The sequence below is a fragment of the Neisseria sp. SLRRB23 genome (genome assembly GCF_050896295.1).
GTDB lineage: Bacteria > Pseudomonadota > Gammaproteobacteria > Burkholderiales > Neisseriaceae > Neisseria.
The window spans coordinates 1-106569 of record NZ_JBPBFH010000002.1 but is presented as its reverse complement, the minus strand read 5'-3'; the positions used below and the strand labels follow the sequence as shown (position 1 = coordinate 106569).

The window sequence follows — 106569 nt, the reverse complement described above, 5'->3', positions numbered from 1 at the left end:
GCCGTTGACCGGTGGATACAGGAAAATCCCAATGCCGCCGAAACCGTCGAAGCCCTGGCCAACATCCTGCCGTTTGCCAAAGCTGAGAAGTTGGCGAAACTGGGGAAGGCGGCAAAACTAGGAAGGGAGGCAAAACCGGGGAAAGCTGCGGTTAGTGGGGACTTCTCAAAATCCTACACCTGCTCCTTCCACGGCAGCACCTTGGTCAAAACGGCAGACGGCTACAAAGCTATTGCCCGTATCCGAACCGGCGACCGCGTCNTCACCAAGGACGAGGCAAGCGGGGAAACAGGATACAAACCCGTTACCGCCCAATACGGCAATCCGTATCGGGAAACCGTTTACATTGAAGTTTCAGACGGCATCGGTAACAGCCAAACCCTGATTTCCAATAAAATCCACCCGTTTTACAGTCAAGGAAAATGGATACAGGCAGGTCGTCTGAAAAAAGGCGACACCCTGCTTTCCGAAAGCGGTGCAAAACAGACGGTTCAAAACATTACCCTCAAACAGCAGCCGCTCAAAGCCTACAACCTGACCGTTGCCGACTGGCATACTTACTTCGTCAAGGGCAATCGGGCGGAAACGGAAGGGGTTTGGGTTCATAATGATTGTCCAACCAAACTAAAACCAACAGAACGTTATAATCGTCAAACGCATTATGGAGGTTCTCAAACAGATGGGGCAAAGGCTCAGGCAGCAAGACAGGCAGGAGAAGGTAAACCTTGTCCAACTTGCGGTAGAATTCAGTTATCTGGTACGAAAACCGCACCAAGTCCGCAACATGAACCCCCATTAGTAAAACATTACTATGAACATGGTGGTCACTCCATGAGCAATGCTGATCGAGCGAAACATGCCAAGGAAAGCATAAAAGGAACTCAATGTTTAACATGTCAAAGGAAAGAGGGTGCGATGATGTCAAGATATTCGAGAGAACAGGCTAAAAAGCATGGACTATAACCAAACTGTTTTATCTCACTTGCAAAAATTTTGGAAACATTATGATATTAAAGGATTTACTTGGACTTTAGGAAGGATTGTTGAAGAACTTCCCGATTTCCAAGTTTTCCAAGTGATTCCTAATCATGAAGATGAGCCTTGGGTTTATGTCAGCTCTGGGATAGGTCAATTTTTAGGGCAGGAGTTTTTTATCATCAGCCCGTTTGAAACACCTGAACATATTGAGACCTTGGCAATGCTGGCATCTGCAAGTATGCATTATCCTGATCAATTTCAATTAGGGAAAACTGTCAATATCGGCAGACCGTGGGTCGAGCAATCATCCTTCCGGCATTTTCTGATTTCTCTGCCTTATCCTTATGGGCAAGAGTTGGAATATATGGATAATGTCCGATTTTTCTGGTTATTGCCGATTACTCGTCAAGAGAGGCTTTTTCTAGATACTCATTCGGTAGAAGAATTGGAAACGAAATTAGATAAAGCGGGTATTGATTATTTAGATATAAATCGTGCGAGTACTGTCTGGCAGGCCGGATAAAAAACCAGTAATCAAAATGCCGTCTGAAACGATATTCGTCTTTCAGACGGCATTTTTGTATTTAAAGCCGGGTAACGCTCAATACGCCTTTGACGTCGCCGAGGCTGGTGAGGACGCGCGGGAGGTCGTTGACTTGTTTGACTTCGAGCGTGAACCTCATGCTGGCTTCCAAGTCGCGGGACTGGGTTTGCACGGCGGTAACGTTGAGTTTGTGGCGGGCGAGCGCGTCGGATACGTCGCGCAAAAGCCCTGAGCGGTCTTGGGCGCGGATTTCGATATCGACGGCGAACACTTGCCCTTCCTGCAACGCCGCCCAACTTGCGTCCAGTACTTTTTCGGGCGCGTGTTCGGCAAGGTGTCGGAAAGAGGGGCAGGTTTTGCGGTGGACGGAAATGCCGCGCTCGCGGGTAACGAAGCCGACAATATCGTCGGGCGGCGCGGGTTTGCAGCATTTGGCAAGCGTGGTCATCAAGCCGTCTTCGCCATCGATGAGCACACCTGTTTTGCCGCCTTTTTTGATTTTGGACTGTTTGACGATGGTGGTTTCGCTGACGGGCACGGGTGGCGGTTCGTTCAACTTGCCGCAGGCTTTTTGGATGGCGCGGTTGGAAATTTCGCCTTGTCCGATGGCGGTATAGAGGTCGTCGAGTTTTTTGTAGCCGAGGTTTTCGGCAAGCTCTTGCAGGTTGGGCTTGGGCGTGAGTTTGGTAAGCTGTTTGTCGAGCTGGACGCGGCCTTCTTCGCGTACGGTGTCGGCGTTTTGCTGACGGATATAGGCGCGGATTTTGCTGATGGCACGGTTGGATTTGACCCAGCCTTCGTAGAGCCAGTTGACGGAAGGATGCCCTTCTTTGGCGGTAATGATTTCGACGCGCTGTCCGTTTTCAAGCGGGGTGGACAGCGGCACGATTTGCCCTTCGACTTTCGCACCGCGGCAACGGTCGCCGATGCTGCTGTGCAGGGCGTAGGCGAAGTCGATGGGGGTGGCACCCGTGGGCAGGGAGAGGACTTTGCCGTGCGGGGTCAGGACATAAATCGTGTCGTTGAACAGCTCGGTTTTGAAGGCGGCGGCGAGGTCTTCCTTGCCGCTTTCCGCCATGTTTTCGCGCCAATCCAAGAGTTGGCGCAACCAGGCGATTTTTTGTTCGTAGGCGGAATCGCCTTTGCCGCCCTCTTTGTAACGCCAGTGCGCGGCGACACCGAATTCGTTGAATTGGTGCATATCGAAGGTGCGAATTTGCACTTCCACGCCTTTGTCTTCCGGGCCGACAATGACGGTGTGCAAACTTTTATAGCCGTTGCCTTTGGGGTTGGCGATATAGTCGTCGAACTCGCCGGGGATGGGCTGCCAGAGACTGTGGACGATACCCAGAGTGGTGTAACACTCGGGGACGGTATCGACCAGAATCCGCACGGCGCGGATGTCGAACAGACCGTCGAAAGTGAGCTTTTTCTTCACCATTTTTTTGTAAATGGAGTAGATGTGTTTCGGGCGGCCGGCGACTTCAAAGTGGATATTGTATTTTTTCAGTTCCGTACGCAGGATATTGAGGAAGTTTTCAATGTATTCGAGGCGTTCGGTGCGTTTTTCGTCCAAAAGCAGGGCGATTTCGCGGTATTTTTCGGGTTCTTGATGGCGGAAGCCGAGGTCTTCGAGCTGCCATTTGAGCTGCCACACGCCCAAGCGGTTGGCGAGCGGGGCGAAGATGTCGAGGGTTTCTTTGGCGACGGCGCGTTTTTCGGAGTTGTCGGGGACGTTGCTTAAAAATTGCAGGGTGCGCGTACGCATCGCCAGTTTGATTAACACGACGCGGATGTCGGTAACCATCGCCAGCAGCATTTTCCGCATAGTTTCGGCCTGCTGGGCGCGTTCTTCCGGCGTGGCGAGGCTGTCCACGCGGGCGAAGTGGGTAAGTTTCTGCACTTCGTCCACACCTTTGACCAGCTCGGCGACGGTGCTGTTGCAGCGTTCGGAAACCAAGAGATTCCAATCGGGAACGTAGCGTCCGATGTCGGCAAGCAGGGTGGCGGCGACGGCATCGGGCAGCAGGTCGAGTTCATGGACCATTTGCGCCGCACCGAGGAAGTGGTCGGGTAACGGCTCGCCATACGGCGTGGCGGCATCGGCGGGGTAATGTGCTTCCGCCAGCGAACGGGCGGCTAAGACAAGTTTTTTATCGTTGTCCGGCAGCGCGGCGCAGTAGCTGTCGAACCATTCGCGCAATTCTTGCAGGGTCGCGCTTTGCGTGTCTTGAATCGGGCTGATGGCGGTCATGATGGGATCTTCCGTTCCGATAAAAACGAGTTAATTGTAACAGCTTATTTATTTACGGTGCATAGGCGGGAAGATATAGTGGATTAAATTTAAACCAGTACGGCGTTGCCTCGCCTTGCCGTACTATCTGTACTGTCTGCGGCTTCGTCGCCTTGTCCTGATTTAAATTTAATCCACTATAAACTTGTTTCGGGCGGAGCGGGGTGTTAAGGTAGCCGGTACCGACAGGTTGACGAGGAATATTTTGATGAAACTGTATATTTACGACCATTGCCCGTTTTGCGTGCGTGCGCGGATGGCTGCCGGGCTGTTTGGCGCGGACGTTGAAGAAGCCGTGCTGGCAAACGACGACGAGGCAACGCCGATCGGTATGATCGGTGCGAAACAAGTGCCCATCCTGGAAAGAGAGAACGGTTCGTTTATGGGCGAGAGTTTGGACATTGTGCGCCATTTCGACCGAGAAGGCCGTCTGAAAGACGAAGTCCGCCCCGAGATACAGGCATGGCTGGACAAAGTCGGCAGTTACAACAATAAACTGGTTCAGCCGCGTACTGTTAAAATCGGTCTGTCCGAGTTCGCTACTGCCGAAGCGGTTAAATATTTTACAGATAAAAAAGAGAAAAGCATCGGCAGCTTTTCTGCCAATTTGAATAAAACCGCCCAATACCTCGAACGGATAAACGCAGATTTGCAAGAGTTGGAGAATTTGATGGACGGTACTTCAGACGGCATCAACGGCGGAATCGGCATGGAGGATATTTTGGTTTTCCCCGTTTTGAGGAATCTGACCGTGGTGCGCGGCATCGCGTTCCCTCGGAAGACGATGGATTATTTAATCGGTATGAGTGAAAAATCAGGCGTGCCGCTTTATTTTGACAGGGCATTGTAAAACAGAAAAACGCAGCAGGCAGGGAAGCCTTGCTGCGTTTTTTTGTGGTTGGCAAATACGGCGGTATCGTCCGAAAACCGTAAATTCAAATAAACCATCCGATGAGGGACTGAACCAGTATCATAACCAGCTGTACGACAGGGGCGATAAATGCACCCAACCACCCGGTCAGCATCAGTAGCAGGATAATCCACGTCCCATAGGGTTCGATTTTGCGGAACGCTTGCGAATATTTCGTCGGCAGAAAGGTGTCGATGAAAATGCCGCCGTCCCAAGGCAGGATGGGGATGATGTTGAGCGCGAACAGAATGGCGTTAATCAGGATGCCGTAATTTGCCATTTTTGCCAGCGGCATTTGGTATGCGTCGCCGATGAATGGGGCCAATACCCAAATCAGCCCCCACAAAAACGCCATTGCCAGATTCGACAGCGGACCGGATGCGGCAACATAACGCCAGGCAAGGCGAGGGTTGCGGAAGTTGCGCGAATCGATAGGGATAGGACGTGCCCAACCAAATAGAAACGGTGTGAACATCAACGTAATCAGCGGAAAGATTACCGTGCCGACCAAATCGATATGGGGGAGGGGGTTCAGTGTCAGCCTGCCGTATTGTTCGGCAGTGTTGTCTCCCCAGTAGCGCGCCGTATAGCCGCGTACCACCTCCCTGACGGTAATGGCAAGCAGTACGGGCAGGACAGCAAGCAAGAATACGCCCAAGTCAAAATTCCGAAACATGATTTTCCTTTAAAACAGGTGGTACGCAGCCGTAACCGGCTGCCGGATGAAGGGGGCAATATATCATTTAACCCGATTTTGTTGGAATGGGAAAACAGGCAGATCCGCTCCGTTTGTCTGACGGTATCTGATAATTTGTCATAACATATTGTTTTAATATGGATTTTAATAATATGAAAACAGTATTCAGATAAAGGTAAATAATAAAAATAGGTTGCAAATAGGAATTGTTGCTATTATTATGCCCGAATTATGGATAAAGAACGAATTTTAACCCCCGCAGTCGTGTTTTCCGTCGCACTGCTGCATTTGGCAATAGTGGCATTGCTCTGGCAGGCGCACAAGCTGCCCGTGATAGAGTCAGGAAATGTTATCGAATTTGTCGATTTGGGCGATTTTGGCGGAGGGGGCGGCGCACCCGAAGGCGCAGGCGCGCCTGCCGCGCCCGAACCGCAACCCGCGCCCGATCCGCCCAAACCTGTCGAACCGCCCAAGCCGGTTTTGAAGCCGGCGGTTACAAAAAAGGCGGATGCAGATATTCAGCAGCCCAAGGAAAAGCCGAAACCCGAAGAAAAACCGAAACCAGAGCCTAAGCCGGAAGCGAAGCCGACTCCCAAACCGGTTGAGAAAACGGTAGAGAAGCCGTCTGAAAAACCTGCCGAATATCCCGGCAATACTTCCGCCAAAGCCGGCAGCGAGCACGGCGGGGGAGAAGGTAAGGGAACCGGTACCAAAGGTGACGGAACGGGGCGTGGAGAAGGCAGCGGTAAAGGCAGCGGCGGAGCCAAAGGCGAGCATGGGGAAGGAACCGGCGGCAGCGGCGGCGGAACAGGTGCCGGCAGCAGTAAAGGCAATCCCCTGCGTGCCAACGGCAGTATTCCGCGACCGCCTTATCCTACGCTTTCTATGGAAAACGATGAACAGGGTACGGTTGTCCTGAGTGTGATGGTGTCTCCGGGCGGTCATGTCGAGTCCGTCAAAGTGGTGAAAAGCAGCGGTTTTTCCCGTTTGGACAATGCAGCACGCAAGGCGGCGCAAAACGGGCATTTTCAAGCCAATGCCTGGACGGAGTTTAAAGTCCCCGTTAAATTTGAATTGAATTAGGCTGTTGTCGCGGCAGTTTGCGGCAGCTTGGATTTTTGATTTGTTTTTATCAGTTTTGGAATCATTATGGATTTGAAATTAGTGTTTGAATCAGGCGATGTCGTCCTGATCGGTGTGTTTGTGTTGATGCTGTTGATGAGTATCGTAACATGGTGTCTGATTGTCTTACGCAGCATTAAGCTGTATCAGGCTCGCAAAGGCAATACGGTTGTTAAGCAGCATATGAGCAATACTTTGTCTTTGAACGATGCGCTTGAAAAAGTGCGTGCCGTTGACGCTCCCCTGTCCAAACTGGTGCAAGAGGCATTGCAGTCGTACCGCAACTACCGTCAAAATGAAGCTTCCAAATTGGCTCAGGTGCTGCCGTTGAACGAGTATTTGGTCATTCAAATCCGCAACAGTATGGCCCAGATTATGCGTCGCTTTGATTATGGTATGACCGCGCTTGCCTCCATCGGTGCGACCGCACCGTTTATCGGCCTGTTTGGTACGGTTTGGGGGATTTACCATGCCCTGATCAATATCGGACAAAGCGGACAGATGAGTATTGCGGCGGTTGCCGGTCCGATCGGCGAGGCATTGGTTTCTACTGCGGCGGGTCTGTTTGTGGCGATTCCTGCTGTGTTGGCGTACAACTTCCTCAATCGCGGTGCGAAGACGCTGACTCAGGATTTGGATGCGATGGCGCATGATTTGCATGTCCGCCTGTTGAACCAAAAGGATTAATGAAATGGCATTCGGTTCGATGAATTCCGGCGATGACTCGCCGATGTCCGACATCAACGTTACGCCGTTGGTGGACGTGATGCTGGTTTTGCTGATTGTATTTATGATTACCATGCCGGTGCTGACGCATTCCATTCCTTTGGAATTGCCGACCGCGTCCGAGCAGGCAAACAAGCAGGATAAACAGCCTAAAGATCCCTTGCGCCTGACGATTGATGCAAACGGTGGTTATTATGTCGGCGGAGATTCTGCAAGCAAAGTGGAAATCGGGGAAGTGGAAAGCCGTCTGAAAGCCGCCAAGGAGCAGAATGAAAACGTGATTGTGGCAATTGCGGCAGACAAGGCGGTGGAATACGATTATGTAAACAAAGCGTTGGAGGCCGCCCGTCAGGCAGGGATTACCAAAATTGGTTTTGTAACGGAAACCAAGGCTCAATAAAGTTTGACGTTTGAACGAATGCCGTCTGAACGCCTTTCAGACGGCATTTTTGTATCGGTCGGTTTTATGGTTTGACCGCTGCGTCTTCCAAACGGCTGCGGAAGTTTTCCAAATTTACGCCTGCCGCTTCTGCGCGGCGGATGATTTCGTCAACCGGCATACCTTCTGCCGCCCGGCGGAAGCCCCACAGGAGGGAGCAGCGCGTACCGGTTCGGCAATAGGCAAGGACGGGATATTCGGCTTGTCCGATGAGTTGTTGGAAGGTTTCGACATCGTGTTTTTGGATGTCGCGGGCGGTAACGGGTTGGTGATGGAATCCGGTAACGCCTGCTTGTTCCAGCCACTGTTTGATTTGGGCGAAGTCGGGCTGCGATTCTTCTTCGCGGTCGGGGCGGTTGCAGATGACGGTTTTGATACCCAGTAGCGAGATTTGTTCCGCATCGGCTTTCGTCAGTTGTGGGGAGATGTAGAGATGTTCGTCAAGTTTTAGAATCGCCATTTTATTTCCTTTGTTTTGCGGTTGGTTTTCAGACGGCATTTTGTGTGCAATGCCGTCTGAAAGTTTAACCGAACAACCAGTTTTCCAACAGGTTCCGGTCTGTGATATGTAGGATGGCAGTATCCGCCGCCGCTGCCTGAACCGTCAAGACGGTTTGACGCAATATGCCTGCACGGAAGAAGTGGATATTGATTCTTGCATTGACGTGGTATCGGGCCCATTGTGCGGCAAAGTCGGTGCAGGCATAACCGTCTAAAGCAATGATTTTGTCTTGCGGGCACAGTGCCGCAGATTCCGCGCTGCCGCCGTTGAAGACATGGGTCAGGACGATGTGGTCGGCGTTTTGTTTGAAACGTGCGCCGAAATCGCCTGTCGGCGGGACGGGGCAGATGTGTTCCGCGTATCCGCCGCCGTGTTGTCGGGGAAGTGGTAGGAAGGTCAGTCCCACGCCTGCGGTTGCCAGGCATTCGGCAAGCGGCAAATCTTCGGTGCTGTATAACGCTTTTTGGAAAAAATCTTCCAAATCCAAGCCGGTTATTTCCTGACAGCGGATTTGCCAGTGTTTTTCCGGAATACCCGAGTGTGTGTCCCTCCACTCCCGATAGAGTTTGTCCATTACCGTATCGAGAGAATGTCTGCCGCCGCTTTTGTTCCGTATCAGCAAATCAAGGCACAATGCGGCAAGTGCGCCTTTTTGGTAGTAGCTGACGATGGCGTTGGGGCTGTTTTCATCCGGTTTGTAAAATTTGTTCCACGCGGTAAAACTCGATTCCGCCAAGGTCTGCCTCAAACGGCCGCGGGTTTGTTGTACGCGCGTAATGCCTTGTGCCAGCAGGTTTAAATAAGATTCGGGCGAGATAGTGTGGCTGCGTGCCAAAAACAAATCGTCGTAATAGGATGTAATGCCTTCGAATGCCCATAGTTGTTCGGTATAGTTCTCTTTGTCGAGGTCATAAGGGGCGAACGCGGCAGGTTTGATGGATTTGACGTTCCACGCGTGAAAATATTCGTGGGAGAAAAGTCCGAGCAATGTGGTGTAGGCATCGTCGGCATCGGTCATATCGAACAGCGGAAGGCTGTGGCGGTCGGCGAGCAGGGCAGTGCTGTCGGCGTGTTCCAAACCGCCGTAAATATGGTCGCCGACGTGGAGCAGGAACAAATATTTTTGAAACGGGGCAGGGGAGGAAAACATTGCCAATTCAGTTTCGCAGATTTTTTTGAGGTCTGAAATCAGCCTGTTGTGGTCGAAGTCTGGATAGATGCCGCTTAGGGCGAGCGTATGCGGAATTCTTGCCGCTTCAAAATCTAAAAATTCAATCAAGCCCATTTCCACAGGGCGGTCAATCAATTCAGCATAGGATGCCGTCTGAAAAATATATCGGTCTGTTTCGGGTAGGGTTGTGGCAATACGCCATTCGGGTGGAATGCCCGTCAATTCCAAGCGGTGCGGCAGCGTTTCCGTTCCTTCGACTTTCAAAAACAGGCATGATCCGTCAAAAAAACCTCGTTCCGTCGACAGGAAAGAACCTCGAACCGACAAATCGAATGCATATACGGTGTAGCAGATTTGCCACTCGCCGCGTATGGAGGCGGCACGCCAACAGTTTTTTGCAATTTGGTCGAGTCGGACGGGTACACCGTTGCAGGATGCATCGATAGATGTAATGTGGCGGGAAAAATCCCGAATCAGATAGCTGCCCGGTACCCAGTTNGGCAGGCTTATTTCTATAGGAAAATCATTATCTTGTGTGAATGTCAGCAGGATGTGCCATTCATGGTCTAGAGGGGAGGGGGTAATTTTATAATTAATCATGGCTATTAAATATATCGTTAAATATTATTGATAAAATGTCTTTAAAATGCAGCTTAATCTACATCAATAAAGTGTTATAAAAAAGGGGGCTTGAAAAACAAAGCAATGTCAAACGGGTTATAATTTATTATAACAATATGATTTATATATAATAAAAAAACAAATTAAGAAATAGGTACTCCGGCGGTGGGAATGTAATTCCGCTTGGCGTAATAAGGCAGATATGTTAAATTTAGAAAAAATTATGCTTGCCCAAGTTGGACCTTAAGAGGTCGCAAAGGTGGGCAGGATAAAAAATTTTTATTCCCATAATTCATGGAGACTCTCATGGACACACAAACTTACAACTACAAAGTGGTGCGCCAGTTCGCCATCATGACTGTAGTTTGGGGTATCGTGGGTATGTTGGTCGGCGTTATCGTAGCTGCCCAACTGTTTGCTCCCGCCCTTGATTTATCGGACATCGGTCCTTGGTTTCACTTCGGTCGTCTGCGTCCGCTGCACACCAATGCGGTTATTTTCGCATTCGGAGGCTGCGGCCTGATCGGCACATCATACTACGTTGTCCAACGTACTTGTAATACCCGCCTGTTTGGTGGCTGGCTGCCGGCATTTACCTTTTGGGGCTGGCAGGCGGTAATCGTTGCCGCCGCTGTCAGCTTCCCTATGGGTTGGACTCAAGGTAAAGAATATGCCGAGCTCGAATGGCCGATCGACATTCTGATTACTTTGGTTTGGGTTGCATACGCCATCGTATTCTTCGGTACGATTGCCAAACGTAAAATCAAACATATCTATGTTGCCAACTGGTTCTATGGCGGCTTTATTTTGGCGGTCGCACTTTTGCACATCGTCAATAACATCAGCATTCCGGCAGGTTTGATGAAGTCGTATCCCGTCTATTCCGGTGCGATTGATGCTATGGTTCAATGGTGGTACGGGCATAACGCCGTGGGCTTCTTCCTGACTGCCGGCTTCTTGGGTATGATGTACTATTTCGTACCCAAACAAGCAGGTCGCCCTGTTTATTCCTACCGCTTGTCTGTCGTTCACTTTTGGGCGTTGATTTTTACCTATATGTGGGCGGGTCCGCACCATCTTCACTACACTGCGCTGCCTGACTGGACACAATCTTTGGGTATGGTTCTGTCTTTGATTCTGTTCGCACCCTCTTGGGGCGGTATGATTAACGGCATTATGACCTTGTCCGGCGCGTGGGACAAACTGCGTACTGACCCAATTCTGAAATTCCTGATTGTTTCCCTGTCCTTCTACGGTATGTCTACCTTTGAAGGTCCGATGATGTCGATTAAAACGGTCAACGCATTGAGCCACTATACAGACTGGACCGTTGCGCACGTTCATGCGGGTGCGTTGGGCTGGGTAGGCTTCGTAACCATCGGTTCTGTCTATTACATGATTCCCCGCCTCTTCGGCAAAGAACAGATGCACAGCACCAAGCTGGTAGAAGCGCATTTTTGGATTGCGACCATCGGCGTGGTACTGTATATCGCCGCGATGTGGATTGCCGGTGTGATGCAGGGTTTGATGTGGGGTTCTTTGAATGATGACGGTACGCTGACCTACTCGTTTGTCGAATCCGTAAAACGCACTATGCCTTATTACATGATCCGTTTTGCAGGTGGTTTGCTGTATCTGAGTGGTATGTGCATTATGGCGTACAACGTGTACCGCACAGCCATCGGTGGTAAAGCAGTCGATGCTGAAATCCCTGCGGTTCCCCAAACACAGCACCACTAAAATACTAAGGAAGATAGGCTACCAAAATGAAATTACAACAATTGGCCGAAGAAAAAATCGGCATCCTGATTGTGTTTATCCTGCTTGTAGTCAGTGTCGGTCTGTTGATTGAAGTTGTGCCCTTAGCCTTTACTAAGGCGGCAACACAGCCGGTACCGGGCGTGAAGCCTTACAATGCCCTGCAGGTTGCCGGACGCGATATTTACATCCGTGAGGGCTGTTACAACTGCCACTCTCAAATGATTCGTCCGTTCCGTGCGGAAACCGAGCGTTACGGTCATTACTCTGTTGCCGGAGAGTCGGTTTACGACCATCCGTTCCAATGGGGTTCCAAACGTACCGGTCCTGATTTGGCACGTGTGGGCGGCCGCTATTCCGACGAATGGCACCGTATCCACCTGCTGAATCCCCGTGATGTCGTGCCTGAGTCCAATATGCCGGCATTCCCATGGCTTGCACGCAATAAAGTCGATGTCGATGCAACTGTTGCCAACATGAAGGCTTTGCGTAAAGTAGGTACTCCTTACAGTGATGAGGAAATTGCGAAAGCACCTGAGGCTTTGGCAAACAAATCCGAGCTGGATGCTGTAGTCGCCTATCTGCAAGGATTGGGTCTGGCTTTGAAAAACGTAAGGTAACATCATGGATATTAACGGTATTCGCGCTCTTTTCACGGTATGGATCTTTATCTGTTTCCTGTTGGTACTCTATATCGTCTTCAACAGGCGGAATAAGAAAAATTACGATGATGCCGCAAACAGCATTTTTGATGAAAACCAAGATGCGCAAGATAAGAAAAGCGAAAACCGTTAATATTGTGATAACGGAGCAAAACAATGAACACAACATCCCAATTTACCAGTAACTTCTGGAATATATATATTGCAGTTATTGTCTTACTGAGCTTTATCGCTTTGGCTTGGCTTCTGCTGTCTCAAAATGTTGTCAAACGTCCGAAAAAGGGCGAAGAAGTACAAACTACAGGCCATGAGTGGGACGGTATTGCCGAATACGACAACCCGCTGCCGCGCTGGTGGTTTTGGCTGTATGTTTTGACATGGCTGTTCGGTATCGGTTATCTGGTTATGTATCCGGGTGTCGGCGACTACAAAGGCCTGCTGAAATGGACCAGCCACAACCAATATGAAAAAGAGGTCAAAAAAGCCGATGAGCAATACGGCAAACTGTATGCCAAGTTTGCGGATATGCCGATTGAAAAAGTGGCAAAAGACCCACAGGCCAAGCAAATCGCCCAAAACCTGTTCAATACCTACTGTATCCAGTGCCACGGCTCTGATGCCAAAGGTTCTAAAGGTTTTCCGAATCTGACCGACAGCGATTGGTTGTGGGGCGGCGATCCCGATAAAATCCACGAGACCATTGAAAAAGGCCGTGTTGCTACCATGCCTGCTTGGGGTCCTGCTTTGGGTGAGGAAGGCGTAAAAGACGTTGCGCATTATGTGATGTCCCTTTCAAAACCCAAAGGCCAGTATGATGAGGAACGTGCCGCACGCGGACAAGCCTTATTCAGCGGTCCGCCTGCCAACTGTTTCACTTGCCACGGCGATAAGGGACAAGGTATCCAAGGTTTGGGTCCGAACCTGACTGATGACGTGTGGTTGTGGGGCGGTACGCAAAAATCCATTATCGAAACCATTACCAACGGCCGCAGCAGCCAAATGCCAGCGTGGGGACATTTCTTGGATAAAGACAAACTGCATATTATGACTGCTTATGTATGGGGTCTTTCCAATAAAGACGGTAAAGCTCCGGTGAAAAAAGCCGAGCCTGCACCGACTCCCGCACCGGCGGCAGAACCCGCAGCATCTGCTCCTGCAGAAGCAGCACAAGCCGCTTCTGAAGCTAAACCTGCCGCAGCAGAACCTAAAGCCGAGGAAAAAGCCGCACCTGCTGCCAAAGTAGACGGCAAACAGGTTTATGAAACCGTTTGTGCCGCCTGCCATGGCAATGCGATTCCGGGTATTCCCCACGTCGGCACGAAAGCCGACTGGGCCGACCGCATCAAAAAAGGTAAGGACACATTGCACAAACACGCAATCGAAGGTTTCAATACGATGCCCGCAAAAGGCGGTCGCGGCGATTTGAGCGATGATGAGGTGAAAGCTGCAGTTGACTATATGGTCAACCAGTCAGGCGGCAAATTCTAACCGTTGTTTTCCGACTTTGTCGGATGCAGAAATCCGGATTCATATCGAATCCGGATTTTTTATTTTGAACGGAAATCCTGTTTTTGATTTATGCCGTCTGAAAGTGGGGATTTTGATGCTTAAGCGGTCAGACCGACTGATATTTTTGTATGGTTTAAAGAATGGTGCGGTTGGGTGTCGGACAGCATTGTTTGATGCTTTCAGACGGCATATAGGTTTGTTTCTTCAAAATTGAATCTTTTTTCATATGTTGCAAAAAATATTGATTTTAGTCATAAAGAATTAGTCTTTATTGTCTATAATCGCGCATCATCACGATAACTCTAATTTCAAAAGAACGATAAATGGATACACAAATCAAAACTGAAGCCGGTCAGCAGAATAACCGGCGTTATCTGACCGTTTGGAGGTGGCATTTTTATGCCGGTCTGCTGGTTATGCCTTTTCTTACCCTGCTTGCCGTTACAGGCTTGGGTATGCTGCTGTTTGCCAATATTACCGGCAAGGAGGGCGAGCGGATTCATGTTGTGCCGCAGGCAACGGTACAACCTCTGTCTGTTCAGGCAGAAGCGGCACGCAGTGCCGTTAATCCGGAGACTTCGTCCGTCGTCCAATATATTGCACCGCGTGCCGATGATATGGTTGCCGTGTTCCGTGTCAACAATGAGGGCAAGGCAACCATGGTTGCGGTCGATCCTTATACGGCAAAAGTGGTCAGTACCATGCCGCGCAATCAGGGTTGGTATCACACGATGGATGAAATCCACGGCGATATGATGCTCGGTGCGGCAGGCGATTATCTTTTGGAAACGGCGGCTTCACTGACCATTATTATGGTTGTCAGCGGCTTGTACCTTTGGTGGGCGAAACAGCGCGGTATTAAAGCGATGCTACTGCCGCCCAAAGGCAGGGCGCGTTCTTGGTGGCGGAATCTGCACGGCGCGTTTGGAACTTGGGTGTCGCTGATTTTACTGTTGTTCTGTCTGTCCGGAATTGCTTGGGCAGGTATTTGGGGTGGCAAGTTCGTGCAGGCTTGGAGTCAGTTCCCGGCCGGCAAATGGGGTGTCGAACCGAACCCTGTTTCAGTTGTGCCGACCCACGGCGAGGTATTGAATGACGGCAAGGTTAAGGAAGTGCCGTGGATTTTGGAGCTTACGCCTATGCCTGTTTCAGGGACGACTGTGGGCAAAGACGGCATTAACCCTGACGAGCCGATGACATTGGAAACCGTCGACCGTTTCGCGCGGGAAATCGGTTTCAAAGGGCGTTATCAGCTGAATTTGCCCAAAGGCGAGGACGGCGTATGGACTTTGTCGCAAGACTCTATGAGTTACGATATGATTAGTCCGTTTGCCGATCGCACGGTGCATATCGACCAGTACAGCGGAAAAATTCTTGCTGACATCCGCTTTGACGATTACAACCCGTTCGGTAAATTCATGGCGGCAAGCATTGCGCTACATATGGGTACTCTGGGCTGGTGGAGCGTGTTGGCGAACGTCGTGTTCTGCCTTGCCGTGATTTTTATCGGCATCAGCGGCTGCGTGATGTGGTGGAAACGCCGCCCGACCGGCGCGGTGGGCATGGTTCCGCCGGCACAGAAAGTCAAGCTGCCGGTTTGGTGGATGATGGCATTGCCGCTATTGGCAATCGCATTGATCTTCCCGACCGCGCTGCTTGCCATTGCCGTGATTTGGCTGCTGGATACCTTGCTGCTGTCGCGGATTCCTGTTTTGAGGAGATGGTTTAAATGACCCGATGCCGTCTGAAGCGTTCAGACGGCATTTTGTTTGAAGGCGGGCGGGGGAAAGGCTATATAATCCCGAATACTTGACCACAGCTTCTGTTTGAAATCATGTTTTATCTGTATCAATCCAACCGTCTTGAAACGCTGGCGGCACTGTTTGCCCGCATTCAAAAAGTCAAACCGCTGAAATGGGCTTTACAGCCCGAACAGATTATTGTGCAGAGTCAGGGGATGCGCCGCTACCTCAACACCTGNCTCGCCCGCGATTTGGGCGTGGCGGCGAATTTGGCGTTCAGCTTGCCCGCCGGCCTGACGTGGAAGTTGATGAAAAAACTGATTCCCGGTATTCCGGAACTCAGCCCGTTTGCGCCTGAAGTGATGCGCTGGCGGCTGTTGGATTTGTTCCGCAGCGAGGCATTTCGGAATACGGCAGAATTTGAAGATGTGAGGAATGTGCTGCAAGACTATCTAGGCAGCGGCGAATCGGCAGATTATCAGCTTGCGGGACAGCTTGCGGACATATTCGACCAATACCTCGTCTATCGTCCCCAGTGGATAGACGCGTGGCAGCAGGGCAGGATACTCGGTTTGGGCGACGATGAAATCTGGCAGTTCAAACTGTGGCGTTACCTCGACGACGGCAGGCAGAGCGCGCCGCACCGTGTCGCGTTGTGGGAAAAGCTGTTGGAATCTTTGAGCAGTGATAAGCTGCCCGAGCGTTATTTCGTGTTCGGCATTTCCACGATGGCACCGATGTATTTGCAACTTTTGCACAAGCTGTCCGAACATTGCGACGTGTTCGTGTTCGCACTCAATCCGAGCGGGATGCATTGGGGCAACGTCATCGAAGCGGCGCAAATCCTCAAAGGCGGCGGCGATCCCGATTTAACTCAGGCAGGGCATCCGCTGCTCGCCTCATTGGGCAAGCAGGGGCGGGACTTTTTCGACTTTTTGAACGAAATGGAAATAGAAGGAGAAACGCCGGTATTTGAAGAAGGCGGGCGCGATACGCTTTTGCACGCCCTGCAAACCGATATTCAAAACCTGAAAATGCCGTCTGAAATGGCGGGAAGCGTCAACACGGGCGACGGCTCGATACGCATCGTCTCCGCACACAGCCCTTTGCGCGAATTGCAGATACTCAAAGACAAGCTGTTGAAAATTCTGCATGAACATCCCGATTGGCAGCCGCATGATATCGCCGTATTAACCCCGAATATCGAATCCTATACGCCTTTTATCGAGGCCGTGTTCGGACAGGCGCAGCCCGGCGCGCAGGCATTGCCGTATTCCGTGTCAGACGTGAAAATCAGCCGCCGCCAACCGCTGTTTCATGCTTTGTCATGCCTGTTCGACTTGTTGGAAAGCCGATTTGAAGTCGATAAAGTGCTTGTGCTTTTAGAAACCGCGCCCGTGTTGCGCCGTTTCGGACTGACTGAGGACGATTTACCGCTTTTGCACGATATGGTTGCCGATTTGAACGTTCACTGGGGTTTGGACGGAGAAATGCGCGGCGGCACGGATCAGCTGTTCACCTGGAAGCAGGCGGTAGAACGCATGATATTGGGCTGGATGCTGCCCGAAGGCGGCAATCCGATGTGGCAGGATGTCAGCGCGTGGTATGCCGACGTGAATCAAACCGCCATGTTCGGACGTTTTGCCGCCTTCCTCGAAACCCTGTCGGATATTGTACGGATATGGCGGCAACCTGCGACGGTCGGCGAATGGGTGGCGCGTTGCCGGGATTTGCTTGAAATATTGTTCCAAGCCGAAGCCGATGACCAAAAGGCAGTCCAAAATCTCGAAAACGAATGGGTCAAATGGCAGGAAGAGAGTGCTCTGGCTGGGTTCGTCGGACAGTTGCCACAACAAACCGTCATCCGCCATATCCGACGTTTCCTCGACAGCGAAAGCGAGGCAGGCTTTTTACGCGGCGGCATCACCTTTTGCAGTATGGTGCCGATGCGCAGCCTGCCGTTCAAAGTCATCTGCCTGTTGGGTTTGAACGACGGAGATTTTCCCCGCAATACCAAAGCCGCCGTATTCGACCTGATTGCCAAACATCCCGCCAAAGGCGACCGAGCCCGTCGCGATGACGACCGCTACCTGTTCCTTGAAGCTCTCATCAGCGCGCGTGAAATCCTGTATTTGTCCTACATCGGGCGCGATATCCGCAAAGACGAAGAGCTTGCCCCGTCTTCGCTGTTGGGCGAACTCATCGATACCGTTGCCGCTATGGCGGGCATCGGCAGCCGCCAACTTGCACAAAATTGGATAGAACAGCATCCGCTGCAAGCCTTCTCGCGCCGATATTTCCAAGAAGGCGGACGTTCAGACGGCATATTCGGCACGCGTACCGACTACGCCGCCGCGCTCGGACAAACGCCCGAACCGCCACAACCCTTTTTCGACCAACCCGTAGAAAACGCCGAACCCGTTGCCGAAATCGGACAGGACGAATTTATCCGCTTCTGGCGCAACCCCGTCAAAGTATGGCTTCAGCAGCAGCTTGCGTGGAGCGAACCCCATATCGGCGAAGCCTGGGAGCCTGCCGAACCCTTCGAGCCGCAACGCGCGGAGCAAATCGCCGAAACCTACATCGAAGCACGGCGCGAAGGACGGGATTTTGCCCAAACCGCCGCCCGTATCGGGGCAGAAAGCCTGCTGCCGTCGGGAGAGTTGGGCAGACTTTGGCAGCAGGACTTCCAAACCGCTGCCAAACAAATCGACACGGCGGTTTTAAACAGCCCCAAACTGCCACCGCTTTCATACGCCATACCGTCGGACGGGCAAATCCTGAAAGGCAGCTTGGGCAATCTGTACCGCTGCGGTCAGGTGTTTTACGCCTACGGCAAACCCAATGCGCCGCAACGTGTGGCTTTTTTGTTGGAACACCTGATATTTTGCGCCGTTATGCCGTCTGAAGCCGAAACGCGGCAAACCTTTATCGTCCAATCCGGAGAAACCGAAATATTGGCGGAAATCGCGCAAGACAGGGCATTGCAGCTATTGTTGGAATGGATGGCGTTTTTCAATATCGGGCAAAACCGCCCGCTGCCGTTTTTTGCCAAAACCTCGCTTGCCGCCGCCGAAGCGTTTGCCCAAAAACAAGATTGGGAAGCCGCCCTGAAAAAAGCCCAAACCGCCTACCACGGCAACAAAGTCAGCAAAGGGCAGAAAGACTACACCGAAGTCGCCCTCGTGTTCGGCAACGCAAGCCAAAACCCGCTCGAACAGCCCCTGTTTGAAAACCTCGTCCGCCTGCTTGCCGACACGCTTGCCGCAGCGGAAAAAAAGGAAGAGGCCGGAGCAGCATAGAAAAAGCATAACAGGATAGAAAGACAAATGCCGTCTGAAAACAGCAAAAAGGGTTTCAGACGGCATTTTTACCAAGGCTTGATTATTTCCGGCGCAGGCAGGGATGGTTTTCCAAGTTGTCCATCATTATCCCGATGATGCGCGGGGCGGTTTTGCCCAAATCGAAACTTTCGCCGGAAGAGAACCAACGCCAAATCAGCCCGTCCAAGGTCGACTTGATGAAGATGACCGCCGTTTCTTTGTCCAAATCGTCTGCCAAATCCTGATTTTCCACCGCTTCGGTCAAAACGGCGGTAATTTTCTCGCGCCAGATTGCCTGATGCTTGCGGGCAATGGCGATAACGGCGGCGTTTTGCTCCGTGTGTTCGCATTTTAAAAACAGGATGTTGTGGAATTTGTAGTGGATGTCGTTGCTTTGCAGCCGCTCGAAAAAGTGCAGCAGCGTGTGGCGGAATACCGTCCAAGATCCTCCTTCGGCATTTGCGGCATCTTGCGCGATGCAGTTTTCGATGTCGTCGCAGATACGTTGGAACAGCGCGTCGAACAAGTCTTCCTTATTTTTGAAATGCCAATAGAGCGCGCCGCGCGTTACGCCGGCGGCTTGGGCGATTTCGTTGAGCGAGGTGCGCGCAATCCCTTTGCGGTAAAAGGTTTCCAAGGCGGCAAGCATCAGGTGTTCTTTGGTTTTCAAGGCTTCGGTTTTGGTTTTTCTCATAATGGCGTTTTCGTTCCGTCGCGGTTTGACGGTTGGGATTATAAAAAAAAGACTTTGTATCCGTGCAATCGTGTATGTATAATAACGCCCCTGAAATTGAGACAGTTTCCCAGTGCCGAAGTGCCGAACCCACCTGCTTTGCAACCCGTTTGAATACAGGGATGCCGAAGCAGGCGGTTTTGTATTTTGAAACGGGAATTTCTGTTAAATCTAAAATCCTTTAATAAAATCATACAGATAGGATAGATAATGGCTTTTTATGCTTCTAAGGCGATGCGTGCCGCCGCGTTGGCGGCCTCTGTCGCGTTGGCACTGTCATCCTGCGGCAAAGCGGATGAAGCGGCGCAGGGTGGGCAGCCTGCGGGTCGGGAAGCCCCTGCGCCCGTCGTCGGTGTCGTAACCGTCCATCCGCAAACCGTCGCATTGACCGTCGAGCTGCCGGGACGTTTGGAATCGCTGCGTACCGCCGATGTCCGCGCCCAAGTTGGCGGCATCATCCAAAAACGCCTGTTCCAAGAAGGCAGTTATGTCCGTGCCGGACAGCCGCTGTATCAGATCGACAGTTCCACTTATGAAGCAGGTCTGGAAAGCGCGCGCGCCCAATTAGCCAGCGCGCAGGCGACCCTCGCTAAAGCCAATGCCGACTTGGCGCGTTACAAACCGCTGGTTTCCGCCGATGCCATCAGTAAACAAGAGTACGATGCGGCGGTAACGGCGAAACGTTCTGCCGAGGCAGGCGTCAAAGCGGCACAGGCGGCAATCAAATCCGCCGGCATCAGTCTAAACCGTTCGCGCATTACCGCACCGATTTCGGGCTTTATCGGCCAGTCCAAAGTTTCCGAAGGTACGTTGCTGAACGCCGGCGATGCGACCGTACTGGCGACCATCCGCCAAACTAATCCGATGTATGTGAACGTTACCCAGTCTGCATCCGAAGTAATGAAACTGCGCCGGCAGATAGCCGAAGGCAAGCTGCTGGCGGCAGACGGTGCGGTAGCGGTCGGCATCAAATTTGACGACGGTACGGTTTACCCTGAAAAAGGCCGCCTGCTGTTTGCTGATCCGACCGTCAACGAATCGACCGGTCAGATTACCCTGCGCGCCGCCGTACCGAACGATCAGAATATCCTGATGCCCGGCCTGTATGTGCGCGTGCTGATGGATCAAGTGGCGGTGGATAATGCATTCATCGTTCCGCAGCAGGCGGTAACGCGCGGTACGAAAGATACCGTGATAATTGTGAACGCCCAAGGCGGTATGGAACCCCGCGAGGTAACGGTTGCACAACAGCAGGGGGCGAATTGGATTGTTACGTCAGGTCTGAAGGACGGGGACAAGGTGGTTGTGGAAGGAATCAGTATCGCCGGCATGACGGGTGCGAAAAAAGTAACGCCTAAAGAATGGATGCCGTCTGAAAACCAAGCCTCTGCGCCTCAAGCCGGCGTTCAGACGGCATCTGAAGCCAAACCTGCTTCTGAAGCGAAATAAGGAAGGCATTGATGGCTAAATTTTTTATCGACCGCCCCATTTTTGCGTGGGTTATTTCGATTTTCATTATTGCGGCGGGTATTTTCGGCATTAAAAGCCTGCCTGTTTCGCAATATCCGTCTGTTGCCGCTCCGAATATTACCCTGAGGGCTACTTATCCGGGTGCATCCGCACAAGTGATGGAAGACAGCGTACTTTCCGTTATCGAGCGGAATATGAACGGCGTGGAAGGTTTGGATTATATGTCCACTTCTGCCGATTCGAGCGGCAGCGGCAGCGTGAGCCTGACCTTTACGCCTGAAACCAATGAAGATTTGGCTCAGGTGGAGGTGCAAAACAAGCTTTCCGAAGTATTGAGTATGTTGCCGGCAACCGTTCAACAGTACGGCGTTACCGTATCCAAAGCGCGTTCCAATTTCTTGATGATTGTGATGCTGTCGTCAGACGTACAGTCAACCGAGGAGATGAACGACTACGCGCAGCGCAATATTGTGCCCGAACTGCAACGTATCGACGGGGTGGGCAAGGTTCAGTTGTTCGGCGCGCAACGCGCCATGCGGATTTGGGTCGATCCTAAGAAACTGCAGAACTATAATTTGTCGTTTGCCGATGTCGGCAGTGCGCTGTCGGCTCAGAATATCCAGATTTCCGCAGGTTCCATCGGTTCGCTTCCCGCTGTTCAGGGGCAGACTGTTACGGCTACCGTAACGGCGCAAGGGCAGTTGAGTACGGCCGAAGAATTCGGCAACGTCATCCTCCGCGCCAATACTGATGGTTCTAATGTTTACCTGAAGGATGTGGCGAAAGTCGGATTGGGTATGGAAGACTATTCTTCCTCAACCCGTCTGAACGGGGTAAATACCACCGGTATGGCGGTGATGCTGTCCAATAGCGGTAATGCGATGGCGACGGCAAAGGCGGTTAAAGAACGCATGGCGATGTTGGAAAAATACTTTCCTCAGGGTATGAGCTGGAAAACCCCTTACGATACTTCCAAATTCGTCGAAATTTCGATTGAAAAAGTCATCCATACCTTGTTAGAGGCGATGGTGCTGGTTTTTGTCGTAATGTATCTCTTCCTGCAAAACATCCGTTATACGCTGATTCCGACTATCGTCGTACCGATTTCCCTATTGGGCGGTTTCGCCTTCATCTCTTATATGGGCATGTCGATTAACGTACTGACCATGTTTGCGATGGTTTTGGTCATCGGTATCGTGGTCGATGACGCGATTGTGGTGGTTGAAAACGTTGAGCGCATTATGGCGGGTGAAGGTCTGCCGCCTAAGGCTGCAACCAAAAAAGCAATGGGTCAGATTTCCGGTGCGGTAATCGGTATTACTGCTGTTTTGATGTCTGTATTCGTTCCACTGGCTATGTTCAGCGGGGCGACGGGCAATATCTATAAACAGTTTGCACTGACTATGGCGGCATCGATAGCCTTCTCCGCCTTCCTTGCGCTGACCCTTACCCCTGCTTTGTGTGCCACAATGTTGAAGGTAATCCCGAAAGGGCATCACGAAGAGAAAAAAGGTTTCTTCGGTTGGTTTAACAAAAAATTCGACAACTGGACACACGGCTACGAAGGCTGGGTTGCCAAAGTATTGCGCAAGACTTTGCGCATGATGGTTGTTTACGTTGGTTTGGCGGTTGTCGGCGTATTCCTGTTTATGCGCCTGCCGACTTCTTTCCTGCCGACCGAAGACCAAGGCTTCGTCATGGTCAGCGTGCAACTGCCTGCGGGTGCGACCAAAGAGCGTACCGATGCGACGCTGGCGCAAGTAACGCAGTTGGCAAAAAGCATTCCCGAAATTGAAAACATCATTACCGTTTCCGGCTTCAGCTTCTCGGGTAACGGTCAGAACATGGCGATGGGTTTTGCCATGCTCAAAGACTGGAACGAACGTACCGCCCCCGGCAGCGATGCCGTTGCGATTGCCGGCAAGCTGACAGGCATGATGATGGGGACGCTTAAAGACGGTTTCGGCATCGCCATCGTTCCGCCTCCGATTATGGAGTTGGGCAACGGTTCCGGTTTGAGCATCAACCTGCAAGACCGCAACAATACCGGTCATGCCGCATTGCTGGCCAAACGCAACGAGTTGATTCAGAAAATGCGTACCAGCGGTTTGTTTAATCCCAGCACCGTCCGTGCCGGCGGTTTGGAAGACGCGCCGCAGTTGAAAATCGACATTAACCGTTCGGCGGCTTCGGCACAAGGTATTTCTTTTGCCAGCATCCGTACCGCACTGGCAAATGCGCTGGGTTCGTCTTACGTCAACGACTTCCCGAACCAAGGCCGTTTGCAGCGCGTGATGGTTCAGGCGGATGCTTCGGCACGTATGCAGCCTGCCGACATCTTGAATCTGACTGTGCCGAATAGCTCGGGCATTGCCGTTCCGCTTTCTTCGATTGCCACCGTTTCGTGGCAGATGGGTACGGAACAGAGCGTCCGTTTCAACGGTTATCCCGCTATGGAACTGTCCGGTTCGCCCGCAACAGGTGTTTCCACCGGTCAGGCCATGGAGGCGGTTCAAAAAATGGTTGACGAATTGGGCGGCGGTTACAGCCTGGAGTGGGGCGGACAGTCGCGCGAAGAGGCAAAAGGCGGTTCGCAAACTATTGCCCTTTACGCGCTTGCCGCCGTTGCAGTCTTCTTGGTGCTTGCCGCACTTTATGAAAGCTGGTCTATTCCGCTGGCCGTTCTGCTTGTAATGCCTTTAGGCTTGGCAGGGGCGGCGGCAGGTGTAACCGGGCGTAACCTGACCGAGCTGATGTTGGGCGGTATTCCTGCATTTGCCAACGACATCTACTTTCAAGTCGGTTTCGTTACCGTGATGGGTTTGAGTGCGAAAAACGCGATTTTGATTATCGAATTTGCCAAAGACCTTCAAGCGCAAGGGAAAAGCGCGGTCGAAGCCGCTTTGGAGGCAGCCCGCCTGCGTTTCCGTCCGATTATCATGACCTCGTTTGCCTTTATTTTGGGCGTGGTTCCCCTGTATATTGCCGGCGGTGCGAGTTCTGCCAGCCAGCGCGCCATCGGTACAACCGTATTCTGGGGGATGCTCATCGGCACGCTTTTATCCGTGTTCCTTGTTCCGCTTTTCTATGTGGTGGTGCGCAAATTCTTCAAAGAAACCGCACACGAACACGAAATGGCAGTAAAACACGCCGCCGAAGCGGGCATCACCGGTTCGGACGACAGCCAACATTAAGCAACCATGCCGTCTGAACGCCCACAGGTTTTCAGACGGCATCAGGACTTTTTTATGGATACTACATTGAAAACTACCTTGACTTCTGTTGCAGCAGCCTTTGCATTGTCTGCCTGCACCATGATTCCCCAATACGAGCAGCCCAAAGTCGAAGTTGCGGAAACGTTTAAAAACGATACTGTCGACAGCGGCATCCGTGCGGTCGATTTGGGTTGGCACGACTATTTTGCCGACCCGCGCCTGCAAAAGCTGATCGACATTGCACTCGAGCGCAATACCAGTTTGCGTACCGCCGTATTGAACAGCGAAATCTACCGCAAACAATACATGATTGAACGCAACAACCTTCTGCCCACGCTTGCCGCCAATGCGAACGGCTCGCGCCAAGGCAGCTTGAGCGGCGGCAATGTCAGCAGCAGCTACAATGTCGGACTGGGTGCGGCATCTTACGAACTCGACCTGTTCGGACGCGTTCGCAGCAGCAGCGAGGCGGCACTGCAAGGCTATTTTGCAAGTGTCGCCAACCGCGATGCGGCACATTTGAGCCTGATTGCCACCGTTGCCAAAGCCTATTTTAACGAGCGTTATGCCGAAGAAGCGATGTCTTTGGCGCAGCGTGTTTTGAAAACGCGTGAAGCAACCTACAAGCTGTCCGAATTGCGTTACAAGGCAGGTGTGATTTCTGCCGTCGCCCTACGTCAGCAGGAAGCCCTAATCGAATCCGCCAAAGCCGATTATGCCCATGCCGCGCGCAGCCGCGAGCAGGCGCGCAATGCCTTGGCAACCCTGATTAACCNACCGATACCCGAAGACCTGCCCGCCGGTTTGCCGCTGGACAAGCAGTTTTTTGTTGAAAAACTGCCGGCCGGTTTGAGTTCCGAAGTATTGCTCGACCGTCCCGACATCCGTGCCGCCGAACACGCGCTCAAACAGGCAAACGCCAATATCGGTGCGGCACGCGCCGCCTTTTTCCCATCCATCCGCCTGACTGGAAGCGTCGGTACGGGTTCTGCCGAATTGGGCGGGCTGTTCAAAAGCGGCACCGGCGTTTGGTCGTTTGCGCCGTCTATTACCCTGCCAATTTTTACCTGGGGTACGAACAAAGCCAACCTTGATGCAGCCAAGCTGCGCCAACAGGCACAAATCGTTGCCTATGAAGCCGCCGTCCAATCCGCCTTTCAAGACGTGGCAAACGCATTGGCGGCGCGCGAGCAGCTGGATAAAGCCTATGACGCTTTAAGCAAACAAAGCCGCGCCTCTAAAGAAGCGTTGCGCTTGGTCGGCCTGCGTTACAAACACGGCGTATCCGGCGCGCTCGATTTGCTCGATGCGGAACGCAGCAGCTATGCGGCGGAGGGTGCGGCTTTGTCGGCACAACTGACCCGCGCCGAAAACCTTGCCGATTTGTACAAGGCGCTCGGCGGCGGATTGAAACGGGATACCCAAACCGACAAATAACCGCCCGGGCAACCAAATGCCGTCTGAAACGATAAGGTTTCAGACGGCATTTCTTTCTTTAAAACGGTTTCCGGTGCCGGCCTGCCTTTCAAGACGGCAGGCCGTATCCGTTTAGAAGGTATGTTTGACGGTTGCGGTCAGGCTGCGCGGCGTGCCGTAAACATGGATGTCGGGCATGGTGCGGTAGCGTTTGTTGAACACGTTCTCAAAGTCCAAACCGATGCGGGTGGATTTGCCGATTTTGTAATGCGCGGTCAAATCCAGCGTGGCGTAGGGGCGTTGGGTCAATGCGGCTGCGGCGGCAGGGTTGATATTTGCCGGGTATTCGTCCAGCGTGTGGCTGCGGCTTTGCCAGTTGACGTTTGCGCCCAGGTTCAAACGGTCGGTTAGGTCATACGCGGTAAAGAGTTTGAACAAATGAACCGGATAAGACGGATGCAGTTGAACTCCTTCGCTGTTTTTGATTTTGGAACGTGCATAAGACGCATTCAGCAGCCATTTATCACTTAGGCGGCCGCCGACAGAGAGTTCCACGCCTTTTGTCGTGGTGTTGTTGACTGCACGGTAGTATTCATCGCCATTCGCGAATTCGCCTTCAACCACGCCCAAATGGTCGCGTTTGTTCATAAACACAGACGCGGAAGCATTCAGACGGCCTTCAAACCACGAGGCTTTCAAACCAGTCTCGTAGGTTTTGCCGCGTTGCGGTTCGAGCGGTTTGCCGTCTTTGGTCAGGTTGCGCACTTGTGGGCGGAAGATGGTGGTGTAGGACGCATAGGCAGTCAGGTTGTCGTCTAGATCATAAGTTACACCCAAATAAGGAATGAAAACGTTTTGTTTGTGGCTGCTGTAAGCGAATTTGTTACGGTCAGTGCTGTAACGGTACCGCCAATCTACAAAACGTCCGCCGCCTATCAATGCCAGCTTGTCGGTCAGTTTGAAACGGGTCGAGCCGTAAACCGACAGGTTTTTCATATCGGTAAAACCATCGCGCGAATACGGCATATCGGGTTTGGCAATGTTGCCGTTAAAGAGGCGCAAATCAGGAATTTTCGACTCGCCTTCTTCATAGAAAGACAGGTTTTCTTTGTTGTCCTGATAGCTGATGCCTGCATTAAATTCATGCGAGCGGCCCAATGCCGGATAGTCGCCGTCCAAGGTCAGGGAAAAATTCTGGTCGCGGTATTTGCTGTGGTCGCGGTCTGAAGTGAAAAGCGCGGAGTAGTCGGTATTGATTTTGTATGTACCGGCAATGCCTGAAACGATGTCGCTTTTACCTGCCAGATAGCTGTAATTGCCTGTCAGTTTCCAGCCGTTGTCAAATTCATGGCTGAGGGAAGTGAACACTTCGGCACTGGTGTCTTTGCCGTAAGCCCATTTTGCCGAGGAATTGCTGCGCGGCGAAGCCTCAAACGGTATGAAACCATCTTTCTTATTGCCTGCTGCCGTCAGATAGCTGAAACGCGAGCTACCCTTATTGCGGAAACGGTGTATTTCCGTACCGATATTCCATTGGGTCTGAGGGGCAATGTCGTAGGAGAGAATGCCGTAGAACGTATGATTGTGGCGCGAAGTGTTCGGCAGGTAATCGCCGCCGTGGTCGCTGACCAAAATAGTGCGGCTGCGCAAGGTATTGTCTGCATTCAAAGGCTGATTGGCATCAAGGACGAAGCGGTAGTGCTTCCACGAACCGACTCCGGCTTCGACGCTGACGGCAGGCTTGGCAGTCGGTTTTTTGCGCTCCAAAGCAACCGTGCCGCCCGGCTCGCCCATGCCGCCGTTGGACAAACCGCTTGCGCCGCGCACGACGACGACTTGGTCATACAATTCGCTGTCCAGATTGTTGGTGCCGCGGCGGATGGCTTTGTAGTCGTAAAGGAATTTGGGCGCGCCATCTACGGAAATGCTGTCAATCGCCTGACTGCGCGAAATAAATTGGCTATGGCCGGATACGTTGTTGCCCATTTTGCTGTGGAACACGCCCGGTGTTTGTTTCAATACGTCCTGCAGGCTGTCCAAGCCTTGGTCTTCGATTTGTTTTGCCGTTATGACAGACAGGGATTGCGGTGTTTCACGCTGGGTCAGCTTGATGCCTGTGGCTGCAGATGAGGCGGGGATGGTGTAGTTGGAAGCCGTTTGTTTTCCCAGTTCTTTGACGTGTATTTCCGGAAGGGCGGCAATATCTGCGGCGGGGGCGTGCGCGGCGCATAACAGCATGAGTGCGGATGATACGGCAAGCGCAGTGCGTGAAGGGTGTGGGGTACGCATGATTTTTCCTTTTAGTGGTTTAGCGGCGGGATTTTAGCAAAATGTTGTAATTATACTAGTTAGTGTAAATATTATTTAGGATTAGTTTGACTGTTGTCAAAATATATCTAGTTATCTAGTTATAAGTATTTATATTTTAGTGGATTAACAAAAATCAGGACAAGGCGACGAAGCCGCAGACAGTACAAATAGTACGGAACCGATTCACTTGGTGCTTCAGCACCTTAGAGAATCGTTCTCTTTGAGCTAAGGCGAGACAACGCCGTACTGGTTTTTGTTAATCCACTATAACCCATTATAGGAGGGGCAAAAGGAAATGCTAGCGTGCTGTCGGATTGTTGCACCTTACAAAAAATGCCGTCTGAAACGGACTCTGTTTCAGACGGCATTTTTTTATAAGGCTTTTATCCACGGCTTGGGTAAATGGTATGATAGGTTAAATTAATGGGCATATTTTTGTTTCTTGCTAATCGTGTTATAGTTACAAAATTCAAAATTTTATAGTTAAGTAGAATAATTATGAACCGAGTTTATAAAGTAGTATTTAATCATGCGCTGGGTGCATGGGTAGCTGTATCTGAACTGACTAAATCACACAAAAAACGTGCTTCTGCAACCGCCGTTGCAGTTGCCTTGTTGCTGGTATGCTTTCTCCCTTCGCGGAGGCGAGTAAGTCGGCATCAGGGTTTGGGGTAGACTCTGATAATCCTGCAGGTGGGTATGAAACACCTAGAAAGGATGATATTCCGGGTCCAGGTTCAGATGGCGATGAATTAAGTGGATTGGGTTTCGGTCTTGTTGTTGTTGATAAAGACGGGAAGCGAAAAGAAATTAAAAAAGGTGTGGAAATTAATGATGAGAATACCTCCGATGATGATAAGAAAAGTACTGTTATTACCGTGGAACCGAATACAGATCATGATGGAGAACCACCAAAGAATGAAACCAGCTACCTTTATTTAGTTGAGGGTAAGGGTGTTAAGATTGATCAAACTGGACGTTCAGCTAAATTTAGCGTAAATACTGGTGATGGGTTAAAAATTGATGAGGGTAACAAAGTCGCTGCCGACACTGTTGAACTTACTGTTACTAACGGCAAAGTAACCGCCCCTGACGATGCGAACAAGAAAAAACTTGTTAATGCAGGAGATTTATCGACCGCGTTAAATGAATTGGGTTGGAAAGTTTCTGCAAATGGCAGTGGCAGTACAGCTTCAATCGTAAAAAGTGGCGAAGAAGTAGAATTTAAAGGTGACGGTGTTACCGTAACTACCACAACTGATTCTGCTACTGGTAAACACGTAGTTACTATTAAGGCTGAACAACCACAAGGCGGTACAGCTGCGGGTGGTAGCACCCCTGTTACTGCAGGAGATGGAATTTCAGTTTCTAAGGGTAATAAGGTTTCTGTTAAAGCGAACACTGACGGTGGTATTACCGTAGGTGCTGATGGTATCTCTGTAAATACGAAAGACAAAGGTGGTCTTACTGTCGATGGAGAAGGTGTATCTGTAAATACCGATGGTACAACCATTGCAGTAGATACAGCGACAGGTAAAGTCTCCGCGGTAACGGGTGGTTTTACGACCAATACAACGACAGGTGCTACAGAAGCTAAGACTGGTGATGGAAATAAACTTGCGACGGTAAGTAATGTAGCATCAGCGATTAATGCGGCGAAAACTAAAGTAGTTGCTGGTAATGGTGCTGACGTTTCTCATAATGAAGCGACTAACACCTATACGGTTTCAGCGAAAGTAGCATCTGATAAAGGTTTAGAGAGCGGTGCTGCAGGGTTGTCAGTAAAAGCTGGAGATGGAGTTACAGTTGATAATAAAGGTGTCTCTGTTAAATCTAAAACCAACGGTGGTATTACTGTAGATGCAGATGGTGTATCTGTAGATGCTGATGGTACGACAATAGAAGTTGGCACAGATGGTAAGGTGGCAGCAAAAGTAGCATCTGATAAAGGTTTAGAAAAGACTACTGATGGTTTAGCGATTAAATCTAAAACCAACGGTGGTATCAAAGTGGATGGAGAGGGTATCTCTGTAAATACGAAAGCCAACGGTGGTCTTACTGTAGATGCAAATGGTGTCTCTGTAACAACAGATAACACAACCATTGCGGTAGATGCAGCGACAGGTAAAGTCTCAGCGGTAACGGGTACGATTAAGGCAGGGAATGAAGCAAGTGTTGAAGATGCAGATAAAGACAAGTTAGCGAAAGCAGGTGAAGTAGCGGACGCGATTAATGCAGCGAAAGTGAAAGTTGCCGCAGGTAATGGTGCTAACGTTTCTCACGATAAAGCGACTAACACCTATACGGTTTCAGCGAAAGTTGAGTCGGGTAAGGGTTTAGAGAGCGGTGCTGCAGGGTTGTCGGTAAAAGCTGGAGAAGGTGTTACAGTTGATGATAAAGGTGTCTCTGTTAAATCCAAAGCTAACGGTGGTATTACTGTAGGTACTGAGGGTGTTTCTGTTAATGCGAACACTGATGGTGGTATCAAAGTTGATGCAAATGGTGTCTCTGTTAAAGCGAAAGACAAAGGTGGTTTGACTGTTAATGGAGATGGTATCTCTGTAGATACTGATGGTACGACAATAGAAGTTGGCACAGATGGTAAGGTGACAGCAAAAGTAGCATCTGATAAAGGTTTAGAAAAGACTGCTGATGGTTTAGCGATTAAATCTAAAGCCAATGGTGGTATCAAAGTGGATGGAGAGGGTATCTCTGTAAATACGAAAGCCAACGGTGGTATTACTGTAGGTGCTGATGGCGTATCGGTACAAAATGGAAATGGTATTACTGTAGATGCAAGTGGTGTCTCCGTTAAAGCGAAAGACAAAGGTGGTCTTACTGTCGGTACAGATGGTGTCTCTGTGAATACGGATGGTACAACCATCGCGGTAGATACAGCGACAGGCAATGTGAAAGCGGTAACGGGTGAGATTAGCAATGAAGCTGGCAAAGCGAAAGCGAAAACGGGTGATGAGGCTAAACTCACCACGGTAGCTAATGTTGTTAGTGCGATTAATGAAGCAAAAACAAAAGTTGCCGCGAAAGACAATACAACGGAAGTTGAGCTTGATACAGATGGCAAGACATACAAAGTTGCAGCGAAAGTTGCAGACGGCAAAGGTCTTGATAAAACCACTGATGGTTTAGCGGTAAAACAGGGTTCTGGTATTACTGTAGGTGCTGATGGTGTGTCTGTTAATGCGAAAACTGGCGGTGGTATTACTGTAGATGGAAGTGGTGTCTCTGTAGATACAGATAACACAACGATTAATGTCGCAAATGGCAAAGTCTCCGCGGTAACGGGTACGTTTAGTAAAGATGACAAAACAGGTGATACCATTGCTGCGAATGGAGATGGTAATAAACTTGCGACAGTAAGCAGTGTAGCAACAGCGATTAATGCGGCGAAAGTGAAAGTTGAAGCGGGTAATGGTGCTGACGTTTCTCACAATAAAGCGACTAACACCTATACGGTTTCAGCGAAAGTTGAATCGGGTAAGGGTTTAGAGAGCGGTGCTGCAGGGTTGTCAGTAAAAGCTGGAGATGGGGTTACAGTTAATGCAAATGGTGTCTCTGTTAATGCGAAAACTGACGGTGGTATTACTGTAGATGCGAATGGTGTCTCTGTTAATGCGAAAAACAACGGCGGTATCAAAGTTAATGGAGATGGTATCTCTGTAGATACTGATGGTACGACAATAGAAGTTGGCACAGATGGTAAGGTGGCAGCAAAAGTAGCATCTGATAAAGGTTTAGAAAAGACTGCTGATGGTTTAGCGATTAAATCTAAAACCAACGGTGGTATTACTGTAGATGCTGATGGTGTATCGGTAGTAACTGATGGAAAGACTATCAATGTTGCAGATGGCAAGGTATCAGCGGTAACGGGTACGATTGAAAATGAAGCTGGCAAAGCGAAAGCGAAAACGGGTGATGAGGCTAAACTCACCACTGTAGCTAATGTTGTTAGTGCGATTAATGCGGCGAAGACAGTCGTAACGAACGCAGACAGTACAACGGAAGTTAAGCTTGATACAGATGGTAAGACATACAAAGTTGCAGCGAAAGTTGCAGACGGCAAAGGTCTTGATAAAACCACTGATGGTTTAGCGGTAAAACAGGGTTCTGGTATTACTGTAGGTGCTGATGGTGTGTCTGTTAATGCGAAGACTGACGGTGGTATTACTGTAGGTGCTGATGGTATATCTGTTCATACGAAAGACAAGGGTGGTCTTACTGTCGGTACAGATGGTGTCTCTGTAAATACCGATGGTACAACGATTAAACTGGATGATACGGGCAACGTGTCAGCGGTAACGGGTGAGATTGAAAACAACGCGGGCAAAGCGCAAGCGAAAGATGGTGATGGGAATAAACTCACCACGGTGGCTAATGTAGCTAAAGCGATTAACGATGCGAAAGTGAAAGTTGTCGCAGGTAATGGTGCTGACGTTTCTCATAATGAAGCGACTAACACCTATACGGTTTCAGCGAAAGTTGAATCGGGTAAGGGTTTAGAGAGCGGTGCTGCAGGGTTGTCAGTAAAAGCTGGAGATGGGGTTACAGTTAATGCAAATGGTGTCTCTGTTAATGCGAAAACTGACGGTGGTATTACTGTAGATGCGAATGGTGTCTCTGTTAATGCGAAAAACAACGGCGGTATCAAAGTTGATGGAACAGGTGTCTCTGTAGATACTGATGGTACGACCATTGCGGTAGATACAGCGACAGGTAAAGTCTCAGCGGTAACGGGTACGATTGAAAACGACGCTGGCAATGCGAAAGCGAAAACTGGTGATGATAATAAACTCACCACGGTAGCTAATGTTGTTAGTGCGATTAATGAAGCAAAAACAAAAGTTGCAGCGAAAGACAATACAACGGAAGTTGAGCTTGATACAGATGGCAAGACATACAAAGTTGCAGCGAAAGTTGCAGACGGCAAAGGTTTAGAGAAAACCGACAGCGGCCTGGCTGTCAAAGCTGGTAACGGTATCGAAGTAGGTTCCGATGGCGTGAAAGTGAAGGTCAAAGATAACGGCGGCATCATAGTCGATAAAGATGGCCTCTCGGTAGATTTGCCGTTTACCCGTACGGAAGAGCCTGATGGTACAATGGTTACTTTTAAAGGTAAGCCAGCGGCCGATCGTCCAAATGGTGAAGTTCGTATTGGAGGGGTAGCTGCCGGTATGGTTACGCCGACTAGTACGGATGCAGTCAATGGCTCACAACTTTATGCTGTCAGCAGTCGTGTGGACCGTCTGCAAGATAAAGTAGATAAATTGGGCAAACGTGCTGATGCAGGGGTAGCAGGAGCTTTAGCGACGGCCAATCTGTTGCAACCTCATCATCCGGGTCAGTCTGTGGCTACCGCTGCTGTTGGAAATCATAATGGTCAGACTGCGATTGCAGTGGGTTATGCCACTATGTCTGATAACGGTAAGTATGGTATGAGGTTCTCGTTTGGAGCCAACTCCCAACATGATGTAAGTTTGGGTGCGGGCTTAGGATATTTCTGGTAACCGACCGAACTGACTGTTTAACCGGCATATGTTTCATATGCCGGTTTTTTGTGGTTTAGAAGTCGGTACGGTTAAGGAAGTTTTGTATGCGGTATGAAAAATAAAGAATTTTATATCGATATTCCGTTGAAGTTTTGTATGTGTTGTGGGAAACAACAGCTGGAAAAGCTTTTAAATCTGATTAAACGGGGTAATTTGGGTGTGATTTGCTAAGGGTAACTCTAAGTGTCGGGTTTGTGCTTCAAGTTAAATGCCGTCTGAAACGGACTTCGTTTCAGACGGCTTTTTAAAATGCAAGCGTTTAGAACTTGGCTTGCAGCCTTAACCAAGCGGTGCGGCCGGGTTCGTTGACGCGGGTGGTTTTGATACCGGCGGCAGGATCGACAAATCCTCCGCTTCTGCTGACGAATTCGGCATAGGTTTTGTTAAAGACGTTGTCCACGCCGCCTTGCAGGGTGGCGTATTTGTTGAATTTCCAACCTGCATTGACGGAAAGTACGCCAAAGCCCGCGGATGCGCCGATGTCCTGACCGATGATGTTGCCCTGTCCTTTGGCGTAGCGGTTTTGTTTGGCAACCAGTTTCCACAATGCGCCCGCGCTGAATTTGCCGTTGTCGAAGGCAAGGGTGTTGTTCCATTCGAGCGGAGGTGTTTGTGCCAACGGTTTGCCGTCGGTACGGTTTTTACCGTAGGTATAGGCTAGGTTGCTGCTGATGCTCCAGTTCGGGGCAAACTGCCATTTCACTTCAAGTTCGCCGCCTAGACGGATGGCATCGATATTGCGCGCGCTTAAGTCTGCACCATGATGATGGCCGGAGTGTCCGCCTGTCGCCGGAGCTGTCGGAGCATGGCTGCCGGGGTGTCCGCCTGTTGCCGGTGCCGCCGGAGTATGGCTGCCGGCGTGTCCTGCGTGATGGTGTGCCATATGGCTATGTGCCGTCGTGCTGCCAGCGGCATGATGCATCATCATCGGTTTTGTCTCAACAATGATGAAGTCGTCAACTTTACCTGCAAACACAGAGGCGGAGACGTGCCAATTTCCACTGTTCCAAATCAGCCCTGCATCAAGTTGACGGTTGGTTTCTTTGCGGAGGTTTTCGGATTTTTTGCGTTCCCAGTAGTCGGGCGCACGTTGGGCGATGCCTAAACCTGCGTAGTATTTGGTATTGCCTGTTGTTTGCTCGAAACGGAAAAAGCCGGAAGTCAAAGGATATTTGGTTTTTTTGAGGGGATCGGAGTCGGCCTTGTCTTCGTATGTGCCTGTTACTTGGTCGTGCCGCAAACCGGCAATCAGTTTTTGCTTGTCGGTACGTTGCCAAGCCGCTTCGGCAAAGCCGCCCAGTTGGTCAAAACTTTGGGTAGGCTTGAAAGGACTCGAAGCGTAGTTTTCATTGCCGTTGCGTTCGGTATGGCGGTCGCGCATATAGTCGATGCCGGTTTGAAGGTTGACGTTGTCCCAATCGAAAGTGGCTTTCAGATTGCCGGTATCGGTGCGGCGTTTGGGGTTAATGGCTGCCTTGCCCATCATACCGACGGGGCGCAGGCTGTAGGTGTCCATCACGTGGTCGATTTCGCTGGATCCGTAGCGTGCCTCGATTTCGCTCAACCAAGGTGTGATATTGCGTTGGCTGATGCGGACATTCCACGCGTCGCGGTCGAATTTGCTGCCGTCCATCATACGGTCGGCGTAGGCGGCTTTACCGCGGCTGCGTTCGTATGTACCGGCGATGGTGGTGTTTTCGGTCGGGGTAACGCCCAACTGAACCATTTGGCCGTCGCGTTTGAAGTTGGAATGTACGCGGTTGCCTGCTCCGTCTTTATAGTCGTCGGATTCGTTATGTGAGACATTGAGGCGGGCATAACCGTATTTGCCGCCTGCACCGGCTTCAAAGGAGGCATCGCGTCTGCCGCTGCTGCCTAATGTGGTGCTGCCGTTGAAGGAGTAGGGTTGTTCGTGGAAGGTCGGATCTTTACGGACGAAATGAACCGAACCGCTGATCAAACCCATCCCTTGGGTAACGGTTTGCGGACCTTTGGTTACGACAACTTCGTCAAAGGTGCTGGGGTGGATGTAGGAAGTGGGCGGGTCCATGCGGTTTGAACAGCCGCCGTAAACGAATTGGTCGTCTGCGTTGATGGCAAGGCGCGAGCCGCCCAAACCTCGGAACAATGGATCGCCCGAGCTGCCGCCTTTGCGGATGATGCTCATGTTGGGGACAGATTGTAAAAGGTCTGCGCCATCCCCTGCCGGTAGGGGCTGGAGGGTGGCTTTAGGATTGAATTTGACTGTATTGGCTTTTTGCTGCTGTGTCCCGGTAACGGTAACGGGGGAGAGCTCGGCGGTTTCTTCCGCAACAGGGGCTGCCCATGCTTGGCTGAGCGCGGCTGCGAGGGGAAGGAGTAGGAAGTGGGTAGTTTTCATATCAGTTTCTCTATATAGAAGGTTTTACGTTAATACTACTTAGGTAGTATATAGGACTAGTTTGTATGTTAAAAGGGGAATTATATTTTTTTTAACATATATCAATAAGAAAGATATGGGCTGCACAAAAGAAATGCCGTCTGAAACATGACCTGTTTCAGACGGCATTTTTACGGATGTTTTATTTGTTAAAGAAAATCAGTGTCCACGGCAAAACATATGCCTGCAGGAGGGTCAGAAGGCCGACAAAGCTACAGAAAATCAGGCTGTGTTTCACGGTGAAGCGGAACAGGTTGGATTCCTTGCCCTCCAAGCCTACTGCCGCACAGGCGATGGCGATGGATTGAGGGGAAATCATTTTGCCTGTTACGCCGCCGGTTGTATTGGCGGCAACGGTCAGCTCGGGGGTAACGCCGATTTGGTGCGCCGTACTTGCCTGCAAAGAGCTGAATAAGGCATTTGCAGAAGTATCCGAACCTGTCAGGAATACGCCCAGCCAGCCGAGGAACGGTGAGAAGAACGGGAATACGGTTCCTGTTGCTGCGAGGATTAGCGCCAGTATGGATGACAATCCCGAATAGTTTGCTACAAAGGCAAAACCGAGTACCAAACCGATAGACAGGATGGACAGGCGCAGTTCTTTAAGCGTTTCAAAGAAAGTGCCGACGGCTTCGGAAGGTTTCATTTTCAGTAAAGCGGCGGAAACGATGGAAGCAAACAGGATTGCCGTACCGACTGCGCCGAGGAAGTCAATTTTGAATACGGCGGCGTATGGTGTCGGTTCGCTGACGATGGGCGCGGCTTTTTGTACCAAGTTGTGCAGCATCGGCCAGTCGAATTTGATGGTGGCAACGCCCAAAGCCTCTTTAACGCCTTTAATCGTCCACACGCTGACGAAAACGGTCAGGATGGCAAAAGGCGACCAAGCTTTAATGACTTGTCCGGCAGTGTATTCGCCCGCTTTGCGTTCGGACGGTTTTTTCATGCCGTTGAATGTAAAGATTTCTTTAGGCTGCCATTTTTTCAGGAAGGCAGATAGGCAAATCAGGCTGACCAATGCGGAGGTAACGTCAGGCAACTCGGGGCCGATGAAGTTGGCGGTAATGAATTGGGTTGTGGCAAAGGATACGCCGGCAACCAGAACGGCAGGCCAAGTTTGGCGTATGCCGCGCATACCGTCCATCATGGCAACCAGCCAGAAGGGTACGATAACTGACAGGATGGGAAGCTGGCGGCCTGCTACCTGACCGATATGGTAAGGGTCGAGATTGGACACTTGACCGGCAACCAAGATGGGAATACCCATCGCGCCGAAAGCCACGGGCGCGGTATTGGCAATCAAACACAAACCGGCGGCGTAGAGCGGATTAAAGCCCAAGCCTACCAGCAAAGAGGCGGTAATCGCCACCGGTGCGCCGAAACCTGCCGCACCTTCCAAGAAAGCTCCGAAAGAGAAACCTACCAAGAGCATTTGCAGGCGTTGGTCTTCTGTAATTGAAATAACGGAGGCGCGGATAATATCGAACTGCCCTGTTTTTACGGTAATTTTATATAGGAATACGGCGGTAACGATAATCCATGCAATCGGCCATAAGCCGTAGGCAAAACCAAACAGTGCGGAAGAAACAGCCATGCTTGCCGGCATGCCGAAGCCGAGGATGGCGACACCCAGTGCAATCAGCAGCGTGTAAAGGCCTGCCTGATAGCCTTTGAGTTTCAGGACTGTCAGGGCAGTGAAGAAAAAAATGATGGGCAAGAGGGCTGCGGCTGCTGTCAGATACAGGCTGCCTCCTATTGCCGTGTAGTTTTGAACCCAAGTTTCCATAATTGAGCATCTCCGAAAATATTTTTATGATTAATAATAAAATTGGTCAAACCAATTAAGATAATACGACGCTACTTTACGAAACTTTAATATACCAGTCAATATATTTTTCAATACAAATGATGATTTTTAAAAGAATATTAATTTTATTCCTTAATAATCAAGATAGTATTTTATTTAAAAATGTAATTGAATGTAGTTCTGAAGGGGGTTGCCATGTTGGGCCTGTAATGCGGTTGACGGTGGGAGTGTTGTATTATTAGAATTTATGTTTGTTGGTCAGTCCAATTTTATTTATATTTCGGAGAAAGTTTGGCAGAAAACCGATAGAAGGAGAATGCGATTATGAAATTGATAAGGCCGCAGAAAATCAGCGATCAGGTATTGTCGGTATTGGAAGGCCGTATCGTGGAAGGGGTTTACGCGGAAGGGGGCAAGATTCCTCCGGAGCGTGTTTTGGCGGAAGAGTTTGGCGTTTCGCGCCCGTCGGTCAGGTCGGCATTGAATGTTTTGGTTGCCCGTCAGGTTTTGGAAGCAAGGCAGGGAGACGGTTATTATGTTTCGGTCAAGCCGCAGCAGGATTTTTTGCAAAGTTGGCAGGAGCTTTTGGGCAAACATTCCAATTGGGAACAGGATGTCTTCGATTTCAGCTGCCATATAGAAGGCTGTATGGCGGGTTTGGCGGCAGAACGCCGCACGGATGCGGATTTGAAGCGGATTGGGTTTTGGCTTGAAAAGTTTGAGGAGGCGTGCGAAAGCGGCAATTTGGAACATCAGAGCGAAGCCGATGTAAGCTTTCATCAGACGATTGCCGATGCGGCGCACAACCTGCTGTTCAGCCATTTGTCGGGCAGTTTGTTGAAAATGCTTTACCGGCAGACGCGCAGCAGCATTATCTATTTGAATCAGGAAGAGGATCCGCGTCCGAAACTGATGGCGCAGCACCGTGTATTGTATGAGGCGATATTAAACCGTCGGCCGGGCGAGGCTTCGGAGGCGGCAAAGGCACATTTGAATTATGTGGCGAGCAGTATATTGAAAGACAGGGAATATCAGAGCCGTAACCGCCACGCGGATACTTTGGCGCAAAACGATTTGAAGCGCGTGCAGGATTGGGCGGTGTGAATGCCGTTCAGACGGTCTGGCATATTCGGATGTATCGGTAGTATCACCCGATTCGAACGGGCGGATAAGGAAATGCCGTCTGAACAGTATTTGCGGTTCAGACGGCATTTTGTTTGCGTGTTGGTCGCGTTTGCTTAGAAACCTTGCGCTAGCATCGCATCGGCAACTTTGACGAAGCCGGCGATGTTCGCACCGTTGACATAGTTTACTTTGTCGCCGACTTTGCCGTATTTCAGGCAGGATTCATGGATGCTTTGCATGATGCCGAACAGGCGTTGGTCGACTTCTTCACGAGTCCAAGACAGGCGGATGGCGTTTTGGCTCATTTCCAAGCCCGAAGTTGCCACGCCGCCGGCGTTGGAGGCTTTGCCCGGAGCGTAGAGGATGCCGGCTTTGATAAATTGCTCGACCGCGCCCAAAGTCGACGGCATATTCGCACCTTCGGCAACAACGTAGCAGCCGTTTGCCAACAGGGTTTTGGCGGCTTCTTCGTCCAATTCGTTCTGGGTCGCGCAGGGCAGGGCGATTTCGGCGGCAACACCCCACGGTTTTTGATTTTCAAAGTATTGCAAACCTTGCTCTTTGGCATAAGTGGCAACGCGTTCACGGCGGACTTCTTTCAATTCGATCAAGGCGGCGAGTTGCGCTTCGGTCATACCTCTGTCGGGGAAGAGGACGAAGCCGTTGGAGTCGGAAACGGTCAGTACTTTCGCACCCAGTTGGATGGCTTTTTCGGCAGCGTATTGCGCCACGTTGCCGGAGCCTGAAATCAGTACGCGTTTGCCTTCAAAACTATCGTTGCGGGTTTGCAGCATGGCTTGTGCGAAATAGACGCAGCCGTAGCCGGTCGCCTCGGGGCGGATGAGGCTGCCGCCCCATTCCAAACCTTTTCCGGTCAGGACGGAAGTGAATTCATTGCGGATTTTTTTGTATTGTCCGAATAGGTAGCCGATTTCGCGGCCACCTACGCCGATGTCGCCGGCCGGAACATCGGTGTCTGCGCCGATGTGGCGGTAGAGTTCGGTCATAAAGGCTTGGCAGAAGCGCATTACTTCGGCATCGGATTTGCCTTTGGGGTCGAAGTCGGAGCCGCCTTTGCCACCGCCCATAGGCAGGGTAGTCAGTGCGTTTTTGAAGACTTGTTCAAAAGCGAGGAATTTTAATACGCCCAAATCGACGGTCGGGTGGAAGCGCAAGCCGCCTTTGTAAGGACCGATGGCAGAATTCATTTGAATGCGGTAGCCGCGGTTGACTTGAACTTGACCTTTGTCGTCTTGCCAGGTTACGCGGAACATGACGACGCGTTCGGGTTCGACGATGCGTTCCAGCAGGCTTTGCTGGGTGTATTTCGGATTTTTTGCCAAAAACGGATCGAGGCTCATGAAGACTTCTTCAACAGCCTGATGGAACGGCTCCTGATTGGGGTTGCGTTGTTTGAGGTTGGCAAACAGGGTGTTCAGGTCAGTCATTCGGATACTCCTTTTGGTTGATATTGTACTAATGGGAAAACAAATTTGTAGGTAGCAATATAAACCTATTTTTTTCTGATGCCACGCCCGATTTGGCACAAATTGTTGACATTATTTTTTCCATATTTTCAATGTTTGATGTTTATTGCCGATAATAAACCAATAATCATAAATTAATTTCGCAAATAAAAATATTATTGGAATTTTATTTCAAGTAATTAAACTAGATTTTTTGATTCCAATCAAGGTAATTTTGTTTTCCATCCGGGTTTTACTGTGGAAAATGACTAAAATTGTCAACAATCCTGTCTGACCGTACTCGCGTTTTTATCGTCAGGCGGGGCGGCCTGCGCGTTTGTCCGGACTCGGGCGTTGGCCGGAAATGTTACAATATGCGCCGTTCAACTTGATGAAAGAATATTATGAAGGCCTATCTAGACTTGATGCGCCACGTCCTCGACAACGGTACGGACAAATCAGACCGCACCGGTACGGGCACGCGCTCCGTATTCGGTTATCAGATGCGTTTTGACTTGGGCAAAGGTTTTCCGCTGCTGACGACCAAAAAGCTGCATTTGCGCTCGATAATCCACGAGCTGCTTTGGTTTCTCAAAGGCGATACCAATATCAAATACCTGAAGGACAACAATGTTTCCATTTGGGACGAGTGGGCGGACGAAAACGGCGACTTGGGCCCGGTTTACGGCTATCAATGGCGCAGCTGGCCTGCACCCGACGGCAGGCATATCGACCAAATTGCCAACGTGGTGGAACAAATCAAGAAGAATCCGGACTCGCGCCGCCTGATTGTGTCGGCGTGGAATCCGGCCTTGGTCGATGAAATGGCACTGCCGCCCTGCCACGCGCTGTTTCAGTTTTACGTTGCCGACGGCAAACTGTCCTGCCAGCTTTACCAGCGCAGCGCGGATATTTTCCTCGGTGTGCCGTTTAATATTGCCAGCTACGCGCTGTTGACGATGATGATGGCGCAAGTGTGCGGATTGGAGGCGGGCGAGTTTGTCCATACGTTTGGCGACGCGCATTTGTACCGCAACCATTTCGAGCAGGCCGCATTGCAGTTGGAACGCGAACCGCGTGCCTTGCCTGTGATGAAAATCAATCCTGAAGTCAAAGATTTGTTTGCTTTCAAATTTGAAGATTTTGAGTTGGAAGGTTACGACCCTCATCCGCATATCAAGGCGGCAGTGTCGGTTTAGGAGGCGGTATGGGCAGGCATTTCGGGCGCAGGCGTTTTTTGACGGTTGCCGCCGTTGCGGCGGCGGGCGCGGCGGTTTCTTTTTTGCAGAATCCTTTTGCCGCCGATGATGAAAAACGCAACGGGGATGAAAAACGCGATGAAAATGTGTTTTTCTGGAAAGGTGTCGCGCTGGGTTCCGGCGCGGAGCTGCGCCTGTTCGGTGTGGACGACAGGCGTGCGGCGGATTTGGTCAATAAGGTTTTGGCGGAAGTGGCGCGTTTGGAAAAAATGTTCAGCCTTTACCGTGAAGATAGCCTGATCAGCCGCCTGAACCATGACGGTTATCTGACTTCGCCGCCGGCGGATTTCTTGGAACTGTTGAGCATTTGTCGGGATATGCATACTTTGACCGGAGGGGCATTCGATCCGACGGTTCAGGTTTTGTGGAAACTGTATGCCGATTATTTTGCCGCCCATCCCGATGCGGAAACGCCGCCGCCGGAGAATAGCGTGAAGGAAGCCCTGAAGCGGGTCGGCTTTGACAAATTGGTGTTTGATGACCGTGAAATCCGTTTTGCCGAAAAGGGTATGGGTTTGTCCTTGAACGGCATCGCGCAAGGCTATATTACGGATAAGGTCGTCGCGTTGCTGAAGGCAAACGGCGTGCCTGCCGCGCTGGCCGATATGGGCGAAATCAGGGGGTTTGATACAAACGGTAAACGGACTTGGAATATCGGCATCCGCAATCCGGACGACGAAGAAGGCGTGTTGGCAAATATCACGATGAAAGACAAGGCGTTTGCCACTTCGGGCGGCTATGGGACGGTGATGGACAAAGCGGGCAGGTTTACCCATTTGTTCGATCCGCGGACCGGCGTGAGTACGCCGCGTTATAAAAGCATGAGCGTAATGGCGGATGATGCGGCGATTGCCGATGCCTTGTCGACGGCGTTTTCCATTATGGATTTGCCTTTGATACGGTCGGTTGCTGAAAGCAGGCGGCTTAAAGTTTGGCTGGTCATGCCGGACAATACTTTGAACGAAATAGGCTGAACCAAAAGTAAAATGCCGTCTGAAACAGTTTCAGACGGCATTTTGATACCACTTGAAGGACTTTTTAGAGAATACCCAAAGAATTGATGAAAACAATAATAATGGCAATCGGGGCGAGGTAGCGCAAGGTATTCAGCCACAGCAGCAGCACTGCCCGTGGTACGGTGCTGCCCGATCCGGCATCTTTTAACACAGACTGCCTGTCCTGAATCCAGGCGGTAAAGATGGAAACACTCAAAGCACCAATCGGCATAATGACGGCGGAAATAACATAGTCCCACAAATCAAAAATGGTTTTGCCGAAAACCTTAAACTCACCCCATACGCCGAAAGACAGTGCGGACGGGATGCCGATAATGAAAATGGCCGTGCCGATAAGCCAAGTGTGCTTTTTGCGTTTGCGCTCGTCTTGGCGGATGGTTGAGGCAATGACCGTTTCCAACATCGAAAATGCGGAAGTCAGCGTGGCGAAAACGACCAGCAGCATGAATACCGCAAACAAAACCGTACCGAACGGCATCTTCATAAACACTGCGGGCAATACGATAAAAATCAATCCCGGCCCCTGGCTCGGTTCAAAACCGAAGGCGAACACCGCCGGGAAAATCACCAAACCTGCCAACAGCGAAACCAAGAGGTTCATCCACATAATCGTATGGCCGGAACGGAACATATCCTGATCTTTTCCCAAATACGAAGCGTAGGTGATCATGCCGGAAACGCCGATGCTCAGGGCAAAAAACGCCTGGCCCAAAGCCGTAATCATCGTATCGGCTTTAAAGTACGACCAATTCGGTTTGAGCAGGAAAGACACGCCCTCCATTGCACCCGGCAGCGTCAGCGAACGGATTGCCAGCGCAATAAAGAGGATAAACAGCCCCGGCATCAGATAACGGTTTGCCTTTTCAATGCCGTCTGAAATCCCGCCTTTGACCACCCAAACCGTAATCAGCATAAACAGTGCCTGATAGGACAGCGAACCTGCCGGATTGGAAATCGTTGTGCCGAACAGGGCTTCAAAGTCCGCGCCGGTATGAACCGCCCCCGTGAAACTGTGGACGACATAATTCAATACCCATCCGCCGACCACGCTGTAAAACGACAGCAAAATAAAGCAGGCGGCAACGCCCATACGCCCGACCCAAAGCCATTGCGTGCCCGGACGCAGAACCCTGAAGGAATCGACGGCGTTTTGTCCGCCCGTGCGCCCGATATAAAATTCGGCAAGCTGAACGGGCAGGGCGACCAAGATAGTAAATATCAAAAACAGTAGGAAAAACACCGCGCCGCCGTTGGTGCCTGCCGTATAAGGAAATTTCCAAATCGCGCCCAAACCGATGGCCGAACCTGCCGCAGCAAGGACGAAACCGATTTTGGACGACCAAGAAGTATGGTTACTCATAAAATTTATTAAGAAATGTGAAAGTAGTATAGTGGATTAAATTTAAATCAGGACAAGGCGACGAAGCCGCAGACAGTACAGATAGTACGGCAAGGCGAGGCAACGCCGTACTGGTTTAAATTTAGTCCACTATACATTGTAACAAAGCACTTGACGCGGCGGCACAAGCCGGGGAAGACGCTGCAAAACTTTGCCAATAGGCTGCGCGATATCGGGGGATATTGGGATTTTCTTATTTTGAAGGATGGATTCGGGGTGTTTTTTTCCAATGAACGAATATAATTTGGTGGTTTGTTGCATCAAAGGCTTTCAGACGGCATATGCCGTCTGAAAGCGGCTTATATTGCATCCAATAATTTGTCGGCGGTATGGTTGATGGTAAAACGGTTGGCGACGCATTGATGAGCTGCCGTTGCCAGTGCGTTTTTTGCTTCGGGGTTTAAGACGAGGCGTTCGATTTCGTCCGCCAAAGATTCAGGCGTCAGCCTGTCCAGTAGAATCCCCGATTGATGATGTTCGATAATTTCCTTTTGCGCGCCCAAAGTATTGGAAATCACCGCCGTTCGGCAGTACATCGCCTCGCATAATGACAAACCGAATGCCTCCGGGACGAGACTGGGCAAAACCACGACATCGCTTTGGCGGTAAAACGAAGCAATGTTTTCGGTAAACCCTTCAAAAGAAACAAATGGTTCTGCTCCCGAAGCAGATACGTCCTGCTTCAGGCGGCACATATAATCCGAATGTCCGTGCCCTGCCAATTTGAGCCTGATTTGAGGATATTTCCGATGCAGTATCACACAGGCTTCAATCAGGTTTTCCAATCCTTTTTCCGGACTGATCCTGCCGGCGTAGGCGACGGTAAAAAAACGGCTGTCGGGTTTTTCTTGAGAGGGAGGGAAACGGCCGGTATCGATACCGTTATGAACAATCCGGTATTTTTCTTTAAAGGGATTGTCGGCGGTTTGCACATCGTAAACCAGACGGGAAACGCAAATAAAGCGGTCGGTGTTTTTCTGTATCAGGCGGTGATAAAAATCGGTTTTGTTGGCGACGACATTATGTTTGACAAATATCAGGCGCACCCCGGTCAGTTTTTTCAAAAGTATGGATAAGGCGGCAATTTTGCCGGTGTGTATTATTAGGTGGGAAATGCGGTTTTTCCGGATAAAGCGGGTAAGCGCGTAGAGCGAAAACAGCCCGTTGAGCGTGTGAAGGCGCGTTGTGAAAACGGAAGAAACTTCGGAAAAGCGTCTGTGCATCAACTCATTATTTTTATTGACGGCGGTAAACATCGTGCAGCCCCGAAGTCCCAATGCTTTTGAAACATCATAGACATATTGTTCGCCCCCGCCCCAAATCTTGGCCGATACGATATTTAATATCCTGAATTCTTTTTCCATTTAAAATTTTCCGCCGGATTTGTACAGATAATATAGTTTGACATATTTAATCATCGTGTAATAGCTGTGGTTGACGGACATAATCCAACCCATTTTCCCATCGAGAAACCCTTTGTTCAGGATATAAATTTTGAAAAAACCCCAAATCGGGCGGAGGATAATGTCCCTAACGAAACTCATGGGCTTTCCCTGCTCTCGGTATTTCTCGGCTGAAATGGAAGTATATTTGTTGAATTTGTTGAAATATTGTTCCCAGTTGTCGTATGTGTAATGGTACATAAAATGCTTCAGACGGCGTTTGGGGTAGGGGGTCTGTACGGTTTCGTGTACTTTGCCTTGCACCGAACTGCCTTTCTTCGGCATCAAACGGCATACGCTGTCAGGACGCATCGCGCCGTGTGTGGCGGGATGGTTAGGGAAAAGGTTGCGGCGCTCGACAAAATAGGCGGCGTAATCGCCGGTTTGGACAATTTTTGAGATTTCATCAGATAGTTCCGGTGTGCAGCGTTCGTCTGCATCAATCAGGAAAACCCATTCTCCGCCTGCTTGTTCGATGGCAAATGTTTTTTGCGCTCCGAAATCCCCGTTCAAATGCCGTCTGAAGACTTTTGCGCCCAAACCCTCGGCAATTTCGGCAGTATTGTCGGTGCTGTGGTCGTCGATAACGATAACTTCTTTATCGAAACGGCAACTTTCAATACATTCCCGAATGTGGTTTGCTTCATTTCTAGCAACAATCAATACGCTGACTTTTTTCATTATCAAGGTTTCTCAAAGCATTTTGGTTTCACAGGGCAGAAAAAAGCCCAAACATACGTCTGGGCTTGGGAATTGGTGGGTCCGGTGGGGTTCGAACCCACGACCAAGGGATTATGAGTCCCCTGCTCTAACCCCTGAGCTACAGACCCGTCAAGAGTAGGCGCGTATTGTATAGCATAGCGGTGGGATTGACAAACTTATTTCATCCGATAAGTAAAACGCAGTTGCTTCCCCCGAAGGCAAACGATGAGCTGGCGGCAATGCGTTTTTCGGTTTCCCAGCGGCTGCCGCTGCCGGTCAGGTTGATGGCGGGCAGGTTGGGGTCGTTCTGCCCGTCCCAAAGCTGGGGCGGAAGTTTTCCTTCGGGATTGCTTTGCCAGTCGGCAATGCCCCACGCGAACGCGGCTTCGATTGCGCCCGCCGCGCCCAGCGTGTGTCCGGTTTGCGGCTTGGTGGACGTGCAGGGCGTATTGTTGCCGAAAACCGCTGCAACGGCACGGCTTTCCATACTGTCGTTGTGGTGCGTCCCGGTGCCGTGCAGGTTAATCCAGCCGATGTCTTCGGACGCAAGGTTTGCGTGCTGCAATGCCGTCTGAAAGGCAAGAATTGCGCCTTGAGCGTCGGGGCGCGGCGTGGAAATATGGTAGGCATCGCTGCTTGCGCCGTAACCCAGAAGCCGCATACTGCCGGAAAAATCCGCATCGCGCGTCATGATGAATACGGCTGCGCCTTCGCCGATATTGATGCCGTCGCGGTTGGCGGAAAAGGGATTGGCAATGTTTGGGGACAAGACTTCCAGTGAGGCGAATCCGTTGACGGTCAGCGGCGAGAGTGTGTCCGCGCCGCCGCAGATGACGGCATCGCACATACCGGCGCGAAGCAGGCGTGCGGCACTGATTAATGCGCGCGCGCCGGAAGTGCAGGCGGTGGAAACGACGTAACGCAGGCCGTTTAGCCCGTAAGCATCGGCAATGAAATCGGCGGGCGCGTTCATAAGGTGTTGGCATTGGTTGAACGTGAGGCCTTGCCAGGCTTTTCCCTGCACTGCCTGTCGGAACATCGGGATGTTTTCGTCCGCGCCGCCGGTGGATGTGCCGATAACGACGGCAATCCGGTTTGCGCCGTACCGCCGTATGGCGGCGCGGATTTGCGGTTCGATTTGTTCGAGCGTGTGCCAAAGCAGCCTGTTGGTGCGGCTGCGGCAGTGTGCGGGCGTGCCGTCTGAAAAGGGGCGCAGGGTTTCTTTTACCATACCGAAGGCAAGGTTTTTGCCGTCAACCCAATCGGATGAAAATGTCAGTGCCGGTTTGGAAGAAGGGGACAGCAGGGCATCGATGTGGGTGTGCAGTCCGCTGCCCAACGCGCTGGTGAGTGCAGGGCTGCCGAGGTAAACAGGTATGTTCATAATGGTTCAATCGGTGTAACCGACCAGCGGGTTTGGTCGGGTAGGGTAATCAGGAACTGTCCGCCAATATGGTTGATGCACCATATGTCCCGATTGCGGTAGCGGAACAATGTTCCTTCTTTGCAGAAGGATGCGCCGCCGTCTGCCTGTTTAAGGCCGGGATAGGGGGGAGCGGTATTTTCGGCGGTTATCAGCGGGAGCAGTGCGGCAAACAGTAGTCGAGACGACATGTTCGGCATGATAAATCCGTCGTTTTTCCAGCCGCCGCTGCTGATAGTCTGGCGTGAAACCGGTGCGCCCAATATGTCGGTTTGTACAAACCGGATGCCGTCTTCAAGCTGTTCGGCCGCCAGTATGCCGGTTTGTACCGGTTCTTGCCCCTTATTGTAGCGTTCCCATTTGAACCATTGTACGTCTTCGACAAGACGTGGTTGGGTTTGGGGGACGGGTAGGGTGTATGAGGAGCAGGCGGCGAGCAGTTTTGCGGTCAATAGGGCAAGCAGGGTCGTGGTCGGGCGCATAAGTTCCTTTCAAAAATGCCGTCTGAAGCGGAAACGGCGGCAGGGCGGTTAACGGTGTGGATGTTGCGTATCCGGGACCGAGTACATCAGCCGTGCCGCCAGCCACAGGTTCAATATGACCCCGATGCCGACGGTCATGCCGAATGCGGCGACGGCCGGTGTGCCGCTGAAGGCAAGTATGGCGAAGGAGATGCCTGTCGTGAGCGCGGCAAGCAGCATACCGCCCAGCCGCGCATCGGTACTGTGTCCGGCATTGAGCGCGTAAACGGCATAATCGATGCCGATGGCGGAAACCAGCAGCAATCCGAACATGGCAAACAGGCTGACGGGAATGCCCAGCCAACCCAATACGGCAACAGTGCCGATGGCGGCAACAATGGGGACGGCGAGGATTTTCCCACCCTGCCGTGCGCCAAACAGCCGCCACAGCAGCAGCCAGGCCAGCAGGTAAGACGACAATTTCAGCCAAGCCGCCTGATTGCGCGTATGGCGGAACAGTTCGTTGAGCCTGCCGCGTTTGTCCGCCCATTTGATTCCCGGAATGGTTTCCGCCGTTTTGCGGACGGTTTCCGGGTCGGTCATACCGTTCAGGCGGATAACGGAGGTATAACGGTGCGGTGCGGCTTCGCCGAGATACAGGGGTTTCCAAGCCTGTGCCAGAGGCAGGGCGATGCCGTCTGAAAGCGTGAGGGCGGGCGTGTCGGCTGCTTGCAGTAGGGCGGATTTCAGCGTGTCTTCGGGAATGCCCAGTTTGTGCAGGGCGCGGTAGTTGCCGGGTTTGTCTGCAATGGTGCGCAAATGTTGTTTCAGGCGGTTTTGTTCGGCTGCCGGCAGGATGAACTGATCCAGCGATTGGATGCCTTTCAGTTTGCCTTGTCGAATCAGGGGGGCGAGGGCGCGGCGCAACTCGGAATTTTTTAACAGCAGCGCGTCTTCGCTTGCGGCTTCGGCAACCAGATATTGACCGCTGAAATCGGTTCCGCCCAATGTGCCGATTTTTTGTATTTGCGACAACAGTCCGGGCGGCATATTCACCCATTGGCGGATATCGTCGTGCCAGTTGCTGCGCCACAGTCCGACGGCGGCGAAAACCATCAGGAAAACTGCTGCGGGATAACGGAAGGACGGGGGGAGCTGTTTCTTGATATGTCTGCCCAGTATGGTACTTAAGGCGGCAAAAGGTACGGGTTTCGCCTGATAACGGGCAAACAGGGGCGGCAGCAGGCAGATGGTCGCGCCGAATGCGCCCAGCAGCGAAAATCCGGAGAAAACGGCGGTTTGCTGTAAAACCGGCAAAGGTGTGAACCAAAGCAGCGCGTATCCCGAAACGGTAATCAGCAGGCTGACGGCAAAGGCGGGCAATACCTGTTTCATCGCCGGTTTCGCCTGCCACGGCGAAAATATCGACGGGGTCAGCCAGTGCAGCGGGAAATCGACCAGCATCCCGATCAGGCTCGTACCGATAACCAGCGTCAGGGCGTGAATATGCCCGAATACCGCCAGCGTCGCCGCCAAACCCGCCAGCATTCCCACCGCAGGCGGCAGCAGCAGCCAGAAAGTGCGCGCGCTGCGGAAAACCCACAAGATGAGGGCGACGGTCAGGACGGTGCCGGCAAAACCCATTATCCGGCTTTCTTTTTCTGCATCGGCTTTGGCGGCTGCTGCAAAAAGTGCGCCGCCCCCGGTCAGGATTTCGGCGTGCCTGCCGGATGCTAATGTCTGTGTTTTTTGGAACAAATGACCCAAGGCATCTTGAGGAAGGGCATTGTCGGGCAGCTTTGCACGTATCCACACCCAGGTTTTCCCATTGTCTTCGTTGAACAGCATACCGTTTTCGGGATGCCATTGCAGACGGGTTTGGGGATTGATTTTGCCGGCAACGAAACGTCCGAAACCCAGCCAGTCTTCGTCTAAGGGCAGGGGGGATACGGCAAACGGGTTGGCGGCATCTTCGGCGCGTTGGCGGAAATAATCGGCGGGTTTTTCGGTCAGCAAACGCCGTTGGGCTTCGGGCAGGACGGCCAAGCTGATTCTGCCGATGTCTTGGCGGATTTGTGCAAGATCGGGGCTGATTTGGCTGTTTACTTCGGAAAATATCCCGCTTTGCCGCCACAAGCCGGCGATTTCCGATGCCGTCTGAAATGCGGTTTCGGGTTGGGGGCTGCCGGCCAGCAGGATGATTTGGCTGTTGATTTGCGCGTCGCCGGCGCGTTCCGCCGCCTGTAAAACGGTATCTTGGCTGCTTTGGGGCAGCAGTTCGGTCAGGTCGGTCTGCAGCCAGGCGCGCGTTGTCATGCTGTAACAGACAAAGACGGCAAGTGCCGACATCAGCAGGGTGTAAATCAGGCGGGTCATAGCGGTTCGGACAGTGTCAGAGTGATTGTTCGGCAAACTTGTCCGGCGGGTTGCCGACGGTGATGCTGTCAAACCGCATATCGGTTTTGTCCCCTTGTTTTTCGTGCAGTTCGATGCGGCGGACGACGCTGTCCCCGCTGATGTCGATATGGTTGAAGATTTGTTTCATCACCAGTGTTTTCGGTGTGAGTTGCAGCGTCCATTTTTGCGCCGACCCTTCGAGTTTCAGATCGAACTGTTTTTCCAGCCCTTGCGTATCGCCGCCGATCAGGTCGAGAAAGAGTTTGATTTGCCTGCTTTGTCCGGAAAATTTTCCGGTATCGGGCATTATCCAGCCTTTGCCGTTCCATTGGCTGATGCCGTCTGAACGGACGCGCAGGGTGGCGGCAAACGGTTTTTGCATCTGCCAGAGCAGTCCGCGTTTGGGCATCAGTACGAATTTTCCGGTTGCAGCCATCGGTTTGGATAGGGATTTCAGATGGCGGTATTGGATAAAGCTGCCTTGGATGTTGTCGGGTTTTTGCAGTATCCGGGTCAGTTCGGCAGTGGAAAATGCTGAGGCGGAAAGGGCGGTTGCGGCAAGGAGTGCGGCAAGCAGGTATTTTTTCATGGTTGTCTGTCGGTGTGGTAATAATGGGGCGGAAAATGCCGTCTGAAAGCGGACGGCGGTTTATGCGGCTTGAAAAGTCGGATGACTCCGTATGGCTTCGAGCCAGCTTTCCGGCGTTTGGAACTGTGTTTCTCCGGTTTTTAGGGATACTGCCGCCTGCGTGGTCGATGCGCGGGTCAGTTTTTCGCCGGTTTGCTCATCGGACAAAGTGTAGTCGATACGCAGGCAAGTGTCGATTTCGACGATTGCCATATCGATGCGGATGGTTTGTCCGAACCGTGCGGGGCGTATGTATTTCAAGTCCATTTTGACGATGGGCCAACTGAAGCCCCGCCTGCCCATTTCATCGTAGCCGTAGCCTATGCTGTCGAGGAAGGCGCAGCGTGCGACTTCGAGGTATTTGACGTAGTTGCCGTGCCAGACGATCCGCATCGGATCGACATCGAAAAACGGGACTTGGATGATGTGGCTGTGGCGGCAGAAAATGTGTTTTTTGTTCATGAGGAATGGTGCTCCGTATGCCAAAAGTCGTAAAAATTGAACCATTGCAGCGGATTCAGACGGCATTCTTCTTCTAAAATGCGGGCGAAATGTTGCGCGGATTCTTTGATTTTTTGCGTGCGTTCTGACCGCGTCCAATCCGATGTGTCGGTCATAGGGCGAAGTTTCAGGCGGTAGCGTCCGTCCTGTTTGATGCAAAACAGCGCGTTGACCTTGGTTTTCAGCAGCGATGCCAGAATCCACGCCCCTTGCGGTATTTCGGTACGGTGTTGCAAAAAATCGACGGTTACGGTTTTTTCTCCCCGGACGGGAATGCGGTCGGCGGCGATTGCCAACCATTCCCCTGCTTCAATGCGCCGGTTAAGCGTCATCATCAGCGATGCGTCCAAGTCGCTTACCTGTATCAGTTGGATTTTGTCCGCGCCCGCCTGTTGTAGGGCTTCGTTGAACATTTGTGCGTGGCGGCTGTGTACGAGGACGTTGAGTTTGAAATTCCGGTGGTGGGAAACCAGTGCGCGGCAGATTTCCGTATTGCCCAGGTGCGAACAGGCAAAAATCTGCCCGCGCCCGTTTTGATACATAGCGGCGGTCAGGTTGTCGGGATCTTCGATAATCAGGTCTTCGTAACGTATTTTGCGCTGCCATACGGCAAACCGGTCGCAAACGGCTTCGCCGAATGCCAAAAACTGCGCGAATATGCGGTTTTCAGACGGCATAGCATCAGGAAAGGTATGCCGCAGGCGGTTTTGGTAGGTATGGAGGTTTTTCCGCGCCCGGGGCGAGGTCAGGTAAAAATATAGGACGACAAACCAAATACACGGTTTCATTAAAAAAGGGGGCAGATAACGGACAATCACCGCCGTCAGCTTGAGGAACAGGCGGTTGCCGCGTTCGTTTTGTTCCGCCCAGTGCCGGGATGCGCCGTTCATCGGAATGCGCCTTTCAAGATGCGCCAACGCCATTTGAGCATACCGAAAAACAGCCGTGTGTGCATTTGGCTGATAAGGATGTTGTCGGCAAGGGCGCGGAAGTGGGAAATGCCGTCTGCGGCGTAACGGACGGGCGTGGGGATCCACACGATTTTGATGCCGCGCCAATATAGCCGGATTAGGATTTCGATGTCGAAGTCCATACGGTTGCCGACGTATTCTCCGCGTATGACCGCCAACGCAGGCGGCAACGGATAAAGGCGGAAGCCGCACATACCGTCTTTAATATCGGACGACCAGGTATGGACCATATTCCAAAAGTCGGTAATTTTGCGCCCGTACAATCGTGATTTGGGCGCGTCGCCGCCGTATTGCGGCTGACCGCAGATGAGGGCTTCGGGATTGAGTTGCGCGGCACGGACGAACTTCGGCACGTCGTCCAAACAGTGTTGGCCGTCGGCGTCGATTTGCAGGACGTGGCTGTATCCCAGCTCCGCCGCCGCCTCGAAACCCGTGCGTACTGCCGCGCCTTTGCCGCCGTTGTGTGTGCGGCGGATGATGCGGATGCCGTCTGAAGCCAGATTTTCTAAAACGGGTATGCAGTCGGGGCGCGAGCAGTCGTCCACGACCAACACGTCCAAACCGCAGGCGCGCAGGCCGCGTGCAACCGTGCCGACGGTTGTCGGGTGGTTGTAATGGGGGATGAGGGCGAGGATGTTCATATTTATATCAAGGTAAGGCGGTAATCTTATTTGCCTGTGCGAAGGCGGTTCATCGTTCTTCCCTTGCGGCCGGATCGGGACTGTCCTGCGGCGTGTCGAATACCAGTTTCCCCGAGGCGCAGGCGGCATCCTGTTTTTGGATTTTAAATGACAGTTTGTTTTTATCGGCATCGTATCCGAGTTCTACGGAAATGTCGTCATACGGGCGGATAAACTGTTGGTATTTCAGGTTTTCGATGCGGATAATGTTTTGCCTGCCGAAGGGGTGCCGTGCGGCGAGCTGGCGTATCCATTCCAATTCGACTGCGCCGGGGACGAGTGGGAAGGTGGAAAAATGTCCGCCGAAATAGGGTAAATCCGGCGGTACGCGTGTTTGATAGCGCAACCGGTTTCCTTCGGACGGCAAGGTGTGCCATTGCGGCGCGGCGGGTTCTGCCAATGCCGTCTGAAAGTCCGCTGCGGTAATTTTCCCTTGTCCGTTGCGCGGCAGACGGTCTGTAAAACGCCAGTAGCGCGGCAGGGCGGCCGTGTCTTGCGTTTGGGCAAGGTGTTGCTTGAGTGCGGCGATAACGGCGGTGCGCCCCTGTTCCAGCCACGCCGTGATGCCTTCCGTATCGAGTGCCGCCCAAACGGCAATGCGCCCGTGTTTCGGATGCAGGGCGCAATGTGCGTCGGCAATCCAGGGGTGTTTCAGCAATTCGTGTTCGATTTGGTTGAGCGAAATGCGTTTGTCTGCCAATTTGATTATCCTGTCCTGCCTGCCCAGCAGGGCAAAACCGTCTTCGTGTGTTTCGATGCAATCGGCAATGTATTGCACGCCGCCTGTCCACGGCGAGGATATTTCCACCGATTTGCCGGTATTGCGGACGGAGACGTTGGGGAACGGTTGCCATAAGGTCTGTTTTTGGCGGGATGCAATGATGCCGGTTTCCGTACTGCCGTAAACTTCATAAGGGCGTACCGCATATTGTTCCAACAGGGCGGCGGTTTCCGGTGGTAGTTCCCCGCCTGCGGAAACGATGCCGCCTATCCTTCCGTTTAACGCCGCCCAATCCCGATTTTCGCCGAAACGGTTGAGCAGGGCGGGGCTGGCAATCCAGACATTTTGATAATTGGACGGCACGTTCAGGCTTGCCGACAGCAGCAGTTCGGGATAGGCGTTTTGCCTGCGGACCATCGCCCACCCCATCAGCAGCGGAAGCGCGAAGCGGAAGGTCAGTCCGTACATATGTTGCGGCGATACGCTGCCGAGGACGGCGGTTTTGCCGCGTCCGAACGGGATTGTCGCAGCCAGCGCGCGGGCTTCCGATTCGATTTGCGCGGCGGTTTTGACGATTGTTTTGGCTTCCCCGCCGGAACCCGAAGTACGCAAATGCACTTCGGATTCGGGCGGGATGTCCAATGCTTGCGGTATGCGGCTTTCAGACGGCATACCGCCGCAAGGGGTTGGTATTTGCCAAACGCGGATGCCGTCTGAAACAATATCGGTGTCGGTCAGCAGGATTTGTGCGGATTCCGCCCAAGTCAGGTTTCCGGGCGCGGTATTCGGCAGCAGCAGGGCTTTGCCGCCGCTATTCCAAACGGCAAGCAATGCGGCTGCGAACAGCGCGGCATCGTCAAACCACAATGCCGCCGAACGGATGTTGTTTTGCTTTAATTTTAACGACAGGGCGTGCACCGTGCGTATAAAATCGGCGCGGGTCCACAGCGGGTCGAGGGCAATCGGCGTATTGTCGGAGAAGTTGATGTCAAACATTCGGGTCATATATTCCAAATGGCAGAACGGAGGGTGTCGTGCCGGATAAAAAAACAGTATTGCAGTGCCGCCTTGCAGATGCGTCGGCGGCTGCCGCTTATCGGGAATCCTGTCTGGACGATGCGGACAGGGCGCGTTTGCTGCGCGCACCGAAATTGGCAGGACGGACGGATTGGCAGGTCAGCCGCTTCCTGAAGCAGCAGGGCGGCAAGATATGTTCGCTTTCGCACAGCAAAGGGCGGGCGGCGGTTTTGGTCTGCGACGGCGGCACGGTTTGCGGTGTCGATATTGAAACGGTCCGTCCGCGCAATTTTCAGGCACTTGCCGAATGGGTTTGTTCCCCTGAAGAACGGGTTTTTTTGGCACGTTCCGGTTGGCAGGCAGAGGCTTTTTACCGCCTGTGGTGCATTAAGGAAGCACTGCTCAAAGCCTGCGGTTTGGGTTTTCCGCAAGATATGGCGAAAGTCGGTTATCTGACCGACGGTTCGGCGGTTTGCGGCTTGCGCGCGGATGGCGGAACCGGTTGGCACGCCGTCAGCGCAATCTGGTGCGGCGACGCGGTTGTCGCCTGCGTGTGGCGCGGAGCTGCCGAATTGGATTGGCAGTATTGCGGAACGGATGCCGTCCGGACGGTTTGCCATATCGAGCGGATAGGCGGCAAGGAAGTCTGAAAGCGGCAGTTTGTTGTTTTATTCCGTTTTAAATCAATATGATGTAATCGGATTGTGCGGTTTTATCCGTCCTTCCAACGTTTGAACACCAGTGAAGTGTTCACGCCGCCGAAGGCGAAATTGTTGCTCATCACATAATCCGTTTCGATTTCACGGCCGCCGCTTAAAATATAGTCTACCTTGCCGCAGCGCGGATCGATGTCGTTCAAGTTCAGGGTCGGCGCAAACCAGCCGCCGTTCATCATTTCAATCGAGAACCACGCCTCCAGCGCGCCGCACGCGCCGAGGGTGTGCCCCAAATAGCTTTTTTGCGAACTGATGGGCACAAATCCGAACACGGCTTCAGTCGCCAGCGTTTCGGCGATGTCGCCTTTTTCGGTTGCTGTGCCGTGCCCGTTTACATAGCCGATTTTATCGGGCGTAATACCTGCATCTTGCAGTGCAAGTTCCATACATTTCTGCATAGTTTCTTTTTGCGGCTGGGTAACGTGGCTGCCGTCGCTGTTGGCACCGTAGCCGACGAGTTCGGCGTAAATTTTCGCACCGCGCCGTTTGGCGTGTTCCAATTCTTCCAATACGAAAATCCCCGCGCCTTCTCCGATGACCAGCCCGTCGCGGTTTACGTCGTATGGGCGCGGGGTTTTTTCCGGTTCGCCGTTGCGGCGGCTGGCGGCATAAAGCGAGTCGAAAACATACACTTCGGACGGGCAAAATTCTTCGCCGCCGCCCGCCAGCATCATATCGGTCAGCCCGTATTTGATGGCTTCGTAGGCATAACCTATGCCTTGGCTGCCAGACGAACACGCGCTCGATGTCGGGATGATGCGCCCTTTCAGCCCGAAAAAGATGCCGATATTGGCGGCGGTGGTGTGCGGCATCATACGCACATAGGTGTTGGCACTGAAGTTGCGCGACGTGCCGGTTAGCAATAATTCGCCCACATCGCCGATGTCTTTGGTGCTGCCGCTGGAAGAGCCGCAGGCAACGCCCATCCGTCCGTCGGTAATACTTTCGTCTCCGAGCAAACCGGCATCCGTCAAAGCCTGCTCCGCCGCATCGACGCACAAATACGACACGCGCCCCATACTTCTGAGCTGCTTGCGCGTCCAATGTTTCGGCGGTGCGTAATCCTCAATCGGCGCACCCAGTTGCGCTTCCAATTCGGGGAAACGTTCGCGCCAATCCATATATTTGACGGCGTTTTTTTCGGCTTTGAATGCTGCCTGTATGCTTTGCCAATCACGGCCGAAGGCGGTAATGCCGCCTATGCCTGTTACTGCGACCCTTCTGGTATTCAACACAAACCTCCGTTCACCGCAATCACCTGGCGCGTGATGTACGCCGCTTTTTCATCCATCAAAAAGCGCACCGCGTGCGCCACTTCTTCCGGCAGCCCCATACGCGCGGCGGGGACGGCCTTTAAGATTTCTTCGACGGGTACATTTTCATCGACAATGTCCGTATCGATCAAACCCGGCGCCACGCAGTTGACGGTAATTTTGCGTTTCGCCAGTTCGACTGCCAAGGCCTTTGCCGCGCCGATAATGCCCGCTTTGGACGCGCTGTAATTGACCTGCCCGCGGTTGCCCGTCAAACCGGACACTGATGCCATACACACAATCCGTCCGGCTTTGCGGCGGCGTATCATCGGCATAACCAGCGGATGCAATACATTGTAAAAACCGTCTAAATTAGTCCGCAGCACCACATCCCAATCGTTGTCTGAAAACGCGGGGAAGGCATTGTCGCGCGTCAGTCCGGCGTTCAACACCACGCCGTAATACGCGCCGTTTGCTTCGATGTCGGCGGTCAGAATCTCGCGGCAGGCTGCGCGGTCGGACACGTCAAACTGCAACACGCGCGCATTTCTGCCCAAAGCGCGGATTTCTTCCGCCACGGCTTCGGCTTCGTCGCGGCGGCTACGGCAGTGGACGGTGATATCAAAGCCGTCTTCCGCCAAACCGAGTGCGACGGCTTTGCCTATGCCCCTGTTGGAGCCGGTAATCAGGACGGTTTCGGTCATCGTTGTTCTCCGTATGTGTGTGCCTGTTCAGACGGCATTAAGTTGTTTTGACAGGGTGTTCGGGGCTGTACACGTTGAGTGAGGCGCGCGCCAAAATGCCGTCTGAAGGGAGTGTTCCGGACGAAGTTTCCGGCGCGTCTGTCCAACGCAGTTCGCAGTCGAACACGCCCATTCCCCCGGCATCCTGAATAGACATATGCGCCGTTGCCAGCAGATGCGTGCCGACTGGGACGGATTGGGCGAAGATTTCAAGTTTGCGCGTGCCGGGCAGGAAACCGAGCCGGACCGGCCGTGCCTTTTTTCGGGCTTGGAGGCCGGCATATGCGCCGACAGCCTACGCCATCAGTTCGATAAATGCCGTATAGGGCAGCATGCCGCCGGCCAGCAGGATGTGGTCGGGTTTTACCTGCGCCCCTGCTTCGACAAAATCATCGCCGTATCGGGTAATGCGGTCTATCAGAACCATACGCCCGCTGTGCGGCAGCAGGGAGGCGGTGTCGGTAATCGGGCATTCTGGCAGTGTGTCCATATATTGCGGCGGCAGGCTGGCAAATACGGACATTATAATGATAAATGTAAATTCAGGCTAATTCTGGCGGTTTGCCGAGAGGCGGCGTTGTCGGAGAAAGGGGGCAGAAATGCGTTTGGCTTTCGGCATTGTCAGGCAGATAGGCTTTGGTTAGAATGTGGCACAGTGTAAATTTTTGAAAGAAACTATGCCGCCGATTATTTGCCGGTTCCACTTCGACATCGCCGCCTGGCGGGTTTCGGGCGGCAAAATGCGCGATATGGCCCAGTGGGCAAAATGGGCGGAATGTCCGGATTTTGCCGACGGTTTGCCCGATGTCAGGCGGGAATTGCCGTTCCTGCCCGCTATGCAGCGCCGCCGTTTGAGTAAGGCGGCGCGTTTGGTATGCGACGCGGCTTGGGACATTGCCTCCGCCCATCCCGGCAGTCCGGTAGTTTATGCCTCGCACGACGGGGAAATGGCGCGCAGTTTCGATTTGTGGTTGGAACTGTTGAAATCGCATACCGTGTCGCCGACTTCGTTCGGTTTGTCGGTGCACAATGCGACGGCTGGGCAATGGTCGATATTGCGTCAGGATATGAGCGAGCAGACGGCATTGGCCGTGTGTGCCGACGGTGTGGAAACGGCATTGGCGGAAGCGGCATCACTGTTGGAAGAGGGATGCGGGTCGGTTTTGGTTTTGGTGGCGGACGATCCGCTGCCGGAAGGATATGCCGTATCGGCAACGCGCGCGCCGTTTGCTTATGCTTTGGCGATGGTTCTGACCAAAGGGACGCGTTACAGCCTGACTTTGTCTGCTTCGGACGATATGCCGTCTGAAGCCGGTATGCTGCCCGAGGCATATTGGAGCGGTTTGGAATGGGTGCGCTTTCTGCTGAACGGCAGTCGGGAATGCCGCCGGGTATATCGCAATCGTGAATGGCTGTGGCAGCGGAATGGATAAATTGGATTATTGCCGCCGTTTTTTGGCGACTTGGTTAGGATTTGTGATTTTCGGTGTCGGCGGCATTATGATGAAATTGGTTTTGCTGCCTTACACTTTAAACGGCACTTCAAGGTCTGTCGCCCGCCAATTGGCGGCGCGTCGGATTATCGGAACATCTTGGCGTTTGTTTGTCGCTTATCTGAAATGGTCGGGCGTGTTGGAGGTATCGTTCAGGGGTGTTGAAAAACTCAACCGCCCGGGACAGTTGATTTTGGCAAACCATCCGTCTTTGCTGGATGTGGTGCTGCTTGTCGGCCATGTGCCCGAAATGAATTGCATCGTGAAAAAAGATTTGCAGCACAATCCGGCAATGAGCAGCCAGATTAAAGGTGCGGGCTATATTCCGAACGAAGAGTCGGAAGCAATGCTGGAAACGGTAAAGGCGGTTTTTGACAGCGGGCAGAGCCTGCTGGTGTTCCCCGAAGGAACGAGAACAGGCTGGGACGGACGGGTAAAAATGCACCGGGGCGCGGTTTCTTTGGGGCTGCGCTATGCCGAAGTGATTACGCCCGTATGTATCAAAATGAATCCGCCCAATTTTAAAAAGGGGCAGCCGTGGTACCGCATCCCCCCGAAAAGGATACGGTATGAAATTACCGTCGGAGACGACATCCTCCCCCAAGACTGGCTCGCCGAGAAACCGTTGCCGATTGCGGCGCGGCGGCTGAATGAATATCTGCAGGACTATTTTACAAGGAAAACCATATGAACGACTTGGAAAACCAAATCAAGCAACTGATTATCGACAGTTTGGCTTTGGAGGATATAACCGCCGCCGACATCGGCAGCGAAGACGCGCTGTTCGGCGACGAAGGGCTGGGCTTGGATTCCGTCGATGCGCTGGAATTGGGCTTGGCGGTGCAAAAACATTTCGGTTTCCGATTGGACGGCGAGCAGGAGAACTTGCGCGAACATTTTGCCAATGTCAAAACACTCGCCGCCTTTGTCAAAAGCCGCCAAGCATAAGGATGAAACATATGACCGAACAAGAAATCTACCGGTTGTTGCGCGATACCCTGACCGAGTTGTTTGAAATCGAACCGGAACGGATTACGCCCGATACCAACCTTTACGAAGATTTGGAAATCGACAGTATCGATGCCATCGACCTGATTGACCGCATCAAGCGCGAAACCGGCCGCAAGCTGCAGGCTGAAGATTTCCGCAATGTCCGCACCGTCAACGACGTGGTACAGGCGGTATTGAAGATTCAGGCGGGGTAGGCGGCATCTCTGATTATTTTTCAGACGGCATATTATTATCGGATGCCGTCTGAAAACATTTGTGCGGATTCAAAATGAAACCCGGTTTTTTTGGACATATTTTTCTGACCGTATTAAGCATTGCCTATCCGGCTTTATGGTATTACGGCAGGGAGGCGGGCTGGTTTGTTTGGCTGGCGGCGGCGATGTGCGGGTTGTGGCTGCTGCGCGCCCTGACTGCCAAACTGCCCCAACAGCGTTATGCGGCTTTGTTTATTACACTGTTTTTTGCCGCAGTATTGGTGTTCGGGCGGCGCGACTCAATGTATTGGTATCCCGTCCTCGTCAATCTGATGATGTTGGCGGTGTTCGGCGGCAGCCTGTTTGCCGGACAGACGGTCATAGAAAGGCTCGCGCGGCTGCAACAGCCCGACCTGCCTGAAAAAGCTGTGCGCTATACCCGCCGGGTAACGCAGGTTTGGTGCGTATTCTTTATAATCAACGGGACGCTTGCCGCTTTGTTGGCTCGGTTGGGGCGATATGATTGGTGGGCGGTTTATACCGGCGTGATTGCCTATGTATTGATGGGGATGCTGTTTGCCGGCGAATGGCTTTACCGCAAACTCGTTTTGAAAGTCTGAAACCTTATGCACACTTGCACTTCCTGCGGCGAAAAACATGAAGATATGCCCGCAATCGGCTTTACCGCCCCCTATCCCTATAATCAACTCAGTGAAGAAGAACGTATTGCTTATCAAGCGGAATGCGATTCTGATTTCTGCATCATCCGCTATCCCGACCAAACCGACCGCTTTATCCGCGCGGTGCTGCCTATTCCGATTATCGGGCATCAGGAAACGTTGGAATACGGCGTGTGGGTATCTGTCAGCGAAAAGAGTTTTAACGACTATCAAAGCCACTTTTACGACAACCCTGAAAACGCCGTTTATTTCGGGATGATCTGCAACCGGCTGCCCCCTTATGAAACCGACACCTTCGGTCTGCATTGCAATGTTGTTACCCAGTCCGACAACCAACGCCCTTTGCTGCAACTGCATCAAAGCGGCGGACATCCGCTGGTACGCGACTTTTATCACGGCATAGAATATGCCGAAGCGCAGGCAAGGATAGGGGCGGTATCCGAATCGGATTGTTCAGGACAAAAAGGATAAATATGAAATACAAAGACCTGCGCGACTTCATCGCTATGCTCGAGCAGCAGGGCAAACTCAAACGCATCGCGCACCCCGTTTCCCCGCATTTGGAAATGACCGAAATCGCCGACCGCGTGCTGCGCGCCGAAGGGCCGGCGTTGTTGTTTGAGAATCCGATTAAGCCCGACGGCACGCGCTACGATTATCCTGTGTTGGCAAACCTGTTCGGCACGCCCGAACGTGTGGCGATGGGCATGGGCGCGGACAGCGTGTCCAAGCTGCGTGAAATCGGGCAGACGCTGGCGTATCTGAAAGAACCCGAACCGCCCAAAGGCATTAAAGACGCGTTTTCCAAACTGCCGCTGTTGAAAGACATTTGGAGCATGGCGCCGAATGTGGTGAAAAACGCGCCGTGTCAGGAAATCGTGTGGGAAGGCGAAGACGTTGATTTGTATCAGCTTCCGATTCAGCATTGCTGGCCGGAAGACGTTGCGCCGCTGGTAACGTGGGGCTTGACCGTAACGCGCGGGCCGCACAAAAAACGCCAAAATCTCGGCATTTACCGCCAACAATTAATCGGCAAAAACAAGCTGATTATGCGCTGGCTGTCGCATCGCGGCGGCGCGCTGGATTATCAGGAATTCCGCAAACTCAATCCCGATACGCCGTATCCCGTCGCCGTCGTACTCGGTTGCGACCCCTCCACCATTTTGGGCGCGGTAACGCCCGTTCCCGATACTTTGAGCGAATACCAGTTTGCCGGACTGCTGCGCGGTTCGCGGACGGAGCTGGTGAAATGTATCGGCAACGATTTGCAAGTGCCTGCACGCGCAGAAATCGTGTTGGAAGGTGTGATTCATCCGAACGAAACCGCGTTGGAAGGTCCATACGGCGACCACACGGGCTATTACAACGAGCAGGATCATTTCCCTGTGTTTACGGTCGAACGCATCACGATGCGCGAAAACCCGATTTACCATTCCACCTACACGGGCAAACCGCCCGATGAACCTGCCGTTTTGGGCGTGGCGTTGAACGAAGTGTTCGTACCGCTTTTGCAAAAGCAGTTCCCCGAAATCACCGATTTTTACCTGCCGCCCGAAGGCTGCTCCTACCGCATGGCGGTGGTCAGCATGAAAAAACAGTACGCCGGACACGCCAAGCGCGTGATGATGGGCTGCTGGTCGTTCCTGCGCCAGTTTATGTACACCAAATTCATCATCGTGGTGGATGACGATGTGGACGTGCGCGACTGGAAAGAAGTCATCTGGGCGGTAACCACGCGCATGGACCCCGTACGCGACACCGTTTTGGTGGACAATACGCCCATCGAATAACTCGACTTCGCCAGCCCCGTCAGCGGACTCGGCGGCAAAATGGGTTTGGCTGCGACCATCAAATGGCCGGGAGAAACCGACCGCGAATGGGGAAGGGTAATCAAAAAAGACCCTGCGGTTACGGCTAAGATTGATGGGATTTGGGGGGAACTCGGCTTATAGTAGATTCAAATAGGATTTCTCGTGTCGTCATTCCCGCGCTGGCGGAAATGACGATAATTGAGTATTTTTTATTTTGAATCAATATATTGAAAGTTAATTTGATACGCAATGCCGCCCTACGGTTGCAGGGCGGCATTGCTATGCCGCCGTTTGGATTTTCAGACGGCATTTGTGTGTTGCCTGTGTGGTTTTGTGTTGGGATGGCAATTTCGAGGCAGCCGATGCCGTCTGAAAGGCGATTGTCTGGCGGGACAGACGCGTTCTGTTTGTCTGTTTGGAAACGGTTGGGAAAGGCGTATGTTGGCGGATTTGTTGGGCGTAGTGGCTGGGCTTTTGCGGCAAGCTGTGATTTTGTCCGTTACGGATTGCGGCGGCTGAAAATCCTGTACCACGCCTGGAAACGAGGCGGCTGGCGGAATGTGCGGCGCGTGTCGCTGCGGCGGCGTTGATATTCGGCCGGTGGCTGGTTTTTTGTCGGTTGGGCCGGTTTTTAGGATGGCATGGGGGGAAGACACATGGACGAACTGTTCAAATGGGCGGTCAGGATTTTGGCGGCGGTGGCGGACTGGATACTCGAGCTGATGTGTTCGGCATTCCCGTTTGCGGAACCAAGCCGTTTTTTCCATCAGACCGCACGTATCGTTGTGCCGGTTTTGAGCTTGGGCCTGTTTCGTGTCGAAGATTATGGAAACACGGAATGTTTGGATTGGCGGACGTTTTCTGCTGATATGGGCGAATCGATAGGCGGTTGGTTTTGGTTCGCGTTCTTGCTTGCCTTTTCAGTATGGGCAGCCTATGCCCTGTTGTGAAATATAACCGACATACTTTGTTTTTGATGCGGCAACGAAAAATCGCTGCGGTTTGACGAAAATACAAATGGCGGCATTGCCAGCCGACACCAAACCAAACAGATGTGGGGCTTGTGTTTCCGATGTGGTACGGCCGGTCGGAAAGGTCATGCCGTCTGAAGCTTAATGTGTTTCAGACGGCATTTTTGTACGCAGGGTGTTTACGGTTCTTTAGGTTTGAGCCACTGCCATTGTTCCAGCAGGGTGTCTTCGAGGATTTTCTGTTTCTCTTTGCGCGAATTGATGCCGCCGGTCAGCCTGCCGTAATCGACGGTAATGGACGGCTTGTCCACCGTACCGGTGATTTTCAGGGGAATCGGTTTGTTTTTCGGATGGACGGCGTTGCGGATAAGGACATCTTCAGACAATTCCTGCGTATCCAGATTGGTATAGCCGTTGCTGATAACATAGAGGCTGTCGGAGAAGAGTTCGGTATCGATGTGGCGGCTGATGCCGTCTGAAATTTCGCTGTTGAGCGTGAATCGGTGGAAGGGTGTGCTGGGTGCGGCACTGTCGGCAGTTTTGCCTGAAATGCCGTTTTTCAGGATATTGTCCATGTCGATACCGTGCCATGCGCCGTTGGAAATATTCAGCGACAGGCTGCCCTGAAGCGAGCGGATAAGCTCTTTTCGGGTTTCGCCGCTCGCGGTCAGGTCGATGACCGCATCGCCGTTGCCGCTGAAGCTGTGGAAGCCGAACAGGTCTTGCAGCAGCGGTTGGATTTGGATGTTGCTTGCATTCTGTTGCAGACGGTAAGTGGCGGGACGGGTGTTGGCGATGCTGATGCCGCCTTCGGTATGGCCGCCGTAAAGCCCTGACTTGAAACGGCTGAGCGCAATATGGCCTTTGTCGGCGTGGAGGTAGGTTTCCATATCGTCCAGTTGCAAGCCGGGAAGTTGGACATTGCCGATTTTCAAGTGCGCCTCGATGTCGCCGGACAGCTTGGCGAGGGTGTCGGGGAATATTTTGCCGTTTTGTTGCCGCACGTCGTCAAGATAGGGGGTCAGGTTCAATTTTTGCAGTGCGACGGCGGCTTCCAGGTGCGGTGCGTCTTCCTGTGTGTATCTGAATTTCGCGGCAACGGTTTGGCGGTCGAACGAACCGTTGAATTCGGCATGCCACTGATGAAGGTTTTTTATGGACATCGAACCGTCGAGCTGGCTGATGAAACGGGGTTGCGGCAGGCGGTTGACGGTATCCTGAAGGGTCGATACATGCAGGCGCGGCGCCTCCAGACCGTTGTTCCGGCTCCAAACCAACGGCGAGCCGAGGGAGAAATTGGTTTGAAGGCGCGGTGTTTTGAAGCTGCCGGAGATTTCGGCGTTGCCGATGTTGGCGATGCCGGAGTGCAGGTTGGCCTTATCGAGTTTGAACGATCCGCCCCATTGGAAATTCCCGTCGTCGGCGGTAGCGGTAAATGTCCCGTTGACGGTTTCAATTTTAATGCGGTTGTTCCTGAGTGCCAGCGTAGGGATTTGGGCGGTCAGGTGGAGGTTGTGGAAGGCGGTGTCGGCACGCAGGCCGAGGTTGGCCGCATCCGCTCCGCCAGCGTTAAAACGGATAGTGGGGTTGCCGGTGGTGGAAACGGCAATGCGGTGTCCGTTTAGGGCGGTCTCGGCTTCGAAATGGAACGGTGAGATTTCGGGCGTGCCGATGCCGTCTGAAAGGAACAGCCCCCTGCTTTTCCACGGGACGGACAGCTTCCCCCAAACCAGTATGCCCGAACTTTCAAACTGCTGCCCCGCCGAATCGGGGGATTGCAGGTTGAGGCTGACTTCCTTCAGGGTAAGCCGGTCTTGCGGCAAGTCGAGGTGGATGGTGCTGTTTTCGATAATGATGCGGTTTACCGAGGCTTTGCGTTTTGGGTTGTCGATCAGGTCTTGGATGTTCCAAACACCTTTCTCGTCGCGCGTCAGGGCAAGTTCCGCACCCGAAACCACCCATTTTTCAACCTGTATCTGATCCGACCACAGATTTTTCCAGCTCAATCCGATTTTGGTTTCTTTGATGGAAACGGCAGTCCGGTCGCCGCCGGGTTCGGTAATGGTCAGGTTTTTCAGGATGACGGTCGGCCGGGGCAGGAGCCTGCGCTGTATATCCGCATCAAACGAGATTTTCCGGTGCGTATGGGCAATGCTTTGTTGGAGGCGGATTCGGATGTTTTCAGGTGTGAAGATGCGATAGACGGACGCGTGCAGCCCGATTGCCGCCAAAAGCAGTATCGTCAGCACGGCTACCGCATATTTCAGACGGTATTTGTGGAAGACCGATAATAAATCCATAGCCTGAAAAGTCTGTAAAACACGCCACAGTATAACACGGCTTGTAGAAATCCTATTTTGTGTGGGCGGATTATCTTGTATAAAGGGGTAATGCCCATAAGCAGGCATACCGCCGGATCAGGTATCGCGGGTGTTGCCGCGTTTGCAGGGGCAGTGTATGTTTCATACGGCGGCGGATTCTGCAAGATACTTTTTTGAAATACCGATGCCGTCTGAAACGGACAAGTTTTGTTCAGACGGTATATAATTTGCTTTTTATTCCGGAGGCACGGATATGGTCGGATGCGTTTGGCAGGCAGGACGGTTTGAAATCGGTTTGGACAAACCGAAAATTATGGGTATCGTGAATCTCACGCCCGATTCTTTTTCCGACGGCGGCGCGTATTCGCAAAACGCCCAAACCGCTTTGGCGCATGCCGAACGGCTTTTGAAAGAGGGTGCGGACATTCTCGACATCGGCGGTGAATCGACGCGGGCAGGTGCGGATTATGTTTCGCCTGAAGAAGAATGGGCGCGGGTTGAGCCTGTATTGGCAGAAGTGGCGGGGTGGGGCGTTCCCGTCAGTTTGGACACGCGCCGCACGGTGGTTATGGAAAAAGCGTTGGCACTCGGCGGCATCGATATTATCAATGATGTGGCGGCGTTGACCGACGAAGGTGCGGTCGAATTGCTGGCGCGCCAGGCGGACACGGGCATTTGCCTGATGCATATGCGGGGCTTGCCCGAAACCATGCAGGACAATCCGAAATATCAGGATGTTGTCGGCGAAGTGGCAAGGTATTTGAAGGCGCGGGCGGCGGAATGTGTCGCGGCAGGCATCGCACCGCAACGCATCACACTCGACCCCGGTTTCGGCTCCGGCTTCGGCAAAACCTTGCAACACAATATCGCGCTGATGCGGCATTTGCCCGAATTGATGGCGGAAACCGGTTTGCCGCTGCTGGTCGGCGTGTCGCGCAAGAGCACGATAGGCGAGCTGACCGGCGAGGCAGACGCGGCGGCGCGCGTACACGGCAGCGTGGCGGCGGCGCTGGCTTCCGTGGCGCGCGGCGCGCAAATCGTGCGGGTGCATGATGTGAAGGCGACGGCGGACGCGTTGAAGGTGTGGGAAGCGTTGGGCATCAATCTGTAAACAGCGGTTCGCATACTTTATGCCGTCTGAAAAGGGCGGGGCGGCTTCAGACGGCATCAACGGTGCAGACAGCAAGGCATAAACTGACTGTATAATCTCGGACAACGGTTCACATTCTCGGAGCAACACATGGCAAAAAAATATTTCGGCACGGACGGCGTGCGCGGCGAAGTCGGGCAGTTTCCGATTACGCCCGATTTTGTATTGAAACTCGGCTATGCGGCGGGGCAGGTTTTGGTCCAGCACGACACCGACCAGAAACCGACTGTTTTAATCGGCAAGGATACGCGGATTTCCGGCTATATGCTGGAGGCAGCTTTGGTGGCGGGTTTTACCGCCGCAGGTGTCAACGTTATCCAAACCGGTCCGCTGCCTACGCCCGGCGTGGCTTATCTGACCCGTGCGCTGCGTTTGTCCGCCGGTGTGATGATTTCCGCGTCGCATAATGCCTATTCCGACAACGGCATCAAATTCTTTGCCGAAGGCGGCGTGAAACTTTCCGATGAAGTCGAGTTGGAAATCGAAACCAAAATCGAAGAAGAAATGAAAACCCAGCCTTCTGCACGCCTCGGGCGCGCACGCCGTATCAGCGGTGCAGACGACCGCTATATCGAATTTTGCAAATCCACCTTCCCCAGCCATTCCGACCTTCGCGGTTTGAAGTTGGTTATCGATACCGCCAACGGTGCGGGGTACGGTGTCGCACCCAAGGTGTTTCACGAACTGGGCGCACAGGTCGTCAGCATCGGCGACGAACCCAACGGCTACAATATCAATGAAAAATGCGGTGCGACTTATACCAAGACACTCCAGGCAGCCGTTTTACAACATGAAGCCGACTACGGCATCGCCTTAGACGGTGATGGCGACCGCCTGATGATGGTCGATAAAAACGGGCAGGTTTACGACGGCGACAGCCTGATTTACGTCATTGCCAAAGCCCGAGCCCGAGAAGGTATCAACATCGGCGGCGTGGTCGGCACGGTCATGACCAATATGGCGATGGAAATCGCCCTGAAAGAGCAGGGCGTCGATTTCTGCCGCGCCAAAGTCGGCGACCGCTATGTGTTGGAACAGCTGAACCAACGCGGCTGGCTCATCGGCGGCGAAGCCAGCGGCCATATTTTGTGCATGGACAAACATAACACCGGCGACGGCATTATTTCCGCGCTGCAAGTTTTGGCGGCGCTGCAAATCCTGAACCAAGACCTCGCCACCGTCTGCGCCGATTGGCAGCCGTATCCGCAAACGATGATTAATGTCCGTATCGGCAAAGGGCAAAACTGGCAGGAAGCCTCAAAAGGCGTGCTGGCGGAAGTGGAAAAAGAACTCGAAGGCAAAGGACGTGTCGTCCTGCGTGCATCGGGAACCGAACCCGTCGTGCGCGTGATGGTTGAGGCACGACAGGCCGATTGGGCGTGCGAAGGGGCGGAACGTATTGCTTCCGCCATCGGCAGCATTTAGGCAAAATCAGGAAAAATCGTTTCAACAGCGGCGGTTTTCTGTTTAAATGCCGTCTGAACATGCGGAGGATGTGCGAATCTGCCTTTTTCCGCTTTCAGACGGCATAATCTTTGATAGAATGCCGTTTCGCGCAGAAAATGTTTCGGTTTGTTCTGACTTTTTATCTCCGACAATGGAATATCCGCTATGTTTGCCCTTTTGGAAGCCTTTTTTGTCGAATACGGCTATGCGGCCGTGTTTTTCGTTTTGGTCATCTGCGGTTTCGGCGTGCCGATTCCCGAGGATTTGACCTTGGTAACAGGCGGCGTGATTTCGGGTATGGGTTATACCAATCCGCATATTATGTTTGCAGTCGGTATGCTCGGCGTATTGGTCGGGGACGGCATCATGTTCGCCGCCGGACGAATTTGGGGGCAGAAAATCCTAAGGTTCAAACCTATTGCGCGTATCATGACGCCGAAACGTTATGAGCAGGTTCAGGAAAAATTCGACAAATACGGTAACAGGGTCTTATTTGTCGCCCGTTTCCTGCCCGGTTTGAGAACGGCCGTATTTGTTACAGCCGGTATCAGCCGCAAGGTTTCATACTTGCGTTTTATCATTATGGATGGACTGGCCGCGCTGATTTCCGTCCCTATTTGGATTTATCTGGGCGAATACGGTGCGCACAACATCGATTGGCTGATGGCGAAAATGCACAGCCTGCAATCGGGTATTTTTGTTATCTTGGGTATAGGTGCGGCCGTTGTCGCTTGGATCTGGTGGAAAAAACGCCAACGTATCCAGTTTTACCGCAGCAAATTGAAAGAAAAGCGGGCGCAACGCAAAGCCGCCAAGGCAGCCAAAAAAGCCGCGCAAAGCAAACAATAAAATCAAGCACCTAAATAGCTTGCCGATATTCAATAGTTTCCGTATTTTTTTAATCCACAAAGCGGTATCTCATGCGTTGGAAATTCTCGCAAGGTCTCTGACCTTGTTGCGGTTTCCGTTCTGAGTCTCACGCTTCGTGAATATAGTGGATTAACAAAAATCAGGACAAGGCGACGAAGCCGCAGACAGTACAGATAGTACGGAACCGATTCACTTGGTGCTTCAGCACCTTAGAGAACCGTTCTCTTTGAGCTAAGGCGAGGCAACGCCGTACTGGTTTTTGTTAATCCACTATAAAAATCCACTTGGAAAATCAAATATCGACAGCCCTTGGGTGCTTTTTCATTTGAAGGCCGTCTGAAAACCGTCCGCGCTGCCAAATTGCCAGCCTGTCCGAAATATAGTTAAATAAGCCGTATTATTATTTTCAGACGACCCGATGATGTCCATGAAACAAAAAATCTTCGTTCTCTACACAGGCGGCACCATAGGCATGACCCAAAGCAGCGAAGGCCTGCGCCCCGATACCGCACTGGTCAGCCAAGCCCTTTCCCCCTTTTCAGACGGCCTCGATTTCGAGTGGCACGTCTGCAATCCCTTGATTGATTCCTCCTCCGTTACGCTGCAACACTGGCGCGATTGGCTGGACATCATTGCCGACAAACTCCCTTCATGCGACGGCATCCTGATACTGCACGGCACGGACAGCATGGCGTACACCGCCAATCTCCTCGCGCTCGCCCTGCAAGGTTTGGGCAAACCGATTGTCCTGACTGGTTCCCAATGGCCTTACGCCGCCGAAAACAGCGATGCCCCGCGCAACCTCTCCACCGCCGTTGCCGCCCTCAGCCTCAAGCTCAAACAAACCGTCATCGCGTTTGACGGCAAACTGTATCCCGCCGTCGGCAGCAGCAAAGTCAGCACCGAAACTGCTGCAGGCTTCGACAATCCGCATTTCGGCACGCTTGCCGAATGGGACGAAACCCGGGGTTGGCACAATCTTCGCCTCCCGTCCCAAGACGCAGCAGCCGTTTCAGACGGCCTCAAAATCCGCTATCCCGATCCTCAGGCAAAAATCGCCGTCCGCACGCTTATCCCCGGCTTTGCTGTCCAAGAACTTGCCGACGGACTCGGACAGCTTTCCGCCCAAGCCCTTATCCTGCAAAGCTACGGACACGGCAACACGCCCGCAGACGAAGGTTTCATCCGCGCCGTGCAAGACTTTACACAGCAAGGCAAATTGTTGCTCAACATCAGCCAAGTCCGACAAGGCAGAACTGCCGCCGTTTACGCGCAAGGCAATGTGTTCCGCAACTCGGGCATCATCAACGGCGGTAAATGCAACCTCGAAACCGCCACCGCGCTTATGACCCTCGCCGTATCGCAAGGCTGGGGTGTGGAAGATGTAGAAAAAGAATTGGTAAGACTAAAGTTAGTGTGAAATCGAAATGAACCTTACCGACACCCATTGCCACCTCGCCGATCCCGCCTTACGCGAAAACCTGCCGCACATCCTGACCGCCGCGCGGAAAGCTGGGGTGAAGCGGTTTATCGTTCCCGCAACCCGGCCGCAGGATTGGCAGGACGTGGCGGATATGGCGGAAATGCCGTCCGAACACGGTCAAATCCGTATTGCGCTGGGCATCCATCCTTGGTTTTCAGACGGCATTGTGGAACAGGATTTTGCCGGTTTGGAAGCCGTATTGGCGCGTTACCCCCGAGCGTGGGTCGGCGAAATAGGTTTGGATTTTTACGACAAAACCCAAACGCCGCCACAGCGCGAACGGCAAATTCAAGTCTTCAGCCGCCAGCTTGCCATCGCGCAAACCCTGCGCCGCCGCGTGATTATCCATAATCTCAAAGCCACCGCCGACATCGCCGCTGCCGTCAAACAGACAGGCTTTGCCCAAGGCGGCATCGTTCACGCCTTCTCAGGCAGCGCGGAAGAAGCGCGCGTGTTGACGAAACTGGGTTTCAAAATCGGCATCGGTTCGTTGTTGCTCAACCCGAACGCCCGCAAAATACGCGAAACCCTCAAAACCCTGAATGACACCGATTTCGTCTTGGAAACCGACAGCCCGTTTATGCTGAAAAAAGAGATTAATACGCCTGCCAATATTCTTCGGATTGCCGAAATTGCTGCGGAAATACGCGGTACCGGCGCGGCGGAAATCGCCGCGATAACGGAACGCAATGCCGACAGTCTGCTCCGTCCCTAGATTATCTTTTTGAATATTCAGAAAATATATTATAATGACCGCGTTTTGATGCCGTCTGAAATTCAGGCGGCGTTTGTTATGGAAGAATTATGAAGCCGTCTATCTTAGAAAAACTACAACAACTCAGCGACCGACTGGAAGAAGTTACCCACCTTCTCGGACAGCCCGAAGCCACGTCCGACATGGACAATTACCGCAAGCTCACGCGTGAACACGCCGAATTGACGCCCGTGGTCGAAGTATTCCAAAACTATCAACTGGCGCAAAGCGACTTGGCGGATGCCGAAGAAATGCTGTCCGACCCCGAAATGAAAGACTTTGCAGCCGAAGAAATCGAAGCGGCAAAAGCCAAAATCAACACGCTCGATACCGAACTGCAAAAACTGCTGCTGCCCAAAGATGCCGACGACGACAAAAACATCTTTATCGAAGTACGCGCCGGTACCGGTGGCGACGAAGCCGCGCTGTTTGCAGGTGATTTGCTGCGTATGTACAGCCGCTACGCCGAGCGTAACCGCTGGCAGGTCGAAATCGTGTCCGCCAACGAAAGCGAATTGGGCGGCTATAAAGAAGTCATCGCCCGTATTGTCGGACTCGGTGCGTACAGCCGTTTGAAATTTGAATCGGGCGGACACCGCGTGCAACGCGTCCCCGCCACCGAAAGCCAAGGCCGCATCCACACCTCCGCCTGCACCGTTGCCGTCATGCCCGAAGCGGACGAACTGGAAGACATCGAGTTGAACCCTGCCGACCTTCGTATCGACACCTTCCGTGCATCCGGTGCGGGCGGTCAGCACATCAACAAAACCGACTCCGCCGTCCGCATTACCCACCTGCCCACCGGCATGGTGGTCGAATGCCAAGACGGACGCAGCCAACACGCCAACAAAGCGCAGGCAATGAAAGTCCTCGCCGCCCGCCTGAACGACGCGCAAAAACGCGAAGCCCAAGCCAAAGAAGCCGCCGAGCGCAAATCCCTCATCGGCAGCGGCGACCGCAGCGAACGCATCCGCACCTACAACTACCCCCAAGGCCGCGTAACCGACCACCGCATCAACCTTACCCTGCACAAGCTGGATTTTGTGATGGACGGCGACTTGGAAGAAATCACCAACGCCCTGATTGCCGAGCATCAGGCCGAGCTTCTGGCGGCAATGGGCGATTGAGTTTTGTATTTGGGTAAAAAATGCCGTCTGAACCAAGTTTCAGACGGCATTTTGCGTCTGCCGTGCCATGCAATCAATTTTAATCCGCCATATTCTACTGATTTGTTTGAATTCAGTGTATTATGCCGTTTCTCAACCATAGGCGACAACTGGACATATTGATGAAGATTGCGATTTACGGTACGAAAAGCTATGACCGCGAACATTTTACCCGCGCCAACCGGCATTTCGGCTTCGAGCTGGAGTTTTTTGATTTCATGCTGGATGCGAAAACGGCGAAAATGGCGGAAGGCGCGGAAGCGGTCTGTATTTTTGTAAACGACGACGGCAGCCGGCCTGTGTTGGAAAAATTGGCGCAAATTGGCGTGAAAACTGTGGCGTTGCGTTGTGCCGGCTTCAATAATGTGGATTTGAAGGCGGCTGAAGAGTTGGGCTTGAAAGTCGTGCGCGTGCCTGCCTATTCGCCCGAATCGGTTGCGGAACATACGGTCGGTCTGATGCTGACTTTGAACCGCCGTATCCACAAAGCCTATCAGCGTACCCGCGATGCGAATTTTTCGCTGGAAGGTCTGACCGGTTTCAATATGTACGGCAAAACGGCGGGCGTTATCGGCACGGGGAAAATCGGTATCGCAACGATGCGGATTTTAAAGGGTTTCGGTATGAACCTGCTGGCTTACGATCCGTTTTGCAATCCTGAAGCGGAAAAAATCGGCGGAAAATATGTGGATTTGGACGAGCTGTATGCCCGATCGGACATCATCACGCTGCATTGTCCCGCTACGCCGGAAAACCACTATATGCTGAACGAAGCGGCATTCGACAAAATGAAAGACGGTGTGATGATTATCAACACCAGCCGTGGCGGTCTGATTGACAGTTCTGCCGCGATTGAGGCGTTGAAACGCCGGAAAATCGGCGCATTGGGCATGGATGTGTACGAGAACGAGCGCGAGCTGTTTTTTGAAGACAAATCCAACGATGTGATTACCGACGACGTGTTCCGACGCCTGTCGTCATGCCATAACGTGCTGTTTACCGGACATCAGGCATTTTTGACGGAAGAGGCGTTGGGTAATATTTCGGAAGTTACGCTGTCCAATATCCGCGAGGTCGGACAGACCGGCGATTGTGGCAATGCGGTTCGTGCCGACGGCTGACGTGTTTTAAAAGTTTAAAGGAAATGCCGTCTGAAACAGGTTTCAGACGGCATTTGACGTTCAGGCAGCCTGCAAACTTATTTGACTTCCAACTTGGCAACACCGCCCATATACGGTTGCAGTGCGGCAGGGATGTTGATGCTGCCGTCGGCGTTTTGATGGTTTTCCAACACGGCGACCAAGGTTCTGCCGACTGCCAAACCGGAGCCGTTCAAAGTATGTACCAAGCGGTTTTTGCCGTTTTCGTCTTTGAAACGCGCCTTCATGCGGCGGGCTTGGAAATCTTCGCAGTTGGAGCAGCTTGAGATTTCGCGGTAGGTATTTTGAGCGGGAACCCAAACTTCCAAATCATACGTTTTGGTCGCGCCGAAGCCCATGTCGCCGGTACACAGGGTAATCACGCGGTAGGGCAGTTCCAAAGCCTTCAGGATGTTTTCGGCATGGCCGACCATTTCTTCCAGCACTTCGTATGATTTTTCGGGATGAACGATTTGTACCATTTCTACTTTGTCGAACTGGTGTTGGCGGATCAGGCCGCGTGTGTCTTTGCCGTACGAACCCGCCTCGCTGCGGAAGCAGGGCGAGTGGGCGGTTAGTTTCAGCGGCAGTTCGCTTTCAGACACAATGCTGTCGGCAACGGTATTGGTCAGCGTTACTTCTGCGGTCGGAATCAGATATTGCGTGGTTTTGGTTTCGTCGCCGCCACGGGTAACATGGAATAAATCTTCTGCAAATTTGGGCAGCTGACCTGTGCCTTGCAAGGTGGTGTCGTCTACGATATAGGGTGTGTAATGCTCGGTGTAGCCGTGTTTCAGCGTGTGCGTATCGAGCATGAATTGCGCCAGCGCGCGGTGCAGACGGGCGATTTGTCCGCGCATAACGGTAAATCGTGCGCCGGAGAGTTTTGCGCCGCCTTCGAAATCCAAACCCAAAGGTTCACCCAAATCGACATGGTCTTTGATTTCAAAGTCAAATTCGCGTGGCGTGCCGACTTTGCGGACTTCGACGTTTTCGGTTTCGTCTTTACCGGCGGGTACGCTTTCGTGCGGTAGGTTGGGTATGCTCAACAACCATGCGTCCAGTTCCTTTTGTACGGCTTCCAAATCGGCGGCTGCCTGTTCCAAATCGGTTTTGATTCGGGCGACTTGATCCATGGCCGCCTGCGCCTCTTCATGTTTGCCCTGACCTTTCAGAGCGCCGATTTGTTTGGAAATGCTGTTGCGCGAGGCTTGTAGTTCTTCGGTTTTCACCTGAACGGACTTGCGTCGTTCTTCCAGTGCGTCAAAACGTGCGGTATCAAAGTCATAACCGCGCCGTGCAAGCCGTTCGGCAACGGCGGCGGTGTTGCTGCGGAGCAATTGGATATCTAACATGGTCTGATTCCCGAATAATTTGAAATACATTATTGTAAACCAAATTCAAGATATTTTCCCAAATCCCCCCGTGTTTCGGCACGCGTACCGCCATGCCGTCCGATTTGTCAAAACCGTCCGATTTGTGGGAAAATCCCAAGATTGAATTTAACGGAGGGCGACACCGTGTTGGATAGGGAAGGCTATCGCCCCAATGTCGGTATCATCTTAATCAACAACCGCAACGAGGTCTTTTGGGGCAAGCGCGTACGCGAACATTCATGGCAGTTTCCTCAAGGCGGCATCAAGCCGGGCGAAAGCCCCGAAACCGCCATGTACCGAGAGTTGTACGAAGAAGTCGGGCTTTTACCGCAACACATCAAAATTATCGGCCGCACACGCGACTGGCTGCGTTATGACGTGCCGAACAACTGGGTACGCCGCGAATGGCGCGGATCCTATCGCGGACAAAAACAGATTTGGTATCTTTTGCGTTTGGTTGGCCGTGACAGCGATGTCAACCTCCGCGCCTGTCACCATCCCGAATTTGACGGTTGGCGTTGGCACCAATATTGGGCTCCCGTTGACGAAGTTATCGAGTTCAAACGCGATGTCTATCTTGGCGCATTGAAAGAACTCTCCCGCTTCCTGCGCGGCATCGAAAGCTACGAAGATTTCGCAGCAGGCGGCAAAGCAGCACAATAATCATGCGACACAACGCTTCCGATTGAACCGGAAGCGTTGTTTTTCTTAATTTCAGACGGCATGGACCGATTATGGACAGACTGACCCCCGAGCAGCGTAAAAAAGTCATGCGTGCCAATAAAAGCAAAGGGACGAAACCGGAACTTGTGTTGGCAAAGACATTGTGGCATAGGGAGTGAGATATAGGAAAAACAATGAAGATATTTTAGGTAAGCCTAATTTTATTCTTTAAGAAAGAGTTGCCCTAGTTATCTCAGATAACTTTTTCAATTTTCAGTTTGTACTCATTATTTGAGTTATGATAGGGCTTCTATTGAATTTATCTAAAGAGCAAACTTAAGGAAAGTAATATGCGTTTTATAACTGTTTTGACATTATTTTTATTCCCTATTCTGGCAATGGCAAAAGTTAATTTTTACGCTCAAACTAATCATTTCTCCTTAAGAGAAGGGGAAGAGTGGAGTTGGGAAAAAACTGCCAAAACTCCTAAGATTAAATGGGATAACAAAAAGCCGAAAAAAGATCATTATGATTCTAATAGGTATTATGTATGGGGTACGATGGGTAGGTATGGCACTATTTCTGCGGTTGGTTCGAAAATAAAGCCAATAATCGTTGAATTTAGGTCTAGTCAGGATTACAGTGAGAGCGATATTGGTGTTGATGTATATACTATTGATCAATTGTTTAATAAAAAAGAATTAACTAAGGTTAAATCCAATTGCTCAGTTAATGCTAATAGCGGCAGAATGTGGCCAGATGAATACCAGCATTTTTATAAATGGCACAAGAAAGGATTTCAGCCTTTATATATTGCTGCTAGAAAATTGGTATCGGGAACATTTAATGGTGGTATTACTATAAATTATACTATTGTTGATGATTTTAATAATTTCAATCATGAGTATGCGTATGGCGTGGAACGTTATTTTAGTTCGAGTAGTAAAGAAATTACCTGTAAGATTTTAAAATAGTGTCAAATTTAATTTTGCTTAAATTGAAGTGTTAAACATGATAAATGTTTACTGTTTTTTCGTTTTTATTATATTGGAGTAAAAATTATTTTGAATAATGCCTGCTTCTCAGTGATAAAACGGAAGCATCAAGCTCAGAAAGGCATGGGTTTGGAAAAATTTATGAAGATGATGGAGGTTATTTCATAAAATTGAATCTGTAAATCCGCTTTATCAAATAACAAGTATTTTGAAATGACTAAAAACACCCAATACAGCGAATCCAGCATTACCGTCCTCAAAGGCTTGGAGCCGGTCAAAGAACGTCCCGGCATGTACACCCGCACCGACAGTCCGACCCACATCTGCCAAGAAGTCATCGACAACGCGGCGGACGAGGCGTTGGGCGGTTTCGCTACTGAAATCGACGTGCGCATCCACGACGACGGTTCGCTTTCCGTGTGCGACAACGGACGCGGCATTCCCGTCGGGCTGCACCCTGTCGAAGGCGTGCCCGTGGTCGAACTTGTATTTACCCGTCTGCACGCGGGCGGCAAGTTCAACAAAAAAGACGGCGGCAGCGCGTATGCCTTTTCAGGCGGCCTGCACGGCGTGGGCGTATCCGTGACCAACGCCCTCTCCACCCGCCTCGAAGTAACCGTCAAACGCGAAGGCAAAATCCACCGCATCGTGTTTGCCGGTGGCGACGTGGTCGAACCGTTGGCGGAAGTGGGCAAATGCGCCGTCAAAGACAGCGGCACCGAAGTGCGCGTTTGGCCGGACGGCAAATATTTTGAAAGCCCGAATTACAGCATTCCCGAACTCGAACGCCTGTTGCGCGCCAAAGCCGTGCTGCTGCCGGGTGTGCGCGTTTCCCTGACCCGTCCGGTCAAAGGCGAAGACGAAGCACACACCCAAACTTGGCACTATCCAGACGGCTTGAAAAGCTATCTGACCGACCTCATTGCCGACGCGCAGGAAGCTGTGCCGCTGTTCTCCTGCGAAAACTATATTTCAGACGATCACAACGGCGATTTCAGCATCGGCGAAGGCGCCGCGTTTGCCTTGACTTGGCTGGAAGAAGGCTCGTGCGCCAACGAAAGCTATGTCAACCTCATCCCCACCCCGCTGGGCGGCACGCACGAAGCAGGTTTGAAACAAGCCGTGTTCAACGCCGTCAACAACTTCATCAATCTGCACAACCTCTTGCCCCGCGGCGTGAAAGTACAAAGTGACGACGTGTTCGGCAAAACCGCCTTCGTCCTTTCTGCCCGCGTCCTCGACCCGCAGTTCCAAGGTCAGACCAAAGACAAGCTGACCAACCGTGACGCGTTGAAACTCGTTGCCACCGTATCGGGCGACCCTTTGGAATTGTGGCTGAACCAAAACGTGGATTACGGCAAAAAAATCGCCGAACTCGCTATCCGTCAGGCACAAGCACGGATGCGTTCGGTTAAAAAGATTGAAAAGAAAAAAGGCAGCGGCGTCGCCGTCCTGCCCGGTAAGCTGACCGACTGCGAAAGCGAAGACATCCGCGAAAACGAACTCTTCCTCGTCGAAGGCGATTCCGCTGGCGGCTCCGCCAAACTCGCCCGCGACAAAGCCACCCAAGCCATCCTGCCCCTGCGCGGCAAAGTGCTCAACAGCTTTGAAGTCCACCCTGACCAACTCTTCGGCAACGCCGAAATCCACGACATTTCCGTCGCCATCGGCGTTGATCCGCATGGAATCAATGACAATCCCGATTTAAGCGGCCTGCGCTACGGCAAAATCGCCATCCTGTCCGATGCCGACGTGGACGGTTCGCATATTCAGGTTTTGCTGTTGACCCTGTTCTACCGCCACTTCCCGAAACTGGTTGCCGACGGACACATCTACGTCGCCCAGCCGCCGCTGTTCCGCGTCGATGTCAACGCACAAGGTAAAAGCAAACCCGCCCGCAAATTCTACGCCCTCGACCAAAACGAACTCGACAGCATTTTGGAGCGGCTGCAAAAAGAAGGCGTTAAAGAAACCGCCTATTCCATCAGCCGTTTCAAGGGCTTGGGCGAAATGAACCCTGACCAGCTCAAAGACACCACCATGCACCCCGACACCCGCCGCCTGTTGCAGGTACAAATCCCCGAAGGCGCGGATGACGAAACACGCGACATCTTCGTCAAACTGATGGGCAAAGGCGAAGCCGCTGCCCGCCGCGCCTGGATGGAACGCGAAGGCGATACGGCTCAATTGGATATTTAACTGGTTGGCAGAAAAGAAGAAAATAAGGATAAAACACTGTATAAACAAGCTATTTGAGTCAATGTGAAAAATGCCGTCTGAAAACCAATCAGGTTTCAGACGGCATTTTATTCGGACAGCTTATTCTGCTGCGGAAGGTTCTGCCGCTTCGGCTGCCGGTGTAGCGGTTTCAGCCTGTTTTTGTAAAGCTTGTTGTACGAAAGGATGATTTTGCGCGATGTTTTGCTCTTCAGGAGTAACCTCGCCTTTAAAGCGGTTGTTCAGGTCGAAGCGTTTACCTCCGCGCGCCAATGCTTTCAGATAGCGTGGACGGCGGCAGTGGTTGGCGAGGACGCGTGCAATAAGTGTAGGATCGTATTGGGGCAGCGCGGTAATCAAGTCTTGGTCGATACCGAGTGCCAACGGTTTAAATCGTTTGAATACATCGTATTTGCCGTAGATATGGTCGGCAATCATTTCTGTCTGTTTCTTTTTGCTCATGGTTTGGACCGCAGATTTCAGTGCTGCGCCCAAAGCGGTTTCTTGTATCATTTCAGTTGCATTCCTCTAAACAAACCCGTGCGTCAAGGCTGCACGGCAATGCTCGATATTCTATTATAAAGTCTGTGTTTTGGCTAAATTTTTATTTGTTTGAAAGGGTAATGTCGGGCGTATTAACCTGAACGTCGGCATTTTGCGCGCGATGGCGCAGGGCGTGGTCGATGAGGACTAATGCGAGCATGGCTTCTGCAATCGGCGCGGCGCGCAGTCCGACGCAGGGGTCGTGTCTGCCGTGGGTGGCGAGTTCGACGGGGTCGCCGTTGATGTCGATACTGCGGCGCGGTGTGGCAATGGAGCTGGTGGGTTTGATGGCGATATTGACGCGGATGTCTTGCCCCGTGCTGATGCCACCGAGGATGCCGCCTGAGTGGTTGGACAGGAAGCCTTGCGGGGTCAGTTCGTCGCCATGTTCGCTGCCGCGTTGGACGACGCTGCCGAAGCCCGCGCCGATTTCTATGCCTTTGACGGCGTTGATGCCCATCATGGCGTAGGCGATTTCGGCATCGAGGCGGTCGAAAACGGGTTCGCCCAAACCGACGGGGACGTTGGCGGCTTCGATATGCAGTTTCGCGCCGACGGAATCCAAGGATTTGCGCACACCGTCCATATAGTTTTCCAGCTCAGCGATTTGGCTATGGTTGGCGGCGAAAAAAGGATTTTGGGAAATGTGCTCGCAGCCTTCAAACCGGATTTCTTTTTCGCCGACTTGGGTAACGTAGGCGGTGATTTCCGTGCCGAATTTTTCTTTCAGCCATTTTTTGGCGACGGCTCCTGCGGCAACGCGGGCGGCGGTTTCACGGGCGGAACTCCTGCCGCCACCGCGATAGTCGCGCGTGCCGTATTTGTGCCAATAGGTATAGTCGGCATGGCCGGGGCGGAAACTTTGGGCGATGTTGCCGTAGTCTTTGCTGCGTTGGTCGGTATTGCGGATTAAGAGGGCGATGGGCGTGCCGGTGGTTTTGCCTTCGAAGACGCCGGAGAGGATTTCGACTTGGTCGGCTTCGCGGCGTTGGGTAACGTGGCGGCTGGTGCCGGGTTTGCGCCGGTCGAGGTCGGCTTGGATGTCTGATTCGGTCAATGCCAGTCCGGGCGGGCAGCCATCGATGATGCAGCCCAAACCTGCGCCGTGGCTTTCGCCGAAGCTGGTAACGGTGAAGAGTTGTCCGAAAGTGTTGCCTGCCATATTTTCTCTCTGTCGGCGGTATGTTGGAGACAGCGGATTTTAGCATAAAAGCCGCAGGAAAACGGGTTATATGCCGGTAAAGGAGTTGCGTGTTTTGCAGTGAATCGGCTTATAATCCGGTCTGATTTTTCAGGATAGCGATATGAATGACTACACGCAGCAGCTTCAAGATAAAAAAGACTACCTTAAAACCCTTTTTGCAGGTTTGGATGTTCCTGAGTGGGAAGTGTATGAATCTCCGGACAAACATTACCGTATGCGCGCCGAATTCCGCATTTGGCACGAAGGCGGTGAAATGTTTTATGCCATGTTTGAAAAAGGGCAGAAAGCCAGCGGCGCAAGCATGATACGCTGCGACCGTTTTGAAGCAGCTTCCGAGGCCGTCAACCGCCTCATGCCCGAGCTGATCGCCGCCGCCGCGCAATCCCCTGAACTCAAAAACCGCTGGTATGCCGTCGAATTCCTCTCCACGCTCAGTGGCGAAATGCTGGTTACCATGATTTACCACAAAAAACTCGGCGACGCATGGCAACAGGCGGCGCAAGCATTACAGCAACAGTTGGGCATCGCCGTTATCGGACGGAGCAGGGGGCAGAAAATCGTTTTAAAACAGGACTATGTAACGGAAACTTTGAAGGTCGGCAACCGGGATTTCCGTTATCGGCAAATTGAAGGCGGTTTTACCCAACCCAATGCTGCCGTGTGTCAGAAAATGCTTGAATGGGCCTGCGGTGCAGCAGAAGGATTAGATGGGGATTTGCTCGAACTATATTGCGGTAACAGCAATTTCACCCTGCCGCTGTCCCGATATTTCCGACAGGTTTTGGCAACCGAGATTTCCAAAACTTCNGTAGGCGCAGCGCAATGGAATATTGAGGCAAACGGGATAGGCAACATCAAAATCGCCCGCCTGTCTGCCGAAGAATTTACCGAAGCCTATACCGGCAAACGTGAGTTTACACGCCTTAAGGAGGGTGGTATTGCTTTGACGGATTATGCATTTTCCACTATTTTCGTTGATCCACCGCGTGCCGGTATCGATGAGGAAACTTTGAAGCTGGTGTCGCAGTTTGACAATATCATCTACATTTCCTGTAATCCTGAAACGCTGCGTGCCAATTTGGACACCTTGGCGGAAACCCATACGGTCGAACGTGCCGCCTTGTTCGACCAATTCCCGTTTACGCACCATATCGAAAGCGGTGTGCTGTTGAAAAAGAAAATCCTTGGAAAAAGCAAAAGGTAAGAACTATGTACCGACACATCGAATACTACCCCGGCGACCCGATTTTGAGTTTGGTCGAAACCTTCAAAAACGACCCGCGACCTGAAAAAGTCAATTTGAGCATAGGCATTTATTTCGACGACGAAGGCAAAATGCCCGTGTTGGAATCCGTGAGCCGCGCCGAAACTGCCCGTGCCGCCGCGCCTGCGCCGTCGCCCTACCTGCCGATGGAAGGCTTAGACACTTACCGCAGCGCGGTGCAGCATTTGTTGTTCGGCAAAGACAACCCCGCGTTCGCGCAAGGACGTATTGTTACCGTACAAACCTTGGGCGGCTCGGGCGCGCTCAAAGTCGGGGCGGACTTCCTGCACCGCTGGTTTCCCGAAGCGCGCGCCTACGTCAGCGACCCGACTTGGGACAACCATCGCGGCATTTTTGAAGGCGCAGGTTTCGAAGTCGGCACTTACCCATATTACGCCCCTGCTGCCGTCGGCGTGAAATTCGACGAAATGACCGCATTTTTCAACACCCTGCCCGAAAACAGCGTCTTAATCCTACACCCCTGCTGCCACAACCCGACCGGCGTGGATATGTCGGAACAGCAATGGGACGAAGTGTTGCACATCATCAAAACGCGCAAACTGATTCCGTTTATGGACATTGCCTACCAAGGATTCGGCGGCGATTTGGACAGCGATGCCTACGCCATCCGCAAAGCGGTGGAAATGGAATTGCCCTTGTTCGTCAGCAATTCCTTCTCGAAAAACCTGTCGCTCTACGGCGAGCGCGTCGGCGGCCTGAGCGTGGTTTGCCCGAATAAAGAAGAAGCGGAATTGGTGTTCGGACAACTCAAATTCACCGTCCGCCGCATCTACTCCAGCCCGCCCGCGCACGGCGCGTATATCGCCGCCGATGTGATGAACAGCTCCGAACTTTACGCTTTGTGGCAAAACGAAGTCTATGTCATGCGCGACCGAATCCGCGCCATGCGACAGAAACTTTACGATGTCTTAACTGCACAAATCCCCGATCGCGATTTCACTTATTTCATCAAACAGCGCGGCATGTTCAGCTACACAGGGTTGAGCGTGGAACAAGTCCGCAGGTTGCGCGACGAATTTGCCGTTTACCTGCTGGATTTGGGCAGGATGTGCGTTGCCGGACTGAATGCTTCGAATATCGCCTATGTTGCCGATGCGTTTGCCGAAGTATTGAAATAAGAATTTGAAGTAAATCAAAAGGCCGTCTGAAAAATATTTATCTTTCAGACGGCCTCTTTATAATTGGCGCACCCAACAGGGATCGAACCTGTGACCTCCAGCTTCGGAAACTGACACTCTTCCAACTGAGCTATGGGTGCGGAAAACGTAAGATTAACGTAAATTCTGCAAATTGGCAAAGTTTATCTTGAGACGTCAGGCTGATGCGCGGGGTATGAGGGATATTTGTTTGGGGATAAGCAAGTATTTTCAATGGATTATTTGCTTAAAAGAGACGCTGCCTGTGATTTTTTACATATTTTCAATGATAGTGATTGGAAAGACCCTGTGAATTCAGTATAATCCAGCAAAATATTGTTAATTGCGTTTAACATACCAAACTATAATTTACAGCACAACCTAACCTGACGGCGAGGCCTACCAAATGAAACAACTCCGCGACAATAAAGCCCAAGGCTCTGCACTGTTTACCCTTGTGAGCGGTATCGTTATTGTTATTGCAGTTCTTTATTTCCTGATTAAGCTGGCGGGCAGCGGCTCGTTCGGCGATGTCGATGCCACTACGGAAGCGGCAACGCAGACCCGTATCCAGCCCGTCGGACAATTGACGATGGGCGACGGTATTCCTGTTGGCGAACGCCAGGGCGAACAGATTTTCAATAAAATCTGTATCCAATGCCACGCGGCGGACAGCAATGTGCCGAACGCTCCGAAACTGGAACACAATGGCGACTGGGCACCGCGTATCGCGCAAGGCTTCGATACTTTGTTCCAACACGCGCTGAACGGGTTTAATGCCATGCCTGCAAAAGGCGGCGCGGCAGACCTGACCGATCAGGAACTCAAACGGGCGATTACCTACATGGCGAATAAAAGTGGAGGTTCTTTCCCGAATCCGGATGACGCTGCGCCCGTCGACAGTGCCGCTTCAGGAACAGCTTCTGCTCCTGCCGATAATGCAGCCCCAGCAGAAGCGAAGGCAGAAGACAAAGGTGCTGCCGCACCTGCAGCCGGTGCAGACGGCAAGAAAGTTTTCGAAGCAACCTGTCAGGCATGCCATGGCGGAGCGATTCCAGGTATCCCCGGCATAGGTAAAAAAGATGATTGGGCTCCCCGCATTAAAAAAGGCAAAGAAACCTTGCATAAACATGCCCTTGAAGGCTTTAACGCGATGCCTGCAAAAGGCGGCAACGCTGGCTTGAGTGATGACGAAGTCAAAGCGGCTGTTGACTATATGGCCAACCAATCCGGTGCGAAATTCTAGATTCGGATTAAAATTTCGGATTAAATAAAAACGGGGCAGGTATCTGCTCCGTTTTTTTATGGGAATTTATTTGTTCGTCCGTGTGGAAATGACATTAAAGGGTGTGAATAGATTTTTTATCTTCGAAATCTGTCTGCTCGATCGGATGAATAAAAGTAGGATGATAAAAAAGCGGGTGTATGGACATTGGTTTAACTCATTTGTTTTATAGTGGATTAAATTTAAACCAGTACAGCGTTGCCTCGCCTTTCCGTACTATCTGTACTGTCTGCGGCTTCGTCGCCTTGTCCTGATTTAAATTTAATCCACTATAAAGTTATAGTCGAGATATGTGTATCGGTGCAACCGGCCTGCCGTTGATGAAAATGCCGTCTGAAAATGTTTCAGACGGCATTTTTTAAGATATCAACAGTCAGTCTTCATAATTTTCTGTCGGCAAGCAGGAGCAAACCAGATTGCGGTCGCCATACACTTCATCTACTCGTTTGACGCTCGGCCAGAATTTGTGTTCGCACACGAAGGGCAGCGGGAAGACGGCTTCTTCGCGAGAGTACGGATGCGCCCATTCGCCGGTTATATCTGCGGCGGTGTGCGGTGCGTTGACCAGTGGGTTGTCGTCTTTCGGCCATTCGCCGTCGATGACTTTCTGCACTTCGCGGCGAATGGATTTCAGGGCGGCGATGAAGCGGTCGAGTTCGGCTTTACTTTCGCTCTCGGTCGGCTCGATCATCAGCGTACCGGCAACAGGGAAGGAAACCGTCGGCGCGTGGAAGCCGTAGTCCATCAGGCGTTTGGCGATGTCGGTTTCGGTGATGCCGCTTTCGGCTTTGAGCGGACGCAAATCAACAATACATTCGTGCGCGACGCGGCCGTTTTTGCCTGTATACAGAATCGGATAGTCTTCGCTCAGACGTTTGGCAACGTAGTTGGCGTTGAGCAATGCCCAGCGTGTTGCCTGCTCCATGCCTTGTTTGCCCATCATGGTCAGGTACATCCAAGTAATCGGCAGGATGGATGCAGAACCATATGCTGCGGCAGCCACGGCAGTTTGATCGGCACTTGCGCTGTGGGTGTCGGTCAAGGTATGGCCCGGGGCAAACGGGGCAAGGTGGGCTTTCAAACCAATAGGGCCGACGCCCGGACCGCCGCCACCGTGAGGGATACAGAAGGTTTTGTGCAGGTTCATGTGCAACACGTCCGCGCCGACTTCGGCGGGCTGCATGATGCCGATTTGGGCGTTGAGGTTCGCACCGTCCATGTAAACCTGTCCGCCGTTTTCATGGATGATGCGGCAGATGTCGCGGATGCCTTCTTCGTACACGCCGTGGGTAGACGGATAGGTAATCATGATGGCGGACAAAGTGTCGCGGTGTTGCTCGGCTTTGGCTTTCAAATCGTCAATATTGACGTTGCCGTGTTCGTCGGTATCGACAACAACGACTTTCAAACCGAGCATGGCGGCGGTGGCGGGGTTGGTGCCGTGGGCGGATTTGGGAATCAGACAGATGTTGCGGTGCCCCTCGCCGTTGGCTTCTTGGTAACGGCGGATGGACAGCATGCCGCTGTATTCGCCCTGCGCGCCTGAGTTGGGCTGGAAGGAAATCGCGTCAAAACCGGTGATGGCTTTCAGGCTGTTTTCCATATCGGCGAGCAATTCGCGGTAGCCGGCGGTTTGCGCTTCGGGAGCGTAAGGGTGGATGTCGGAGAACTCCGCCCAAGTAATCGGCAACATTTCCGCAGTTGCGTTGAGTTTCATGGTGCAGCTGCCCAATGAAATCATGCTGCGGTTCATCGCCAAGTCGCGGTCTTCGAGTTTTTTCAGGTAGCGCAACATTTCGTGTTCGGTATGGTAACGGTTGAACACAGGATGTTGCAGAATGTCGTCCTGACGCAGCAATTCGGCGTTCAGACGGCCTTTGATATCATCGGCAAATGCGAACGCATCCTTGCCGGTAAACGCGCGGTACAAATCTGTCAAATCTTCGCGCACGGATGTTTCGTGGAAGGCGGCGGCGATTTGGGTATCGTTGACGCGGCGCAGGTTGTAGCCCGACTCCAAAGCAGCGGCAAACACTTGGTCTGCTTGCTCTTTGCTGCCGAAATCGACGGTAACGGTATCGAAGAAGACTTTGTGAACCACATTCAGGCCGTCTGAAACCAGCGCATCGGCAAAGGCAGAAGCCAGCGCGTGAATGCGGTTGGCGATGCGTTTCACGCCTTCAGGGCCGTGGTAAACGGCATACATACCGGCCAAGTTCGCCAGCAATGCTTGTGCCGTACAAATATTGGATGTCGCTTTTTCGCGGCGGATGTGTTGCTCGCGGGTGGACAACGCCATGCGCAAGGCAGGTTTGCCCGATGCGTCTTTGGATACGCCGATGATGCGGCCTGGGGCGGAACGTTTGAACTCGTCTTTAAAGGCGAAATAAGCAGCGTGCGGACCACCGAAGCCCATCGGCACACCGAAGCGTTGAGTGTTGCCCAACGCAATGTCCGCGCCCAATTCGGCAGGCGACTTCAGCAAAACCAAGCTCATGATGTCGGCGGCAACGGCCACGATCGTGCCTTTTGCTTTCAGACGGCTGATAACATCCTGCAAATCTTGTACGTCGCCGTCTTTGCCGACGTATTGGAACAGCGCGCCGAAGTATTCGCCTTCATCCGCTTGGGCAAAATCGCCGACCACCAGTTCAAAGCCGAAATATTTGGCGCGGGTTTTCATCACGTCCAAAGTTTGCGGATACACGCGCGCATCTACAAAGAAACGCTCGGATTTCACTTTGCCCACGCGGTGCGCCATCGCCATCGCTTCCGCCGCGGCAGTTGCCTCGTCCAACAAAGACGCGCCCGCCACAGGGAAACCGGTCAAATCGATGCACACTTGTTGGAAATTCAACAACGCTTCCAAACGACCTTGGGCAATCTCCGCCTGATACGGCGTGTAGGCGGTGTACCAACCCGGGTTTTCCAATACGTTGCGCAAAATCACGTTCGGCACGCGGGTCGGATAATAGCCCAAGCCGATATAGGACTTGTTGATCACGTTTTTCGACGCAATGCCTTTCAATTTCGCCAATGCGTCTGCCTCGGTCAAGGCCTCGGGCAAATCGAGTTCGGACGGCATACGGATGCTTTGCGGCACGGTATTGCCGACAAATTCGTCCATGCTCTTCTCGTCGACAGCGGCAAGCAACGCCGCTTCGTCGCCGAAACTCAAATGCCGCGCGGCAAATTCATTCGGGTTGAACAGTTCGGACAGTTTCATTTCTACTCCTTCGGGTTTGTAGGGCTGCCATCAGGCAGAATTTTTAGACATCGGATGATTCGGGCAAGGGTAGCACAAAAGACGGGATAATGGCGGACAACGCGCTAGAATGCAGCAGGTCAGGACAAGCAGCACCACAAGCAGCAGCGATAAGGGAAAGCCGCTGACCAAAACCATGAAACCTGCAAGCACCAGCCAAGCCAATGGATACGCCGGAAGCGGAAAAACAATATTGAGCAGAACCAAAATCACGACAAACAGCGGCAGCCCCGCCATCAGGTTGGCACGCCTGTATATTGCGTACGGGTCGGATGCTTCTTCAGGTTCGCAATATTCCATGATTTCAGCCTGTCCGGGTTTTATCCACAGCAGGTTCGGACGGTCGGTCATGCCGTCTGAACCGGCAGACCATCTTTTTCAAAAAACGCCATACCGCCGCAACTTCATGCGGCTGTATGGCGTAGGTTTTGCACTTCAGACGGCATATGCGTCCCGAAGCAGTTTGGTGTTCCAGTCGGTTCATGATTATATAAACAACTTGGGTGCGGATAAACCTTTGTTTATCTAAACCCCTGTTTTCTCAAAAATTGATTCAAATCTTCGGCAAATTTCCGATAGCCTTTGCCGTTGGCGTGGATTTGGTCGGACTTTAAATCGTTGTCGCCCAAAATTTCCGCCCACGCGCCACCGAACAGCGGAATGCCGTATTCCTCGGACAAATCCTCATACAGCGGATGGTCGCTCAAATGCCCGAACAACGTGCCCAGTGTGATGTGAGGCACGCCGACGAGGACGGCGGGGATGTTTTCCTTTTGCACGGTTTCGATGATTTTCGCGATATTGGCGCGGGTCTGTTCTTCGGGAACTTTGCGCAGAAAGTCGTTGCCGCCTATGCCGACAATCACAAGCTTGGGTTTGCGTGCCAACAGCGCGGGCAGGCGCGACAGGGCTTGCGCGGACGTATCGCCCGATACGCCGCCGTTGACAATATTCCAACCCGTCAGTTTTTGCAGTTGCGCGGGGTAGGATTCGCCGGGGTTTGCGCCGTAGCCGAAGGTGAGCGAATCGCCCAAGGCAAGTACGGTGCTTCCTTCGGGAATTTTGGCGTGGGTTCGGGCGGATTTTCTGCCGCAGGCGGTAAGAAGCAACGCGCCTGCACCGAGGAGGAAGGTTCTTCTGTTCATTGGTTTTTCAGACGGCATCGAGCCATTTCGGGTGGTATTTCAGGGTTTTACGGTAAACCGGACAGCTTTCGGCGTGCGCGCCTTTGAGGTAGCCGGTACTCATCAGAAATTCGCCGACGATTTCGCCGCCGACGAATTTGAAATGTTTTTTAAAGAGTTTGACCCATTCGTCTTTGCTTCGCGGATGGTGCGCGTCGAGCCAGTTCTTGAACGAGCCGTATTCTTGTTGCAACGCTTGGATTTGCCGTGCATTGAAAATGGCGGCATCGATTTTCAGGCGGTTGCGGACGATGCCTGCATCGGCAAGCAGCCGCTCAATATCGGCTTCGCCAAATGCGGCAACAGTATCGATGTCGAACCCTTCAAATGCCGTCTGAAACGCCTGCCGCTTCTTCAGCATCAGCGTCCAGCTCAATCCTGCCTGATTGATTTCCAACACCAGACGCTCAAACAATTCATTGTCGTCCTCAATCGGAAAACCGTATTGGGTGTCGTGGTAATGTTTGTTCGGGTTATCGGTGTTTTCGGGAAGTGAGGCGGCAAATTCGCAATAGTTCACGGTTTACTCGACCATCTGTTGCGCCGCCTGTTTCAGTCCCTGTTCGAGTGCGGCGGTCATGGCGGTGTAGCCGTCACCCTGCTGTTCGGTTTCGATATGGAAGGGTCTGTTCGTACCGTCGGGTAGGACGGCGTAGCCGCTGATGAGGGTTTTGCCCGTGTAGCTGCCTTGGAATGCGTCGATATAGACCGTCCATTTTTCGGTACTGCCGCTGCGTGAGGCAGGAACAAAGATGCGTGTGTTGTCCAAACGGTTGAATGCATTGCTCAACGCCGCTTCGAGCATATCGTCCAAGGTGTCTGCCCAAACGTGGTTTTGTGCGGTGTTGATGCGGTAGGGGTCGGTTTGATAGACCAGTCCGCCGCGTTTGAGCGGCTCGGCAAGGCGGACTTCGACGGCGGTTTCGCTGCCTTGCGTTGCAGGACGGATGTAGCGGCTGTCGGGCAACACGAAATATTGTGTGCTTTGCACAGTACCGCAGGCGGCAAGCGTCAGGGCGGCGGCAATCGGGAAAAGGCGCATTATCGGCTTCCTTTCGGGATAGGGTCTTTGCTGCTGCTGTTGAAAATCAGCGCGTTGGGTTTTTCTTTCAAAGTGTTAATGACGGGTTGAACGTCTTTTAAGGTTTTGTCCAAACTTTGTAGCGTATTTTGTACGTCGCCGTAGATAGGCGATTGAGGCGATACGCCTTGCAGGGTTATGCGCAACTCTTTCAGGGTTTGGTTCAGCTCGTTCGGAATGTTTTGTGTCTGCGGTTTTCCGACCAGTTTGTCGATGGAGCTTAAAGCAGCATTGGCAGATTTGAGTGTGGACTTGAGCTCGGTAAGCGAACCGTTCAAGCCGGCAACGGTTTTATCCAATGGCAGATTGTTGAACTTGTCTAACAAGTCGGCTACTTTTGCCTGCAAGTCGTCCAAACCGCCGCCCCGTGTGGCGATGACGGTATCGCCTGCATAAACGGTATGCGGTCGCAGCTTGGGCGAGGCGGAAGGCTGATCGTTCAACTCAATCATTTTGCTGCCGGTCAGCAGGTTGTTACTGGAGATGGTGGCGGTCAGGCCTTTGTTTAAGGCCGTCTGAAATTGTTGTTTCCAATGCTCTTTGCTTTGCTCGTCGGCATTGATTTCCAAACGGGAAGGCTCGATGCGGATGCGTACGGGAATCCAGCCGTTTTCAAACAGGTGCAGGCTGTCGTTGCGGTCGAAATAGGGAACATCGGAAACCACGCCGACATTCAGCCCTTTGTACTCGACGGGCGAACCGACGGTCAGGCCGCGCACGGATTGTTTGAAAAACGCGGTGTAGTACAGCGAGCGGTCGTCAGGCAGGTTGGCGACTTCGCTGCGGCTGTCGTAAAGCGTGAAGCTGTCTTCGCTTTTGACGTTTTTACTGTTTTTGGTTTTCGGCGAATCAAATGAAATCGCGCCCGACAGCAGGGCAGGCAGAGGGGCGGAATTGAGTTTGATGCCGCTGCCTGTGGTTTCGATATTGATGCCGCTTTCCAGCCAAAAACGGCTGGCGGAATGAATCAGTTTGTCGTTGGGGCTCTGGATGAAGATAGTGTAATGCACACTTTGGTCGGACGGGTCGAAATGCGCGCTTTCTACTTGGCCGACCATAAAGTTTTCATACAAAACGGGGCTGCTGACGTTGAGGATGCGGTCGTTTTTACCAATCAAATTCAAGCGCAGCCCGCTTTGCCCGATGGCGGTAACGGGCGGAATGTCCTGCACTTGGAACACGTCTTTTGCCTCGTCGCTTTTGCCGGGTGTAAAAGCGATGTACGAACCCGAAAGCAGCGTACCCAAACCGGTTACGCCGCTTTGGTCGATACGCGGCTTGACCACCCAAAACTGGGTATCGCTGCGGATGAGGCCGGATACGTCCGCATTGAGTTGGGCGGTTACTTCCACGCCTTTTTGGTCGTCGCGCAGTTTGATTCGGGTAACGCGTCCGACATCGATGCTCAATACTTTGATGACCGTATTGTTGACCTCAATGCCTTCCGCGCTGTCCATCAAGAGCGTAACCACAGGCCCCCTGTTGCGGATTTCCTTAATCCACAGCCAGCCACCGGCAATCAGCGCAATCAGCGGGACCAGCCAGACGGCGGAGAGGAAGGTGTTGTTTTTGCGGACGCGTGCTTGAGCGTGTCCGTTTGGAGGAGGGTTGTTGTCAGTCATATTTTTCCGTTTCATTGAAAGCAATGCCGTCTGAAGCGCGTTTGTCCCAAAGCAGGCGCGGGTCGAAATAATAGGCGGACAGCATCGTCAGAATCACGACCAGGCAGAAATAGACTGCCGCACTGCCCGGAATGACGCGCGCGGCATAAGTGTGGAACGAACACATCAAAATAATAATCACAAAAATATCAATCATCGACCAGCGACCGACTGCTTCGGTGATGCGGTAGAGGTGCGACAATTTCTTTGCGCCCGTTGGCAAAGCGAAGCGGGCGGACGCAATCAAAACCGACATTGCCGCAATCTTCAGCACCGGCACCAAAATACTCGCGCTGAAAATAACCGCCGCAATCAGCCTGTCGCCCTCGTCCCACATATAAGCGATGCCGCTAAAGATGGTGTTGGCCTCCGTGGCGGCAGGATTGGACGAAATCATAATCGGCAGGATATTGGCAGGGAAATACAAAACAACCGCCGCCGTCAGAAACGCCGACGAAATACTCAGACTTTTCGGCCGTCGGCGGTACAGTTCCGCGCCGCACACCCCGCAGGGGGATTCGGCACTGTCGCGGAAATACAGGCAGCGGCTGCAACAGGTTTTGCCTTCTGATGCCGTCTGAACCGCATTATCCCCCGTCAGCTGCCCGATTTGAAAATACACCCAATGCTGGGGAACGGATACCGAAGTCCGAATCAGCATAACCGACAGCGCGAACATCAGATAAAACGCCGACCCGAAGCGAACCTCTGCCACAGACGAGAGCTTGATATACGCCACCAGAGTGGAAACAAAAAACACATCCACCATCATCGCCTGCCTCAAGCGCACCATCACACGCGTTGCCAAACGCAGCGCAGGATACGCCTGTTTCCGTATCAGCGCGGCATAGACATACAGGCACAGCAGCAGAAACAGAACCGGCGCGCCGAAAGTCAGCACAAACATCACTTCGGCCAAAAAACCATAATCCTGAAACACCATCAGGCGTACCATTTCGGGCAGCGAAAGGACGGATGCCGCACCCGGTATCCCGACCTCGATATACGTCATACTGTAAGCAAACGCCATCAAAATCAGCGAAGCCGCCGCATAAGCGGGCGGGCCGGAAAAAGGGTGGCTGCCCACCCTGAAGAGCTTATAGCCGCAGCGCGGGCAGAACGCCGCCTCCCCCCTGTCCAATTGCGGCACATCCACACGGCAGCCGCATTCCGGGCAATCTACCGTATGCGGCGGCAGGGCTTCGTCGCGGCAGCTGCCGCGAAGGCTGTGGGGGATATTTTCGGCAAACGGCTTCATCGGGAAAGTAGCAAATATAAGTGGCGGCATTATAAAGGAAAAAAGGCGATACGCCCAATCAGGATGCAAAACCGGCATGGGCAACCGTATAAACAAACCGCTATGCAGTAGAAATATTCTTTGTGCGGCTACCTACCTGATTATCGAATCCCTTTATAAAACGCTATCTCTGTAAATGATAGTAAAACATCTGCTTGAACATATAACGCAAATGATATATATTCCAAAATTATATGATAATAAATTTTATTTATTATTTTTGTATGTCGAGTATACAGGCAAATACGGAGTTTACCCGTATTGCCATCCTTACCACTTATCGATAAAGGAAAAAATATGAGTGAAACCGAAAACCAAGCCCTGACGTTTGCCAAACGCCTGAAGGCGGATACCACGGCGGTTCACGACAGCGTGGATAATCTCGTTATGTTTGTCCAACCGTTTGTCAGCAAAGAAAACTACATCAAATTTTTGAAACTCCAATCCGTTTTCCACAAGGCCGTCGACCACATCTATAAAGATGCCGAATTGAACAAAGCCATTCCCGAGCTGGAATACATGGCGCGATACGATGCCGTAACGCAAGACCTCGCAGATTTGGGCGACAAACCTTACGAATACGGCAAACCGCTGCCGCATGAAACCGGCAACAAAGCAATCGGCTGGCTTTATTGCGCCGAAGGATCCAATTTGGGCGCGGCGTTTTTGTTCAAACACGCGCAAAAACTCGATTACAACGGCGAACACGGCGCGCGCCACCTCGCACCCCATCCCGACGGGCGCGGCAAACACTGGCGCGCCTTTGTCGAGCATCTGAACGCTTTGAACTTGACTCCCGAAGCCGAAGCGGAAGCCATCCAAGGCGCGCGTGAAGCCTTTGCATTCTACAAAGTCGTGTTGCGCGAAACCTTCGGCTTGGCAGCCGATGCCGAAGCACCGGAAGGTATGATGCCGCACAGGCATTGATATATTTTACGGTTTCGCCTCGGCTCGTGAAGCGGAACCGTATTTTCTGCCGCGTATGACGGCATTTTTCAAACCATCAGATATAAATAATTATCATATTTTTTATTAAAAATATGCCATAGGAGATAATTATGACGATTCCTTTCAAACCAAGCCTGCTTACAATGGCATCCGTCCTTGCCCTTTCCGCCTGTATTTCAGGAGGAGGGGATGCGCCTGCGGTCAAATCCTCAGAAACACCGTCAAATAAAGTTGCCCCCCCCCCCACTGATACGGGAAACCCTGCTACAGGTGCTGATACGGCAAGTCCAGCACCTGGTCAAGGTGGAAATGTTGAAACTCCTTCATCCGGTCAAAACGGTAGTTCGGTGCCGACCCCTCCAGGGGCTGGCGGTAGCTCAGGAAGCGAATCGACGACACCTTCCGATCACAACCATCATGAAGGTGGTAGTTCAGGAAGCGAATCGACGACACCTTCCGATCACAACCATCATGAAGGTGGTAGCGCAGGAAGCGAATCGACGACACCTTCCGATCACAACCATCATGAAGGTGGTAGCGCAGGAAGCGAATCGACGACACCTTCCGGTCACAACCATCATGAAGGTGGTAGCTCAGGAAGCGAATCGGCGACACCTTCCGATCACAACCATCATGAAGGTGATAGCTCAGGAAGCGAATCGGCGACACCTTCCGAAGACTCAGGCAGCCAAGGAGGTGTGTCAACTCATCCTGCCAATCCCGAACCTTCAGCACCGGCTGCATCACCATTGGAAACCGGTCAGTTGGGTGAAAAATATTTTTACAGGGAAGGTGAAATCACGAATCTGGTCATTAATGGCGAAACTATTGATTTGACAGTGGCTAATGAACAGCTGTCAAGGAGGACGCAGCTTTGGACAGACTTCGATAAGATTATTACTTCCAAAGGTTTTGAAAATCTGATTTATGGTGCGGCTAAATTGGCAGATGGTTCATACGCACTCTTTGTGCAAGGAAAGTTGAGCGACAGTCTGCCTAGCGGTACGGCTACTTATAGCGGCGATGTATTGCATTTCCGTTCGCGCAACTTGACCGAAGGTGAGAATTGGTTTGATGCAGGTAATACATTACGTTCACTCGGTTCGTTTACTGCTACTGTCGATTTTGCCGGTAACTCATTGAACGGTAAGATTAATAGTGGTGACGGATCGTATATGGGTACCAAGGAATTCAAGGGAAGTCTTGATGGCAGCCGCTTTACCGGTACTTGGAAAAGCGGTGAGGAAGGTAGTATCTCTGGGGGATTCTATGGGACCAATGCTGCAGAAATGGCAGGTAGGTACAGCTATGTTAAGGATGCACCAGAAAATGCCGGGAAATGGACAAATAATAGCTTCGGCGTATTTGGTGGTAAGAAAACCCAATAATCCCGTTTGAATCCTTGATTTGACGAAAGCCTCGGTGCGGATAGACCGAGGCTTTTGTTTAATATTATATGGTTAGGATGACGGAAGATGATAATATACCCGTATACCTTGCCGCTACAGTATTATAGTCACAGCCGGAGTGGGATTTTGAAGGAATTACCGGTAAAGCCTGAAAAAATGCCGTCTGAAAAATGTTTCAGACGGCATTTTTGGTTGCCGATATGTTAACGGACGACATTGGCGCGCATGACCACGCGGACGTGGAACGAGCCTGCCTGACAGTCGTATTGTCCTCCTTGCAGCGGCTGCTTGTCGAAGTAGCTCTGGAAGCCGGTAACACTGCGCCCGCCGAGTTTGCCTGCGGTCTGCTGGAATTTGCGGGCGGCATTGATTAAGGCGCGTTCGCAGGCCTCGGAGTCGGATTTGCCAACGCCGTTTGCCGCCTGACGGGTAACCAAGCCCTGACCGTTTGCAACAGGTACGCCACCGCCCCCGAAGCTGACGGGAATTCCGGATTCCAATACGCCGCCTGCAATGGCTGCATTTATGGCCGCCTGACCGTTGCTGCAACGGTAAATGATGTTTTTGCCGCCTCCTGCGGTGTCTCCACGGATGACTTTGCATGATTCTCCGGCCGGTGTGCCGGCGGATGCCGTGTGCGCGTTTTTAGGCGCGTGGCCGGATTGGCAGGCTGCCAGCATCAGGGCGGCGGCGGAGAGTATGAAGATTTTTTTCATGTCGGATGTCCTTGTTTGCTGTGGGAAATCATTGCCATTGTACAGTAAGATTCAACAAAATGCCGTCTGAAAACGGGGTTCGGACGGCATTGTGGCTCAGGGGTTCAACACGCGTGCGATGAGGGCTTTTTCTTTGCCCTGCATATTGGGGATTTTGACCTGAATGCCGTTGCCGGGTGCGACATCGACAGGCTGGCCTTTGCGGGTCATTTGTTCCAATTTGATGGTTTGGTTGCCGCTCGGGTGGATGATTTCGAGCGAATCGCCGACGGCGAAGCGGTTTTTGACTTCGATTGTCGCCCAGCCGTTTCCATCGATTTCGGTAACGTGTCCGACGTATTGGCTTTGTTTGGCGGTGGAATGGCCGCTGAGGTAGTTTTGATAGTCTTGGGTTTGGTGGCGCTCGAGGAAGCCGCTGGTGTAGCCGCGGTTGGCGAGGCCTTCGAGTTCGCTCAACAGGCTGTAATCAAACGGACGGCCTGCGACGGCATCATCAATCGCTTTGCGGTAGGACTGGGCGACGCGTGCAACATAATAGAGCGACTTGGTGCGGCCTTCGACTTTGAGGCTGTCCACGCCGATTTTGGCGAGTTTTTCGACGACTTCAATACCGCGCAGGTCTTTGGAATTCATGATGTAGGTGCCGTGTTCGTCTTCCATAATCGGCATCATCTCGCCCGGTCGGTTGGACTCTTCAATCAGGAAAACCTTGTCGGCGTAGGGATGGCGTTTCTGACCGTTGATGCCTTCAAAGTTTTGGTTGGCTTCTTCTTGAGCTTTTTCAAAGTTAAAACCTTGCAGAAGCTGGGCGTCGCCCGCATCGCTTTCGGTGGCGTTGTGAACCTTGTAATCCCAACGGCAGGAGTTGGTGCAGGTGCCTTGGTTGGGGTCGCGGTGGTTGAAATAGCCCGACAACAGGCAGCGACCTGAGTAGGCGATGCACAATGCGCCGTGGATGAAGACTTCGAGTTCGATGTCGGGGCATTCTTGGCGGATTTCGGCGATTTCTTCCATGCTCAATTCGCGCGACAGGATGATGCGTTCGACACCGATGTTTTGCCAGAATTTCACGCCCCAGTAGTTGGTGGTGTTGGCCTGTACGGACAGGTGGATCGGCATTTCCGGCCATTTTTCGCGCCCGGTCATAATCAAGCCCGGATCCGCCATAATCAGCGCGTCGGGTTTCATGGCAATCAAGGGCTCCATGTCGGAGACGAAGGTTTTGAGTTTGGAGTTGTGCGGCAGCGTATTGACGGTCAGGAAGAATTTTTTGTTGCGCTCGTGCGCTTCTTTAATGCCTTGCTCGAGAACGTCGAGTTTCGCAAATTCGTTGTTGCGGGCGCGCAGGGAATAACGCGGGCTGCCGGCGTAAACGGCGTCTGCGCCGTAATCGTAGGCGGCGCGCATACGTTCGAGACCGCCTGCTGGCAATAAGAGTTCGGGTGCTTTCATGATTTGTGTGCTTTGTAGAAATGTTTCAGACGGCATTGCTGCAAATGCCGTCTGAAGGGTGTTTGAAGATGGGCGGATTATCCGCCTTTTCGTGTTCGCGGTCAATTTTGACGGGAAATTTATAAGGATTTATCAAGTATTTGCCTGCTTGGGATACAATGCGGCAGTTTGAATGCGAGAGAGAATGTAATGAATCCTAAAATTGTGTTTTTCGATATTGACGATACGCTGTACCGCAAATATACGGATACCTTGCGCCCTTCCGTGAAAACGGCGGTGGCGGCTTTGCGCAGCAAAGGTATATTGACGGCGTTGGCAACGGGGCGGTCTTTGGCGACGATTCCTGAAAAGGTCAGGGACATGATGGCGGAAACGGGTATGGATGCCGTGGTAACGATAAACGGACAGTTTGCGCTGCTGCACGGAAAAACTGTGCGCGAAGTACCGATGGATGCCGGTTTGATGGGCAGGGTTTGCGCGTATTTGGATGGCTTGGGCATGGATTATGCATTTGTCGGCGGAGAGGGGATCGCCGTGTCCGCGCTGTCGGAATGCGTGTGCCGCGCCTTGCAGCATATCGCCAGCGATTTTTTTGCCGATAAGGATTATTTTTCAAGCAAACCGGTGTATCAGATGCTGGTGTTTGCGGAGGAAAACGAAATGCCGCTCTGGTCGGATATTGTGGAACGGGAAGGCTTGAAAACGGTGCGCTGGCACGAGGAAGCGGTCGATCTGCTGCCTGCGGGAATGTCGAAAACAGACGGCATCAGAAGCGTGGTGCGCGCATTGGGTTTGGAAATGGCAGACGTGATGGCGTTCGGCGATGGTTTGAACGATGTGGAAATGCTGTCAGAAGTCGGATTCGGCGTGGCAATGGGTAACGGGGAACAGGCAGCGAAAGAAGCGGCGAAATATGTTTGCCCCGGCGTTGATGAAGACGGCGTGTTGAGGGGCTTGCAAGATTTGGGCGTGATTCGAACGCATAATAACAACCCTGCCGGTTTCAGACGGCAGGGTCGGTTTTCAGCCCTTCATGCAGCCTTCGTTTTGAAGCAGGGTAAATAAGGGCGCGCCGCTTGCACGGATATTCTTGCCGCCTTGAAGGTCGGTAAATTCCAAAATGGCGGCAGCTTCGACAATTTCTCCGCCGAGTTTGCGGATCAACTCCAGTCCGGCAAGCATTGTGCCGCCCGTGGCAACCAAATCATCGACCAGCAGGACACGGGAACCGGGTTTGACGGCATCGGTGTGGATTTCCACCGCAGCTTCCCCGTATTCGAGCGCGTAGCTTTGCGATACGGTTTCAAAAGGCAGCTTGCCTTTTTTGCGGATGGGGACGAAGCCGACGTTGAGCTGGTAGGCGAGTGCCGCGCCGATAATGAAGCCGCGCGCGTCCAAACCGGCAACGATGTCGATTTTCTGATCCATATAGCGGTAAACCAATAAATCAACCAAAAGGCGGAAGTATTCCGCGCTTTGCAGGACGGGCGTGATGTCGTGGAATAAGATGCCTTTTTGCGGCCAGTTTTCGATTTTGCGGATTTTGTCGGCAAGCGCGCCGACACTCATAGCTTCGGGATGAACCAGCATTGTGTGTTCCATGTTTGATGTTTTTAACGCCATATTGTAGCCGTCAGCCTGCCGCTTGCCAAATCAATCAAAACAATAGCGGCAAAATATGGGCATCGGCAAATAGGAAACCGAGTGTCCGTTGTGATACAATCGGCTGGAAAATATACAGGTAAAAAATATGTCCGCTTATCGAAAAGGCAACATCTTTATCATTTCGGCCGCTTCCGGCACGGGCAAAACCACGCTGGTTTCTCGGCTGTTGGCAAACCATAACGGTTTGCGCGTTTCCGTGTCGCACACGACGCGCCCGCCGCGTGAAGGCGAAGCAAACGGCGTACATTATCACTTTGTTTCCAAAGAAGAGTTTGAGTCGCTTATCGCGCAGGAGGCTTTTTTGGAATACGCAGACGTGTTCGGCAACTATTACGGCACAAGCGCGGAGGGCGTGAATGCGTTGGCGGCGGCAGGCTATGATGTGATTTTGGAAATCGACGTTCAGGGTGCGGCTCAGGTTCGCGACGCGCTGCCTGAAGCCGTAGGTATCTTTATCCTGCCGCCTTCTTTCGACGTACTTGCCGCGCGCCTCAACGGACGCGGGACGGACAGTCAGGAAGTTATCCAAAGGAGGCTGTCGAAGGCAAGGCATGAAATCGAACAGTCTGTATTGTTCGACTTTGTCGTGGTCAATGACGACTTGGCGCGGGCGGAGGAGGATTTGCTCCATATTGTGAATGCCTGCCGTCTGAAAAGGTCGCGGCAACTGGGATTTATTGCAGATTTGTTGGAAAATTCCTAAAAAACCGCGAAAATACTCGGTTTCCCAATTTAAATATTTTTGAAAGAAAGCAAATAATATGGCACGTATTACCACCGAAGACTGTACCGGAAAAATTTCCAACCATTTTGACCTGACATTGGTAGCGGCCCGCCGCGCCCGCCAGCTTGAGAACGGCAACACGCCGCTTGTGGACGATGTCCGCAATAACAAACCGACCGTTACCGCCTTAAGGGAAATCGCCGCCGGGCATATCGGTACGGAACTGTTGACGCGCAGTAAATAAAGCCTGCCGGAAACGCGCGCCGGCGAATCTTTCCGCAGGTGCGCGGTCCGACGGTTTAAAACGAAAAATAAAATATGTTCCGAAAGCCGTCTGAAATGCCTGTCCCACAACCCACCGCACCTTACGACTATTTAACTGCCGAAGCACGTACCCTGCTTTTCCGTACCGCTTCCTATCTCAAGCCTGAAGAACAGGTTGAGCTCGAGAAGGCTGTTGCCTATGCATTTCACGCTCATGACGGACAAACCCGGAAAAGTGGCGAACCATACATTACGCATCCGATTGCCGTCGCGACACAGCTTGCGGTTTGGCATATGGACGTACAGGGTCTTTGTGCAGGTGTAATGCACGATGTGCTGGAAGATACAGGCGTTACGAAAGAGGAGATGGCCGCAAGATTCGGCAATACGATTGCCGAGATGGTGGACGGTCTGTCCAAACTCGAAAAACTCAAATTTGAAGATCATGCAGAGCATCAGGCGGAGAGTTTCCGCAAACTGATTTTGGCAATGACCAAAGATGTACGCGTGATTGTCGTTAAACTTGCTGACCGTCTGCATAATATGCGGACACTCGGTTCGATGCGTCCCGACAAGCGTCGTCGTATTGCAAAAGAAACCCTTGAAATCTATGCGCAAATTGCCAACCGTATAGGTTTGAATAATGCATATCAAGAGCTTCAGGATTTATCTTTCCAGAATCTCCATCCCAATCGCTATGAAACCATGAAAAAGGCGATGGATAAGAGTCGGAAAAACAGGCAGGATGTTGTTGGAAAGATTTTGCGTGCGTTCAGCCAGCGTTTGGTAGGGGCGAACATAGAAGCCAAAATCAAGGGTAGGGAAAAGAACCTGTACGGCATCTATCGGAAAATGTTAGAAAAAAAACTGCATTTCTCCGAAGTTATGGATATTTACGGTTTCCGTGTCATCGTTAACAGTATTCCTGCATGTTATGCTGCGCTCGGCGCATTGCACAACCTCTATCAGCCCAAACCCGGACGGTTTAAAGACTACATCGCTATTCCGAAAAGCAACGGTTATCAAAGCTTGCATACGACTTTGGTCGGGCCTTACGGTTTGCCAGTTGAAGTGCAGATACGTACCAGGGAAATGGATGCTGTTGCCGAAGGTGGAATCGCCGGACATTGGAGCTATAAATCAGATTCCAAAACGGTCGATCAGGCAGTGCTGCACACCAATCAATGGTTGAAAAACATTTTAGACTTGCAGGCAAGCAGTGCCAATGCCATTGAGTTTCTCGAACACGTCAAGGTAGATTTGTTTCCAAACGAAATCTATATCCTTACGCCAAAAGGAAAAATCCTAACATTGCCCAAGGGTGCAACACCTATCGATTTTGCTTATGCGGTGCATACCGATATTGGGCACAAAACCGTTGCCGCACGTATCAACAATATCATGATGCCGTTGCGTACGAAGCTCAAAACCGGCGATTCCGTCGAAATTATTACATCCGAACATGCCAAACCCAATCCCGCGTGGTTGAATTTCGCCGTGTCAGGCAGGGCGCGCAGTGCCATACGCCAATATATTAAAAACCTTAACCGGCACGATGCGGTCGTTTTGGGAGAGAGTCTCTTACAAAAAGCCCTGTCCAGTTTGCTGCCCAAAGATGTCCTGCTTTCAGACGGCATCAAAGAAAAATACCTTGCCGATCTCAACGACAAACAGACTTCATTTGAAGAAGTGCTGTACAACGTCGGTATGGGGCATACCCTGCCTGTTTATGTCGCCATGCATATCGCTGAATTGGCAGGGGAGCATTTCGGCAGCGAGGTCAGGCTCAGTTCCATTAAAGTTGATGGTCAGGAAAGCGGACATATTCATTTTGCAGAGTGTTGCCATCCGGTTCCCGGTGATTCTATCCGTTTGCTGTTGGTTAAGGGAAAAGGCATGATTATCCATAGGGATACCTGCCCGACGTTGTTGAAGTCCGATCCCGAACAGCAGCTGGATGCAGACTGGGAAAATATGAATGGGCAGAACTACCGTGTCGGGCTTCAAGTCCAATCGGAAGACAGCCACGGCCTGTTGGCATTAATGGCGCAAGCGATTTCCGATTCCGGTGCAGACATTGAGTCGGTCGAAACACCATCCAAATTCCAGTCGGGAACGGAAGGTTTTGTCGAATTTAAATTCTTATTGAAAGTTAAGAATTTGGATCAGTTGAATCAGATTATTCAAAATCTGCACAGCATCCCATATATCCGCAAAGTTATCAGAAGTTGAAACAGGTAAAACGGGTTGCCTTTTGATTAACAGGCAACCCGTTTTATATTTAACATATTTAAAAAATTTAGTTGGAATTTATAAATTTTGTTAATAATGAAGATAGAAATACTCCTTTTCTCCTATGCAAGCATGTAGTAATCATTGTTAATGGGCAGTCTATTAAATTTCTTCCTTTTATAACAGGTAGATTATAATATACATTTTCCTCATCAAGCATTAATTCCCAATGTAAACTTGGATCATTAAGAATCTTTATAAATGTTTCCCCAACATAAACGGCATATCCATCCAAAACATATGATGGATCATCCATAATTTGCTTACTATTTTGATAAGTATCTAATAAATATTTTTCAATAATATCAAGTGATTTTATTGAAAAATCCAGATTTTCAGCAATCTCTCTCGGCATCCTATGCATAAAACTATCTATGGTATTGGGCATATCCCATAGCCAACATTCAAAATCTTCTAGCTTTTGCTTTTCCAATTCTTTATCTTTCAATTTTTTATTATTCATATTTAATTACTCCTGTTTGCGATTGAATTTGACTGATATTCCTGCTTTTTTCAAAGTATCAAATAGGGGTTTTGAAGCGGTACCATCAAATACCCACTCAACTTCCCAATCATACTTATCAATAAGTTGTTTATCTCTCTTTAATTCCCAAAGTACATCCTTAGTTAGAGATTGGTATCCTGTTTTATGTTCAACTGCCTTTTTATGTTTCATATCTGCAATATCGATTCTTCGCGTATGCGTAACACCATTGATTTCCACATTAACCGTTTTCTCTGTCTCTCCCCAGCCAAAATTTATCTGTCCAGCTACTTATTTGTCTAAATATACGGCAAGCCTTTCAACAATCCGCATTGCCGCTTCATCTTTACTTGTTTCGGGGAAAGACAATTCCACATCATCATCTATGATAACAATTTGGTTGGTTGTCTTGCCCATTGCGATTGAAACATCATTGGCAACGATCATCGGCAGCTTTTTCTTAATGCGTTTTTCTCGCGCATATGCCAATACATTCTCCGTTTCAGCGGCAAAACCGATACAGAAAGGAGGGTTCGGTAATGAGGCAATGGATGCCAAAATATCGGGGTTTTCATCCAATTCGATGGATAACGGTTTGGCATTTTTATCTTTTTTGAATTTTTGAGTACTCCTGTTTTTAACCCTATAGTCTGAGACGGCGGCAACAGAAATAAAAGCATCTTGTTTTTCAATCAAACGATGCACTGCGCGATGCATATCTTCGGCACTGACGGCTTGAACCGTATCGGATATGCCGAAAGGCAGCGTGGTTTGAAGCTGTCCGTGAATCAGGCTGACTTCCGCACCGGCGGCACGACACGCCCGGGCCAAAGCCACGCCCATTTTTCCGCTGGAGGTATTTGTGATGCCTCGGACAGGATCAATGGCTTCAAATGTCGCGCCTGCGGTAATCAAGATTTTCTTGTCCTTTAAAATTTTCGGTGTCCATAAATCCGGAAGCAGGTCCAGCAATTCTGCGGGCTCCGGCATCCTTCCCATACCATTTTCTCCGCAAGCCTGTTCACCCGAGCCCGGCATATAGACGGTAATGCCGTCTGAAAGCAGTTGTGCGATATTCCGTTGGTTGGCAGGATTCAGCCACATTTCCACATTCATCGCGGGAGCGATGGCAAGAGGGCATTTCCGTGCGGCTGCCAGATTGGTCAGTAGGTTATCTGCCACGCCGTTACAGATTTTTGCCACGGTATTCATACTTGCCGGCGCAATCAGAAAAACATCCGCATTCCGGGTTAAGTTGATATGTTCCATACCGTTTGAACCGTTGCCGCCGTGCGTGTCGGTCAGAACGGGATTGCCGCTCAAAGCCTGAAAAGTCAGCGGAGAAACAAATTCAGTTGCCGAGCGGCTCATAACCACCGTAACCGAATGCCCCTGTTTTTTCAGCAGTCGCACCAACTCGCAAGACTTATACGCCGCAATACTGCCCGTTACACCTAAAAGAATATGTTTGCCCATTTTGACAATTTCTAATTACGAAGAAAAAACAGCATCCATTCTATAACAAAGTACGGATACATTAGTTACCGTTTGGATACAAAATGCCGTCTGAAGTCCCGAGTTTCAGACGGCATATTCACAAAGGCGCACCAGTCAGAGGAGGGGGAGGAAGGGATTGTTGGAGGCAGCGCAGCATTTGGCAGAAATAAAAAACCTTATCCGACAGAGATATGACAACATTTCCCAAAAAAATCCCGCTGAAAGTATTGACCGTATACGTCTTCAAGCGTATAGTTCGCTTCTTCGCTGCTGACGAAACGGCGGTGATGAAGCAGTTCAAACGCTCTTTAACAAAACAGATTACCGATAAGTGTGAGTGCCTTGAGCCTCACACTGTTTGAAAGACAGACAAGATGATGTTTTGAACATTGTCCTGTTGGTTTCTTTGAAGCAGACCAGAAGTTAAAAAGTTAGAGATTGAACATAAGAGTTTGATCCTGGCTCAGATTGAACGCTGGCGGCATGCTTTACACATGCAAGTCGGACGGCAGCACAGAGAAGCTTGCTTCTTGGGTGGCGAGTGGCGAACGGGTGAGTAACATATCGGAACGTACCGAGTAGTGGGGGATAACTGATCGAAAGATCAGCTAATACCGCATACGTCTTGAGAGGGAAAGCAGGGGACCTTCGGGCCTTGCGCTATTCGAGCGGCCGATATCTGATTAGCTAGTTGGTGGGGTAAAGGCCTACCAAGGCGACGATCAGTAGCGGGTCTGAGAGGATGATCCGCCACACTGGGACTGAGACACGGCCCAGACTCCTACGGGAGGCAGCAGTGGGGAATTTTGGACAATGGGCGCAAGCCTGATCCAGCCATGCCGCGTGTCTGAAGAAGGCCTTCGGGTTGTAAAGGACTTTTGTCAGGGAAGAAAAGGCTGTTGCTAATATCAGCGGCTGATGACGGTACCTGAAGAATAAGCACCGGCTAACTACGTGCCAGCAGCCGCGGTAATACGTAGGGTGCGAGCGTTAATCGGAATTACTGGGCGTAAAGCGAGCGCAGACGGTTACTTAAGCAGGATGTGAAATCCCCGGGCTCAACCTGGGAACTGCGTTCTGAACTGGGTGACTAGAGTGTGTCAGAGGGAGGTAGAATTCCACGTGTAGCAGTGAAATGCGTAGAGATGTGGAGGAATACCGATGGCGAAGGCAGCCTCCTGGGATAACACTGACGTTCATGCTCGAAAGCGTGGGTAGCAAACAGGATTAGATACCCTGGTAGTCCACGCCCTAAACGATGTCAATTAGCTGTTGGGCAACTTGATTGTTCAGTAGCGTAGCTAACGCGTGAAATTGACCGCCTGGGGAGTACGGTCGCAAGATTAAAACTCAAAGGAATTGACGGGGACCCGCACAAGCGGTGGATGATGTGGATTAATTCGATGCAACGCGAAGAACCTTACCTGGTCTTGACATGTACGGAATCCTCCAGAGACGGAGGAGTGCCTTCGGGAGCCGTAACACAGGTGCTGCATGGCTGTCGTCAGCTCGTGTCGTGAGATGTTGGGTTAAGTCCCGCAACGAGCGCAACCCTTGTCATTAGTTGCCATCATTCAGTTGGGCAC

General features: G+C 51.9%; 88 protein-coding genes, 2 tRNA genes, 1 rRNA gene and 7 pseudogenes. 53 read left to right on the top strand and 45 right to left on the bottom strand.

All coding sequences use genetic code 11. The annotated features are described in order from the left end of the window. Positions 1-963, top strand: a pseudogene (mafB, locus tag ACRPFF_RS01085) (polymorphic toxin MafB class 1); the annotation flags it as partial. Beyond that, the gene (locus tag ACRPFF_RS01080) at positions 953-1501 is read left to right on the top strand and encodes a suppressor of fused domain protein (protein ID WP_432673559.1); all 549 of its coding nucleotides are present in this window, start codon (positions 953-955) and stop codon (positions 1499-1501) included. The pseudogene mafB and the gene ACRPFF_RS01080, both read left to right, overlap by 11 nt. 61 nt (positions 1502-1562) lie before the next feature. Here ACRPFF_RS01080 and ACRPFF_RS01075 read toward each other — a convergent pair whose 3' ends face one another. Both ACRPFF_RS01075 and ACRPFF_RS01070 read right to left on the bottom strand, forming a co-directional pair. Continuing rightward, the gene (locus ACRPFF_RS01075) at positions 1563-3776 is read right to left on the bottom strand and encodes a RelA/SpoT family protein (RefSeq protein WP_432673558.1); all 2214 of its coding nucleotides are present in this window, start codon (positions 3774-3776) and stop codon (positions 1563-1565) included. 70 nt (positions 3777-3846) lie between these two features. Continuing rightward, positions 3847-3966, bottom strand: a pseudogene (locus ACRPFF_RS01070) (IS5/IS1182 family transposase); the annotation flags it as partial. 57 nt (positions 3967-4023) lie between these two features. Between ACRPFF_RS01070 and ACRPFF_RS01065 the strand changes: the two are divergent. Beyond that, positions 4024-4665 (top strand): GrxB family glutaredoxin, encoded by a 642-nt coding sequence (locus tag ACRPFF_RS01065; RefSeq protein WP_432673557.1) that lies wholly within the window; start codon positions 4024-4026, stop codon positions 4663-4665. An 85-nt stretch (positions 4666-4750) separates the two neighbouring features. On the opposite strand, the gene ACRPFF_RS01060 is transcribed toward ACRPFF_RS01065, so the two are convergent. After that, positions 4751-5401, bottom strand: coding sequence for a site-2 protease family protein (locus ACRPFF_RS01060; RefSeq protein ID WP_432673556.1), 651 nt, complete (start codon positions 5399-5401; stop codon positions 4751-4753). A 252-nt stretch (positions 5402-5653) separates the two neighbouring features. Between ACRPFF_RS01060 and ACRPFF_RS01055 the strand changes: the two genes are divergently transcribed. From ACRPFF_RS01055 to ACRPFF_RS01045, 3 genes are all read left to right on the top strand, one after another. Further along, entirely contained in the window at positions 5654-6505 is an 852-nt protein-coding gene (locus tag ACRPFF_RS01055; RefSeq protein WP_432673555.1) for an energy transducer TonB, read from the top strand. A 66-nt stretch (positions 6506-6571) separates the two neighbouring features. Next, positions 6572-7231, top strand: a complete 660-nt coding sequence (locus tag ACRPFF_RS01050) for a MotA/TolQ/ExbB proton channel family protein (protein ID WP_107863034.1) — start codon at positions 6572-6574, stop codon at positions 7229-7231. Between the two features lie 4 nt (positions 7232-7235). Beyond that, positions 7236-7670, top strand: coding sequence for an ExbD/TolR family protein (locus tag ACRPFF_RS01045; RefSeq protein ID WP_003706998.1), 435 nt, complete (start codon positions 7236-7238; stop codon positions 7668-7670). Positions 7671-7734: 64 nt separating this feature from the next. Here the strand turns inward: ACRPFF_RS01045 and ACRPFF_RS01040 are convergent, their stop codons facing one another. Both ACRPFF_RS01040 and ACRPFF_RS01035 read right to left on the bottom strand, forming a co-directional pair. Beyond that, a complete protein-coding gene (locus ACRPFF_RS01040) occupies positions 7735-8169 on the bottom strand; it encodes a TIGR01244 family sulfur transferase (protein ID WP_432673564.1) in 435 nt (144 codons plus the stop codon). Between the two features lie 64 nt (positions 8170-8233). Beyond that, positions 8234-9982, bottom strand: a complete 1749-nt coding sequence (locus ACRPFF_RS01035) for a M61 family metallopeptidase (RefSeq protein WP_432673554.1) — start codon at positions 9980-9982, stop codon at positions 8234-8236. Positions 9983-10309: 327 nt separating this feature from the next. Here ACRPFF_RS01035 and ccoN point away from each other — a divergent pair, with 327 nt between their 5' ends. The 6 genes from ccoN (at position 10310) to recC (ending at position 18976) form a co-directional block, all read left to right on the top strand. Then, positions 10310-11743, top strand: coding sequence for a cytochrome-c oxidase, cbb3-type subunit I (gene ccoN, locus ACRPFF_RS01030; RefSeq protein ID WP_025456791.1), 1434 nt, complete (start codon positions 10310-10312; stop codon positions 11741-11743). Between the two features lie 26 nt (positions 11744-11769). Next, complete coding sequence (gene ccoO / locus ACRPFF_RS01025; protein ID WP_304666315.1) at positions 11770-12381, top strand: cytochrome-c oxidase, cbb3-type subunit II; 612 nt, start codon at positions 11770-11772, stop codon at positions 12379-12381. 4 nt (positions 12382-12385) lie between these two features. Continuing rightward, the gene (locus ACRPFF_RS01020; RefSeq protein WP_003752303.1) at positions 12386-12556 is read left to right on the top strand and encodes a CcoQ/FixQ family Cbb3-type cytochrome c oxidase assembly chaperone; all 171 of its coding nucleotides are present in this window, start codon (positions 12386-12388) and stop codon (positions 12554-12556) included. Positions 12557-12579: 23 nt separating this feature from the next. Further along, positions 12580-13911: a cytochrome-c oxidase, cbb3-type subunit III gene (gene ccoP, locus ACRPFF_RS01015; RefSeq protein WP_107819471.1), complete on the top strand. Its 1332-nt coding sequence runs from the start codon at positions 12580-12582 to the stop codon at positions 13909-13911. Between the two features lie 344 nt (positions 13912-14255). After that, positions 14256-15665, top strand: a complete 1410-nt coding sequence (locus tag ACRPFF_RS01010) for a PepSY-associated TM helix domain-containing protein (RefSeq protein ID WP_432673553.1) — start codon at positions 14256-14258, stop codon at positions 15663-15665. Positions 15666-15766: 101 nt separating this feature from the next. Then, positions 15767-18976 (top strand): exodeoxyribonuclease V subunit gamma, encoded by a 3210-nt coding sequence (gene recC / locus ACRPFF_RS01005; RefSeq protein WP_432673552.1) that lies wholly within the window; start codon positions 15767-15769, stop codon positions 18974-18976. An 82-nt stretch (positions 18977-19058) separates the two neighbouring features. Here recC and mtrR read toward each other — a convergent pair whose 3' ends face one another. Further along, a complete protein-coding gene (mtrR, locus tag ACRPFF_RS01000) occupies positions 19059-19691 on the bottom strand; it encodes a multidrug efflux system transcriptional repressor MtrR (RefSeq protein ID WP_263316313.1) in 633 nt (210 codons plus the stop codon). A gap of 249 nt (positions 19692-19940) precedes the next feature. Between mtrR and mtrC the strand changes: the two genes are divergently transcribed. Genes mtrC through mtrE form a run of 3 tightly spaced genes read left to right on the top strand, consistent with a single transcriptional unit; the run spans position 19941 to position 25852 of the window. Then, entirely contained in the window at positions 19941-21179 is a 1239-nt protein-coding gene (gene mtrC / locus ACRPFF_RS00995; RefSeq protein WP_432673551.1) for a multidrug efflux RND transporter periplasmic adaptor subunit MtrC, read from the top strand. Between the two features lie 11 nt (positions 21180-21190). Further along, the gene (mtrD, locus tag ACRPFF_RS00990) at positions 21191-24394 is read left to right on the top strand and encodes a multidrug efflux RND transporter permease subunit MtrD (RefSeq protein ID WP_432673550.1); all 3204 of its coding nucleotides are present in this window, start codon (positions 21191-21193) and stop codon (positions 24392-24394) included. 54 nt (positions 24395-24448) lie between these two features. Beyond that, the gene (gene mtrE / locus ACRPFF_RS00985; RefSeq protein WP_432673563.1) at positions 24449-25852 is read left to right on the top strand and encodes a multidrug efflux transporter outer membrane subunit MtrE; all 1404 of its coding nucleotides are present in this window, start codon (positions 24449-24451) and stop codon (positions 25850-25852) included. A 111-nt stretch (positions 25853-25963) separates the two neighbouring features. Here the strand turns inward: mtrE and ACRPFF_RS00980 are convergent, their stop codons facing one another. Then, positions 25964-28069 (bottom strand): TonB-dependent siderophore receptor, encoded by a 2106-nt coding sequence (locus ACRPFF_RS00980; RefSeq protein ID WP_432673562.1) that lies wholly within the window; start codon positions 28067-28069, stop codon positions 25964-25966. Positions 28070-28639: 570 nt separating this feature from the next. Here ACRPFF_RS00980 and ACRPFF_RS00975 point away from each other — a divergent pair. Together ACRPFF_RS00975 and ACRPFF_RS00970 are read left to right on the top strand one after the other, a co-directional pair. Continuing rightward, positions 28640-28816 (top strand): ESPR domain-containing protein, encoded by a 177-nt coding sequence (locus ACRPFF_RS00975; RefSeq protein ID WP_432673549.1) that lies wholly within the window; start codon positions 28640-28642, stop codon positions 28814-28816. Next, on the top strand, positions 28765-33663 hold the full coding sequence (locus ACRPFF_RS00970; protein ID WP_432673548.1) for a YadA-like family protein: 4899 nt from the start codon (positions 28765-28767) through the stop codon (positions 33661-33663). The genes ACRPFF_RS00975 and ACRPFF_RS00970 overlap by 52 nt, the downstream gene beginning before the upstream one ends. Positions 33664-33964: 301 nt before the next feature. Here the strand turns inward: ACRPFF_RS00970 and ACRPFF_RS00965 are convergent, their stop codons facing one another. Continuing rightward, on the bottom strand, positions 33965-36085 hold the full coding sequence (locus ACRPFF_RS00965) for a TonB-dependent receptor domain-containing protein (RefSeq protein WP_432673547.1): 2121 nt from the start codon (positions 36083-36085) through the stop codon (positions 33965-33967). Between the two features lie 181 nt (positions 36086-36266). Then, positions 36267-37910 (bottom strand): lactate permease LctP family transporter, encoded by a 1644-nt coding sequence (locus ACRPFF_RS00960; protein WP_432673546.1) that lies wholly within the window; start codon positions 37908-37910, stop codon positions 36267-36269. Positions 37911-38255: 345 nt separating this feature from the next. On the opposite strand from ACRPFF_RS00960, the gene ACRPFF_RS00955 reads away from it, so the two are divergent. Beyond that, positions 38256-39035, top strand: coding sequence for a FadR/GntR family transcriptional regulator (locus tag ACRPFF_RS00955; protein WP_314169706.1), 780 nt, complete (start codon positions 38256-38258; stop codon positions 39033-39035). A gap of 134 nt (positions 39036-39169) precedes the next feature. Here ACRPFF_RS00955 and gdhA read toward each other — a convergent pair whose 3' ends face one another. After that, positions 39170-40504, bottom strand: coding sequence for an NADP-specific glutamate dehydrogenase (gdhA, locus tag ACRPFF_RS00950; RefSeq protein ID WP_411712243.1), 1335 nt, complete (start codon positions 40502-40504; stop codon positions 39170-39172). Between the two features lie 422 nt (positions 40505-40926). On the opposite strand from gdhA, the gene ACRPFF_RS00945 reads away from it, so the two are divergent. Both ACRPFF_RS00945 and ACRPFF_RS00940 read left to right on the top strand, forming a co-directional pair. After that, on the top strand, positions 40927-41721 hold the full coding sequence (locus ACRPFF_RS00945) for a thymidylate synthase (protein ID WP_002251482.1): 795 nt from the start codon (positions 40927-40929) through the stop codon (positions 41719-41721). 8 nt (positions 41722-41729) lie between these two features. After that, positions 41730-42755: an FAD:protein FMN transferase gene (locus ACRPFF_RS00940; RefSeq protein WP_432673545.1), complete on the top strand. Its 1026-nt coding sequence runs from the start codon at positions 41730-41732 to the stop codon at positions 42753-42755. A 64-nt stretch (positions 42756-42819) separates the two neighbouring features. On the opposite strand, the gene ACRPFF_RS00935 is transcribed toward ACRPFF_RS00940, so the two are convergent. Then, positions 42820-44157 (bottom strand): sodium-dependent transporter, encoded by a 1338-nt coding sequence (locus ACRPFF_RS00935; RefSeq protein ID WP_432673544.1) that lies wholly within the window; start codon positions 44155-44157, stop codon positions 42820-42822. Between the two features lie 27 nt (positions 44158-44184). On the opposite strand from ACRPFF_RS00935, the pseudogene ACRPFF_RS00930 reads away from it, so the two are divergent. Further along, positions 44185-44325 (top strand): annotated as a pseudogene (locus ACRPFF_RS00930) (IS5/IS1182 family transposase); the annotation flags it as partial. A 170-nt stretch (positions 44326-44495) separates the two neighbouring features. On the opposite strand, the gene ACRPFF_RS00925 reads toward ACRPFF_RS00930, so the two are convergent. The 11 genes from ACRPFF_RS00925 to ACRPFF_RS00875 form a co-directional block, all read right to left on the bottom strand. Continuing rightward, on the bottom strand, positions 44496-45560 hold the full coding sequence (locus ACRPFF_RS00925) for a glycosyltransferase family 4 protein (protein WP_411712246.1): 1065 nt from the start codon (positions 45558-45560) through the stop codon (positions 44496-44498). Then, a complete protein-coding gene (locus ACRPFF_RS00920; RefSeq protein ID WP_432673543.1) occupies positions 45561-46325 on the bottom strand; it encodes a glycosyltransferase family 2 protein in 765 nt (254 codons plus the stop codon). Between the two features lie 67 nt (positions 46326-46392). Further along, positions 46393-46468 (bottom strand) — tRNA-Ile (locus tag ACRPFF_RS00915). A 53-nt stretch (positions 46469-46521) separates the two neighbouring features. Continuing rightward, the gene (locus tag ACRPFF_RS00910) at positions 46522-47724 is read right to left on the bottom strand and encodes a beta-ketoacyl-ACP synthase (RefSeq protein WP_432673542.1); all 1203 of its coding nucleotides are present in this window, start codon (positions 47722-47724) and stop codon (positions 46522-46524) included. Further along, the gene (locus ACRPFF_RS00905) at positions 47721-48245 is read right to left on the bottom strand and encodes a hypothetical protein (protein WP_432673541.1); all 525 of its coding nucleotides are present in this window, start codon (positions 48243-48245) and stop codon (positions 47721-47723) included. The genes ACRPFF_RS00910 and ACRPFF_RS00905 overlap by 4 nt, the downstream gene beginning before the upstream one ends. Positions 48246-48293: 48 nt before the next feature. Continuing rightward, positions 48294-50600, bottom strand: coding sequence for an MMPL family transporter (locus tag ACRPFF_RS00900; protein WP_432673540.1), 2307 nt, complete (start codon positions 50598-50600; stop codon positions 48294-48296). 16 nt (positions 50601-50616) lie between these two features. Next, positions 50617-51210 (bottom strand): outer membrane lipoprotein carrier protein LolA, encoded by a 594-nt coding sequence (locus ACRPFF_RS00895; RefSeq protein ID WP_314169700.1) that lies wholly within the window; start codon positions 51208-51210, stop codon positions 50617-50619. A gap of 60 nt (positions 51211-51270) precedes the next feature. Further along, on the bottom strand, positions 51271-51711 hold the full coding sequence (locus ACRPFF_RS00890) for an acyl-CoA thioesterase (protein WP_314169699.1): 441 nt from the start codon (positions 51709-51711) through the stop codon (positions 51271-51273). Then, positions 51708-52640, bottom strand: coding sequence for a glycosyl transferase family 2 (locus ACRPFF_RS00885; RefSeq protein ID WP_304673955.1), 933 nt, complete (start codon positions 52638-52640; stop codon positions 51708-51710). The genes ACRPFF_RS00890 and ACRPFF_RS00885 overlap by 4 nt, the downstream gene beginning before the upstream one ends. Continuing rightward, entirely contained in the window at positions 52637-53362 is a 726-nt protein-coding gene (locus tag ACRPFF_RS00880; protein ID WP_432673539.1) for a glycosyltransferase family 2 protein, read from the bottom strand. The genes ACRPFF_RS00885 and ACRPFF_RS00880 overlap by 4 nt, the downstream gene beginning before the upstream one ends. A gap of 49 nt (positions 53363-53411) precedes the next feature. Then, positions 53412-55127 carry an AMP-binding protein gene (locus ACRPFF_RS00875; protein WP_432673538.1) on the bottom strand — a complete coding sequence of 572 codons (1716 nt, stop codon included), beginning with the start codon at positions 55125-55127 and terminating at the stop codon, positions 53412-53414. Positions 55128-55156: 29 nt separating this feature from the next. On the opposite strand from ACRPFF_RS00875, the gene ACRPFF_RS00870 reads away from it, so the two are divergent. Continuing rightward, positions 55157-55789: a 4'-phosphopantetheinyl transferase family protein gene (locus tag ACRPFF_RS00870; RefSeq protein WP_301673052.1), complete on the top strand. Its 633-nt coding sequence runs from the start codon at positions 55157-55159 to the stop codon at positions 55787-55789. Between the two features lie 62 nt (positions 55790-55851). On the opposite strand, the gene ACRPFF_RS00865 is transcribed toward ACRPFF_RS00870, so the two are convergent. The 3 genes and pseudogenes from ACRPFF_RS00865 to ACRPFF_RS00855 form a co-directional block, all read right to left on the bottom strand. Beyond that, on the bottom strand, positions 55852-57090 hold the full coding sequence (locus ACRPFF_RS00865; protein WP_432673537.1) for a beta-ketoacyl-ACP synthase: 1239 nt from the start codon (positions 57088-57090) through the stop codon (positions 55852-55854). Beyond that, the gene (fabG, locus tag ACRPFF_RS00860; RefSeq protein ID WP_432673536.1) at positions 57084-57812 is read right to left on the bottom strand and encodes a 3-oxoacyl-ACP reductase FabG; all 729 of its coding nucleotides are present in this window, start codon (positions 57810-57812) and stop codon (positions 57084-57086) included. Before fabG ends, ACRPFF_RS00865 begins: the two co-directional genes overlap by 7 nt. A 37-nt stretch (positions 57813-57849) precedes the next feature. Further along, positions 57850-58374: pseudogene (locus ACRPFF_RS00855) on the bottom strand (thioester dehydrase). 154 nt (positions 58375-58528) lie between these two features. On the opposite strand from ACRPFF_RS00855, the gene ACRPFF_RS00850 reads away from it, so the two are divergent. From ACRPFF_RS00850 to ubiD, 7 genes and pseudogenes are all read left to right on the top strand, one after another. Further along, entirely contained in the window at positions 58529-59284 is a 756-nt protein-coding gene (locus ACRPFF_RS00850) for a beta-ketoacyl synthase chain length factor (protein WP_432673535.1), read from the top strand. Beyond that, positions 59277-60035, top strand: a complete 759-nt coding sequence (locus ACRPFF_RS00845) for a lysophospholipid acyltransferase family protein (RefSeq protein WP_118791300.1) — start codon at positions 59277-59279, stop codon at positions 60033-60035. The genes ACRPFF_RS00850 and ACRPFF_RS00845 overlap by 8 nt, the downstream gene beginning before the upstream one ends. Beyond that, positions 60032-60292, top strand: a complete 261-nt coding sequence (locus ACRPFF_RS00840) for a phosphopantetheine-binding protein (protein WP_003750043.1) — start codon at positions 60032-60034, stop codon at positions 60290-60292. Before ACRPFF_RS00845 ends, ACRPFF_RS00840 begins: the two co-directional genes overlap by 4 nt. Positions 60293-60303: 11 nt before the next feature. Then, positions 60304-60549, top strand: coding sequence for an acyl carrier protein (locus tag ACRPFF_RS00835; RefSeq protein WP_002222119.1), 246 nt, complete (start codon positions 60304-60306; stop codon positions 60547-60549). A gap of 74 nt (positions 60550-60623) precedes the next feature. Then, positions 60624-61169, top strand: a complete 546-nt coding sequence (locus ACRPFF_RS00830; RefSeq protein ID WP_432673534.1) for a hypothetical protein — start codon at positions 60624-60626, stop codon at positions 61167-61169. Between the two features lie 6 nt (positions 61170-61175). Continuing rightward, on the top strand, positions 61176-61700 hold the full coding sequence (locus ACRPFF_RS00825; protein WP_432673533.1) for a DUF2199 domain-containing protein: 525 nt from the start codon (positions 61176-61178) through the stop codon (positions 61698-61700). Between the two features lie 2 nt (positions 61701-61702). Next, positions 61703-63181: pseudogene (ubiD, locus tag ACRPFF_RS00820) on the top strand (4-hydroxy-3-polyprenylbenzoate decarboxylase). Here the strand turns inward: ubiD and ACRPFF_RS00815 are convergent. Then, positions 63144-63350 carry a hypothetical protein gene (locus ACRPFF_RS00815; protein ID WP_432673565.1) on the bottom strand — a complete coding sequence of 69 codons (207 nt, stop codon included), beginning with the start codon at positions 63348-63350 and terminating at the stop codon, positions 63144-63146. The pseudogene ubiD and the gene ACRPFF_RS00815 overlap by 38 nt on opposite strands. Continuing rightward, on the bottom strand, positions 63320-63523 hold the full coding sequence (locus tag ACRPFF_RS00810) for a hypothetical protein (RefSeq protein WP_127213584.1): 204 nt from the start codon (positions 63521-63523) through the stop codon (positions 63320-63322). The genes ACRPFF_RS00815 and ACRPFF_RS00810 overlap by 31 nt, the downstream gene beginning before the upstream one ends. A 158-nt stretch (positions 63524-63681) precedes the next feature. On the opposite strand from ACRPFF_RS00810, the gene ACRPFF_RS00805 reads away from it, so the two are divergent. Continuing rightward, positions 63682-63990, top strand: coding sequence for a 6-aminohexanoate hydrolase (locus tag ACRPFF_RS00805; protein ID WP_432673532.1), 309 nt, complete (start codon positions 63682-63684; stop codon positions 63988-63990). A gap of 200 nt (positions 63991-64190) precedes the next feature. Here ACRPFF_RS00805 and ACRPFF_RS00800 read toward each other — a convergent pair whose 3' ends face one another. Further along, complete coding sequence (locus ACRPFF_RS00800) at positions 64191-66311, bottom strand: AsmA family protein (RefSeq protein ID WP_432673531.1); 2121 nt, start codon at positions 66309-66311, stop codon at positions 64191-64193. Between the two features lie 274 nt (positions 66312-66585). Between ACRPFF_RS00800 and folP the strand changes: the two genes are divergently transcribed. The 7 genes from folP (at position 66586) to ACRPFF_RS00765 (ending at position 74322) form a co-directional block, all read left to right on the top strand. Then, a complete protein-coding gene (gene folP, locus ACRPFF_RS00795) occupies positions 66586-67443 on the top strand; it encodes a dihydropteroate synthase (protein ID WP_432673530.1) in 858 nt (285 codons plus the stop codon). A 129-nt stretch (positions 67444-67572) separates the two neighbouring features. Next, positions 67573-68907, top strand: a complete 1335-nt coding sequence (glmM, locus tag ACRPFF_RS00790; RefSeq protein WP_432673529.1) for a phosphoglucosamine mutase — start codon at positions 67573-67575, stop codon at positions 68905-68907. A 186-nt stretch (positions 68908-69093) separates the two neighbouring features. After that, positions 69094-69777, top strand: a complete 684-nt coding sequence (locus ACRPFF_RS00785) for a DedA family protein (protein ID WP_432673528.1) — start codon at positions 69094-69096, stop codon at positions 69775-69777. Between the two features lie 448 nt (positions 69778-70225). Further along, complete coding sequence (locus ACRPFF_RS00780; protein ID WP_432673527.1) at positions 70226-71218, top strand: asparaginase; 993 nt, start codon at positions 70226-70228, stop codon at positions 71216-71218. Positions 71219-71225: 7 nt separating this feature from the next. Further along, positions 71226-71996, top strand: a complete 771-nt coding sequence (locus ACRPFF_RS00775) for a TatD family hydrolase (RefSeq protein WP_432673526.1) — start codon at positions 71226-71228, stop codon at positions 71994-71996. Positions 71997-72085: 89 nt separating this feature from the next. Then, positions 72086-73162, top strand: coding sequence for a peptide chain release factor 1 (gene prfA / locus ACRPFF_RS00770; RefSeq protein WP_003677750.1), 1077 nt, complete (start codon positions 72086-72088; stop codon positions 73160-73162). A 161-nt stretch (positions 73163-73323) separates the two neighbouring features. Next, entirely contained in the window at positions 73324-74322 is a 999-nt protein-coding gene (locus tag ACRPFF_RS00765; protein ID WP_080542048.1) for a 2-hydroxyacid dehydrogenase, read from the top strand. Between the two features lie 77 nt (positions 74323-74399). Here the strand turns inward: ACRPFF_RS00765 and serS are convergent, their stop codons facing one another. After that, complete coding sequence (gene serS, locus ACRPFF_RS00760; RefSeq protein ID WP_432673525.1) at positions 74400-75695, bottom strand: serine--tRNA ligase; 1296 nt, start codon at positions 75693-75695, stop codon at positions 74400-74402. A 141-nt stretch (positions 75696-75836) separates the two neighbouring features. On the opposite strand from serS, the gene ACRPFF_RS00755 reads away from it, so the two are divergent. From ACRPFF_RS00755 to parE, 5 genes and pseudogenes are all read left to right on the top strand, one after another. Beyond that, complete coding sequence (locus ACRPFF_RS00755; protein ID WP_432673524.1) at positions 75837-76379, top strand: RNA pyrophosphohydrolase; 543 nt, start codon at positions 75837-75839, stop codon at positions 76377-76379. A 71-nt stretch (positions 76380-76450) separates the two neighbouring features. Then, positions 76451-76602 (top strand): annotated as a pseudogene (locus tag ACRPFF_RS00750) (very short patch repair endonuclease); the annotation flags it as partial. 127 nt (positions 76603-76729) lie between these two features. Beyond that, positions 76730-77353, top strand: a complete 624-nt coding sequence (locus tag ACRPFF_RS00745; protein WP_432673523.1) for a hypothetical protein — start codon at positions 76730-76732, stop codon at positions 77351-77353. 101 nt (positions 77354-77454) lie between these two features. After that, positions 77455-77556: an HpaII family restriction endonuclease gene (locus ACRPFF_RS00740; RefSeq protein WP_432673561.1), complete on the top strand. Its 102-nt coding sequence runs from the start codon at positions 77455-77457 to the stop codon at positions 77554-77556. A 31-nt stretch (positions 77557-77587) separates the two neighbouring features. Next, a complete protein-coding gene (gene parE / locus ACRPFF_RS00735) occupies positions 77588-79573 on the top strand; it encodes a DNA topoisomerase IV subunit B (RefSeq protein WP_432673522.1) in 1986 nt (661 codons plus the stop codon). Positions 79574-79693: 120 nt separating this feature from the next. Here parE and ACRPFF_RS00730 read toward each other — a convergent pair whose 3' ends face one another. Both ACRPFF_RS00730 and aroC read right to left on the bottom strand, forming a co-directional pair. After that, a complete protein-coding gene (locus tag ACRPFF_RS00730) occupies positions 79694-80104 on the bottom strand; it encodes a ProQ/FINO family protein (RefSeq protein WP_314169455.1) in 411 nt (136 codons plus the stop codon). A 91-nt stretch (positions 80105-80195) separates the two neighbouring features. Then, positions 80196-81296, bottom strand: coding sequence for a chorismate synthase (gene aroC / locus ACRPFF_RS00725; RefSeq protein WP_432673521.1), 1101 nt, complete (start codon positions 81294-81296; stop codon positions 80196-80198). Between the two features lie 142 nt (positions 81297-81438). Between aroC and trmA the strand changes: the two genes are divergently transcribed. Continuing rightward, complete coding sequence (gene trmA / locus ACRPFF_RS00720; protein ID WP_411712267.1) at positions 81439-82542, top strand: tRNA (uridine(54)-C5)-methyltransferase TrmA; 1104 nt, start codon at positions 81439-81441, stop codon at positions 82540-82542. Positions 82543-82547: 5 nt separating this feature from the next. Further along, positions 82548-83741 (top strand): aromatic amino acid transaminase, encoded by a 1194-nt coding sequence (locus tag ACRPFF_RS00715; RefSeq protein ID WP_432673520.1) that lies wholly within the window; start codon positions 82548-82550, stop codon positions 83739-83741. A gap of 64 nt (positions 83742-83805) precedes the next feature. On the opposite strand, the gene ACRPFF_RS00710 is transcribed toward ACRPFF_RS00715, so the two are convergent. Then, positions 83806-83881: transfer RNA gene (locus ACRPFF_RS00710), tRNA-Arg, on the bottom strand. Positions 83882-84165: 284 nt separating this feature from the next. Here ACRPFF_RS00710 and ACRPFF_RS00705 point away from each other — a divergent pair. Continuing rightward, entirely contained in the window at positions 84166-85005 is an 840-nt protein-coding gene (locus tag ACRPFF_RS00705; protein ID WP_432673519.1) for a c-type cytochrome, read from the top strand. Positions 85006-85417: 412 nt separating this feature from the next. On the opposite strand, the gene gcvP is transcribed toward ACRPFF_RS00705, so the two are convergent. Next, entirely contained in the window at positions 85418-88270 is a 2853-nt protein-coding gene (gene gcvP / locus ACRPFF_RS00700; RefSeq protein ID WP_432673518.1) for an aminomethyl-transferring glycine dehydrogenase, read from the bottom strand. 30 nt (positions 88271-88300) lie between these two features. After that, positions 88301-88660 (bottom strand): hypothetical protein, encoded by a 360-nt coding sequence (locus ACRPFF_RS00695; RefSeq protein WP_101128713.1) that lies wholly within the window; start codon positions 88658-88660, stop codon positions 88301-88303. On the opposite strand from ACRPFF_RS00695, the gene ACRPFF_RS00690 reads away from it, so the two are divergent. Further along, complete coding sequence (locus ACRPFF_RS00690) at positions 88659-88838, top strand: hypothetical protein (RefSeq protein WP_025455583.1); 180 nt, start codon at positions 88659-88661, stop codon at positions 88836-88838. The genes ACRPFF_RS00695 and ACRPFF_RS00690 overlap by 2 nt on opposite strands. On the opposite strand, the gene ACRPFF_RS00685 is transcribed toward ACRPFF_RS00690, so the two are convergent. From ACRPFF_RS00685 to ACRPFF_RS00665, 5 genes are read right to left on the bottom strand one after another with little or no spacing between them, the layout of a single operon-like run. Continuing rightward, positions 88831-89472 (bottom strand): arylesterase, encoded by a 642-nt coding sequence (locus ACRPFF_RS00685; RefSeq protein ID WP_101084736.1) that lies wholly within the window; start codon positions 89470-89472, stop codon positions 88831-88833. The two genes, ACRPFF_RS00690 and ACRPFF_RS00685, sit on opposite strands and share 8 nt — an antisense overlap. Continuing rightward, the gene (locus ACRPFF_RS00680; protein ID WP_003750107.1) at positions 89462-90013 is read right to left on the bottom strand and encodes a DNA-3-methyladenine glycosylase I; all 552 of its coding nucleotides are present in this window, start codon (positions 90011-90013) and stop codon (positions 89462-89464) included. The genes ACRPFF_RS00685 and ACRPFF_RS00680 overlap by 11 nt, the downstream gene beginning before the upstream one ends. 3 nt (positions 90014-90016) lie before the next feature. Next, on the bottom strand, positions 90017-90535 hold the full coding sequence (locus ACRPFF_RS00675) for a PqiC family protein (RefSeq protein ID WP_196976940.1): 519 nt from the start codon (positions 90533-90535) through the stop codon (positions 90017-90019). After that, positions 90535-92196, bottom strand: coding sequence for an intermembrane transport protein PqiB (gene pqiB / locus ACRPFF_RS00670; protein ID WP_432673517.1), 1662 nt, complete (start codon positions 92194-92196; stop codon positions 90535-90537). Before pqiB ends, ACRPFF_RS00675 begins: the two co-directional genes overlap by 1 nt. Beyond that, the gene (locus tag ACRPFF_RS00665) at positions 92189-93571 is read right to left on the bottom strand and encodes a paraquat-inducible protein A (RefSeq protein WP_432673516.1); all 1383 of its coding nucleotides are present in this window, start codon (positions 93569-93571) and stop codon (positions 92189-92191) included. Before ACRPFF_RS00665 ends, pqiB begins: the two co-directional genes overlap by 8 nt. 258 nt (positions 93572-93829) lie before the next feature. Between ACRPFF_RS00665 and ACRPFF_RS00660 the strand changes: the two genes are divergently transcribed. Together ACRPFF_RS00660 and ACRPFF_RS00655 are read left to right on the top strand one after the other, a co-directional pair. Next, positions 93830-94459, top strand: a complete 630-nt coding sequence (locus ACRPFF_RS00660; protein WP_002236045.1) for a biliverdin-producing heme oxygenase — start codon at positions 93830-93832, stop codon at positions 94457-94459. 131 nt (positions 94460-94590) lie between these two features. After that, positions 94591-95868 carry a transferrin-binding protein-like solute binding protein gene (locus tag ACRPFF_RS00655; protein ID WP_432673515.1) on the top strand — a complete coding sequence of 426 codons (1278 nt, stop codon included), beginning with the start codon at positions 94591-94593 and terminating at the stop codon, positions 95866-95868. Between the two features lie 224 nt (positions 95869-96092). On the opposite strand, the gene ACRPFF_RS00650 is transcribed toward ACRPFF_RS00655, so the two are convergent. Together ACRPFF_RS00650 and yegQ are read right to left on the bottom strand one after the other, a co-directional pair. After that, positions 96093-96605 carry an excinuclease gene (locus ACRPFF_RS00650; protein WP_411713189.1) on the bottom strand — a complete coding sequence of 171 codons (513 nt, stop codon included), beginning with the start codon at positions 96603-96605 and terminating at the stop codon, positions 96093-96095. Positions 96606-96701: 96 nt separating this feature from the next. Continuing rightward, positions 96702-98057: a tRNA 5-hydroxyuridine modification protein YegQ gene (yegQ, locus tag ACRPFF_RS00645; protein WP_432673560.1), complete on the bottom strand. Its 1356-nt coding sequence runs from the start codon at positions 98055-98057 to the stop codon at positions 96702-96704. Between the two features lie 189 nt (positions 98058-98246). Between yegQ and ACRPFF_RS00640 the strand changes: the two are divergent. After that, positions 98247-99032: pseudogene (locus ACRPFF_RS00640) on the top strand (Cof-type HAD-IIB family hydrolase); the annotation flags it as partial. Between the two features lie 48 nt (positions 99033-99080). Here ACRPFF_RS00640 and ACRPFF_RS00635 read toward each other — a convergent pair. Next, positions 99081-99680 carry an adenine phosphoribosyltransferase gene (locus ACRPFF_RS00635; protein WP_014580597.1) on the bottom strand — a complete coding sequence of 200 codons (600 nt, stop codon included), beginning with the start codon at positions 99678-99680 and terminating at the stop codon, positions 99081-99083. Positions 99681-99807: 127 nt separating this feature from the next. On the opposite strand from ACRPFF_RS00635, the gene gmk reads away from it, so the two are divergent. From gmk to ACRPFF_RS00620, 3 genes are all read left to right on the top strand, one after another. Beyond that, complete coding sequence (gmk, locus tag ACRPFF_RS00630) at positions 99808-100425, top strand: guanylate kinase (RefSeq protein WP_127247764.1); 618 nt, start codon at positions 99808-99810, stop codon at positions 100423-100425. A gap of 58 nt (positions 100426-100483) precedes the next feature. Beyond that, on the top strand, positions 100484-100690 hold the full coding sequence (rpoZ, locus tag ACRPFF_RS00625) for a DNA-directed RNA polymerase subunit omega (RefSeq protein ID WP_118787636.1): 207 nt from the start codon (positions 100484-100486) through the stop codon (positions 100688-100690). A gap of 95 nt (positions 100691-100785) precedes the next feature. Further along, the gene (locus ACRPFF_RS00620) at positions 100786-102942 is read left to right on the top strand and encodes a RelA/SpoT family protein (protein WP_411713191.1); all 2157 of its coding nucleotides are present in this window, start codon (positions 100786-100788) and stop codon (positions 102940-102942) included. A gap of 67 nt (positions 102943-103009) precedes the next feature. On the opposite strand, the gene ACRPFF_RS00615 is transcribed toward ACRPFF_RS00620, so the two are convergent. Genes ACRPFF_RS00615 through coaBC form a run of 3 tightly spaced genes read right to left on the bottom strand, consistent with a single transcriptional unit; the run spans position 103010 to position 104962 of the window. Continuing rightward, a complete protein-coding gene (locus tag ACRPFF_RS00615; protein WP_096109292.1) occupies positions 103010-103465 on the bottom strand; it encodes a hypothetical protein in 456 nt (151 codons plus the stop codon). A 6-nt stretch (positions 103466-103471) separates the two neighbouring features. After that, positions 103472-103726, bottom strand: a complete 255-nt coding sequence (locus tag ACRPFF_RS00610) for a hypothetical protein (protein WP_153063806.1) — start codon at positions 103724-103726, stop codon at positions 103472-103474. Between the two features lie 51 nt (positions 103727-103777). Next, positions 103778-104962 carry a bifunctional phosphopantothenoylcysteine decarboxylase/phosphopantothenate--cysteine ligase CoaBC gene (coaBC, locus tag ACRPFF_RS00605; protein WP_432673514.1) on the bottom strand — a complete coding sequence of 395 codons (1185 nt, stop codon included), beginning with the start codon at positions 104960-104962 and terminating at the stop codon, positions 103778-103780. 461 nt (positions 104963-105423) lie between these two features. On the opposite strand from coaBC, the gene ACRPFF_RS00600 reads away from it, so the two are divergent. Continuing rightward, positions 105424-106569, top strand: a 16S ribosomal RNA gene (locus ACRPFF_RS00600); the annotation flags it as partial.

Bases quoted from the DNA above. Each gene is read 5' to 3' on its own strand.
- ACRPFF_RS01080 (WP_432673559.1), top strand. From the start codon at position 953: ATGGACTATAACCAAACTGTTTTATCTCACTTGCAAAAATTTTGGAAA.
- ACRPFF_RS01075 (WP_432673558.1), bottom strand. From the start codon at position 3,776: ATGACCGCCATCAGCCCGATTCAAGACACGCAAAGCGCGACCCTGCAA.
- ACRPFF_RS01065 (WP_432673557.1), top strand. From the start codon at position 4,024: ATGAAACTGTATATTTACGACCATTGCCCGTTTTGCGTGCGTGCGCGG.
- ACRPFF_RS01060 (WP_432673556.1), bottom strand. From the start codon at position 5,401: ATGTTTCGGAATTTTGACTTGGGCGTATTCTTGCTTGCTGTCCTGCCC.
- ACRPFF_RS01055 (WP_432673555.1), top strand. From the start codon at position 5,654: ATGGATAAAGAACGAATTTTAACCCCCGCAGTCGTGTTTTCCGTCGCA.
- ACRPFF_RS01050 (WP_107863034.1), top strand. From the start codon at position 6,572: ATGGATTTGAAATTAGTGTTTGAATCAGGCGATGTCGTCCTGATCGGT.
- ACRPFF_RS01045 (WP_003706998.1), top strand. From the start codon at position 7,236: ATGGCATTCGGTTCGATGAATTCCGGCGATGACTCGCCGATGTCCGAC.
- ACRPFF_RS01040 (WP_432673564.1), bottom strand. From the start codon at position 8,169: ATGGCGATTCTAAAACTTGACGAACATCTCTACATCTCCCCACAACTG.
- ccoN (WP_025456791.1), top strand. From the start codon at position 10,310: ATGGACACACAAACTTACAACTACAAAGTGGTGCGCCAGTTCGCCATC.
- ccoO (WP_304666315.1), top strand. From the start codon at position 11,770: ATGAAATTACAACAATTGGCCGAAGAAAAAATCGGCATCCTGATTGTG.
- ACRPFF_RS01020 (WP_003752303.1), top strand. From the start codon at position 12,386: ATGGATATTAACGGTATTCGCGCTCTTTTCACGGTATGGATCTTTATC.
- ccoP (WP_107819471.1), top strand. From the start codon at position 12,580: ATGAACACAACATCCCAATTTACCAGTAACTTCTGGAATATATATATT.
- ACRPFF_RS01010 (WP_432673553.1), top strand. From the start codon at position 14,256: ATGGATACACAAATCAAAACTGAAGCCGGTCAGCAGAATAACCGGCGT.
- mtrR (WP_263316313.1), bottom strand. From the start codon at position 19,691: ATGAGAAAAACCAAAACCGAAGCCTTGAAAACCAAAGAACACCTGATG.
- mtrC (WP_432673551.1), top strand. From the start codon at position 19,941: ATGGCTTTTTATGCTTCTAAGGCGATGCGTGCCGCCGCGTTGGCGGCC.
- mtrD (WP_432673550.1), top strand. From the start codon at position 21,191: ATGGCTAAATTTTTTATCGACCGCCCCATTTTTGCGTGGGTTATTTCG.
- ACRPFF_RS00980 (WP_432673562.1), bottom strand. From the start codon at position 28,069: ATGCTGTTATGCGCCGCGCACGCCCCCGCCGCAGATATTGCCGCCCTT.
- ACRPFF_RS00975 (WP_432673549.1), top strand. From the start codon at position 28,640: ATGAACCGAGTTTATAAAGTAGTATTTAATCATGCGCTGGGTGCATGG.
- ACRPFF_RS00970 (WP_432673548.1), top strand. From the start codon at position 28,765: ATGCTTTCTCCCTTCGCGGAGGCGAGTAAGTCGGCATCAGGGTTTGGG.
- ACRPFF_RS00965 (WP_432673547.1), bottom strand. From the start codon at position 36,085: ATGAAAACTACCCACTTCCTACTCCTTCCCCTCGCAGCCGCGCTCAGC.
- ACRPFF_RS00960 (WP_432673546.1), bottom strand. From the start codon at position 37,910: ATGGAAACTTGGGTTCAAAACTACACGGCAATAGGAGGCAGCCTGTAT.
- ACRPFF_RS00955 (WP_314169706.1), top strand. From the start codon at position 38,256: ATGAAATTGATAAGGCCGCAGAAAATCAGCGATCAGGTATTGTCGGTA.
- gdhA (WP_411712243.1), bottom strand. From the start codon at position 40,504: ATGACTGACCTGAACACCCTGTTTGCCAACCTCAAACAACGCAACCCC.
- ACRPFF_RS00945 (WP_002251482.1), top strand. From the start codon at position 40,927: ATGAAGGCCTATCTAGACTTGATGCGCCACGTCCTCGACAACGGTACG.
- ACRPFF_RS00940 (WP_432673545.1), top strand. From the start codon at position 41,730: ATGGGCAGGCATTTCGGGCGCAGGCGTTTTTTGACGGTTGCCGCCGTT.
- ACRPFF_RS00935 (WP_432673544.1), bottom strand. From the start codon at position 44,157: ATGAGTAACCATACTTCTTGGTCGTCCAAAATCGGTTTCGTCCTTGCT.
- ACRPFF_RS00925 (WP_411712246.1), bottom strand. From the start codon at position 45,560: ATGGAAAAAGAATTCAGGATATTAAATATCGTATCGGCCAAGATTTGG.
- ACRPFF_RS00910 (WP_432673542.1), bottom strand. From the start codon at position 47,724: ATGAACATACCTGTTTACCTCGGCAGCCCTGCACTCACCAGCGCGTTG.
- ACRPFF_RS00905 (WP_432673541.1), bottom strand. From the start codon at position 48,245: ATGCGCCCGACCACGACCCTGCTTGCCCTATTGACCGCAAAACTGCTC.
- ACRPFF_RS00900 (WP_432673540.1), bottom strand. From the start codon at position 50,600: ATGACCCGCCTGATTTACACCCTGCTGATGTCGGCACTTGCCGTCTTT.
- ACRPFF_RS00895 (WP_314169700.1), bottom strand. From the start codon at position 51,210: ATGAAAAAATACCTGCTTGCCGCACTCCTTGCCGCAACCGCCCTTTCC.
- ACRPFF_RS00890 (WP_314169699.1), bottom strand. From the start codon at position 51,711: ATGAACAAAAAACACATTTTCTGCCGCCACAGCCACATCATCCAAGTC.
- ACRPFF_RS00885 (WP_304673955.1), bottom strand. From the start codon at position 52,640: ATGAACGGCGCATCCCGGCACTGGGCGGAACAAAACGAACGCGGCAAC.
- ACRPFF_RS00880 (WP_432673539.1), bottom strand. From the start codon at position 53,362: ATGAACATCCTCGCCCTCATCCCCCATTACAACCACCCGACAACCGTC.
- ACRPFF_RS00875 (WP_432673538.1), bottom strand. From the start codon at position 55,127: ATGACCCGAATGTTTGACATCAACTTCTCCGACAATACGCCGATTGCC.
- fabG (WP_432673536.1), bottom strand. From the start codon at position 57,812: ATGACCGAAACCGTCCTGATTACCGGCTCCAACAGGGGCATAGGCAAA.
- ACRPFF_RS00850 (WP_432673535.1), top strand. From the start codon at position 58,529: ATGCCGCCGATTATTTGCCGGTTCCACTTCGACATCGCCGCCTGGCGG.
- ACRPFF_RS00845 (WP_118791300.1), top strand. From the start codon at position 59,277: ATGGATAAATTGGATTATTGCCGCCGTTTTTTGGCGACTTGGTTAGGA.
- ACRPFF_RS00840 (WP_003750043.1), top strand. From the start codon at position 60,032: ATGAACGACTTGGAAAACCAAATCAAGCAACTGATTATCGACAGTTTG.
- ACRPFF_RS00835 (WP_002222119.1), top strand. From the start codon at position 60,304: ATGACCGAACAAGAAATCTACCGGTTGTTGCGCGATACCCTGACCGAG.
- ACRPFF_RS00830 (WP_432673534.1), top strand. From the start codon at position 60,624: ATGAAACCCGGTTTTTTTGGACATATTTTTCTGACCGTATTAAGCATT.
- ACRPFF_RS00825 (WP_432673533.1), top strand. From the start codon at position 61,176: ATGCACACTTGCACTTCCTGCGGCGAAAAACATGAAGATATGCCCGCA.
- ACRPFF_RS00815 (WP_432673565.1), bottom strand. From the start codon at position 63,350: ATGCCGTCTGAAAATCCAAACGGCGGCATAGCAATGCCGCCCTGCAAC.
- ACRPFF_RS00805 (WP_432673532.1), top strand. From the start codon at position 63,682: ATGGGGGGAAGACACATGGACGAACTGTTCAAATGGGCGGTCAGGATT.
- ACRPFF_RS00800 (WP_432673531.1), bottom strand. From the start codon at position 66,311: ATGGATTTATTATCGGTCTTCCACAAATACCGTCTGAAATATGCGGTA.
- folP (WP_432673530.1), top strand. From the start codon at position 66,586: ATGGTCGGATGCGTTTGGCAGGCAGGACGGTTTGAAATCGGTTTGGAC.
- glmM (WP_432673529.1), top strand. From the start codon at position 67,573: ATGGCAAAAAAATATTTCGGCACGGACGGCGTGCGCGGCGAAGTCGGG.
- ACRPFF_RS00785 (WP_432673528.1), top strand. From the start codon at position 69,094: ATGTTTGCCCTTTTGGAAGCCTTTTTTGTCGAATACGGCTATGCGGCC.
- ACRPFF_RS00780 (WP_432673527.1), top strand. From the start codon at position 70,226: ATGAAACAAAAAATCTTCGTTCTCTACACAGGCGGCACCATAGGCATG.
- ACRPFF_RS00775 (WP_432673526.1), top strand. From the start codon at position 71,226: ATGAACCTTACCGACACCCATTGCCACCTCGCCGATCCCGCCTTACGC.
- prfA (WP_003677750.1), top strand. From the start codon at position 72,086: ATGAAGCCGTCTATCTTAGAAAAACTACAACAACTCAGCGACCGACTG.
- ACRPFF_RS00765 (WP_080542048.1), top strand. From the start codon at position 73,324: ATGAAGATTGCGATTTACGGTACGAAAAGCTATGACCGCGAACATTTT.
- serS (WP_432673525.1), bottom strand. From the start codon at position 75,695: ATGTTAGATATCCAATTGCTCCGCAGCAACACCGCCGCCGTTGCCGAA.
- ACRPFF_RS00745 (WP_432673523.1), top strand. From the start codon at position 76,730: ATGCGTTTTATAACTGTTTTGACATTATTTTTATTCCCTATTCTGGCA.
- parE (WP_432673522.1), top strand. From the start codon at position 77,588: ATGACTAAAAACACCCAATACAGCGAATCCAGCATTACCGTCCTCAAA.
- ACRPFF_RS00730 (WP_314169455.1), bottom strand. From the start codon at position 80,104: ATGATACAAGAAACCGCTTTGGGCGCAGCACTGAAATCTGCGGTCCAA.
- aroC (WP_432673521.1), bottom strand. From the start codon at position 81,296: ATGGCAGGCAACACTTTCGGACAACTCTTCACCGTTACCAGCTTCGGC.
- ACRPFF_RS00715 (WP_432673520.1), top strand. From the start codon at position 82,548: ATGTACCGACACATCGAATACTACCCCGGCGACCCGATTTTGAGTTTG.
- ACRPFF_RS00705 (WP_432673519.1), top strand. From the start codon at position 84,166: ATGAAACAACTCCGCGACAATAAAGCCCAAGGCTCTGCACTGTTTACC.
- gcvP (WP_432673518.1), bottom strand. From the start codon at position 88,270: ATGAAACTGTCCGAACTGTTCAACCCGAATGAATTTGCCGCGCGGCAT.
- ACRPFF_RS00690 (WP_025455583.1), top strand. From the start codon at position 88,659: ATGCCGTCTGAACCGGCAGACCATCTTTTTCAAAAAACGCCATACCGC.
- ACRPFF_RS00695 (WP_101128713.1), bottom strand. From the start codon at position 88,660: ATGACCGACCGTCCGAACCTGCTGTGGATAAAACCCGGACAGGCTGAA.
- ACRPFF_RS00685 (WP_101084736.1), bottom strand. From the start codon at position 89,472: ATGCCGTCTGAAAAACCAATGAACAGAAGAACCTTCCTCCTCGGTGCA.
- ACRPFF_RS00675 (WP_196976940.1), bottom strand. From the start codon at position 90,535: ATGCGCCTTTTCCCGATTGCCGCCGCCCTGACGCTTGCCGCCTGCGGT.
- pqiB (WP_432673517.1), bottom strand. From the start codon at position 92,196: ATGACTGACAACAACCCTCCTCCAAACGGACACGCTCAAGCACGCGTC.
- ACRPFF_RS00665 (WP_432673516.1), bottom strand. From the start codon at position 93,571: ATGCCGGTTTTGCATCCTGATTGGGCGTATCGCCTTTTTTCCTTTATA.
- ACRPFF_RS00660 (WP_002236045.1), top strand. From the start codon at position 93,830: ATGAGTGAAACCGAAAACCAAGCCCTGACGTTTGCCAAACGCCTGAAG.
- ACRPFF_RS00655 (WP_432673515.1), top strand. From the start codon at position 94,591: ATGACGATTCCTTTCAAACCAAGCCTGCTTACAATGGCATCCGTCCTT.
- ACRPFF_RS00650 (WP_411713189.1), bottom strand. From the start codon at position 96,605: ATGAAAAAAATCTTCATACTCTCCGCCGCCGCCCTGATGCTGGCAGCC.
- yegQ (WP_432673560.1), bottom strand. From the start codon at position 98,057: ATGAAAGCACCCGAACTCTTATTGCCAGCAGGCGGTCTCGAACGTATG.
- ACRPFF_RS00635 (WP_014580597.1), bottom strand. From the start codon at position 99,680: ATGGCGTTAAAAACATCAAACATGGAACACACAATGCTGGTTCATCCC.
- gmk (WP_127247764.1), top strand. From the start codon at position 99,808: ATGTCCGCTTATCGAAAAGGCAACATCTTTATCATTTCGGCCGCTTCC.
- rpoZ (WP_118787636.1), top strand. From the start codon at position 100,484: ATGGCACGTATTACCACCGAAGACTGTACCGGAAAAATTTCCAACCAT.
- ACRPFF_RS00620 (WP_411713191.1), top strand. From the start codon at position 100,786: ATGCCTGTCCCACAACCCACCGCACCTTACGACTATTTAACTGCCGAA.
- ACRPFF_RS00615 (WP_096109292.1), bottom strand. From the start codon at position 103,465: ATGAATAATAAAAAATTGAAAGATAAAGAATTGGAAAAGCAAAAGCTA.
- coaBC (WP_432673514.1), bottom strand. From the start codon at position 104,962: ATGGGCAAACATATTCTTTTAGGTGTAACGGGCAGTATTGCGGCGTAT.